This window comes from Leclercia sp. LSNIH3, assembly GCF_002935105.1.
Classification (GTDB): Bacteria; Pseudomonadota; Gammaproteobacteria; order Enterobacterales; family Enterobacteriaceae; genus Enterobacter; species Enterobacter adecarboxylatus.
The window spans coordinates 171,556-286,898 of sequence record NZ_CP026387.1 but is presented as its reverse complement, the minus strand read 5'-3'; the positions used below and the strand labels follow the sequence as shown (position 1 = coordinate 286,898).

Here is a 115,343-nt window from a genome sequence, read left to right as displayed (position 1 = left end):
GTTTTGATGCGGAAAGGTTCGGTGGCGTTATCCAGCAGTTTTTTGCGCAGGCGGGAGATTGCGACATCCACGCTGCGGTCCATCCCATCGTAGCTGACGCCGCGCAGGTTTTTCAGCAACGCATCCCGGTCCATAATCTGTCCGGCATGGGTCGCCAGCTCCCACAGCAGATCAAAATCTGCCGTGGAAAGCGCCACCTGCTCACCGGACAGCAGCACCTGACGATTCACCGGATCGATGGATAACGTGCCAAAACGCAGGGCTTTATGGGGCGTTAACTGCGGGGAGGAGGCATCGCTGAAGGCCGTGACGTGCTGGCGCAGATGCAGGCGCAGGCGCGCGAGCAGCACCGCCGGTGGAGTGGTTTTCAGGATATAGTCGTTGGCGCCCATTTCTAACGACAAAATGTGGTTCATATCGCTGTCGAGGGAGGTCAGTAATACAATGGGGCCTTGCCAGCGGGCGCGCAGATCCCGGCACAGGGTCATCCCATCTTTGCCGGGTAACATGATATCCAGCAGCACCAGATCGGGTTTTTCCCGCGCCACTACCTCTTCAGCATGGTCGCCGCGCGGTTCGACGATGACGTCCATATCATGTTTACCCAGATAAGCGGCAATCAGCTGGCCGACTTCAGGTTCATCCTCAACGTATACGATCTTATTCATAACCAGTCTGAGTCTGCGAAAAAAACCAACATACACCGCAAAACCTTAACCTTGCATTAATCATTCGCAAAAAGTTGTCGTTCCGTTATGCTGCCCGACATTGTTATTTAGTTGTTAAGGGAAAAGGGATGGGGTTGTTTATTAAAGCGGCGATAGGCGCACTGGTGGTTTTAATCATTGGGATACTGGCAAAAACGAAGAATTATTACATCGCCGGGTTGCTGCCGTTGTTCCCGACCTTTGCCCTGATCGCCCATTATATCGTTGCCTCTGAGCGCGGCATTGAGGCGCTGCGCACCACCATCATTTTTGGCATGTGGGCGATTATTCCCTACTTCCTCTATCTGCTTTCGCTGTGGTACTTCATCGGCATGATGCGTCTGCCCCTGGCGCTGGGCGGGGCGGTGGTTTGCTGGTGCTTCAGCGCCTGGGTGTTAATCTTCTGCTGGAGCCGTTTTCACTAACGTAACGGCCGCCCGCCGTCAACGCCAAACGACCGGCCAGTGACGTAACAGCTGGTCAGGATGTAGTCGATTAAATCGATCACCTCTTTTTCACCAGGCGCGATCTTCATGAGCGATTTATTCAGCGCCTGCTGACGATAGTCGGCATCATCATGCTCATTAAACATGATCAGCGACGGGGCGATGGCGTTGACTTTCACTTCCGGCGCCAGCTTGCGGGCAAACGAGCGGGTCATGTTATCCAGCGCGGCTTTGCTGGCGGCATAGGCAATGTGCTTATCGCTGCCACGCTCCACCACGTAATCGGTGAAATGGATAATGTCGCTGGAAGCATGGCCGTGCCCGCGCAGCAGGTCCTGCAGAGCATGGTTCAGCAGGTAGGGGGCGTGAACGTGTATTTGCAGCATGCAGGAGAGGGTTTCGCTGAGCGAGGTATCCGGCGACTCTGGCATCCACGCGCTGGCGTTGTGAATGATAGCGCGTAAGCCAGGGGTTTCGGCTTTCACGCGCTCGGCAAAGGCCAGAATCCCGTCGTCGGTGGCAAAATCGGCCTGAATGCAGGTCGCGCCCGCCTCGCACAGGGTGGCGATAGCGGGATATTTCGTCCGGTAGCTTACAATCACCGGCTGGTGAAGATTCAGAAAGTGGTGCGCAAGCGAGAGGCCGATGCGACGGCCTCCGCCAGTAATCAGGATCGGGAGCGGCTTTGCGTGTCCCATCGTATTCTCCTTATCCAGTCGACGATGGGAAAAGTCGCTTATCCCATCAGCATCCACGTTGCCGGTAATGCGGCAACCAGTATCATTCCAATCAACACCATTTCACGGCGTTTAAGCGCGTGTTGCAGCTGGTGGGTGCGACGGGCGTAAATAAACACCAGCAGCCCAGGCGCATAAAGTACCACGGAAAGCAGCAGATGCATCGGACCAGACGCATACAACAGCCATAAGCCATAAATGCAGGCTCCCATCCCCACAACGGTGTGCATCGGGCGGGTAGCTATTTTTAACAAATATGCACCCACCAGGAAATAGGGTACCAGAATCATTTCAGAGGCGATGGTTAACAGCGTGTTATAGTCCGAACCTGTGAGCCAGATCAGCACCAGACAAATCTGCACGCTGATGTTGGTCAACCACAGCGAGGCGGAAGGCGCACTGTTTTTGTTCTGACGGGCAAACAGACGGGGAAACGCTTGATGCGTTGCGGCCAGGAACGGCACCTCTGCCGCCATGATGGTCCAGCTCAGATAAGCTCCACACACCGACACGATCAGCCCGGCGGCAATCACCACTTCGCCCCAGGAACCCATCATTTTGACCATCAGGCCCGCCATCGACGGGTTACGCATCTCCGCCAGCTCAGGACGGGCGACCACACCCAGTGAGAGCAACGTGACCAGCAGATAAACCCCCAGCGCGGCCAGCACCGCCAGCAGGGTGGCGCGACCAACATCCTGCTTATTACGTGCCCGGGCCGAGACCACAACCGCGCCTTCCACCCCGATGAACACCCACAGGGTGATAAGCATGGTGTTTTTCACCTGCTCCCAGACCGGGACGCCCAGCGCCACGCCGGAGAAATCCATGCTAAACACATCGAGACGAAACGCGATAATCGCCAGCACGACAAACAGCCCAAGCGGCACCAGCTTCGCCAGGGTGGCGACCAGGTTGATGCTCGCCGCAGTCTGCACGCCGCGCAGCACCAGGAAATGGACGAACCACAGCAGCACCGAGGAGCCAACGATCGATTGCCAGGTATTACCATCGCCAAACAGGCGCAGTTCAGGCGTGTCGGTAAAGAAACTCAGCGCAGAAAAGACGATCACCAGATAAGAGACGTTGGCGATCACCGCGCACAACCAGTATCCCCATGCGGAACAGAAACCCACCAGCTCACCAAAGCCTTCACGGGCATAGGTGAAAATGCCGCCGTCGAGGTCGGGACGGATGCGCGTCAGCAGCAGCATGGCGAAGGCCAGTAGCAGGATCCCGGCACCGGTGATCCCCCAGCCGATAAGCAATGCTGACGGGCTGGCTACGGCAGCCATATTCTGCGGCAGACTGAATACACCTGCGCCGAGCATGGAGCTTAAAACAAGCGCAGTTAAAGCGCTCAGGCCAAGTTTCTTTTCCATTGGCTTCCTTTTTAAAAAGGGTCAGATCCAGAATAATTATTTCGTCGAAGCGCATAAAAATGGTGGATCACACTAAGGCGCGGAATTCTACGGAGTGTCAGGGAGGCATGCAATCAGGAAGGGTGGAATTCTGCGTAAAAAGCAAAAAAAAAGGCGGCATTACGCCGCCTCTGGGGATAGGTTTACTTATTTGTACAGGTCGGCGCTGATAGTCATGTTATTACCGCGTTCCTGCCACTGGCGGGTGATGTGGTAATACTTCGCCCCTTTCTTCGCCGCACGCTTCGCCACCTGGTAGGAGACTTCGGTCATGCTGGCGTAGTTGCCAGTGAATTTGATGCTGTCGAAAGGTACCATCTGCGCGGCAGTGGCATTGTTCAGCTCTTCAATTTTGGTCCCGTCGTTCAGCGTTACGCTGTAACGGCCACCTTTGGTGGTCTGGGTTTCAAAGAAACGACCCACACCGGCAGCGGAAGCGCCAGGTGTAGCGCTGGTTGCCACGCCAGGGATTTCGACTTTCTTCGCTTCTTCGCCGCCTTTGGCAATGGCCGCGCGGCCAGCCTCAGAGTTTGCCGGGATGGCATCCGGGCTTTGCAGAACACGTTTTTTGGCGTCTTTTTTGTAGATATATGCAGTGATGCGCTGGTTGCCGCCCTGGTTAGCATCAATCTGGCGAACGATGTAGAAGGAGTCTGCGTCTTTCGCTTTTGCAGCTTTAGCGATAGCGTCGTTCACTTCTGGCTGGCTGCGGTAGAAGCCCTGAATGGTGACGGTATCATAGGGTTCAAGCAGAACGGCCTGTTCTTTCGGCAACTCCATCACGCCGTTGATCACGCGGTTTTTTGGCTCATCTGCTTTTGGGGCGTTGTCTTTATACAGCGCCACAATCACGCGCTGGTTACCGCTGTCGCCGACATCGGAGTTATCCACGACGTAAAATGCAGCGGCGCCCTCTTTATCGGCGCGTTTAGAGGCGGCAGCCACTGCATCGCCAATTGCGTTAAAACGACCTACGATCATAACGCGATCGTAAGGTTTCGTTGCAGCCGCTTGCTCCGGCGTTAACTCTGTCGCGGCATTGGCAGACAGGGCGGTCGCAGCAAGGAGTGCGGACGCCAGGAGAGTGTTCTTAAGCTTCATAAAAATAATCCTTCGCCTTACGCAAACCAGATACTGGTGTGGTTGTTAATTTGAAAACGTTGACGATTATTGCATTTAACACCCATCGCTGTCTGCGCGATTTTTTACGACCGGTGCGGAGTAAGTCATCAAAATAGATAACCTTTACTGATATGTTGAAAAAACACCCGTTTGACCAGTAAAACTAATAAAGCATATGACTTTCACAAGTTAATTTAATGTTAATAAGTTGTTTCTGGGTGGGGCTATATCGTGTTTTTGTCGCTTCGCCTGTGCTAAACATCGGCCCTGGCGGGGAAATAGCGGCAGATATGCCTGTCTGAGACGGCGATCGCTTATTTTTGACAGTTAAAGTCATAAATAGTGTTTTCTTGCTGTGGATCACAGGCGGTATTTTCAGTAGGTTATAGAAAGTTTGTTACTGTTTTATTTTCTGCGGGTAAGCGTAAGTGGCAGGTTGAGTCATGCCGCGGTTATCGTCTGCCCGTTATGAACGTTCGACAAACCATCATCAAAAACCGATGGAAGGGATTACTATGCGTATTGGGGTACCAAGAGAACGGTTTGCCAATGAAACCCGCGTAGCGGCGACACCAAAAACGGTGGAGCAGCTGCTCAAACTGGGTTTTACCGTCGCGGTTGAAAGCGGCGCAGGCAAACTGGCAAGTTTCGATGACGAGGCCTTCAATCAGGCTGGCGCGGAAATTGTAGACGGCGAGAACGTCTGGCATTCGGACATTATTCTGAAGGTAAATGCACCGGAAGAGGGTGAAATCGCGCTGCTCAATCCGGGCACGACGCTGGTGAGCTTTGTCTGGCCCGCACAAAACCCGGAGCTGATGGAGACACTGGCGGCGCGTGGCGTCACCGTAATGGCGATGGACTCCGTACCGCGTATCTCGCGTGCGCAGTCGCTGGATGCCCTGAGTTCGATGGCGAATATCGCGGGCTACCGTGCCATTGTCGAAGCCGCGCATGAGTTTGGTCGCTTCTTTACCGGGCAGATCACTGCAGCGGGTAAAGTCCCTCCGGCAAAGGTGATGGTGATTGGGGCAGGCGTCGCCGGTCTGGCTGCCATTGGCGCAGCAAACAGCCTGGGCGCTATCGTTCGTGCCTTTGATACCCGTCCTGAGGTTAAAGAACAGGTGCAGAGTATGGGCGCCGAGTTCCTTGAGCTGGACTTCAAAGAAGAGGCTGGCAGCGGCGACGGTTACGCCAAAGTGATGTCCGAAGCCTTTATCAAAGCGGAGATGGCGCTCTTCGCCGCTCAGGCGAAAGAAGTGGACATTATTGTCACCACCGCGTTGATCCCGGGTAAACCGGCGCCGAAGCTGATCACCCGTGAAATGGTCGATTCCATGAAGGCCGGGAGCGTGATTGTCGATCTGGCGTCGCAAAACGGCGGCAACTGCGAATACACCGTGCCGGGCGTGGTGACCACCACCGCTAACGGCGTTAAAGTGATCGGCTATACCGATCTGCCGGGGCGTCTGCCGACCCAGTCCTCTCAGCTGTACGGTACTAACCTGGTCAACCTGCTGAAGCTGCTGTGCAAAGAAAAAGACGGCAATATCACCGTTGATTTTGACGACGTTGTCGTGCGCGGTGTGACCGTGGTGCGCGAAGGGGAAATCACCTGGCCTGCGCCACCTATTCAGGTCTCTGCCCAGCCGCAGGCGGCAGCCAAAGCCGCACCAGCACCAAAAGAGCCTGAAAAACCGGCCTCGCCGTGGCGCAAGTTTGCCTTTATGGCGCTGGCGATCGTGCTGTTTGGCTGGCTGGCAGACGTCGCACCGAAAGAGTTCCTCGGACACTTCACCGTCTTCGCGCTCTCCTGCGTAGTGGGTTACTACGTGGTCTGGAATGTCTCCCATGCACTGCATACGCCGTTGATGTCGGTCACCAACGCCATCTCCGGGATCATCGTGGTCGGCGCGTTATTGCAGATTGGTCACGGCGGCTGGATCAGTTTCTTCAGCTTTATCGCGGTACTGATCGCCAGTATCAATATTTTCGGTGGCTTCACCGTGACTCAGCGCATGCTGAAAATGTTTCGTAAGGGATAAGGGGTAACCTATGTCTGGAGGATTAGTTACAGCTGCATACATTGTTGCCGCGATCCTGTTTATTTTCAGCCTGGCGGGACTTTCAAAACATGAAACATCGCAGCAGGGTAACAACTTTGGTATTGCCGGGATGGCGATCGCGCTGATTGCCACAATTTTCGGGCCGGATACCGGCAACGTAGCGTGGATCCTGGTGGCGATGATCATCGGTGGCGCGATTGGTATCCGTCTTGCCAAACGTGTAGAGATGACTGAAATGCCGGAACTGGTGGCGATCCTGCACAGTTTCGTGGGTCTGGCGGCAGTGCTGGTAGGCTTTAACAGCTACCTGTATCACGAGCCGGGGATGGCGCCGATTCTGGTGAACATCCACCTGACCGAAGTGTTCCTCGGGATCTTCATCGGTGCGGTGACCTTTACCGGTTCTATCGTGGCTTTCGGCAAGCTGCGCGGCAAGATCTCCTCAAAACCGCTAATGCTGCCAAACCGTCACAAGATGAACCTGGCGGCGCTGGTTGTATCATTCTTACTGCTGGTGGTCTTCGTGCGCACCGACAGCGTGGGCATGCAGGTGCTGGCGCTGCTGGTGATGACGATCATCGCCCTGGCCTTCGGCTGGCACCTGGTGGCCTCCATCGGTGGCGCAGATATGCCGGTGGTGGTCTCGATGCTGAACTCCTACTCCGGTTGGGCGGCGGCGGCGGCAGGCTTTATGCTGAGCAACGATCTGCTGATCGTGACCGGTGCGCTGGTGGGGTCGAGCGGTGCCATCCTCTCGTACATCATGTGTAAGGCGATGAACCGCTCGTTTATCAGCGTGATTGCCGGTGGCTTTGGCTCAGACGGGCAAACGTCCGACGGTGACGAAGAGGTGGGTGAACATCGCGAGATCACCGCTGAAGATACCGCTGAGATGCTGAAAAACTCCCATACGGTGATCATCACCCCGGGCTATGGCATGGCGGTCGCGCAGGCTCAGTATCCGGTTGCGGAAATCACCGAGCGCCTGCGTGCCCGTGGCATTAAGGTGCGCTTTGGTATTCACCCGGTTGCCGGGCGTCTGCCGGGCCACATGAACGTGCTGCTGGCGGAAGCGAAAGTCCCTTATGACATTGTGCTGGAGATGGATGAGATCAACGACGACTTCTCCGATACCGATACCGTGCTGGTAATTGGCGCTAACGATACCGTTAACCCGGCCGCGCAGGACGATCCGAAAAGCCCAATCGCCGGTATGCCAGTACTGGAAGTGTGGAAGGCGCAGAACGTTATCGTCTTCAAACGCTCCATGAACACCGGTTACGCTGGCGTGCAGAACCCGCTGTTCTTCAAAGAGAACACCCACATGCTGTTTGGCGATGCCAAAGCCAGCGTGGATGCGATCCTGAAAGCGCTGTAATACGGCGTTACGCACGATAAAAAAAACCGCCCACCTGGGCGGTTTTCTCATTTATGCAGGCTGCTCGCCCTCACTGTCTATACTTTCTTTTTTTGCGTAAAGGGAGGAGGGAGAATGCAGTACTTGTCACGTTTCGACTTTTTGACGTTAATGATGACCCCCAGATTCTGGATTGGCTTTGCTACTGTGACGGTGGTAACCCTACTAATCTACTGGCTACTGAAACGCCTCATCACCTTTGTCCATAAGGGCATCACCAACTGGGGTGACAAACATCCCGCCACCCACAAGATGCATTTTGTCCTCACGGAAATGCTGAACAGAACCAGCCGGATCCTGCTGTTTGTGGTCGCTTTTCTGTTCAGTCTGCGCTTTGTCGAACTGCCGGACCGGCTCTACGGTGCGCTGAGCCATGCCTGGTTCCTGGTGCTGGCGATTCAGGTGGCACTGTGGATGGATCAGGGGGTGGTCTCCTGGCTACGGCACGTCATGCTTACGCCGGGAAGCCATAAGAATCCCGTTACCCTGGTGATCACCGGGCTGATTCTGCGGGCGATTGTCTGGTCTGTGATGCTGCTGTCGATTCTCGCCAACGCTGGCGTCAACATCACCGCGCTGGTGGCAAGCCTGGGGGTTGGGGGGATTGCCATCGCGCTGGCTGTACAGACCATTCTAAGCGACGTTTTCGCCTCACTCTCGATTGGTTTCGACAAGCCCTTTGAAATCGGGGATTTTGTGGTGTTTAACGACGTGGCCGGGACGGTGGAGCATATCGGCCTTAAGACGACACGTATTCGCAGCCTGAGCGGGGAACAGATTGTCTGTGGTAATGCGATCCTGCTTCAGCAAACGCTGCATAACTACAAGCGAATGCAGACCCGTCGTATCGTCTTCACCTTTGGCGTGGCCAGCGATACGCCGCCTGAAAAGTTAAGGGTCATTGGCGATAACGTGAAAAAGATTATCACGGATATTGGTGAAACGCGCTTCGACCGCGCCCATTTGCTGGGTTTTGATAAGGACAGGCTCACCTTTGAAGTGGTGCATATCGTCAACACGGCGGATTACAACAAGTACATGGATATCCAGCAGGAGATCAACATCCGTATTCTGGAGAGCCTGAATGATGAGGGGGTAAAACTGGCCTTGCCAAGCATGGTTCTTCATGCGCCCTGGATGAAAGAGGGCGAGGGCGCGCAACAGTCACCTCAGCCCGTTACCGAGAGCTAAAAAAAAGCCCGCCGTTACGGCGGGCTTTTTTATTTTTAATCGTCTTCGTCGTCGTCCAGCTCAACCGGGGTTTGATACTGATCCGGCTTAATGACCAGCAGGTCACAGCGCAGGTGGTCGATGACCTGTTCCGCCGTGTTGCCGAGGAACGCAGCAGAGAGGCCGGTCCGGCCGATGGTGCCCAGCACCACAATCCCCGCCTGCAAATGCTCTGATAAATCGGGGATCACCTCTTCAGGCAGCCCTTTCTCGACATGGGTTAACTTCTCATCAATACCGAATTTTTGCCGCAGCGCTTTCATCGCCAGCAGATGCTGACCGCGAATGGCGTCGTTATACACGCTCGGATCAAACTCCGGCAGTTCGATAGCAATGTTGATGGGAGTAATCGGGTAGGCACCGACAAGGTGGACTTCGGTATGGTTGACCTGCTCGGCAAGATGGAGCGTCTCTTTCACCAGCTTTTCGTTCAGGGCGTTGTGGTAGTTCTCTTCGCTGGCGAGATTCACCGCCACTACCGCTTTACCGCCTTCCGGCCACGGCTGGTCTTTTACCATCCAGACCGGACACGGACATTTACGCAGCAGGTGCCAGTCAGTCGGGGTGAAGATCACCGCTTCCAGCTTGTCGTGCTGGTGGGCCATCTTCAGCAACAGGTCGTGTTGGCCACTCACCACTTCCTGGATGATGGCTTCGAACGGACGGTTATGCCACACCACTTTGATCTCAATGGGGACACCGGCTTCAAGATAGAATTTTGCCTGTTCGCGGATCCAGGCGGTACGCTGGCTGATCACTCCCTGACGCATAGCAGTGCGTTCGTCAGGCGACAGAAGGGTGGTCATTTCGTAAGAGAAGTCATATATCGGCAGAAACGCTTTAATTCTGCCACCAATCCGTTGATGTAAATAGACAGCTCGTCTTAACGCCGGTTGATCGTCCTGATTAGGATCGATGGCCACCAGCATGTTTTGATACTTTGCCATACAGGTCTCCTTACTACTGTCACCACAGACTGTAATTAAAAGAGTAACCTATATATTTGAAATGAAACAGGGGGGAAGTTTTGCCAGATCAATAAATGCGTAAAATTATCGATCTGGCAGAGAAAGCAGAGGAGGTTATGCCACGTTACGGGAGTGGCCTGCCAGTACCGCCAGCGCTTCACCGTTTTCGATGGTGATATATTTGCCTTTTACCGCCAGCATACCGCTTTTCTGGAAACGACCCAGCAAACGGCTGATTGTTTCCACGGTCAGACCCAGATAGTTACCGATGTCGCCACGGGTCATGGTCAGACGGAACTCACGCGGTGAAAAACCACGCTCGGCGAAACGGCGGGACAGATTATAGATAAAGGCCGCCAGACGCTCTTCAGCATTCTTTTTGGACAGCAGCAGGATCATATCCTGGTCGCCTTTGATCTCGCCGCTCATCAGACGCATCATCTGCTGACGCAGGTTAGGCATTTTGCCTGACAGATCGTCCAGGGTTTCGAACGGGATTTCGCAAACCATTGAGGTTTCCAGCGCCTGAGCAAAGCTCGGGTGGTTACCAGTGCCGATCGCATCAAAGCCCACCAGATCGCCCGCCAGGTGGAAGCCGGTAATCTGCTCGTCCCCCTGTTCGGTGATGGTATAGCTCTTGATAGTGCCAGAGCGGATAGCGTACAACGATTTCAGTTCGTCTCCCGCTTTAAACAGCGTCTGCCCTTTCTGAATCGGCTTTTTACGCTCGATAATATTATCAAGCTGATCAAGCTCGTGCTCATTCAGGGTAAACGGAATACAGAGCTGGCTGATGCTGCAGTCCTGACAATGGATAGCACAACCGCCAGACTGAATGCGTCGAATAATTCGCTTTTCCGGGATCATAGGTTTGCTCAAGCCTTAATTGATATTGGTCAATTTTAACATCTTTTTGGACCCTGCGTAAGCCTGGTAAACCATCAATCAGGACAAGAAACGTGAAAGCGCCAGCATCTTCTTGAAATTCCACAAATTAGCTGCGGTTTTTATCACTAACTAAAGGAAAATTAAGCACTAAAAGCCTGGAACTACAGCAATAAATACCCTTCGTGACGCAGTAACCACTCCTTGCGCTGAACCCCGCCCGCGTACCCCGTCAGGGTGCCATTACGGCCAATTACGCGGTGGCAGGGCACCACAATACTGACCGGATTTGAGCCATTTGCCGCACCCACGGCGCGCGCAGCGCCTGGGCGACCCAGTTGAGCCGCCAGCTGGCCGTAATGCATCACCTGGCCGCAGGGAATGGAACGCAACGCTGCCCACACTTCACGCTGAAAAGGCGTGCCGGCCGTGGCGGTGGGCAGAGTATCAATAATGCTGAGATCGCCCTCGAACCAGGCGGTCAGCTTATCGCTAAGCCCACCCGGATTACTGGCGCTGATTCGCTCGTAGCCCTGCGCCCGGTAATGGATATTGAGCAGCTCCACCATCCGGTTGCTGTGCTCCTCCCACTCAACGGCGCGCAGGTTAAATTGCTCATCGGCAATCACCCACAGCGGCCCCAGCGGGGTGGCAATTTTATCTTCGAGTAATCTCAGCATAGGCTCTTCCTTAGTTCAGTCGCGGGTAGACTCCCGGCCCAATAGGCAGGCCGACAAGATACCATGCCACCAGCATGAGCAACCATACTCCTAAAAAGATAAGCGGATACGGCAGCACCAGCGAATAGTAGGTACCCAGTTTCGCCTCGGGCTTATAGCGCTGGAGGAAGCCTAAGAACAGCGGTACGAACGGCGACACCGGAGCCAAGGGGATCACCGACGAATCCGCGACGCGGAACAGGATCTGCGCAAACGCCGGGTGGAAACCCAGCAGCATGAACATGGGCACAAAGATAGGCGCCAGAATCGACCAGATGGCTGACCCGCTGGCGATAAACATGCACAGCAGCGAGGAGAGCAGCGCCAGACCGACGAAAGCGGGCACGCCGCTTAGCCCGGCGGTTTCCAGCAGATCCGTCAGGCCCACCGCCATAAATTTACCCATGTTGCTCCAGTTGAACATGGCGACAAACTGCGCCAGCGGGAACACCATCACGATAAACCCGGCCATCTCTTTCATCGGTTCGATCATCAGCTGGGGTAGATCCCCCTGACGGCGCACTTTCCCGGTGGCAATGCCGTAGGCCAGCGATACAACGAAGAAGAAGAGAATGATCAGCGGCACGATGCCTTTGATAAACGGCGAGGGCAGTACGGTGTGCTTCACCGGATCGCGCAGGATGCCGTTATCCGGCACCACCATCAGGGCAATGACGGCGATAAACAGCAACGACACGATCCCGGCCACGCGCAACCCACGGCGCTGCTCCGGCGATAAGGCATCCAGCTTCTCGTCGCTGCTGCCCTGCCACTTGCCCAGACGCGGCTCAACGATCCTGTCGGTGATCAGCCCCCCGACAATCGTCAGCACAATCACTGAGCTGGCCATAAAGTACCAGTTGTCGATCACGCTGACGTGCATCGCAGCATCGAGGGTTTTGGCCGCTTCGGTGCTAATCCCGGAGAGCAGCACGTCGGTGGTAACAATCAGCAGGTTGGCGGTAAAACCACAGCCGACCCCGGCGATAGCCGCCAGCAAACCCGCAACAGGATGACGTCCAACGGCGAGGAAGATCAGCGCCCCCATCGGCGGCATGATCACCAGGGCGGCATCAGAAGAGATATGGCTGAAAAAGGCGATAAACAGCACCATATAGCTGGCGTAACGCGCGCTGACGTGGGACGCCATTTTCACCATCAGGGCAGGCAGCAGGCCGGAACGTTCGGCCAGACCGGCACCCAGGACCAGGGCCAGGATCGCCCCCAGCGGGGCAAAGCCGCTGAAGTTTTTGATCACATTCGGTAAAAACCAATGCAGACCTTCGATGCTAAGCAGGTTTTTGACCACGACCATGCTGCCATCGGCCGGATTACGTGCGCTGACGTTAAATGCCGACAATATAGCGGTGGCCGCGGCCAGGATCACAATCAAATAGACGAACAGCAGGAAAGGGTGCGGCACTTTATTGCCGATCCTTTCAACCCAACCATAGAGCTTGCCGGATGGGGAATGCGAAGGTATGGATGACATACTCATGGGCGTTCCTCGGGAGTGTTGTTGTGTTATGTTTTATTATTTTAAAGGTGACGGTGTCACGTTTTCTGGGATCGGGCAGACGTACGGTTTTTCATTTATCTGTTGAGTAAACTCCTCGCGGCAGGCGGCCAGCAGGGCCGGGTCCTGCAGCAGCGCCAGCGCAGTTGCACCCATCACCTTGCCAGCCAGCAGCATCCCTTTATGGGCGATGGAGGTGCGTCCTTGCGCCACCAGTTGCCAGGTATGCAGTGGCGTACCCACGGTAAAGCAGGGGCTGAAACACTGGGCGACCGGCATTTTCCAGCTAACGTCACCCACGTCGGTAGAGCCTGCCAGTACGTTGTCGGTGATGGCATACGGCGCCACCTCATCCACCAGCAGAGTATGCTGATGCCGACGGGCAAACTGCTTGCCGGCGTCACCCCCGGAGGCAGCGATATTTTTCAGGCTATTTTGCAGATCGTTGTCGGTCAGCGTGGCGCGGATCTCCGCCGCAAACGCACGCTCCTCATCGCTCCACGCCGGGGTCCCGTAATGCTGAAGGGCGCTATACATGGCGGCCTCCAGGGTGCGGTTCGGCAGGTAGCTGGAACAGGCTTTTTCAAAGCGATGTTCGACGGTGGTTTCCGTCATCAGCGCTGCGCCCTGGGCAATCTTTTCGATGCGCTCGTAGATCTGCCGGGCATCGGCCATTTCCGGGGCGCGGATCAGATACAGCACTTCTGCCTGAGCCTGCACGACGTTCGGAGAGATGCCGCCGGTATCGGTGATGGCGTAGTGAACGCGGGCTTTTTCAATAATATGTTCATTCAGGAAGTTAGTGCCGGTGGTCATCAGGGTAACCGCGTCCAGCGCGCTGCGTCCCAGATGCGGGGAGTTGGCGGCATGGGCTGCGGTGCCGTGAAAACGCCACGCCGCCTGGATATTGGCTAAGGTGCTGACGTTAAACATCCCGGCGAAGGCTTCAGGGTGCCAGGTGACGGCGGCGTCCACGTCGTCGAACAGCCCTTCGCGGACCATAAAGGTTTTACCCGAGCCGCCCTCTTCACCGGGGCAGCCATAAAAGCGCACCGTGCCGCCGCCGCCGTGCTGCTCCAGCCAGCTCTTCACCGCCACGGCACCCGCCAGGGCGGCGGTGCCGAGCAGGTTATGACCGCAGCCGTGGCCGTTGGCACCCGGAGTATCGGTTTGCGGGGTGGCGCAATGTGCCTGCTGGCTTAAGCCTGCCAGAGCATCGTACTCCCCCAAAAGCGCAATCACCGGTTTCCCTTCGCCGTAGCTGGCAATAAAGGCGTTCGGCACACCACCGGCCTCGCGGGTCAGGGTAAATCCGGCCTCTTCCAGCGCGCCGGCCAGCCGCTCCGCGGACCAGAACTCTTCAAAGCGGGTCTCCGGGTGATCCCAGATCTCGTCGGCAATGGCGGTGAAGTGCTCACATCGGGTCTCGATGGCATCTTCAACAAAACGGTAAATGCGCTGCATTACACACCTCGCGTCCAGGGGAAGTTAAGCGCGGTACGCGCCAGGGTTTCGATAGCGATCAGCATCACCGTCTCGTCGAAATCGAATTTTTCGTTGTGGTGTCCGGCGCTGAGGGTGGTGCCAAACACCATATAGGAGGCGAGGCCGCCGTTCTGCTGGACCCGGGCCATCATCAGGGTGGCATCCTCCGAACCGGCAGGGGCTTTAACCTTGTCGATGGCTTTCTCTACGCCCGCTACCTGCGCGGCTTGCTCCCGCAGATAGTTCACCCACGCCGGTGACGGGACGCTGGAGGTCGCCGCGCCCATCAGACGCAGCTCGGTGCTCACGCCGTGCATCGCCGCCGCGCCGTCGATCACCGCTTTCGCCCGTTCAAATACGTACTGGTTAATGGCTTCGCTCTCACCGCGGGTCTCTACCTTCAGCAATGCGCTGGCGGGAACAACGTTACGGCCGCTGCCTGCCTGCATCACGCCGACGTTCACCCGCGACGCCCCATCGCTGTGCGGGGCGATGCTGTGCAGGCCAATGGCGGCCTGAGCGGCGGCCAGCAGAGCGTTACGCCCCTCTTCGGGTTTGCCGCCCGCGTGTGCCGCGACGCCGGTGAAGCGCACGTCAAATTTGGTGGTGGCCATAAAGTTATCGCTGCCGCAGATCACGGTACCCGCAGGCACACCGGTGCCGATGTGGATAGCAGTGAAGTAGTCCACACCGTCGAGCGCGCCCGCGGCAACCATCGCCCTGGCACCGCGAGTGCCTTCTTCAGCAGGCTGGAAGATAAGTTTAATCGTGCCGTTTAGCTCTGCGCGGTGCTGCATCAGCAGGTGCGCCAGCCCGAGGCCGATGGTGGTGTGGCCGTCGTGAGCGCAGGCATGCATCATGCCGCTGTTGCAGGAGGCAAAGCCTTCCCGGGCAGGGAGATGGTCATCCTGAGAGGATTCATCCAGATCGAGCGCGTCCATATCGACCCGAAACGCAAGGGTCGGCCCCGGACGGCCGGTATTCAGCGTAGCGACAATCCCGGTAAACCCGCCCTCAAAGGCGCTGAGCCATTTTTCCGGCGCGCCTTGCTGTCGGGCGCGGGCAAAGGCCTTAGCCAGGGTCGCCTCGTCGGGCAGACCCATCCGGCTGTCAGCATCGACCACATCGCGGCCCATCGCCAGGTCGTAGCCCAACTGTTCCAGTATCTCTGCAACTTTTGCCGCGGTGCGGAACTCCACCCAACCTGATTCCGCATAGTGATGGAAATCGCGTCGCCAGGCGGTGAGTTGCGGGAAGAGGGTTTGCAGGTCCTGCGCCAGTGTATGCATATCGTTTCCTGTCATCATTAGAATATGTGAACTCCTTCACACTGTGATAGTTTTTACTTATCACTAACCGATTTTTCACAGATTTAACCGTTCGTGGCTTACCCTGGCACAATCAATTCCATTACAGTAGATGACAGTTTCTTTACTCTGATAAACAACGGTTATCGGTGCAGACATGACATTCCAGGTAAAAATTCATCAACTGCGGGCCTTTGTGGAGGTCGCCCAACAGGGGAGCATTCGTGGGGCGGGTCGGGTGTTAAACCTGTCGCAACCGGCGTTAACCAAATCCATTAAAGAGCTGGAAGAGGGCATCGCGGCGCAGCTGTTTATCCGCCGCAGCAAAGGGGTGACCTTAACCGAGTGCGGGGAGAGTTTTTATCAGCATGCCCGGCTGATCCTTGAAGAGTTACGCAGCGCGCAGGACGATATTCGCCAGCGTCAGGGGCAGCTTGCCGGGCAGATTAATATCGGCATGGGGGCCAGTATTGCCCGCCTGTTAATGCCGGCGGTCATTTCCCGTTTCCATCAACAGCACCCGCAGGTCAAGGTGCGTATTATGGAAGGGCAATTAGTTTCGATGATTAATGAATTACGCCAGGGGGAACTTGATTTTACGATCAATACCTATTATCAGGGGCCATATGATCATGAATTCACGTTCGAAAAATTGTTTGAGAAGCCTTTTGCGATATTTTGTCGGGCAGGCCATCCGGCAATAGAGGCTGATTCTATTAATGAATTGTTGAAATACAGTTGGACAATGCCTACGCCGCGCGGCAGTTATTATAAGCAGCTGGAAGAGATGTTTTCCCACCGGGATCAGATTCCCCGTATCGGCGTGGTCTGTGAAACATTTTCGTCCTGTATTAGCCTGGTTGCGCAGAGCGATTTTCTCAGCATTCTGCCGCAGGAGCTGGGCTGCGACCCGTTGCTGGCTAACAGGCTGGTAATGTTGGCGGTGAAAGAGCCGTTACCGAAAGCGACCTATTACCTTATACAAAGAAGGGATTCTCGTCAGACGCCGCTGACCACTTCATTAATCACACAATTCAGACGTCACGCCCGGCAGGTTATTTATTAGACAGTATAAGGATAAAAAAATGGAGCCGGTCGACATCCAACAGACTCCACAGTACACACAGCATTGCTCCACATGCATCTCTGCTTATTATTTCCGTTCTGCAGATAACTTCATATATAACATCTTTTCGGCATAAATAAAGGAACTAACGTAACAGGATCAAAAAAATTTAATGTAAGTCATAATGTTAACGTAAAATAAAATTTAATTTTAGAGCGAATGAATTATCAATTAAATTAACTGAATTGATTATACTTTTTTAAATAATCAACGGGAGTTGCAGCGCCGCATTGAGCCACATGACAGGGGCAGGTATAGTACTCTGTCAGTCAAGCAGGAGGATGTCATGAACCCAGAAGATAAATCGCTTTTTCTCGACGCGATGGAGGATGTTCAGCCGCTCAGACGCTGTGCCGACGTCCACTGGCAGCCCGCCTCAACCCCGCGCACCCGCCAGCCTGTGGACACCAGCCAGCTGGATAACTTTCTCACCACCGGCTTTCTGGATGTGATACCCCTGGCAGAGCCGCTGGCATTCAAGCGGGAAGGGGTGCAACTCGGGGTGATTGATAAGCTGCGCTTAGGTAAATATCCCCGCCAGGCGAGCCTGACCTTATTGCGTCAGCCCGTTGAGCAGTGCCGCCAGCAGCTGTATACCTTTATCCGCCAGGCGGAGCGCGACGGCTTACGTAATCTGATCATCATTCACGGCAAGGGACGCGACGATAAGTCCCATGCCAATATTGTGCGCAGCTATCTGGCGCGCTGGCTGACGGAGTTCGAGGCGGTGCAGGCCTTTTGTGTGGCCCAGCCGCACCACGGCGGCAGCGGTGCCTGTTATGTCGCGCTGCGCAAATCCAGCGAAGCGAAGCTCGAAACCCGTGAGCGACTGGCTAAACGCAGCCGCTAAATCATGGATAACACCGCCTTATGCTACCGCCAGTTTGGTGAGCCTGAATCTGTATTGCAGCAGGAGACTGCGGCTAAAGCACCGCTGCAGCCGGGAATGCTCCGGGTGCAGATGCTGCTGTCGCCGGTCAACGCCTCGGATCTGATTCCCATCACCGGGGCCTACCGGCATCGCATTACCTTGCCCGCCATCGCCGGATATGAAGGCGTGGGACGGGTGATTGCCGCCCCGGACGATGCCGCCTCTTTGCTGGGTCAGCGGGTATTGCCCTTGCGCGGCGAAGGTACCTGGCAGCAAATAGTCGATTGCCCTGCGGGGCTGGCGATCCCGGTCCCCGATACCATTGAGACTCCCCTGGCGGCGCGGGCGTTTATCAACCCGCTGGCGGCCTGGCTGATGCTCAACCTGTATCCTGTGCAGGGTAAACGGGTGCTCCTGACGGCGGCCGGATCGGACTGTGCCGTTCTGCTGGGGCAGTGGGCGCAGCGGCGAGGGGCCACGGAGGTGTATGGCATCCACCGTTCAGCGGTCCATGCAGACCGGCTGCGGGCGATGGGGATCGTCCCGATTGCGCAACAGGAGAGCGATACCGTGCGCGCCGTCGCTGCGGCCAGCGATATCGTCTTTGATGCCACGGGTGGAGAACTGGCGCTGACTCTCCTCAGCGCGATGCGTAGCAGCGGGCAGTTTATCTGCTACGGTCTGCTTTCAGGCCAGCCCTTCGCGTTACAACGTCACTTTCCGCCGATGCACTGGTTCCATATCCGCAACACTTTCGATAGCTTTAGCCCGCAGGCATGGCAGGCGGCGTTTACCGAAATCTGGCCCCTGTTGGCAGAGAGCCAGTACAGCGACGCCCGGCTACTGCCGTTTAACAACTGGCCGTCGGCACTGACCGACTACCGACAGGCGGGGCGAACCCATAAGCCGCTGCTGGATTTTACCGGGCTTAACCCTTAGCTTGCCTTGCTCATATCACTGAGCAGCAGCGCAATGGTTTTGCCGCCGTGAGTCTGCTCCAGCGCAATTTTCACGATAATGGTCAGGGGCACCGACAGCAGCATCCCCACCGGCCCCAGCAGCCAGCCCCAGAAGATCAGCGACAAAAACACCACCAGCGTAGAGAGGCCCAGCCCACGTCCCATCAACCTAGGCTCCAGAATGTTGCCAAAGATCAGGTTGATGATCAGATACCCCGCCAGCAGTACCAGGGCCGGGTAAAAGCCGCTGAATACCAGCACCTGCGCGATCGGAGGGATAGCAGCGAGCACCGATCCGATGTTAGGGATATAGTTCAGGGCAAAGGCCAGCAGCGCCCAGACAAAGGCGAACCGAACCTCCAGTGCCGCCAGCATCCCCCAGACCACCAGCCCGGTCACCAGACTGATGGCGGTCTTCAGCACCAGATAGTGCGAAACGCTGTCGAGGGCGCGCTGGATCGCCGCCATCCCCTCCACCGGGCGGGACATCAGTGGCTGGAGCTTTGCTGGCAGTTGCGGCACCTCCAGCAGCATAAATACCACGGTAAGCAGCAGTAAAAAGATGGCGGTCATGGCGCTGGAGAGCTGCGCCAGCAGGGCTGTCACCAGCGTCATGGCCGCATTGGGGTCGATATACTTCAGCAGCTCCTCCATCGACACTTCTATCCCGGCCCGCTGTAGCCAGGGTTCTAGATGCAGCAAAGGCACGGCCAGCGAAGAACGGTAATGTGGCAGGGTGCGCGCCAGCTCATTCAGTGAAGTGCCCAGATAGGCCACCAGCAATGCCATAGCGACCACGATAAGCAGGATCGGCAGGGTGATCGCCAGCACCCGAGGGAGACGCAGGCGCACCAGTCGCCGCACCAGCGGATGCAGCACCACGGCAATAAACAGCGCCAGAATAAAGGGCACAATAATATCCGCCGCAACGCGGATCCCCGTCAGCACAATCACCAGCATGCCGAGCATGATGACTATTTTTAATCCGTTGAGGGTAATAATGGGTTTGGCCATACTGGCTCCTGATCCTGTCCTTTTTATTTATTCTACCGATGCGGCGCGATGAAAAAATTAACCAAACACAAACAATGAGGGTAAAGAAATGAAAAGGCTTTGAGTAAATTCCTGGCTTATGGTAAAAATCAGCTGTGTTTAACTACCGGAGACAATTTTCATCTGCACTGACGAGAAGCAACACCGCAGATAATTGTAATTTTATGGACAATCTGTTCAGGACGCATTTTTCAAACCTCTCTGCATTACTCTCCTCTTTTTGCCTGCCGTCTGGCGACCAGCACTGGCGCAACGCGCTGTAGACCCTCTCTCTGCCTGAGCTGGCGCTTTGCGTCCGGCCAAAAATTCATTCGTTTTTACCCGGCTGCCCTCCATGGCGAGCCGCGAAGGATTATATTCTCAAGCAGGAGAAAAACATGTTTTACTGGATCCTCTTAGCCCTGGCTATCGTTGCTGAAATAACCGGCACGCTGTCGATGAAATGGGCCAGCCTCAGCGGTGGTCACACCGGCTATATTTTAATGCTGTCGATGATTACGCTGTCCTATATTTTCTTGTCTTTTGCGGTTAAAAAAATCGCATTGGGCGTGGCGTATGCATTATGGGAAGGGGTAGGTATTTTCTTAATTACCCTTTTTAGCGTTTTATTGTTTGATGAGTCGCTGTCGCTGATGAAACTGGCCGGTCTGACGACGCTGGTGGCGGGCATAATATTTATTAAATCTGGCACCCGAAAACCGGTAAAACAGCGTAAGGAGGCGAACCATGCAACAGTTTGAATGGGTTCATGGTGCCTGGCTGGCGCTGGCGATCGTACTGGAAATTGCCGCTAACGTTTTGCTGAAGTTCTCCGACGGTTTTCGCCGCAAAGTGTACGGCCTGCTGTCGATTGCAGCGGTTCTCGGCGCGTTCAGCGCCCTGTCGCAGGCGGTTAAAGGTATAGATCTGTCGGTGGCCTATGCGCTGTGGGGCGGGTTTGGCATCGCGGCAACCCTGGCGGCGGGATGGATCCTGTTTGGTCAACGGCTGAATAGAAAAGGATGGATTGGCCTGCTTCTGCTTCTCGCCGGGATGATTATGATAAAACTGGCCTGATAATCTTGCTGCCTGTCATTACAGGCAGCGAAATTCAACTCGTGTATTACGCTTAGACTGAGGGCTTTGAAAAGGACGAAGAATGAATGCATACCCCTTTAAGCTGGCGTAAGATCCCTTCTGCAAAAAACCTTTTTGTCATGATTTTTATGGCAGGGCTGGGCTTAATCTTCTCGATAATGACCCTGCTTTACCTCTCCCTGAACCTCATCAGCAGTAAAGCCAATGAAATCGACGAACAGCGCACGGCTCTCTCCGTACAGGGCGCCGTGCAGACCTCGATTAACCGGGTCTGGTCGCTGGTGATTGATAATGCCGTCTGGGATGACGCGGTGCGCGAAGCGTATCGCCCGGCGCTGGATGTGGACTGGCTCTACAACACCTGGGGAGCAGGCTATAAGGTGAATAACCTTTACGACGGCACCTTTGTACTCGACGAACGTTTCCGGGTGCTGTGGGGATCGTTCAGAAGCCAGCCCTTTACGGAAAAGAACCTCGATTTTTTTGGCGAAGGCCTGACGTCGCTGATCCAGATGCACGCCAACGCCCTGAAAACGGATAAAAACATCTTCACCGGCGTCACCCGCACCCGCGCGGGGATTGCCTTTGTGGGCATCGGCCTGATCCGGCCGACGGTTGGAAGCCTTCAGGTGGCGGATAATACCCGCCGCTTTTTGGTTATCACTCGCCACCTCAATCCACAAATTTTGCGTGAACTGGGGGACACTTTTCAGATCGACGATCTGAGTCTCACTTCAGAGCAGGTCAACGACATGAGCGTCCCGCTAAAAAGCGCTTCAGGCGAGGTGCTGGGGTATCTTTCCTGGAAGCCACGGCTACCGGGGGCGGCTGCGGCGAAAGCCGCCTCGCTGGACATCACCCGCATTGTACTGTTCATCCTGGCGCTGATATTGCTGTTCATTCTTTTCAGCTGCGTAGGGCTGTATAAACTGGCGCGCGGGGAAAATCTGGCGCGAACGGTGGCCCGCACCGACTGGCTGAGTCATTTACCTAACCGCCGGGCGCTGATTGAAGAGCTGGAGCGGGTAAGCCTGCGCGGCGATACCGATCGTAAAAGCGTGGTCTTTATCGACCTCGACGGCTTTAAAGACGTGAATGATATCTACGGGCATGAGGTGGGCGATGAGCTGATCGTCATCATTGCTGGCGCGTTACGCGACAACGTACCGAAGGACGGCATGCTGGCCCGCATGGGCGGCGATGAGTTTGCGATGACCATTGGCGGTGACAACGCCGAAGCGCTGGCCTCGGCGTTTGCGGGCTTTGTTCTCGATTACCTGCATAATGCGATCCGCATCGGGGAGCGCACCATCCATATTGGTGCCAGCATCGGCATTGCCAGCGGCAGCCTTGTTGAGTGCACCAGCTCATAGCTGTTCCGTCGCGCCGATATCGCCATGTACCACTCCAAAACCACCGGCAAAGGGCGGGTGACGCACTACGATACGGAGCTGAACAGCGCCCGTGAGCGGCAGGTGGCGATTGAGAGCCAGATCCGCAGCGGCCTTGAGCGCGAGGAGTTTGACGTCTGGTATCAACCGATCATCGATGCGCGTAGCCAGAAAATGGTCAGCGTGGAGGCGCTGGTTCGCTGGCCGCGTCGCCCGGAGGGGCCGCTGCCGCCAGATGCATTTATCAACATCGCAGAAACCAGCGGCCTGATTTACGGCCTGGGGCAGTTCGTATTGCGCCGGGCCTGTCAGGATCTGGAGCCTTTCGCGGATTTAAAATTGTCGGTCAATATCTCACCTGCGCAGTTTCGCGACCCGGAATTCGAGGCCAAAGTCGAAGGGGCGCTGGCAATCAGCCGTTTCCCGGCCACTCGCCTGCAGCTGGAGGTCACAGAAACCTACGTTCTGGAAAATCCCGAGCGCGCCCGTTCAGCCATCAGCAACCTTAAAGCCCAGGGGATCGCCGTGGCGCTGGATGATTTTGGCACCGGCTACTCAAGCATCGGCTATCTACGCCGCTTTAACTTCGACACCCTCAAAATCGACAAATCCCTGGCCGGGCTGGTGGATCATGACGAACAGGCTTCGGCCCTGGTCAGCGGCACCGTGCGCATTGCCAGCGCCCTCGGGATGACCGTGGTGGCCGAAGGGGTGGAGAACGAGAAGCAGATGAAAATGCTGCGGCTGGCGGGCTGCGATCAGTTGCAGGGCTTCTGGTACAGCCAGCCGATGCCGATAAAAGAGATTATGGCGTTACGCCAGAAGCGGCAGTGTTAGATCACTGCCGGGCCAGCTCTTCCAGCTTGTCACGAAAGCCGGTAATGGACAGGGCGCGGTTATCGGCCCGCCAGCGATCTTTCGCAGCCGGAGCCGAGCTTTGTACCCCGATAACCTGCCAGCCATCGGCGGTTTTTAACATCAGCGGCGAGCCGCTGTCGCCGGGCAGGGTATCGCACTGATGCGACAGCACGCCAGTTTGCGCCCAGCCGGTAACAATGCAGTCCTGATGGGTATAGAGCACGTCGAGATGATCTTCCGGGTAGCCCGCCTGGTTCACCTTACGGTCAGCCGCTTTCAGCGCGGCGGTAAGGGCATCTTTGTCACCGGTAAACAGCGGCAGCGGCGTGATCCCCGATGGCGGATTGCGCAGCACCACCAGACCAAAATCCCACGAGGCAGCAGATGGCGGTACGATCCAGCCGTCGCCATCGGCTTTCAGCCGACGTCCCAGAGATGCGGGGACGCGTCCTTCAATGCCGTGGATCTCATAGCGCCAGCTGCCTTTTAACGAGACAAAGCGCAGGGCAACGGCGGTATCGGGTTTACCCTTCGGGGGCACCAACAGGCAGTGGCCGGCGGTCAGCGCCAGCTGGGGGGTAATGAGGGTCGCGGTACACAGATTCCCGCTGGCGGTTTCCAGCTGGCCAATGGCATCCCACGGAGAGTGGGTAGGATCGGTGACACGCGTACGGTCGTCATGACCAAAAAACAGCGTTTGTACCTCTTTTTTGAGGTTCGCAGCGTCGTTGCTGCCTTCGTCCGCATGACTCAGCCCAGAAAAGAGAAAAAACGTTCCCAGTACAACCACAACAGATTTACGCATATCACACTCTGAAGGGGGATAATTATGATTATTAAATATGAACCCTGCTTATTAACTATAGACGGGACCGCGCGAAAGTGGGAGTAAAATCAGCGTGCTACACTCAGGAAATATAAAACATACTCGCAATAAGAGCGCATAAAATAAGCGTGGTAAGAATCAACTCAAACCGATAGCGCTGAAACATAACGCCCTCCGCACAGAAAAACGGCGCTGGAACCATGCCGGTTCAGCGCCGGGACCAACGTGCCCGTCAGGGCACGTTAAGGTAAGCAGGCTTACGCAGCGGGTTGCGCTGCAGGGGTCGCAGCCTGGTGTTTAACGGCTTTTTTGTGGTGTTTTTTGGCTGCCTGAGCTTTCTGGGCAACCGGTGCCGCTTCCGCTTTTTTCACTTCTTTTTTATGAACCTTTTTGGCTGCCTGCGCTTTCTGGGCAACCGGCGCTGCTTCTTCTTTTTTCACTGCTTTTTTATGGTGCTTTTTCGCAGCCTGCGCTTTCTGCACGGCCGCTTTTTTGTGTTTTTTGTGGTGCACAGTCTTCGCAGCCGGTGCTGCGGTAGTGGTAGTCGCGGTGGCTGCCGGTGCAGCGGTGTTGGCGACGGTGTCAGCAGCGAATGCAGCAGAAGAGAGACCCATTGCAGCGGCAACAACCAGAGCTAATACTTTATTCATCATCCTACCCTCGAATTGGTTTTTTCATTTAACCCCACTGCGGGGCCGTTGAAAGAACTATATCCCTGAAATTACGGGGCTTCCGTGAGTGATTGGTGACGACGTGTAACGGATTGTACAGCGCCGGGTACGATACCCGGCGCGGAGGGTTACAGATAACGCGAAGTAAGATGATCGCGGAAGTAACGGCTGTTGAGATCTTCTCCGGTGGCCTGCTCAATCAACTGGGCGGTGGTGAAACGGCTGCCGTGTTGCCAGATGTTCTGGCGCAGCCAGTCGAACAGGGCGCTGAAATCCCCGACGGCGATGGCGGCATCCAGCCCAGGCAGGGCTTTTTTAGCAGCCGCGAACAGCTGGGCGGCATACATCGCCCCAAGGGTGTAGGACGGGAAGTAACCGAAGCCGCCGTCTGTCCAGTGGATGTCCTGCATACAGCCGTTGCGGTAGTTATCTTTGGTGGATAAGCCCAGCCACGCCTGCATCTTTTCGTCCCACAGCGCGGGAATGTCGTCGACTTCAATGTCACCGTTGATCAGCGCCCGCTCAATCTCGTAGCGCAGCACCACGTGCGCCGGATAGCTGACTTCGTCCGCATCCACACGGATATAGCCGGGCTTGACGCGCTGGTTCCAGGCGACAAAGTTCTCCGGCGAGAAGGCCGCCTGGCTGCCGAAGCGCTCATGCACCGCGGGGAGCAGATGGTTGAGAAACGCCGTGCTACGCCCAAGTTGCATCTCAAAGAACAGGCTTTGTGACTCATGGATAGCGGTAGAGCGGGCCAGGGCGATGGGCTGTCCGAGCCAGTTGCGCGGCAGGTTCTGCTCATAGCGGGCGTGGCCGGTTTCATGGATCACCCCAAACAGGGCGCTGAGCAGCTCGTCTTCGTCGTAACGGGTCGTAATGCGTACGTCTTCCGGCACGCCGCCACAGAACGGGTGAGCGCTGACGTCCAGCCGACCGGCGTTAAAGTCAAACCCGAGGGTCTTCATCGCCTCCAGTCCCAGCTCGCGCTGGATTGCCGTCGGGAATGGCCCCTGCGGCGGCACAAATGACTGCTGCGCCTGCTTCTCGACAACCTGATTCAGCAGGCCCGGCAGCCAGGATTTGAGATCGCCAAACAGATCGTCCAGCCGGGCGCTGGTCATGTCCGGCTCGAAAATATCCAGCAGCGCATCGTAAGGGGTGCAGCCTTTGGCGTCGGCACGCAGGCGGGCCTCTTCCCGGCTCAGCTTCACCACCTCTTTCAGGTTGGCAGCAAAGCCCTGCCAGTCATTCGCTGGACGTTGGGTGCGCCAGGCATGCTCGCATTTACTCCCCGCGAGGGATTTGGCCTCCACCAGCGACTCCGGCAGCAGCGCGGCCTGCTGGTAGTGGCGGGTCATCTCCCGCAGGTTGGCCTGTTCGACGTCATTCAGATCTTCGCTTTCGGCATTACGCAGCCAGTCGGCCACCTTTGTATCGGTCAGGATTTGGTGTTGCAGGACGCTCAACTCTGCCAGCGCTTCGCCTCGCGCGGCACTGCCGCCTGCGGGCATCATGGTAAACATGTCCCAACTGGCAATGGCGGAGAGGTGAGAGAAGCGGGAGAGACGCTGGAAGGTACGGGTGAGTTGCTGATAATTATTCTTTTCCATTAAGACCTCGTGTCTGCATCAACTGATGGTTAAAAGTACCATCCAGTGAAGCGAAACACGAGGCCACGCAACATTAATGTAACCGTTTATGCAGGTTAACACCCACCAGCAGCGCCCCGCACAGCATCAACGCGATAAATCCTCCCACGCCGTTCCAGCCGTACTGATGCCAGAAGACGCCACCCAGCGTCCCGGCGATGCTGGAACCCAGGTAGTAGCTGAACAGATATAACGATGATGCCTGGCCTTTGGCGCGGCGGGCGCGGGGGCCGATCCAGCTGCTGGCGACCGAATGGGCGGCAAAAAAGCCCGCGGAGAAGAGCAGCATCCCGGCGAAAATCACCCCCAGGTTAGCGAACAGGGTCATCAGCACGCCTGCCAGCATGATACCTGTCGAGGCCAGCATCACCGGGCCACGGCCAAAGCGGGTGGTCATCGCCCCGGCTTTTGGCGAACTCCATGTACCGGTGAGATAAGCCACTGACAGCAGGCCAACCAGCGCCTGGCTTAAATGCCAGGGCGAAAGCATTAGCCGGTAGCCGATGTAGTTAAACAGGGTAACAAACGACCCCATCAACAGAAAACCGGTCAGGAACAGCAGGGGCAGGCCCCGATCGCGCCAGTGCAGGCGGAAGTTAATCAGCAGCGTTTTTGGCCGTAAAGCGGTAGGGCGAAAGTGGCGCGATTCCGGCAGAATTTTCCAGAACATCAGTGCTGAGGCCAGCGCAAAACAGCCGATCGCGGCCAGCGCAATCCGCCAGTTGAAAAAGTCGGTGAAGACCCCGCTCAGGAGTCGTCCGCTCATCCCGCCAATGGAGTTACCGCTGATATAAAGCCCCATGGAGAAGGCGACAAAGCTGGGGTGGATCTCCTCGCTGAGGTAGGTCATACCCACCGCCGCCACGCCGCTGAGAGAAAGGCCGATCAGCGCGCGCATGATCAAAATTCCGTGCCAGCTGGTCATCATCGTGGACAGCAACGTACAGACCGAGGCCAGCAGCAGGGCGGTGACCATCACCGGTTTACGCCCGATGGCGTCTGACAGCGGGCCGGTAAAAAGTAGACCAATCGCCAGCATCCCGGTGGAAATCGAGAGCGAAATACTGCTGCTGGCAGGCGTCACCCCAAACTCCTGGGACAACACCGGCAGGATCGGCTGCACGCAGTAGAGCAGGGCGAAAGTCGCCAGTCCGGCGGAGAAGAGCGCCAGGGTGACGCGCATAAACTGCGGGGTACCGCGTTTGATGAACTGGACCGGCCGCGGTTGGGTGGGTAAGAGATCGATATCATCTGTCGGGGCGATATCAGCCGTTGTTGTACGACTCACGTAAGTTCCTTGCTTCAACATCCCCGTGATTTCTGGTGACGGGTATGACCACAAGGATCAGGGTAGGAAAATGTAAATATTCTGTCTAATATATTAATAATCTCAAATGATACGTTAAAAATATGAATATTGAACTGCGTCATCTGCGCTACTTTGTGGCCGTTGCTGAGGAGCTGCATTTTGGTCGCGCGGCGGCGCGGCTGAATATCTCCCAACCGCCGCTGAGTCAGCAAATTCAGGCGCTGGAGCAGCAGGTGGGGGCGCGTCTGCTGGCGCGGACCAACCGCAGCGTGGGGCTGACGGCGGCAGGGCGTCAGTTTCTGGCCGATAGCCGTCAGATCCTGGGCCTGGTGGACGAGGCGGCAGCCCGGGCGGAACGGCTGCATCATGGCGAAACCGGAGAGCTACGTCTTGGCTTCACCTCCTCTGCGCCTTTTATCCGCGCCATCTCGCATACGCTCTCGACGTTTCGCCGCCTCTCACCGGATGTCCATATCCAGACCCGGGAGATCAACACCCGGGAGCAGATCGTTCCGCTGAGCGAAGGCTCTCTCGATCTTGGTCTGATGCGTAATACTCAACTGCCGGATACCCTGGCGTGGCAGCAGGTGCTGCGGGAGCCGCTGCTGGCGATGATTCATCGGGATCACCCCCTGGCGGCAAAGGCTGTGGTTTCTCTCACGGAGCTGGCCCAGGAGCCTTTTGTCTTTTTTGATCCGCGGGTAGGTACCGGTCTGTATGACGACATTCTGGGATTGCTGCGTCGCTACGGGGTCACGCCGGTCATCACTCAGGAGGTGGGCGAGGCGATGACTATTATCGGGCTGGTGGCGGCGGGGCTGGGCGTGTCGATTCTGCCGGCCTCGTTTAAGCGACTCCAGCTGAACGAGATGCGTTGGGTGGCGATAGCCGAACCGGACGCGGTGTCAGAGATGTGGCTGGTGTGGTCGAAGCATCATGAGCTTAGCGCCGCGGCACAACGTTTCAAAAAACTGCTGATCGACGCCTCATCAGGCGGCTGAGCCGCAAAAAAAGCGGGTAAAAATGTGCTGTAAATCACAAGGCTAAGTAAAAATTTGACGATTACTGTAGAAGTGCTTCACCATAGCCCACAGTTTATTTCGAAGCTCGAAAATAAGGGAGTACGTGGTGGTTGCTGATAGTCAGCCTGGGCATATCGATCAGATTAAGCAGACCAATGCGGGTGCGGTATATCGCCTGATTGATCAGCTTGGGCCGGTCTCGCGCATCGATCTTTCCCGCCTTGCGCAACTGGCACCTGCCAGTATCACCAAGATCGTACGAGAAATGCTCGAAGCGCATCTGGTGCAGGAGACGGAAATTCAGGAGCCGGGCAGCCGCGGCCGTCCGGCGGTGGGGCTGGTGGTGGAAACCGAAGCCTGGCACTACCTCTCGTTGCGCATCAGCCGGGGTGAAATCTACCTTGCATTGCGCGATCTCAGCAGCAAGCTGGTGGTGGAAGAGCAACTGCCGCTGGAGCTGAAAGCCGAGCAGCCGCTTGAGGTGCGGATCACTGCGCTTATCGATCGGTTCTTTATTCATCACCAGCAGAAGCTGGAGCGTCTCACCGCCATCGCGATCACCATGCCGGGTATCATTGATACCGAAAATGGTATCGTGCACCGGATGCCGTTCTACGATGACGTGAAAGAGATGCCGCTGGGCGAGGTGCTGAAGAACCATACCGGCGTGCCGGTCTATATTCAGCATGACATTAGCGCCTGGACGATGGCCGAGGCGCTGTTCGGCGCGTCACGCGGGGCGCGGGATGTGATTCAGGTGGTCATCGACCACAACGTCGGCGCCGGAGTGATAACCGATGGTCGTCTGTTGCATGCCGGGAGCAGCAGCCTGGTGGAGATTGGCCACACCCAGGTCGATCCCTACGGCAAACGCTGTTACTGCGGTAACCACGGCTGTCTGGAGACCATTGCCAGCGTGGACAGCGTGCTGGAGCTGGCCCAGCTGCGGCTCGGCCAGTCGATGAGTTCAACTCTGCACGGTCAACCCCTGACGGTGGAGTCGCTTTGCGCCGCCGCCCAGCAGGGCGATCTGCTGGCGAAAGACATCATTACCGGCGTTGGCACGAACGTCGGGCGCATCATTGCCATCATGGTTAACCTCTTCAATCCGCAAAAAATCCTGATCGGTTCGCCACTGAGCCAGGCGGCAGGGGTCCTCTTTCCGGCGATCGCCGACTCAATTCGCCAGCAGTCCCTGCCAGCCTACAGTAAACATATCGTGGTGGAGAGCACCCAGTTTACCAATCAGGGGACGATGGCCGGTGCGGCGCTGGTGAAAGATGCGATGTATAACGGCTCCCTGCTGATCCGCCTGCTACAGGGTTAACAATCCTTAAAGTCTTACTAAAAATTGCGCTATCTCAAACTGAGCGGATAGCGCATGCCTTAGACTTCCTCCACTGAATTATTTCCTTGATTTATATTTCCAAAGCATAACGGTGGAGTTAGTGATGCTTAAGCGTTTCTTTGTAACGGGTACTGATACTTCTGTCGGCAAGACGGTGGTGTCCCGCGCCTTGCTGCAAGCCTTGATGGCAAGCGGAAAGCGCGTCGCAGGGTACAAACCGGTAGCAAAAGGGAGTAAAGAGACGCCAGAGGGATTGCGCAATAAAGATGCGCTGGTTTTACAAAGCGTCTCCTCTCTCGAACTGCCTTACCATGCGGTAAACCCCATTGCCCTCAGTGAAGATGAGAGCAGCGTGGCCCACAGCGGGCTGGTGAATTACACCCTGTTGTCGAACGGGCTGGCCAGCCTGAGCGATCAGGTCGACCACGTGGTGGTTGAAGGGACTGGCGGCTGGCGAAGCCTGATGAATGATTTGCGTCCGTTATCAGAGTGGGTAGTGCAGGAGCAACTGCCGGTACTGATGGTGGTGGGCATTCAGGAAGGCTGTATCAACCACGCCCTGCTGACGGCACAGGCCATCGCCAATGACGGCCTGCCGCTGGTGGGCTGGGTGGCAAACCGTATCAATCCGGGCCTGGCCCACTATGCTGAAATTATTGAGGTGCTGAGTAAAAAGCTGCCGGGTCCGCTGGTCGGCGAGTTGCCCTATCTGCCGCGCGCAGAGCAGCGCGATCTAGCGCACTACATCGACCTCTCGACTCTCGGCAGTGTGTTGTCCGTAGATCGAGTCGTGGCGTAACGTTCGCGACAGCACCGACGCCACCACGCAGGCAATCAGCAAGCCGGGCAGCAGCAGATACTGCCCGGTCATTTCACAGACCATCAGCGCCGACATGATCGGCGCGTGCGTCGTGGCGGCAAGCAGCGTTGCCATCCCCGCCAGCCCCAGCAAAATCGCGGTTTCAGAACCGGGCAACCACAGCATAAAGATCTGAGCAAACAGCATCCCGGTCGCCATGCCGACAAACAGCGTTGGCGTAAATACCCCGCCTGGCGCTCCCGAACCACTGCTGGCCAGTACCGCCAGCAGCTTACAGATAAATACCCCCGCAATTACCGACAGCAGCGGCGGCGCGAGCAGAAACGCCTGCACCACGCTGTAGCCATTGCCCCACACTTTAGGCGTTAGCAGTGACAACAGCCCGACGATCAGCCCGCCCAATGCCAGCTGCCACGGCGGGGAAAGCCGGAGGCGCAGGAACAGGGCGTGAGTGAAGGTCATCAGCCACATCAGCGCCGGGCCGCAGACCCCCGCCAGCAGACCCATGCCGACCATCAGGGAATAATCCACCCCGGTCAGCGTTTCGCTGAGATGCACCTCATACAGCGTGCTGGCACCGGGGCTGAGCAGGCGGGTAGTGAGGAGCGCAACCACCGCGGCAATCACCACCGGCCCAAGCGACGCCAGCATCAGGGTGCCGAACAAGATCTCGGCTATAAACAGGCTGCCGGCTAAGGGCGCATGGTACGCGCTCGCCATCCCGGCGGCGGCACCACAGGCGATCCACAGCTTCCACTCGGATTTCGGCGTAAAGCGTTGGGCAAAAAACGAGGCGGCGAGAGCGGCCATCAGGATCATCGCCCCTTCACGGCCAATGGCGCTGCCGCTGGCGACCACCAGTAACGATGCCAGGGATTTCACCAGACTGGCACCATAGTCAAACTGTCCGTCGCCCGTTTCCAGGGCTTCCATATAGTCGGTGGGAGCATGAGGGCGCTGCGCGTTGATCCGCTGCCAGCCCCAGAGCAACAGTCCGGCCGCCAGCCCGCCAAGGGCGGGAGTCAGGGCACGTCGCCAGGGGGAGAGGCTGCTGGCGGCATTCACCAGGCTGCCGCTTTCATTACTCAGGAGCAGCCACTCCAGCCAATACATGGCGTGACGAAACAGCGCCACGGCCAGCGCTGCCAGCACGCCGGTAACGGTGGCAATCAGCAGTCGGCGAAACATCGCGCGGATGTTCGGGTAAGCATGGAGTCGATGCATGGGGTACACGTAAACAGGAAAGATACAATATTGTGGGGGGAAATCGTGGGGTTAGCAACGTAAAGAGCCGGGCAGTGCCCGGCTTACAACATTAACTCTCGCTATGAATATTCAGCGCCCGGCGGGTGCGGCCGGAACTGAGATATTCCGCAATATAGTCCTGCGAAATCTCGCCGTTATAGCGTCCGTCTTCATCGACAATTGGCATCCAGCTGGTGTTGCTCTCGTACAGACGGGAGAGCACCACGCGCAGGTTGTCTTCAGCCTTGCCGGTCATACGGAACGGGTGGATCAGATCGGCGCAGGTGCCGCTGGCATGGCGCGCCTCGCGACGTTTCACAAAGCCCAGCGGCTTACCGTTTTCGTCCACCACGGTGACCGCGCGAATGTCGTTATCATCCATCGTGGCGAAGGCCTCCGGCAGCGGGGTGGCCGGGCGAACGGTGATCGTCGGCTGTTGGTCAGTCACATCGCCCGCCGAGACCAGCAGCAGACGCTTAAGGGTGCGGTCCTGGCCGACGAACGAACCGACAAACTCATTCGCCGGTTTCGCCAGCAGTTCGTCCGGGCTGGCGCACTGGACGATTTTCCCCTGGCGGAAGACGGCGATGCGGTCGCCGAGCTTCAGCGCCTCGTCGATATCATGGCTCACCAGCATCACGGTCTTTTTCAGCTTGCGCTGCATCTCGAGGAACTGGTTCTGGATCACCTCGCGGTTAATCGGGTCGACTGCACCGAAAGGCTCATCCATCAGCAGTACCGGAGGATCCGCCGCCAGGGCGCGAATCACGCCGATACGCTGCTGCTGACCGCCGGACATTTCACGTGGGTAGCGGTTAAGGAACTTATGCGGGTCCATCGCCACCATATCCATCAGCTCTTCAGCGCGGGTTTTACAGCGCGCTTTGTCCCAGCCCAGCATCCGCGGCACCACGGTGATGTTCTCTTCGATGGTCATGTTCGGGAACAGACCAATCTGCTGGATCACGTAGCCGATGTTACGACGCAGGGTGACGGTATCCATGTCGCTGGTGTCCTGACCGTTAATCAGGATCTTCCCGCTGCTCGGGGTAATCAGACGGTTAATCATTTTCAGGGTTGTCGTCTTGCCGCAGCCGGACGGTCCAAGCAGAACGCACATTTCCCCTTCGGGTACGTTCAGGTTAACGTTGTCTACGGCCTTAAATGTCTGGCCCTGCTTCTGTGAAAATTGTTTGGTGAGGTTTTCCAGTTTTATCATTATCGAATCCCCTTTGGAGTCAGTACGATCTGCAGACGGTGCAGTAACCAGTCGAGCACAATCGCTAAAAGACAAATCATCAGCGCACCGGCAATCAACATACGAATATCACTTCCGCCGATGCCGTTAAGCAGCAACAGACCCAGACCGCCCGCGCCGATAACGGCGGCAATCGCCATCACGCCGATGTTCATCACCACGGCGGTACGGATCCCGCCGAAAATCACTGGCAGCGCCATGGGAATCTCTACCCAGCGCAGACGTTGCCAGAAGGTCATGCCGATGCCACGTCCCGCCTCACGCAGGCCAGGCGGCAGGCTGTCGAGTGCGGTGTGGGTGTTACGCACAATCGGCAGCAGCGAGTAGAGAAATACCGCGGTAATCGCGGGCAGGGCACCAATACCCTGACCGATCAGCGAAAAGAGCGGGATCATCAGACCAAACAGCGCAATGGATGGGATGGTCAGTACGATGGTGGCAATACCCAGCACCGGGGTCGCCAGCCATTTGTGGCGTACAATCAGAATGCCCAGCGGCACGCCGATAATGATGGCCAGGCCAACAGCCAGCGCCACCAGCCACAGATGTTGCAGCGTCAGGGTGCAGAGATAACCCCAGTTATCAATCATGTAGTGAATCGTATCCATAGCGCCTCCTTACAGCAGCTGCTTGCTACGCAGGAAATCACGGGCGACCTGCTGCGGTGACTGATGATCGATATCCACCTTTTTATTCAGCTCGGTGATAACGTCGTTATTGAGCTGGGCAGAGAGGGTGTTCAGCGCCTCCTCCAGACCCGGATTGGCCTCCAGGGTGTCCTTACGCACCACCGGGGTCACCGCATAGCTCGGGAAGAAGCCTTTATCATCTTCCAGTACCTTCAGGTCAAAACCCTTCACGCGCCCGTCGGTGGTATAAATCAGCCCGGCGTCGACAAAGCCATCGCGCACCGCGTTATAGACCAGACCGGGGTCCATCTGGCGGATCTGCGGGCGATCAAGCTCCAGGTTGTAGGCGGCCTGCAGCGGCTTCATGCCGTCGCTGCGCCCGGAAAACTCCAGGTCCAGACCGAGCAGCCAGTTATTATCAGGGTCGGTTTTACGCACCTGTTCAACCTTTGCCACCAGTTCCGACATGGTGTTGATATGTTCTGCTTCGGCGCGCTTACGCTGCATAGCGAAGGCGTAGGTATTGTTCATGTCAGCAGGCTGGAGCCACACCAGGCCGTGTTTCGCATCCAGGCGTTTCACCGTCTCGTAAGACTCCTGGGGTGACAAGCGTTTGTTGATGTGGTTAAAGATGATCAGCGAAGTACCGGTGTACTCCCAGGTCATATCGATTTGCTTGTTGATCATGGCATTGCGGGAGATGACCGTCGCAATGTTGGTCTGGGGCTGTACCTGAAACCCTTTCTTTTGCAGGTACTGCACGGTCATGGCCGAAAGAATATGCTGTTCGGTAAAGCTCTTGGTCGCCAGAATCAGCGGCGCGGCGAGCGCCTGGCTGGAGAAGAGCGCGGCGGCGCACAGCGCCGTCAGGCCAGTAAACAGTCTCATAAAAGCTCCTTATTATAATTATCGTGCGAGATGCGGGCTCATCAGACGACCCAGCGCCGCCAGCAACGTATCCAGAATCAGGGCGAACAGGGCGGTGGCCGCGGCACCCAAAATCAGCGTCGGGAAGTCATTCAGGTAAATACCCGGGAAGATCAGCTCACCGTAGCTGCTGGCACCAATCAGGAAGGCCAGGGGCGCAGTCCCGACGTTAATGGCGGTAGCGATGCGGATCCCGGAGAGCATCACCGGCCAGGCGTTAGGAATTTCCACCTGCCACAGCCGTTGCCATTTGGTCATGCCGATACCGTTTGCCGCTTCCAGTAACGAGCCAGGCACCGAGCACAGCCCAGCGTAGGTGTTACGCACAATCGGCAGCAGCGAGGCAAGGAACAGGGCAATAATGGCAGGGGTATCGCCAATACCAATCACCACCATCGCCAGCGCCAGAACGGCCAGTGGCGGCAGGGTATTCCCTACGTTAAAGATCTGCATGACGTATTCGGCGATACCGCGCGCGGCCGGACGGCTCAGCAAGATACCGCTGGGAATACCGACCAGCAGTGCGAAGAACATCGATGAGAAGACTAAAATCAGATGCTGTTGCCCGAGATAGACCAGGTCAACCTGACGCGCTTTGATGGTCTCCAGCCCAATTCCCCAGACGAGGAGGGCGACGACCACGATAATCGCGCCGACAAAAAGCAGCGAACGTTTGAATAGTGGATGCATTGCGGTGTGTCTCCCTGTGCGCATGCGTTATAGCAACCATCGGTTGCCTGTTGTTATGCCATGAATCGGCAGGGGTCATTGAGCTATAGCAAGCGAACGGGAAGGGTTCCAGCGAAGCGGCGAAATTTGTAACCCTATGAAAGTGAGGGAAACATGGGGTTATGCCTTATGGGATAAGGGCTGACAGGTGGCGGGCAGAATTGTCTTAAAGATAATTTCATTAAGTGACACCGTCACTTAATGAAAGGATGTGGTTTATGATTTGCTAAGCGCAGCGCGAACCTTGCGCACACGCAGTGAGGTACTGACAATGGAAAAGGCGGCCACGAGCACCAGTATGACTCCCAGCGCCAGCATCGCATTAAAGCCAAACCACCTGAACAGTATCAGCCCCGCAATACCCCCGGTGATAAACGAGAAAAGGGTGGTGAGATGGGTTATCAGCTGATTTTTTTGTCCTGCGGTATCTTTGGAGTAGTCCCGGCGGAGCATCGCCACTACCACGGAGGCCAGCGAAATGCCTGCGTCGGTTAACGTGCCGGTAATATGAGTCGATCTTACCCGGCCACCGGAAAGTTGAGTGGAGGTTGAATTATGGATCCCCATCAGGCCGCAGAGAAAAACAATAATTTCACGGTTGGTGGTGAAGGTATGAAAAAACATTTCATACAGGGACACACCCGCCAGTAATAACCCTTCAATAAACAAAACCTGACAAAAAATGAGCCGGACATTATGAACAATGCCCCATAAAACAATAATCCGTGCAACGATTGCCCCCGTGACAAAGGCTAAAATAATCGTGGCAAAGAAAATAATATCATTCAGATCCGTTGAGGAGACTTCACTGGAAAATTGTGAGGTGTTGCCGGTCATATGGGAAGGGAAAAAGCCGAATGCCCCCAGCGCAATGGCATTCAGCAATCCTGCGGAAGTGGCGAGCCACAGGGCAAGCCGACGATCCTCCTGATGCGTTCGTTCTTTCTTGAGTTTAATCAGCAAAGAATACCTCCGGTTTGAGCTTTGCCTGAATAATCAGGCTAGCAAAGCGTTTTAACGGGTTGTCCAGGATAGTGCTTAATTATTACGGCACCGGAGGTGGAGGGAGATTTAGTAATTAATTAAAATAACCTTGTTAAAAAAGGGATTATTTAAACCCGGACGCGAAACGTCTCCCGACTGCTGTGTCGCAATCGCGAGACGACGCGCGATGCTCACAGCATTCCATTATTCCCGTGGCGTAAAAATGCCGGACGCTGGTTTAAGCGTGCAAACCAGGCCTCATTAGCAGGGAACGACGGGCGGTCAAAGGGCGTCATTTTCCAGCGGTTCACCGACAGCCCCAGCACCACGTCGGCCAGGGTAAAGGTCTCGCCCGCCACCCATGCCCCGGTGCGTTGCAGCTGCTGATCAAGGATCGCGATATGGTGGTTCCACTCCTTAATCCCCGCCGCAATGCGTTCAGGATCGTTAAAGTCCGGGTTTTTACGCCCCAGTGCCGGGAAGACATAGCGCCAGGCGTTGTTAAATTCGCTTGCCTGCCAGTCCATCCAGCGCTCGACGTTAGCACACCCCTGCGGATCGCCGGGGAGCAGATCGTCACGCCCGGCTTTGCGCACCAGATAGCGGCAGATCGCGTTGGATTCCCACAGAACAAAATCGCCATCGATTAGCACCGGCACCATGGCGTTCGGGTTCAGTGTGCGAAAGGCATCGGTTTCCGTCGAGGCAAAGCCGCTGCCGTAATCTTCCTGGAGATAGTCCAGACCGATTTCTTCGCAGGTCCAGAGCACTTTACGCACGTTGATGGAGGTGATTTTGCCGAGGATTTTGAGCATGATGCAGGGTCCTTTGTAGTTTGAGTTAATCACAATACATCAGGTATGCAGGGAGTTTAGGGCAAATATTGGTGGGGGAAGGGGGCGACCAGCAAGATATCCCTATCACCGGTTTCTTTGAGATGTCGAGGGTTGCGGACAATGTGATAAAAGCGCGGGGTATCTTTGAACATCAGCGTACAACGCTCAGGTCGGCAGGCTAATAACTGTTCCACAACGTTTTCTGTGGGACGGGCAAGCGAAACGCCCCCGTCGTGGCTGGAAAGCACGCTCCCTAAACGAAGAGTTCATCTTCTTAGTCGAGAGGAATAAGCCCTTCTGTACAGTCGCACTCCTCACCAAATACGTATGCCGGAATGCCTAAACCGCCAGACAAGGCCCAGACCTGTTTAATCCAGCCAATGGCTGCCTCAACAATAATATCGTTGACCGAAAATGAAACCTCTTCAGGGTCGAAGATGGGCACGTCTGGCTGGAGTTTACCGTCGATAAATTTTACGTCGAAAAGCTCGCGGTAAGGCGCTATAGCGCTGTTTAACACGTATAAATCTGGCCCCCGGAGATGGATCATGACTGAAAACATCCCGTCCTCATCCTGGACGGGATGGATACCCACCTCAACGGCCTGCGTTTTTATGGGAAGAATGCCCTTAATGCCGCGGATCTTTTCGACCGCCTCCTGCGTGTGGATGTGAAGAATATCGTGCAGCGCACTCCTGTATTGTGTTTCTGTCATATCCCGATTCTCTTTAATTCTGGGGCTTACACTATAGCGCCTGTTCTCTGCTTCTGGTACGCAGCGGATTTTAAGCCTCGTCCAGTAAGCCGTTATGGACTTCCACATAAAAAAACGCCGCAAGCAGTTTTCTGCTTACGGCGTTCAGGATCGGTGATGATGTGTTCTGGCTATCAGGCCGCTTTTACCGCTCTGATTTTTTTACTGCCAGCCGCATCTGACTCGGTGTTATCTGTTGCAGGGGTGGCATTGCGATCGGGCACCTTACTGGTACGCAGAATATGCTGCACAGCCTCTTTCTGCTCGGCGAGATACAGCCCAAGATCTTCAGCCTGCGTTTCATCCATCTGCTTACCGCTTTGCAACAGCCAGTCGGTGAACGCTTCTGCCAGGTCGAGCAGTTTGTCGTGAGCGTCAGCCTCTTTCTTACTGGCAAATGTCATTTTCTCTTCACCTTTTCTTACGACAACAAATTTTGTTTCAACAGCCATTATGCGCCCTCCGTACTGTAATTATATACAGTATACCAGTTCCTGATGGGTGTTGCAGCCAAAATGTGCTGCCGCGCGTTGCGGCACATCCGCTAGATGTCGAGAGCAGCAAGAATAGAGGCTTCCAGTTTTTCCGGGGTGGTGAGCGGTGCAAAACGCTTGATGGGTTTGCCGTCGCGTCCGATCAGGAACTTAGTGAAATTCCACTTGATCCGCTTACCCAGCACGCCGGGTAATTCGTCTTGCAGGTAACGAAACACCGGGTGCGCCGTGGGGCCGTTGACGTCCACTTTCTCGAATATCGGAAAGCTCACCCCGTAGTTGATCTGACAGGTCTGCGTGATGTCGTCGGCATTGCCGGGTTCTTGCTTACCGAACTGGTTGCAGGGAAAACCCAACACCACCAGCCCCTGGTCGGCGTACTTTTTATAAAGCTTTTCCAGGCCGGCGTATTGCGGTGTAAAACCACAGTGGCTGGCGGTATTCACCACCAGAACCAGCTTACCTGCATAGTCGGCCATCGGGATAAGCTGGCCGCGCAGGCTGGTGGCAGAAAGTTGATGAAAGGTCGTCATAGCGGAAACCTCAAAGATGAACCCTTTTTTCAGGCGTTGTGGAGTATAGACGCTGGGGGCAAGATGCGGTTTCCGTCTCAGGGCGTGAGAGGCTTACTCAGCTACCAGCCACATATCAGCCTCGTCAAACATCTCCTCCAGCATGCGATTGAGTTTTTCCCGATCACTTTTACTGGCATCGCTGTTCAGACCGTTCGCCTGCATCGGCTTAACCTTCACCTCGGCGTCCGGAAAGATGCGGTGCACGCGTCTGGTCAATTCATCCAGGATGATTTCCCTGGCGCCCGCAAGCCCCGCAACATTTCGTTTGTCGTAAACCAGTTCCACGAACATGACAGATCTCCAAAAACACTGTTTTAATGTACAGCATTCTTACCGGAGCAGTGATATCTGTCAACTACCGCCCGTCTTGCAGGCGGTAGTTGTTACTATCAGAACAGGACCGAGTAGTTCAGGCCAAAGGTACGACCGCGGCCTTTATAGGTATACAGGTTCTCCGCCCCATAGGTTGGGCTGTACAGACCCGGTGCGCGCTGTCCCCATGCCGTGGTGTAGTCTTCATCCAGGACGTTTTCAACGCTAAAGCTCAGCTTGCCCACCGGCAGAAGGTAGCTGCCTAACAGATCCACGGTGTTATAGCCTTCAATGCGTTTACCCGCTTCATCAGACAAATCAAAGGTCTGCGTACTTTGCACACGCAGCGTCCAGTCGCCTGGCGCCCAGGTCACCCATGCGCTCATTTTGGACGGGCTGGCGCTGTCTACCGTTAGCTTTTCCCATTTCCCATCGACGCGGGTTTCCGATTTGATCACGTTAAAGTTTGTGCCGGTGCTCCACTCACTGTCAGTGAAGAAGTAATCCACCTGGCCTTCAACACCGTAGATGCGACGCTCATCATCTTCCACGTTGATGGTCATGTCACTTTTGTTGATGTTGATGGTTTTGTCGGAGAGCGAATAGTATCCCGCAATCTGGGTGCGCAGGTTATCCCCGGTAAAGCGCCAGCCCAGCTCGTAGGCATCTACCTTAATACCGTCGAGTTTCGAGTCGTTAACGTTAACGCTGTTGACCAGGCGGTAATGGCCATTCACCAGCTGATAAGTACCGGAGCCGTAGTATTTCGCCAAATCCGGGATCTCAAAGCCCTGCGAGAAGTTAAACCAGAGCTGCTGACGTTCGGTCAGATGACCCAGAATACCGGCGTTAAAGAGCAGGTTGTTGTAGTCGGTTTTCCCGCCCGGTACAGCGTCTGCCGAGGTGGCTCGGCCCGTGGCAATCCCCTGTTGTTGGGCGTAGCCAATAAAATCGTCGACCTTGTTTTCGGTGTACTGATAACGCACGCCGCCGCTCAGGGTGATGGCGGAGAAGTCATAGCTCGATTGCAGGAACGGGGCGAGGTTAGTGATGCTGTAGCCCGGATAGCGACCGACGTTATAGGCGTTATCCAGCTTCATGCCGCCGCTGGCCGCCGCTTTGTTAAGGTCGAAGAACTGCTGATTGGCATCGAAGGTTTCGTGCTCGGCATCCACACCCCATGTCAGCGTTAACGCATCCAGAGGTTTACTGTTGAGGGTGAGTTTGCCGCCATAAAAATCGGTTTTTTGCTGGGATGCGCCAATGCTGGTGACCCGGCCACCTGAAAGCGTAGGGAAGGGGTAGTACGTCAGGTTCTCATCGCGGTAGTAAATTTGTGCGAGCAGATCCTGACCCCAGAAATCGGTGTTGGAATATTGCAGGTTAATAAGATGGCGTTCGGTGCCAGGGATACGGTCGGAGTCGAGATTATTTTTATTGTACGCATTGCCGGAACCGGTCACGGCCGAGAAGTTTTCGCCAAGATACAGGCCGTGCTTACCGTCGGATTCACTCTTGTAATACTGCGTGGTGAGCTGCAACTGCTGATGATCGTCGATATTCAGGGTGCCGGTGCCCATCACGTCCAGACGGTCTGAATACTGCAAACCGGTCTGGGTGTTATCAATGTTGACCTCGTTACCCTTGCCGTCATACCAGCCGCCAAAGCGCTGATACGCCACTGACAGCCGCCCCGAGGCGTTGTCGTTGCCGCCGCTGACTGCCGCCGCAATGTTTTCGTCATTATCGTTATGGCTGTTGAAGCCCGACTTTACGCCGGTCTGGAACTCGACTTCCGTTTCCGGCTGGCCCTTTTTCGTGACGATATTGATTAAGCCGCCGGTACTGCCGCCGCCGTAGAGGGAGGTCGCGCCGGAGATCACTTCAATGCGGGAGATATTAAACGGATCGATAGAGTCCAGCTGACGGCTGTCGCTGCGCGAGGAGTTTAACCGCACGCCATCAACCATCACCATCATGGAACGACCGCGCATATTCATACCGTAATTGGTACGCCCCTGGCTGCTGACATCCATACCGGGGATCAACTGCGCCAGTACCTCTTTAAGTTCTTTCCCGCCCTGAACTTGCTGCTCAATGTCAGCCTGTTCAATGACCCAGGTGGTCTGTGCCATGTCGGTCATACTGTGATTTGTACGACTGGCGGAGACCACCAGCGACTCTTCTTTTTGTCCTTCAGCCGAGGCATTAGCGGCTAACATCATTAATAAACAAGGGTTTAAAGCCCAATAGCGACGCGCTTTCATTGTTGTGATCATCCTGATTATTCAAGGTGTCAGAGGCGTTGATGCCCCGTACCGCACGTGAATCACCCTTTAAAGGTGATAGTGATTATCGGAATAATATGAATTCTCATTTCAATGTAAACAGTTAGTGTTAAAAAATGTTTCTATAAACACCTGATTTTAATGGGGTTTTTGTAGGCGAGGGGCGAGGCTGAGAAGATGCAGGCCGCTATTTCGCAGGCCGTGACGCTTGCAGTTCGGCTTTAGAGCCAGCCATAAGCGCAAAGCGGACATACGGGAATGATAAAGCGTTCATTTAACCGAATAGCCATCACTACCCGGCCGTCAGGAATGAATTAAAGCCCAAAAATAGCTTCAATTTCGATTGAGAGGTCTGGAGAGAAAAGGCGGCTGACTTCCACGAGCGAACTGGCAGGTAAGTGATGACCATAATTTCGGTACAGCACTTCACGAAGCGCAGCGATCTCTTCAAAAGAGGTAATGAAAATGGTCACTTTGATCAGGGTTGAGAAATCCGCGCCTTCTACCCTGACAATTTTCCTGAGTTGACTGAATATTTCTTCAGCCTGCTCAACAATGCCTTTATGTTGAGCAGGTGTGCCAAATGCGGTCAATCCTGAAACATAGAGCGTGCTGCCATGTTTTACAGAATGAACATAAGGTGCCTTTACTTCACCTAACTCAGGATAATTCTTCCGTATTATATTGTTCATAACGAAGGCCTTTCTGGAAGTGAGCAAACAACAACCTTACCATTCCCCTGTTAATGCTCAACGATTTTTAATGGTGACGCTCAGCATGTCCGCTTACTCCACAGTCCGTTGCCTGTTTCGCTATAAGCGAGGAGCGACCGATCGGCATGCGTTCTTCCTGAAGAACAATAATCCACTTAGTGGCGTCAGCACGTCGCCGTTCGTAGAAGCCATACTGCCGGAGGATTATCGCTGAGGTTTGGCCCGGCAAATAATTGCGGCCGCATTCTTCAACCCGCTATTCCCGTCAATCCTGCTGTCTCAGGCCGTTCATCTATACTGACTGTTGCAGTGACATACCGTGCTCATATGAAAAAGCGTAAATAACGTGACCGTGTAAGTGCGTTAATCAGAAAGAGTGTTCCTGGCTTCTACCGCAATAAAGCTTAAAGAATAAAAACTTTTATCTATCCGGGAGATAATGAATGAAATTAACCCAATTTGTTTATTCCGCCTTAATTGGCGTTGTTGCCAGCTGCCGTTCCATGACGCCGATGGCGGCCATCGCCGCAGCACGCATTGCCGGGCGCAACACAACGGGCCATCTTTTTCTGCTCGACCGTCCGTTATTTAAATTCGGCGCGTTAGCGATGGGGGTAGGTGAACTCTTTGGCGACAAGATGAAGTCAGCGCCAGACCGCACCGTGTTTTTGGGCCTGACAGCCCGTGTGGCAAGTGCAGGGATTGCGGGCGCCGCGTTGGCACCCAGCGGAAAAGAAAAAGCCGGAGCAGCGATCGCTGTCTCTGCCGCCGTGCCACTGGCCTATGCCACGCTGGCGGCACGCAAAAAAGCCATCGAAGGGATAGGGCAGACCAAAAGTGGCCTGGTTGAAGATACGCTCATCGTTGCTCTCGGAGCTGCGGTGGTCTACTTCGCAACGCGCTCAAATCGCCATTAAAGGCACGCCTGCCTCTCAGGATGATTCCGACAGGGCATCATGTAAGAGCCAGTGGCCGCGTCTGGCACAAAGCGGACATTCAATCTCACAGCCTGTGGGCCTCCTCCGGCTTCCCGATATAGCCAGGTCGTCAGCCCCACCCGCTAACCAGCATGGCCGGCAAGCGTTACGGCTGACTCCGCCCAGACATCGGGAATGATCTTTATCGCCTCGCTGACGGCGAAATCTATCGTCATGCCGGGCTTCCACAGCATTACGATCATCTGGCTCAGCGCCAGATTGCCCACCTCCACGTCAATCGCTTTAACGTCACGCCAGCTGGCGGCGGCAAAATGCTTCGGCAGAAAGGCCCACCCCTGGCCGCTCTCCAGCATATGGCGCAGCAGCGCCCGGTCATTGGTGTAGAAGGTACGATCGGCGATGCGTCCTTGCTTCGCCGCCACGCCGTCGGGCGCCGGATGCATCACCAGTTGCGGCTGCGAGGCGAGTTCGAATAGCGATACCGGCTGCTCGTCCGCGAAGAGCGATGCGGCGGCGTAAAAATCGAGTTCGACCACCCCCACCGAGCGCCACGCCATCTCGCTGCCCAGACTGCGGTTGCGCGCCTGGCAGAGCGCCAGCTGCACCGCGCCGCAGGCGAGCGCCGCTTCCGCCTCTTCGCGGGCCGCGCTCCAGGCGCTGACCCGGATGTTGCTTTCCGCCAGCGTCTCAATCAGACGGCAGAGAAAAGGGCGTGGCACAAAGGGATCGTAAACCAGGCTGATTTCGTCGGAGATATCATGACGGACGTGGCGCGCCGCCGCGTCGAACGCCTGCGCCTGGCGCATCAGCAGCGCCGCCTGTCGCTTCAGCCGCTGACCCTCTGGCGTCAGCGCCAGCGTGCGGCCCTGTCGCGAAAAGAGCGCATAGCCCAGTGCCGCCTCAAGAAACTCAATTAGCTCGCTGACCGTGGCGCGATCCTTGCCAAGCTGTTTCGCCGCTTGCGAAACGGTGCCGAGCGCGGCGACGGTAGAAAACGCCTCTATTTGCGCAAAGGAAAAACTGAGACAGGCCATATCTGCTCCCTGATGCAACTGGTTGGGGGGATTTCCCCACATATGCTGATTTTTGCACAGCGCAGGCCAAATCTATACTACGGCTCGTCGATTTTAAGGCTTGCTAAGAAGGAAACAGAGTGATGAAAAGTAAAAAAAACCTGCTACTGGCAGCATCGCTGACGACGGCTGCGCTGCTGTCGTATGCAGCAACAGCCGCTGAGCCTGAGTCTTGCGGCGGCGTACCGCTGAGCGTCTGTCCGACGCCGTTCGATCGCGACCTGCCCGATCCCAAAACCATGCTCAACTGGGATCAACAGGATCGCGTGGTGGGCTTTCGCAACGACTACCGCAACTATCCCGCCGATGTTTTTCATCACGGTACCGCCCAGCCGCTGCCGCTGGCGAAGCATCAGCTCGGTGAGGTTAGCTACCGCGTCAACGGCCACCGCTACAGCATGGCGGACTACCTGCAGCGTCAGAACGTGGCGGGGATGTTGGTCCTGAAAAACGGCCAGATCGCCTACAAATATCTGGCGCACGGCAACAACGACAGCACGCTCTAGACCTCGCGCTCGGTGGGTAAATCAGTGGTGTCGACGCTGGTCGGCGTGGCGCTGAAACAGGGGAAAATCCACTCGCTGGATGACAAGGTCACCGATTACGAGCCGGAGCTAAAAGGCACCGCCTGGCAGGACGTGACGCTGCGACAGCTGCTTACCCACACCTCCGGCGTGGCGTGGAATGAAGATTACACAAGACCCGACTCTGATTTTGCCCAGCTGACCCAGTGCGAGGCGCGTGCTGGCACCTATGATTGCGTGCGCGGGCTGATTACCGGCCTGAAGAAGGCGCATCCGGCAGGCCAGCACTGGTCCTACTCGTCGGGCGGCGCCTGGTTGCTGGGTGACGTGCTGGAGCGCGCCACCGGCATGTCGCTCGCCGCGTATCTGCAGCAGAGCATCTGGCAGCCTTACGGCATGGCGAGCGACGGTGTCTGGCACGCCTATCAGCCCGGCAAACATGACGTTGGCGCGCACGGCTTCAACGCCACGCTGGAGGACTGGGGGCGCTTCGGCGAGTTTGTACGGCATGAGGGGCGACTGCCGGACGGCGATAAAGCGCTGCCGGACGGCTGGCTGAAGCTCGCCTCTGGCTGGACGCAGGCACAGGGCTCGGTTTCCGCCGCGCATCCGCAGGGCATTTACGGCTTCCAGTGGTGGAACAACGAGGTACCGGCGAACGCGAAAAACGTCGAGCCTACGCCGCAGCAGTCGCTGAAGGGGTCGCTCTGGGCGCTGGGCATCTATGGCCAGATTATTATGGTTAACCCCGCCGAGCAGCTGGTGATTGTGCAATGGTCGACCTGGCCGCAGGCGGAACCCTCGTTTAGCGCCCAGCCGCTGGAGGCGTCACTGATGTATAGCGCAATCGCGCAGCAGCTGCGCGACTAAGAAAATCGGGATGAGGGCTGTCAGCTGGCGGAGCCGTAAGGCTAGTGCAGCGTTTATTCAGCAGCGATTCAACGGAGGCGCGATTGCCCTTGTCCCAGCCGCGCCGCGTGGTCAGCAGGATATGTCCCTTCTCGGCCGAGAAAGTAGCACTTTACCAGCGCCACGTCAGTTGATGTGAGTCGCAACCTTTCACCATTGCTTATGTTCCTGAACGAAGCTGGCGACAGACTGTAGTCTTGCTCACTGAATTGTTTGTCCGTACTCGCTGCGATGGCTCCCAACTTCATACTCGTCCGCTTTGAGCGAAAAGCGGACGTTTTACAGAATGGCTTATGACCGCTGTCATCAAAAAGCGTCGAGGCGTAAAGAGTCCGTTTCCGGGCGCACTATGACGCACAAGAACACCTGCGAGCCTGAAACGTAAAAGCCGCCTTTCGGCGGCTTTTATTATTTATTTTCAGTCATTTCGTTAAGGCGACGGACCTGATCTGCCGAGAGCGACAAACTGGCTGCTGCAAGGTTCTCGCGCAGGTGCGCCACCGAGGAAGTGCCCGCTATAACCAGAATATTGGGCGATCGCTGAAGCAGCCAGGCAAGTGCTATCTGCTTTGGTGTCGCACTGGCTTCTTCTGCAATCTCGTTAAGCAGCGAGGACTGTAACGGCGTAAACCCCCCAAGCGGGAAAAAGGGTACGTAGGCCACCCCTTCATCTGCAAGCGCGTCGATAAACGCGTCATCGGTGCGACTGACGAGGTTGTACTGATTCTGTACACAAACAATGTCAGCGATAGCTTTAGCCTCCGTAAACTGCTTGTGAGTCACATTGCTCAGCCCGATATGGCGGATTAATCCTCTCTGCTGTAAGCGGACAAGCGCCTCAAGTGAGTCAGCGAAAGGCGCATCCTGAGGGCCGTTGGCATTCCCCAGTCTCAGGTTGACGATATCAAGCGTACTGAGTCCCAGCGTATTAAGATTCTCATACACTGCGCGTTCAAGCTCTTCTGGACGCCGGGCAATTTGCCAGGAGGCATCGGCTCCCCGGACAAAACCTACTTTGGTGACCAGGGTCAGGCTGTCTGGATAGGGGGCCAGTGCCTCGCGTATCAGCTGATTCGCAACGTCCGGGCCATAAAACTGGGCTGTATCGATATGATTTACCCCTCTCTCTACCGCCTCTCTGAGCACGGCAATTGCCGCCTCTTTATCGCGCGGCGGCCCCCATACGTGCGGCCCGGGTAGTTGCATGGTGCCATAACCCATCCTCCTGAGGCTAAGACGGGTTCCGGTGGGTGTGAAAATATCGTCAGCGAGGTGAGTTTTCATAGGATTATCCTGATCATGGAGGGGGTGAGTGGCGAATAAATTTTATGGCTTGTTAAGGCCAGCCTGACCGGGATAAAATTGCACCCGGTGCAATTCAATATATTGCACTGAGTGCATTATTTCAATAAGGACGGGAAGGTATCGTGTCAGAATCGTCATCACCGCATGAAGGCCTGCGTGAGAGGAAGCGCCGGGAAATGTACCAGCACCTGACTGAAACAGGGCTGAAATTGTTTTCCGAAAAAGGGTTTGAGGCGACCACCCTTGATGATATCGCCAGTCACGCGGGTATCGCACGGCGCACATTCTTTAACTATTTCAGCTCTAAAGAAGAGATCATTCTTGCCTGGCAGAATGGTCTGCCTGACGCCCTGTATGCCGAAATTCTCAGACGAGGTAAAACGGTAACGCCGTTCGGGCTTGTCAGCGAAGCCCTGATGACGATGACAATCAATATGTCTCCTGACGTGGCGATACTGATTGCGAGGATCACTCAGTCGACAGAACAGTTGCGTCTGGGAAACCAGATGAAGTTTCTCAAAATGGAGGAGGCCGCTCATGCTGCTCTCTGCGTACTCTGGCCAGAAACGGAGAGAGTGCAGGCGCTTAAGATCGCTGCTATGACAGGCGTGGGTGCTATGCGGATCGCAGTGGATACCTGGTTAAGCGAAGCGTGTAGTAAACCGCTCAGCCAGTATCTCGAAAGTAACATTCGCTCTTTGCAGTCTACAGTGACGACCTCCTGACTTTGTTTCAGGTATCACACGGGGTGCTGTATCGAAACGACCAGCATCCCCATTACCCACCAAATTTTGCCTGAAGCGTCCCTGCGTTTAAATCAGTTTGGGTATCTCTTCTCCTGTTAATTCTCGCCCTGACACATAAACGCTGGAAATAAGGGTTCGCTAACATTGTTTTGAGGATGTAAGTCAAAATCAAAAGCCGCAATTAACGTTGCTTTGCGCTCTTTGAGTCAATTGATCGGTTCTGCGTTATTCACTTGATGAGATATTTCAACCCTGTAGTCAACCCTAAATAGGGTGGTAGTGCACGCTGTCTTGATAGCGTAGTCTGCCTGCATTTGAAGACTTATTAACAAGAAGCGTTGCATGGAAATTATTTTAATGCGTCATGGAAGGCCTGCTTTTACTGGCTCTTCGAAAGTAACGAGCCATGAAATGGCCGATTGGATCGCAGGATATGATCTCTCTGATACGGGCAACGATATTCCGTCAGAGTCCAGTTTAGCCATAGCGTCCAGCGCGCATCGGATTTTAAGCAGCAATCTTCCCAGAGCACTTTCTTCTTTGAACGCATTGGGCCGTGAGCCTGAATGCGTAGATGAGGTATTCAGGGAAGCGGGATTGCCGATATTTCACATGCCCATTTTAAGATTATATCCAACCCTCTGGGCTGCTTTTTTCCGTGTCATGTGGCTATTGGGCATATCCCGTAACGCGGAGCCTCTGGAAGTAGCGAAACACCGTGCCTTTCAGGCGGCGAGAATCCTTGTGGCGTATGCAAAAGAATCAAACGGCCCGGTGTTACTGATGGGGCATGGAGTGATGAACAGACTGATTGCAAAAGAACTCATATCGTTGGGCTGGAAAAAGTGCCAGCGACAGGGTAAGGGCTACTGGAACGCGGGTATCTACAGCTTACGGTAAAGCTGCTCCCGGAGCGGCGATGGTCTACTCCGCAACGCGCTCAAATCGCCATTAAGGCATGTCTGTTGACCAGCAGCGCGAACCTGATGGTAATACATTAGCGTTTTTGTATGGACAACACGTTGGGCTTGAAGCAATCCGAAGATGAGAGATCTTATAAATCACTGAATAACTTAATGCCGGAAGAGTACCAGCTGATGGCTAAAAATCCGGGAGTTTCACAAAATACATGGAACTAAAAGGGAGGTACTTAAAGTCCACCTACCGATGTATGCGATTTGATTTTGGCCCCCATGTTGATGCCTTGGCCTACCTGGAATCTGCAAGATATATCCCTCTTCATAATTTAAACCATGAAGTGAATAACCTTTTTAGGGGGCGCACTGATCATGTAAACAGGAATATTCCTAATGCACAAAATATATCCTTGATGGGTTTGTTGGTAATTAAAATTTTAAAAACACAATAACCGCGGTCTGCTGGTGCGTTTATTAATAACTGATGAGAAATTATTGTATTCAGTTGCAAAGCAAATTTTGTGAATGTAAATTATAGCCATAATTCATCGCAATAATCAGAGGGAAAATGAAAACTCGCCTGCAATACCCCTTATATTTAGTAGCTTTATCTTCTGCGCTTATTTCTGTATCAGCAAATGCAATTCCTCCTGTTCGTGCCGTAGATGTCAAATCATTTGACGTTGGTGGTGTTAAAATGGGAATGAGCATTGAAGAAGCGCAAGCTGCAATGCAGAAAAACTTTGGTATAAAGCCTGCTCAAATAAGAGCATCAAAGTCGATGGAAAGTCAGACGCCAAGTATCGTTACAGGAAGTCAGCAGATCATTCATCTGGTATACGAAGAGAATGGAACCCGCATGCAGGTGAGTTTCGAACCTCGAGTTCCTTATAACAAATCTAATCCGATGGCTGTTTCGCATGTCACCTATGAAATACCATGGACGAAAGAGAATGAAGTCAACATGGTCGAAGCAGCCTTGAAAAAGTACGGGCCGGTATCAACGGGCGGTGTATTTCCTGTCTGGTGTGAAAAACCAATGCCCACTTCAGGAATGGGCTGTGAGAGCGGTACGGCAAGCCTTACTATGGGGAATACGAAAATAAATCTGATTGATCCTGCGTGGCAGAATGCCGTCATCAGTTACATGAATCAACAAAAAAAGACCAAGCCTATGCTGTAAAAATGAATCCGGATTCATTCTGACTTCATTAAATTAGTCATTGAATCCGGATTAATTACACCACGCATTAAATACGCTTGAACGCTTTGTTTCCGGCGATCTCCTGCACGGAAGCCTTAACGGGTAAGCTAACCCCGCGTTTGCCGCTGCGAGGCTCGGGCAAAATAACCAACAACGGCGGAAGGGGCGTTTTGGTTGAACGCAGTCTGACATTATTCCTCTGATAAAGGGGTGTAAAATAAGTTCAGTGGTGCTCCGTTAAACAGTTAAATGTTGATAAAAATGCAAAGACCTGGCTGACATTATTTGTCAGAAGCAGGAGATAGGATGAATAAGGGCACAGAATAGACGGCACGTGAAAAAGGCGCTAATTAATCGCCTTAAGTCAAATTAACGCCGGTTAATAGAACCACAGGCGCAACGTTGTATAAGTGGTTGTTAAGATTAATCTTAGAATTAACGGAAATATGGACGAATCATTAGTGATGCTAAATATTTTGGCGTAAATTCATTCAAAAAAATTTTGTTACAAATCCTACGAATTTATTCACAACCAAGGACGTTTAGCGTATGGGGATCTTAAAACCTGGTTTATTACTGACTGCTTTTGTACTGACTGCATGTGGCGGTGGCGGTGGTGGTGGTGGCGGCGGTGGTGGTGACAGTACGCCCCCGGTAACCACTGCGCCTGTGCAAACGGATAACGGCAACACGGACACCACACCGGAAACCCCTGTCACGGCACCGGAAACCCCTGCTACGGCACCGGTCAGCCTGACCACCGGCGGTACCATTTCGGGTTGGACCTACACCACACCTGAGGGTCGTGAATACGTTATGCGCGGCACCGGGATCACTGCGGGTCTGGTGCAAACCCAGCGACTCACCCGTGACGATCATTCCCCGGTCTCCTCAACGTCATGGTGCTGTGGCCGCATGAGTTACACCACCTTCGGTACCTGGACACAGTATGAAAAAGGTCAGCATGACGTCTTCTATACCGGGGATGCCACGCTCGCGGCTAACGTGCCAACCCAGGGAACGGCGGCCTATGTGGGTCACGGTATGCGTGAAAATAACCTGAGTGATGCTCGTTTTGACATTGATTTCGCGGCGAAAACCATCAACGGCACCCTTGCCGGAAATGAAACCTTTGGTAGCGAAGTTGCGATGCAGGGCAACATTGCCAACGGTGGTTTCACCGGTAATGCGCAATCTGGCGGACAGGAAGGGACGTTCACCGGACATTTCAACGGTCCCACAGCTGAAGAGTTAGGCGGTCTGGCGCAGTTTGCAGACACGACTAAAAACGCTTCCTTTGGCGCGACACGTCAATAAATCGTTTTCCGGTCAGCCTGGCTGACCGGACCTTCAGATGGTAAGCCTTTCTATGAATATTTTGCGTACTGGCGCACTGAGTTTGCTGTGCCCGCTCAGCGTTGCGTTTGCTGCGCCGCCGGAAACCGACTCGATTCCTGCTGCTCCCCACCTTGAACGACTGACTACGCCGGACAAGCGCACCGAGCCTGGCGATAAAACGCTGCATGTGACCAATGCGCAACTGGCGGAACAGCCAGAGCTGGCGATGGCGCTACTCGATCAGGCCATTCGTGAAGAAAAGTGGCCGATGGTTCGTGCCATTTTACCTGTCTATGCGGCGTCACCGAATCCCGATGCTACCCTGATTCATTTTGCCAACGCTGGCCTGGCGCGCAGTCAGGGGAATTATGCAGAGGCGATTGAACACTATCGCGCCATTCTGAGTCGTCATCCTGACTTTGCTGCAGTGCGTCTGGATTTAGCGCGTGCCATGTTTGAAAATCGTCAATTTGACGCGGCTGATTATCAGTTTCGTCGTGTATTACAAAGCAATCCGCCTGAGAATATTCAGCAGGTTATTGCACAGTATCTTGAGCGCATTCAGAAAGGCAGCGCATTAACGGGTTCATTCAGCGTGAGTTATTTGAATGACAGTAATGTGAATAATGCGTCATCGGGTAAAACCATTCGGGTTGGCGATCGTCTGTTTATTCGTAATAAGGATAGTTTCCCACAGCGCGGAGAAGGTTTCTGGTTCAATGGCGCATTACAAAAAGATGTTCAGCTCTTTGATCAGCATGGCTTGCGATTTCTTGGTACGGTAAACGGTAAAAGTTACTGGAATAATCATGATTTTGATGATGTGACTACCCGGGCTTATGCCGGATATCAATGGCGTAATTTCCGGCAGCAATTTGCCCTGTTGCCGTTTTATGAAAAAAGATGGTATGGCACCGAGGCCTATTCTTCTGGCCCTGGCGTCCGCGCGGAATACAGTTATTTACTGACGCCCACCTGGCAGGTGAGTCAGGCGCTGGAATATCAGAAACTGGATTATGATGATGAAGATTATCGCTTCTTGCGCGGGCAAAATCGTTACTCTTCTACAACCCTGTCCCATGCCTTCAGTAACCGGGTGTCAGGCTTTGTCGGCGTCGATCTGCTTGAGCAGCAGACCTCCACTCGCAGTGAATCTAACCATCGGGTAGGTTTGCGCAGCGGGGTGCAGGTTGATATGCCCTGGCAACTCTCTTTTGCCGCCACCACGGCCATTGCCAGACGCAATTACCAGGCCGACAGTGATATCTTCTCCACGCGACGTAAAGATAACGAACAGATCTATAACCTCTCGCTCTGGCATCGCGACCTCTATTTCTTTGGGGTGATGCCGAAACTGAATTTCAGCTATAAGCGGGTCGATAGCAATATCAATTTCTATGATTATCAACAGAGGTATATCATGCTTTCTCTGGATAAGAATTTTTAACAGACGTATGCCAGGTCATTTTACTGAGTCTGCAGAAAAAGTCTGATACGAAAGAATGAAATTAACCTGAAAAACACGCTTCGGCGTGTTTTTTTATTTCATGCGTTGGTAAAAGGTAAGCGTGACTGCTAACGTTTTGAGCAGCGTCCAGGTGTTTATTTGAAAATAAGTAGTGCTTTATTGGGTAAGGGTAAATACGAAAAAAGTATGACATTCAACATTTTCCTGTGCTTTTTTGTTTCTTGTTTGGCAAATAAATTCTCGTCATCATTCAGTCATGAATAAATGAAAAGCTCACGTTAAAACAGAGATAAAGGGTTAACTATGTTCAGCGTTTCCTGCTCCTCTTGCGTTATTAAACCCTTGCGTTCAGGACGATACTTATTAATGGTGAGCATGTTATTCCCGACATGGGCATACGCCCAAACATCTGCTTACGACGAACTTATTATTCAGGCACGGGAGGGCGACCGCCAACCTTTATTGCAATACCTTGCCGTTCGGGAAAAGCAGACACAATTAACGGCAGGGGAGATTGCTGACTGGCTTCAGGTTTCCTCATGGGCCAATAATGACGTCGAGACGCTGGCGGTATGGGATCGTTATCGCCACAGCATGGCCATCCCTGCCAGAGGGCAGGTCGCTGCCGCCCGCGCGCTGCGTAACCAAAAGCAATGGAATGCCTCGCTGGCCGTCTGGGAAACCGTTCTGCAAGATGAACCCGGCAATAGCGACGCCCGCACCGGCTGGATAATGACGCTCGCAGATGCCCATCGCAACGAGCAGGCCATCACCGAAGCGCAGCGCTGGGCTGACGAGGAGCCGGGGCCAGAGAGAGAGGCACTGCTGGCTTATGTTTATCATGCTCAGGGGAAAAACTGGGATTCCGTACTGGCGGCCAGCCACCTCGATACCGATTCAGACCGCAACAAAAACGCGGTGCCCACCCTGTTGGCTGCCATGTCGGCCAACCGCATTGCCGGCCCCGCGCTGACCCTTTCAGAACGCTACCCACAGCCGGATGCCATTGTACGTCAACTTGAACTGGACGCGGCGGCGCAAACCGTCCGCGCGGCGTTCACACCTACCCGCAATGAAGATGAACGCTTTCTGGTGGCAGACAAAGCACTGGCTCGCTATAACGCGCTGATCGCCGAGTGGAAAAACCATCCCGAAGCGCAAGCTGATGTGCGACGCGCCAGAATTGACCGGCTGGGGGCGCTGGTTGTCCGTAAACACACGGCTGAAGCGGTCGCTGAATTTGAATCTCTCGAGGCGGACGGAACGCCTGTTCCTGACTACGCCAGAAGATGGATCGCGTCTGCCTATCTTGCGCAGAAGCAGCCGGACAAAGCCGAGTCCCTGCTTGAAAGCATCTATTTTCCACGTGGCTCGACCCTGGCCTCAAAGCCGCTCACCATGGACGATCAACAGGAGCTGCTGTATGCCCGTCTTGATAACAACCACTTCGACGAAGCGAAGCAGCAACTGGATGCATACAGTAACGAAACCCCTTACCTGCAAAAGGTTTATGGTTCTCCCACGCCGCAGCCCAATGACAACTGGCTGCTGGCCAAAACCTTACAAACCGACTATCTGGTGGCTATCAATGATTTGCCCGCAGCCGAGACGCATGCGGAGCGCCTGGCGCGTACCGGGTCGGGTAACCAGGCCCTGCGTATTGCCTATGCGTCAGTGCTGCTGGCGAGAGGATTACCTCGTGCCGCAGAGCGCGAACTGAAGCTTGCCGAAGTCATTGAACCCAGCAACCTGGCGCTGGAAAGGCAACAGGCATGGACGGCCATGGAGTTACAGGAGTGGCGGCAGGCTGACGAGCTGACGAAGGATGTTGTCGCCCGCAGCCCGGATGATGTCGCCTCGTTGCAGCTTGAACGACTGATGGCGTTGCACAATAAAGCTGAACTGCGGATAGCCGGATCTCAGGGCATCTCATCCGACAGTCCGGTCAGTGGCAAACACGATTTTACTCTCAACACTGCGCTTTATAGCCCGCCGATTAACCAAAACTGGCGCCTGTTTACCGGCTACAACTTTGCCCGTGGCGATTTTGAGGAGGGGAAGGGAATCAGCCGGGACCTGCTGGCGGGGGCGGAATGGACGTCACGGGGCAGTTGGGCCGAAATGGAGATTTCCGGGCGCAACGATGGTAGCGATCAGAAAATCGGCGGACGCCTCTCGGGCTGGTACGATTTCAACGACAACTGGCGGGCCGGTGGCTCGGCAGAGCGGTTATCCCGTAACACGCCGCTGCGTGCCCTGCGCAATGGGGTAAACGCCAACGGTGGCGATCTGTGGTTACGCTGGTATCAGAACGAACGACGCGAATATCAACTTTCAATTTTCGGCGCTCATTTCACCGACGGTAACGATCGGCTGGAATATGGCATCAGCGGCAAAGAACGCCTCTGGACGCTGCCACTTTTTACTCTTGATTTTATCCCTGGCATCAGCGGCAGCCATAACACCAAAGAAGATGTGCCTTATTACAACCCTAAACGTGATGTTTCGGCGGTTGCAGGGCTGCGCGCCGAACATGTGCTGTACCGCCATTACGACACGGTCTGGAGGCAGCAGTTTGAGGCGGGGGCGGGCGGTTACTGGCAAAAAGGGCACAGCGCCGGGGCCATCAATCAGTTAGGTTACGGGCAACGTATTCAATGGAATAACGTAGTGGATGCCGGGGTGAAACTGACCTGGGATAAACGTCCTTACGATGGGAAGCGGGAGCGCAATATTGCCCTCGCATTTGATCTGAATGTCAGGTTCTAAGGGCGCTTCATGATGAAACGATGGCTTCTCGTCGCGAGGGTAATCGTCGGGTGGATGATGATGAGCATGTGTGCATTGGCCGCGGCACCACGTTATCTTCCTCCTGCCGAGCGGCCGCCGCTGTATGCGGACCAGCGCTGGCCCACAAACAGTTTTCTTGTGCTGGGTTGGCATGACGTGGAGGACGGTGCCGCCGATCAGCGCTATCTGTCCGTGCGTACCAGTGCCCTGAACGACCAGTTCGCCTGGTTGCATGATAACGGCTACCACCCGATTAGCGTGCAGCAGGTGCTGGATGCCCATGCCGGGAAAATCACCTTGCCTGAAAAAGCGGTGCTGCTGACCTTTGATGATGGATACAGCAGCTTCTCAACCCGCGTTCTGCCGCTGCTTCGGTTGTTCAAATGGCCGGCTCTGTGGGCGCCTGTCGGCAGTTGGGTGGATGCACCGCAACATTCGCTGGTGGATTTTGGCGGGCTAAAGACGCCGCGGGGAAAATTTGCCACCTGGAAGATGGTACACGAGGCCAGCGAGTCGGGGTTAGTGGAAGTGGGTGCGCACACCTGGGCATCCCATTACGGTATTCAGGCCAATCCGCAAGGCAGTCTGGAGCCTGCGGTCGCTAACCGTTTATACGATAAAACCCGCGGGCAGTACGAAACGGACGCGCAGTTTGAACAGCGTATACGTGCCGACCTGCAGCGCATTTCAAACAAAATCAAAGAGGTCACCGGGAAAGCACCGCGTGCCTGGGTCTGGCCCTACGGTGCGGCGAGCGGTACAACACTGAAGCTTGCGCATCAGGAGGGCTACCAGATGGCGTTTACCCTGAATCAGGGGCTGGCGAATGCCGCAAATCTGGAAGATATCCCCCGGGTGCTGATCTCCAACAACCCTTCGCTGCGAAGCTTCGCCAGCCAGATAGCCCAGGTCAGGGAACCTGAAACCATGCGGGTTATGCATATCGATCTCGACTATGTGTACGACAAAAACCAGGCTCAACAGCGTAAGAATATCGATCTGCTCATCCAGCGTGTTTTCGATATGAAGATTACCCATGTCTTTTTACAGGCCTATGCCGATCCGAAAGGGGACGGCAACGTCAATGCGCTCTATTTCCGCAGTCGCTGGCTGCCTATGCGGGCGGATCTGTTTAACTTCGTTTCCTGGCAGTTGCAGACCCGTGCCGGGGTGAAGGTTTACGCCTGGATGCCGGTACTGGCGTTTGGGTTAGACCCTTCAGTGCCTCGTGTGGCGGCGTGGTCGCCAGACAACGGACGCATTGCGCCAGATACCCGCCAATATTTGCGCTTATCGCCCTGGAGTGCGGTTGCCCGGCAGAGAATCAACGACATCTACGAAGACCTGGCGCGCCATGCCAACTTCAGCGGCATCCTGTTCCATGATGACGCGTTTTTGACCGACTTTGAGGATGCCTCCCCGGATGCGCTCAAAGCCTATCGGGCAGCGGGCTTCCCGGACAACCTCGCGCAGATCCGCGCCAACCCGCAACTGCTGGCGCGCTGGACGCGCTTTAAAAGTCTCGCCCTGATTGATTTTACCCGACAGCTCACGCAAACCGTGCGTGCCGTGCGCGGCCCCCAGGTCAAAACCGCCCGCAACATTTACGCCATGCCGATACTGGATCCGCAGAGCGAAACCTGGTTTGCGCAGAATCTGAATGATTTTCTTAGCACCTACGACTGGACAGCCCCGATGGCGATGCCGCTGATGGAAAATGTCCCGGTCAACGATGCCAATGCCTGGCTGGACAGACTCGTCGGGCAGGTAGCCCGTTACCCTGGTGCGCTGGATAAAACGGTTTTTGAACTTCAGGCACGCGACTGGCGTAAGGGGGCAGGGCAGGACGATATAAGCGGTGAAATGCTCAACGGGTGGATGCGGCAGCTCAAGCTAAGCGGTGCCAGAAACTATGGCTACTACCCGGACGATTTCATTAACGATCAACCCCGGATGGCAGAGATCCGTTCTGCTTTTTCCTCCTACTGGTATCCGCAAAAATGACCGATCGCCTCATCGCCTTTCTGATCCTTTGCCTGATGTTCAGTTTTCCGCTCGGCGTGGCGGTGGTTTTTACCGGTGAAGTGATCCTTGATTTCGTCTTTTTCTGGCCGCTGTTTATGTCGGCCCTCTGGATAAGCGGTGGGCTTTATTTCTGGTTCTACCGCGAGCGCCACTGGCCATGGGGGCCGGGCACACCGCCACCTGTACTCGAAGGCAATCCGCTGATTTCCATTCTTGTGCCGTGCTTCAACGAAGGGCTGAATGCACGTGAGACTATCGAAGCGGCGCTGGCGCAACGTTATGAAAATATTGAAGTCATTGCTATCAATGACGGTTCTATCGATAACACCGCGGCGGTGCTGGATCAGTTAGCGCGTGAATATGCGCGGCTGCGGGTGATTCATCTGGCGGAAAATCAGGGCAAAGCGGTAGCCCTGCAGGCGGGTGCCGCGGCGGCGCGCAGTGACTTTCTGGTGTGTATTGATGGGGATGCGCTGCTGGATAAAGATGCGGCGGTGTATTTGGTCGCACCGCTGCTCAATCACCCTCGCGTGGGGGCGGTGACCGGTAATCCGCGTATCCGTACGCGTTCAACGCTGATTGGGCGAGTCCAGGTGGGGGAATTTTCATCGATCATCGGCCTCATCAAGCGTACCCAGCGCATCTATGGTCAGGTCTTTACCGTTTCCGGTGTCATTGCCGCTTTTCGCCGTCGCGCCCTGGCAGAGGTGGGGTACTGGAGCCCGGATATGATCACGGAAGATATTGATATCAGCTGGAAGTTACAACTGCGCCACTGGTCAATTTTCTTCGAACCTCGTGCGCTGTGTTGGATATTGATGCCCGAGACGCTGAAAGGGCTTTGGAAGCAGCGTCTGCGCTGGGCGCAGGGGGGCGCGGAAGTGTTCATTGTCAATATGCGTCGCTTGTGGAACTGGGAGTACCGGCGCATGTGGCCGCTATTTATTGAGTTTTGTATGTCAACCGCATGGGCGTTTGCTTATGCCGTCAGCATTCTGTTGTTTCTCATCGGGCTGCTTATTCCGATGCCCGATTCTTTATATGTTCAGCACCTTTTCCCGCCGGCTTTTACTGGCCTGATGCTGGGCGTGGTCTGTCTGTTGCAGTTCGCGGTCAGTTTGTTTATTGAAAGACGCTACGAGAAAGGCATTGCGGCGTCACTGTTCTGGGTTATCTGGTTTCCGGTGGTCTACTGGATGCTGAGCCTGTTCACTACGCTTGTGGCTTTCCCGAAAGTCATGCTGCGCCGCAAACGCAGCAGAGCTCGTTGGGTGAGTCCCGATCGCGGTATTGGGAGATTAAAACCATGATTCAACCTTTAATTTTTACTGAACAACGTCTGTTTCCACGCGCGCTGGATCTGCTGTTAACGATCGTTGCCTGGCTGGGGTTTTGCTGGCTGATTTACAGTGGTCTGATAAACGCGATTGAACATGATCCTTTTATGGGAACCAGGCCGTTCTACACCACGCTCAGTACGTTGAGTATCTACCTGCTGGTGGCCTGTCTTATCGATATGGCGCTGATCGGCTGGGCAAAATACAACCAGCTGCGCTTTCGTATTGAACGTCGTAAGCGTCGGCCTGAACTTGAGCACCATGAAGTTGCGGCAAGTTTCAGTATCACCCCCGAACTGGCGCTCATGATGAGTCAGGCCCAGGTCTTTACCCTTTCCCATTATAATACGGGGGGAATCGACCGCGTGTGGATGGCGAAAAACCTCGTTGACGTGCAGAGCAAATAACGTAAAACCTGCCGGTCATTCTGGATGTTTGCCGGCACGTTTTTATGGACTGCCTGCGGCTCGCTTAATACAGCAGGGCATGAATAAGCATGCGTCGTGCGATGCCTGTAATGGCGGGGATCACGTAGCGAAACAGTCTGACAATCCGGCTGGCAATGCCCGGAAAATACCGACACCGGGCACATCGACTGTCGCACATTTTCATGAGCATAAAAAAACCACCTTTACAGATGGCTTAGTGATTGGATTTACCTGGCACAGAGTTAGTCAGCAAAACATTTGCGTACATGTTCTTCCACAAAAGCCGTAACGGTTTCTGGTGCCTCCAGTGGCGGGAAGTGGTTGACCCCCTTCAATACTTTCAACTCTGCTCCACCGCCCAGAACCTGCTGCAGCGCAGTGGCAAACGGAAGCGGGTTGGGTGCATCGTTTTCGCCCTGTAGGATCAGTGCCGGTGCGGTAATGGCTGAATACTGATCCGCCATTTCATGGTTCAGAAACGCCGCCGCATTCGCCTGCAATGCATGCGTCGCCCATTTGGCAGCCTCTGCACCCACGCTTTCGGTTACGCCAAAGGGTTTATAAAATGCCACCGCACCTGAGGGTGTGGATACCGCTTCGCTGACACCTTCCACAGACATACCCGCGTCGCGCATCTGTTTGCCGTCAACATAGCAGGCGGTATAGACCAGCCCGGCCACCTGCTGCGGATATTTCACTGCAAAGGTGGAAATGATGTTACAACCGATAGAATGGGAAACAAGAACAGCGGGGCCATTGAGGCCCGCGGCGTCAATAACCGCTTTCAGGTCGTCTGCGTGACGGGGAATGCTGTATGCCTCTGCTGGCAGGGGTTTGGCTGAACGCCCGTATCCACGGCTGTCATAAGACACCGTGCGGAATTTTTCAGATAACGCGTCGGTTTGCGCCTGCCAGATATCGCTGATCCCAAAATAGCCGGAGACAAAAATGACCGGCAGGCCCTGGCCCTTTGCTTCGTAGTAGATTTCGATGCCGTCGTCAGTGATTGCGTATGCCATAGTTTTACCTCGGTGTTTACAGTCCGGTAAGGATAAAAGAGCAATCCGCAACCGCGTGAGAGGCAGAAAAGTCAAAATGCGATGATATCGGGTCAGAGGGCATTCCCCGAAAAACAGAACCCTGTCCGACCAGAAGGGTACACCGCCTGAGATAGTTGCTCAGGCGCCAGAGCGCGCGTTCGCTGTGGTGCATCAGCCTCCTCTGTAGCGGCGGCGATCTGGCCTGGCGCTTTGACCCTTTTTCATCGAATAATGACCTTCGCGCACCTCACAACCTCGTCTGCAACTTTTTTATACTGCACTTTCAATGCACAGACCGCGTCGCAGCGGTTTATCTCACGGAGTAAAAAATGCAGCTGACTCATATACGTAACGCCACACTGAAGCTTGACTATGCCGGGGTTCGCTTCCTGATCGACCCGATGCTCGCTGATAAAGAGGCCTGGCCCGGTTTTGCCGGAACCGCGCGCGCTCACCTGCGTAATCCTCTGGTAGCATTGCCGGTTGCAGTTGATGAGTTGCTGGACGTGGACGTGATTATTGTGACGCACACGCATCAGGACCACTGGGACGAAGCGGCACAGCAGCTGATCCCTAAAGACAAGGTGATCTACACCCAGAATGAAAGCGACGCGTCCCTCATCCGTTCTCAGGGCTTTACCGCCGTCAAGGTGCTGGCTGACAGCAACGTCATCTCTGGTATTAAGATCGTGAAAACCGATGGACAGCATGGCAGTGATGAGGCCTATGCCATTCCAGAGGTGGCTGAGCGTCTGGGCGATGCGTGCGGGCTGGTCTTTTCTGCAGAGGGTGAAAAAACGCTCTATATTGCAGGCGATACCATCTGGGTTCCCCCTTACGTGGACAGCCTGACAAAATACGCGCCGGACGTTGTGGTCCTGAATATCGGATGTGCCACGGTTGACGGGATTGGCGCCATTATAATGGGTAAAGAGGATGCCCTGCGCACGCTGGACATTCTGCCTGCTGCGACCATCGTGGCATCCCATATGGAAGCGGTGAACCATTGCCTGCTGAGCCGCGCGGAACTGCGCGACTACACCGCAGAGCAAGGTATCCAGCAAAATGTGCTGGTGCCTGAAGACGGCGAGACGCTGAGCCTCTGACGCCGACATGCCTGCAGGCGACTAAGATCCGACTGTCGCCTGTACGGCATAACATCAGCCACACCCGGTTTAATCAGTAAAAGGTCACCATCATGTCCGCTCTGCACGTTGTTGTTATCGCCACGCCGGGCTTCAGCCCGTTTCACTTTTCCGTTCCGTCCATGGTCTTTGACAAGGCGATGCCGGAGCGGGGACTTTTCGAGGTGACGGTCTGCGCTGAACAGCCCGGTACTGTGGTGTCCGATATCGGGATTTCAATCAATGTGGAGCACGGGCCTGAGCAACTGGAAACGGCGGACATCATTATCGTGCCGTTCTGGGAGCATCCTGAGACGCGCCCGGCACCCGCATTGCTTGACGCGCTGCGCAGAGCCTGGCAACGGGGAGCCGAAGTCGCAGGGCTGTGTCTTGGCGCTTATGTCCTCGCCTACGCCGGACTGCTGGATAATCGCAGAGCCTCCACGCACTGGGAATTTGAGCAGGATTTTGCCAGACGCTTTCCGCAGGTCAGGCTGGACAGCAATGCGCTTTATACCAGCGATGAACGCCTCATCACATCCGCCGGTACGGCGGCAGGCATCGACTGCTGCCTCAATATCGTGAGGGAACACTACGGTACCGCGCTGGCGAACCGCGTAGCCCGAAGGATGGTCATTCCGCCTTACCGGGAGGGCGGGCAGGCGCAGTTTATCGAGCATGCGGTACCTGAAACGACGCGTGACGAGCAGATAAATGACCTTATCGATTACCTGCGCCGCAATCTGGACAAGCGACACGATATTGACTCTTTAGCCGGTTACGCTGGCATGAGCCGTCGCACGCTGACCCGCCATTTTATTAAGGCTACCGGTATGACTGTAGGAGACTGGCTCAGCGCCCAGCGTCTGCAGCGCAGCCAGGAGCTGCTTGAAACCACGGATCACAGCATTGAAGTCGTCTCATCCCTTGCCGGATACCAGTCTCCGGTCTCTTTCCGCCAGAGTTTCAAGGCGCGCTACAACGTCAGCCCAAGCGAATGGCGGCGCACCTTCAGGGGGCCGGGCCTGATGTAAACGGCACAGACGGCTCCCGCTCGCACCCGACCTTGACTACTTTTTGCGGAACAAAATCGGTATATTAAGCTATGTATTTCAAAAAGATGGGCTGACGCGTGCATGGCTGTATGTCATCCAGCCATTCTAAAAAGCGCGTCTCTCTACGACCTTATGCGTCACAAACTCGCTTTATAAAATGTCCTGGCGACTCGCGATCTGGCGCGGCTCCCGCTACTTTCTGACCGCTTAGCTTAAACAGGGAAATCCAATGTATACCGCAACTATCCGTACAATGATCGGCGGGACGTTTTTTTTGATGTTAGCCTTAGTCTCGACGTCCACAGCTCAGTCTCTGCCTACACCTGCCGAACATCCGAACTCGCAGCGTATCTCTGTACAGACGCAAGGCTCAGGTACGGATGTCATACTGATTCCAGGGCTGGCGTCGTCCCGAGACGTCTGGACCGGTTTAGCCGCAGATTTACGTAAGAGCCACCGCATTCATCTTGTCGAACTGGCGGGATTTGCGAGTACCCCTGCCATTTCCAATCCTGACGGGAAGGTTATCGCTCCGGCAGTTGACGCGATCGCGGAGTACATTCGCACCCGGCACCTGAAAGCCCCTGTGCTTATTGGTCACTCCCTTGGGGGGGAGATCGCATTGATGCTGGGTGCCCGCCATCCCGACCTGGTCAGTCGCTTGATGGTTGTCGATGCGTTGCCATTCTATACGTTGATGATTGATCCCACTGCGACCCGCGAAACGGCTGCCCAACCTGCCACCAGAATGCGGGATTGGCTGCTGTCGCAGTCGCCTGAGCAGCGTGCAGAGTTTCAGACGACTTCCATCGCCCGTTTAGTTAAGACCGATGCGGTGAGACCCGCCCTGGTGGCGGCAGGGATCCATTCCGATCCCAAAACCGTGGCGGATGCCGTGTACGAACTGATGATGACCGATTTGCGCCCCGAACTTGGCCACATTAAAGCGCCGATTGAGGTTGTGTACGCCTATGACCCTTTATTCGGTATTCCGGCAGCCAGCGTGGATTCGATGTACCGTCAAGCCTATGCCTCTGCAAAAGAGATTCATTTCACCCGTATCGATGACAGTTTTCACTTTGTCATGCTTGATCAGCCCGAGCGTTTCTCCGGCGCGGTGGCGACATTCTTAAAGGAATAAGATCCAGAGCGTCCATCAAGTCGATGCTGCTGGAGCATGTTAAGTCAGCCCGGCAGCTATCGGAGCAAGGGAATAGCTAAAAGCGTGTTTGATGAGGGCAGGGGACAGATCAGTTTGCCATTGTAAATGATATTCATTATCATAAACAGATGTGCAAAAGGAGTGACAGTGAAAATATACTGGACGAAAAAGAGTATTCCTGAGCTTAGGGATCTGCCTAAACCAATCAGAGATCGCAATTATAAAGAAGCGCGCAGCAAAGCCAGTGCACATTATGAACATTGGTTGGGAGCGCTTTTATTTTTTGCGCTGATTTTTATCTTTTTTTCCCTTTTTAATACATTATTTCCAGGCGAAAACGCATTATGGCGAGACATTGCACAGTGTGTGCTTTGTATTCCTCCAGCAGTCATGGCCTGGGACCAGTGTACGATTTATGTCATAAGGAAGTATTACCGGCATATTTTGATTAATAAAGATCCCGGTTGAATTTGTAGTCTGCGCAAATATTGAAAATACTTACTTTCCGGTATGCAGCCTGCTACTGAACGCTATTCATAGCTATCTCTGGGCGAAATAGCAGGCAAGTCGGTCGAATCAGTCATGAGCAGATAATGAACACCTTCTGTTATCTGCGAGAAGCGGACATCGCGGTTAACGTCATCTCCAGACTCCCTCAAAAGTGTGCTTAAATCAAAAGGAACCCTCTAAAAAACAGTCTTTTGGCCTGAGAGCCTGGGAGATAAAATTGCGACTTCAAACAAATCGGTTATACCTTCGCCCTGTAATCTCATCAGATGCAGACGATCTCTTCAAAATCTATGGTGATCCCGCGACGAATACGTTCAATCCGGCGGGTCCCTATCCGAGCATTGACCATGCAAAAACGGTTCTGAACAGTTGGCTCGACCACTGGCAAACTCAGGGGTTTGGAAACTGGGCAATTTCGCTTCTTGCTGACCCTGAAAAAATTATCGGTTTTGGCGGGTTGAGGATTCGGAGTTATGGGGATCTCGTTGTCAATAATCTTGGATACCGATTTTCCACAGAGGCCTGGGGCAAAGGCCTGGCCACAGACCTTGCTTCCCGCGCGATAAAATTTGGCTTTGAGGAGAGCAAACTCACGGATATATCAGCGGTTGTCCGGGAGAACCATCTGGCGTCACAGAAAGTGCTTGAGAAAACGGGGTTAAGATTTATCAAAAAGATCCATGACGTTGAAGATGCACCGCCAAGTCTTCTCTATTCGATAAAAATGCATGAGTGGTTAAGCGACTCGCGCTGAACGCGTCCGTTCACTATCACTAAGGTCAATGCGAGGATTACGCATACTTATCTGGGCCAGGTTCGCTCCTGCACGAAACGGACCGTCCATGAGACATCAAGGTCCGCTTTGAGCGAAAAGCGGACATTCGCATTATCCGTATAGCCAGATGGAGATATCGCTCACTTCATCGTATATTCATCAAATGGAAGCATGTCAATGCTACTCTTAAAGCAGCAGAAGGATCAAAACGGAGAGCGCTTAATTGATTGATTTAGAGTTATTATTCAAAAATGAGAAGGTTGAGGACATCATAACGTTCTTTGCTGGTTTTTCGAAAAGTATTGGATATCCAAGTTTGGATAAATATTTTGTACGATATCGATTCAGCGCAATTCAATCAGGTGAGTTCATGCACGCTTTCCACGAATTAGGCGAAAAAGGTGTTGTTTCCCTTAATGACAAAATGGGAGTAATAAAAGGTCCTAACTGGAAACAACCGGTTTTTGTGACTCAAAGAAAATACGGTATAGAGTAACATCTGACTGAAAAAGCTGCCTGACGAGGTCTACTATAGGGTGGGATTGAGCATCATATGATCATTGATGACTGGGCACCACCTTCCTGGTTACGGTTTCTATGTCCGCTTCGGGCACGAAGCGGATGCTGCGCAGGAGAATATCTGTTATGAGCGAGGAGCAGATATTTGCGAGTCGTGAGCTATCGTAACCTGTTCAGCATTATTTCAATAATTTTGACATTAGCTCAAAAAACATGGGTAGATCACGACTGAAAGAGAAAGACGCGTTTATGGCTTTGCGTGCAATTAAACCGTCGATAAAGGCAAATAGTATAATTGTGGTTTCCTCCAGGCTAATGTCCTGGCGAAACTCTCCTGCTGCCATACCTTCTGTGATAATTCCTGCAATACTTTGACGCATGATGGTATCACTGGATATATACGTTTTCTGCAATTCAGGGTTCCGCGCAGACTCCGCCATTATTTCAACCCACAATTGATGCGTGACCGGGTAGCCTACATCGCTTATGCACGAAGTAACCCGCGCACAAAGGCGGTCGAAATGAGTACCCCTGGATGGAGCATTATGAGCTGTCAGCGCTGAGTTCTGCTCTTCAAGAACGATAGCCTTAATGAGGTCATCCTTGCTTTTGAAATACGTGTACATTGCTCCCTGACTGATCCCAGCGCGGGTAGAAATTTCACGCACGCTTGTCGCACTGAAGCCTTTTTCTGCAAAACAGGCAGCAGCAGCGGTAATCAGCTTATGGTAGGTTTCAGTTTTCTTTAACATGTCGAGTTTAATGTTTTATACGGTGCCAGGACTTTAACGCTATATCCCTCCAGGAGCCAGACTTAACTCTGTAGTTCTGGCTCCTGGAATCATATATCACTTCATCAGCGGTAATACACTGAGCATTTTCTTGAGGTTCATCATATCCCACGGCAGATGTTCAGCAATCGTAAGGCCGACCGGTGCCGTTTTTGAGGTAGCCTGAGCTATCAGATTGAGTACATCTTCAATAGTCAGCTTGCCTTCTGCTACATCGCCAAAATCGTGCTCGCCTCTGCCTGGCATGGCGAAAAGTACAGAACGGAAAAGTGAAGGATCGAGAACGTCAAGATCCAGGTGTATCGCCAGATACTCAATGCTTTCCCTGTGAATCCACTCCAAAACTTCTTTCCCATCATTTTTGACTTGTTCAGGACTGATAGTCGCAATGTCATGACGAGCAAGGTATTCAGCTTCATAAGCCAGTGGATCGTGGAAACCTGCAATCATTACTTTTGAGGGATTAAGCCTGGTGGTTACGTGAGCAACTAAATCTTTATCACCTGTTCCCATTAGTGCTCCAAGAACATGGGCATGAGCATTTGGATACTGTTTAGCAGTCTGTACGTCAGGGTGAGAGTCAATCCATAGCACACCAAGTTTATCACCGTATTTATTGAGCAGATGTGAAAAAGGAGCCAGTGATACCAGGCAATCGCCACCAAAAACAACAATTGAATCGGGATTATGTTTCTCAATCAGAGTGGCTGCATCGTTGAGCTGCCTGATAATTTGAAGTTTAGCGGTAATGCCATCTACTTCCGCCAGTGGCTCCGCTGTGGGCTCATCGACCGGAACAGACTCAAGAGGGCCATCCGATTCTGGGGAAAGATACGAGAGAAGAAGCGACCCAAGGTGATAGGGTGGGTTATTGCCGCCTTGCCATTGGGGAAATAAAAGTCTGAGCGTTTTATTGGTCATAATTTGCCTTTGCTTGTTTTGACCACAGAATGATTAGAAAGAATCACAAATCAGTCATGAATGAACGTTCATTCATTTTTGAGTTATTGTCGCTTCTTTGCAAGTAGTACGGCACGTTAAGTTAAACCAAAAGGAAAAAATCTGTTTTACAACCGGGTTAATTCTACGTCCGCTCCTGGCACATAGCTGACAGGAGTAGTGCGCGTACGGGGGATCGTTGAGCGGGCGTTGACTCTATTAAGTATAAATCTGAGTAACTTTATGAATAAACAGACTGAAATTATTAGAAAAAATCAACTAAGTAGTTTGTAAGAGACATGACTTGTTAATATACGCCCCCCAAGTCCTTGCGTGATGATGAATTATGAAACTGTTTTCGACAGAACGAACTGATGTACATCTGCTGGTTGGTGAATACGCAAAAAATCTTCAGCTTTACTTAGTGAATAATAGAGCTCATCTGGCGCCATACGAACCTCAACGCGATGATGAATATTTTGCATTAGAGAATATACAAAATCGAATAATTAACTCTCTGTATGATTATCAGGATAAAAGAAGTCTGCTTCTTGTTGTTACTTTGAAGAATGACCAGAAAATTATAGGCAGTATCAACTTTACTAACTTTGTTTATGGCGTTTTTCAGGCATGTTACCTTGGGTTTTCATTAGATCATGCTAGCCAAGGTAAAGGTTTAATGTATGAGTCTTTAGAAAGTTCGATAGAGTATGTTTGAAGTGGTTTACTGAATTTGGCCACCTGAACAGAGGTGATATGCTCACCTCAGAACAACACAGGTGCCATAATGAAAAAAAGAAATTTCAGCGCAGAGTTTAAACGCGAATCCGCTCAACTGGTCGTTGACCAGAATTACACCGTGGCAGATGCAGCCAGCGCTATGGATGTCGGCCTTTCCACAATGACGCGATGGGTGAAACAATTACGTGATGAGCGGCAGGGAAAAACACCAAAAGCCTCCCCCATTACCCCGGAACAAATTGAAATCCGTGAGCTCAGGAAAAAGCTACAACGTACTGAAATGGAAAATGAAATATTAAAAAAGGCTACCGCGCTCTTGATGTCAGACTCCCTGAACAGTTCTCGATAATCGGGAAACTCAGGGCGCGTTATCCTGTGGCCACTCTCTGCCATGTGTTCGGGGTCCATCGCAGCAGCTACAAATACTGGAAAAACCGTCCTGAAAAGCCAGACGGCAGACGGGCTGTATTACGCAGCCAGGTACTTGAACTGCATGGCATCAGCCACGGCTCTGCCGGAGCAAGAAGCATCGCCACAATGGCAACCCAGAGAGGCTACCAGATGGGGCGCTGGCTTGCTGGCAGACTCATGAAAGAGCTGGGGCTGGTCAGTTGCCAGCAGCCGACTCACCGGTATAAGCGTGGCGGTCATGAGCACGTTGCTATCCCGAATCATCTTGAGCGACAGTTCGCCGTAACGGAACCAAATCAGGTGTGGTGCGGTGATGTGACCTATAGTGTGCCCGGAGTTCAGGGCGGGCATGGATGCTTAAATGAACCGCGAGTCTGTCTGGAATATTGAACCGGTAACTCACGATGAGAAACCCAACAATCCCACCGGGTGTGACGGTGGAGAACCTGAGCGGCAGTGACCTGCGGCATGCCCGCAGGGTGATGTAACCCGCTGACAACGGGGATTGAGGCGAGATCACTAAGCCGAGATGATCCTCAAGGTTAAGTACTGAAAGGCTGAAGAACATGAACCCGTTAATCCGCCTCTGTGGGTTGAAAACGTCACCACGGCCTACGTGATCTGACAGGCCGTGCAGGAGGAACTGGCAGTGATACGTAAGCACTGCCGGTCGAAGGTGTTTTGACATGTATGCGAAACACCGGGGCAGCAGCGTCTATCACGCTTGCGTTGCTGACTTCTGCCAACTTGCGGCAAGCAAGGATAAAGAGTGCGACGGGCAGCCTCCTCAGTATGCCTGAGTCCAGGCAGGTAAACCGGGGAAGGTCAGCGACGGATGTTAAGGGGGCATGGCTCCGATGACGCGCTGGCTGGCGGAGCTTCCGTAGTAGTCCGCGATGGGGAAAGCCCATTACATGGCGAAGGGAAGCAGTTTGAATGTGTTTGCGACGTGAATTAACTGACCTAACGAGGTGAAGACCTTTGATAATCAGCGAAATGCAACGCAAGCTTGCCACATGGGCAGCCACCGATCCGTCCCTACGGATTCAACGGCTGCTGCGTCTGATAACACAACCAGAATGGCTGGCTGAAGCGGCGCGGATCACGCTTTCATCAAAGGGGGCCCATACCCCCGGCGTTGATGGCGTGAACAAAACAATGCTACAGGCCAGACTGGCTGTTGAGCTGCAAATCCTCAGGGATGAATTACTCTCAGGCCACTACCAGCCCTTGCCCGCCAGACGGGTTTACATCCCTAAAAGCAACGGCAAACTGCGACCACTGGGTATCCCCGCGTTGCGGGATCGTATTGTTCAGCGGGCCATGCTGATGGCGATGGAGCCGATATGGGAGAGTGATTTTCATACGCTCTCATATGGCTTCCGGCCTGAGCGCAGTGTCCACCACGCGATCCGCACGGTGAAATTACAGCTCACAGACTGTGGTGAAACCCGGGGACGCTGGGTGATTGAAGGCGACCTGTCCAGTTACTTCGACACCGTACATCATCGACTGCTGATGAAGGCTGTACGCCGCAGGATCAGTGACGCACGTTTCATGACTCTGCTGTGGAAAACCATCAAGGCGGGACATATCGATGTCGGTCTCTTTCGGGCGGCCAGTGAAGGTGTACCACAGGGCGGTGTTATATCGCCGCTATTATCGAACATCATGCTGAATGAGTTCGATCAATACCTGCATGAGCGCTACCTGAGCGGGAAAGCCAGAAAAGATCGGTGGTACTGGAATAACAGTATCCAACGGGGCCGAAGTACGGCGGTCAGAGAAAACTGGCAGTGGAAACCCGCGGTGGCGTACTGCCGCTATGCCGATGATTTTGTCCTCATCGTCAAAGGCACCAAAGCACAGGCGGAAGCCATCAGGGAGGAGTGTCGGGGTGTGCTCGAAGGCAGTCTGAAACTCAGGCTGAACATGGATAAGACTAAAATCACCCATGTTAATGACGGCTTTATCTTTCTGGGGCACAGGATCATTCGCAAACGCAGTCGTTATGGCGAGATGCGAGTGGTCTCAACGATCCCGCAGGAGAAAGCCAGAAACTTCGCCGCATCGCTGACAGCACTGTTATCAGGCAACTACAGTGAAAGCAAAGTCGATATGGCTGAACAACTCAACCGAAAACTGAAAGGCTGGGCCATGTTCTATCAGTTCGTTGATTTTAAGGCCAAAGTCTTCAGTTATATCGACCGTGTCGTGTTCTGGAAGCTGGCTCACTGGCTGGCCCGCAAATACCGTACAGGTATCGCTTCCCTGATGAGGTGGTGGTGTAAATCACCGAAACCGGGTCAGAGCAAAACGTGGGTTTTATTTGGTAAAACCAATCACGGCAAGCTCAGCGGCGAAATACTGTACCGGTTGGTGGGGCAAGGCAAGAAGCTGTTCCGCTGGCGGCTACCCGAAGGTAATCCCTATCTGAGGACGGAGACCAGAAACACGTATACATCGCGCTTTACAGAAGTGGCAATGGCGTTCGCCAGCATTTAAATGGAGAGCCGGATGCGCTGAAAGGTGCACGTCCGGTTCGGGGAGGAGAGGCAGGGAAATAGTCCGACTACGCCCTGCCTCTTACTCTACTCTGGACGGGTAAGCGCTGGGCGTACCTCGCCGTTGTTCTCGACCTGTTCGCAAGAAAACCAGTGGGCTGGGCCATGTCGTTCTCGCCGGACAGCAGGCTTACCATGAAAGCACTGGAAATGGCATGGGAAACCCGTGGTAAGCCCGTCGGGGTGATGTTCCACAGCGATCAAGGCAGTCATTATACGAGCAGGCAGTTCCGGCAGTTACTGTGGCGATACCGGATCAGGCAGAGTATGAGTCGGCGTGGAAACTGCTGGGATAACAGCCCAATGGAGCGCTTCTTCAGGAGTCTGAAGAACGAATGGGTGCCAGCGACGGGCTATGTAAGCTTCAGCGATGCAGCTCACGCAATAACGGACTATATCGTTGGATATTACAGCGCACTAAGACCGCACGAATATAATGGTGGGTTACCACCAAACGAATCAGAAAACCGATACTGGAAAAACTCTAACGCGGTGGCCAGTTTTAGTTGACCACAACAGTTGAGGACTGCATGCGCCTGAACAAAGGGAATCACCATGTTTGTCAGGCTATCCTCGGAAACATCAATGGGAACCAAAATAGAGTTATACATTTGACCCTCCTGTGTGTTTTTTGCACACCCCAAGGTTAGCCCCTTGATTGCCAGAAAACAGAGAGCCAGATGCCAGAACGATTAAAAAGCTGCGGTCAGATTAGTGAAAATAATTTAATAACTATCTTTTATGGATAGTGTCACGTAGAGTGCCTGGGTGGTGAATCCCCCTATGCGGTGGGGCGGCTAGACAGGCAGGTGAGTAACGCGGTTCTGTGGTCTGGCGCAGGGTCACCGGGAGGCACCCGGCATCACATCTTCAATATCATTTATTTCTAAGGCTGCCTTTTAGCGGCCTTTAACAGAGCGCCGACTTTATTAGCAATGCTATAGTTGAAGTGGCATTCGATAATGCTCTCGATACGATTACAACACTGGAGTGGGGAAGCGCCCACTTTGCAGAGACAACTGCATGACCCTGACCAGCTTCATTGCTGGTCTTTTTTATCCGCCATTAGCTCAACTGGAAAGAGCACGGAGCTTCTACCTCTGTGGTTCGGGGGTCGAGTCCTCGATGGCGGACCATTGCATCGCTTCATTCTTAATTAAGTATTTCTCACACCAGCCCGTAACCACAATGGCTACACTCTCCTCTCAGTGAGGGAGGGAAAGGCATGATAGAGGGTTTTTACTGGATACAGCACAATGGCAGAGTTCAGGTTGCCTACTATACCCATGGAGAAACGGAAGACCTTGAAACGGGTAAGACCGTAACCGGTATCTGGCACCTGACGCAGGGGGATCCCATTTGTGATAATGGTGAAGCAGAAGTTCTGGAAGGTCCTCTTACACCATCATGAGATCGTTAGTCGTTTCGGAATTTGATGAAGGTAGTCGTTATTCGAATGCGTTCCCTGTAATTACAATTTAGGCGAATTTGGAATAACGCTCCTATTAACTGGCATCATCGCACTCCTGTAACCAGACTTAGTTTTCTGCTTACGACTGAAAGGAGCGAAATATGCCAATTAACCATGCTGAATGCATCGAGGCCTGCTACAAATGCGCGGCTGCCTGTGATTATTGTGCTGCTTCATGTCTGAAAGAAGAACAAGTGGATATGATGCGTGAGTGCATAAGACTCGATATGCAGTGCGCGAATATTTGTCGGCTCGCAGCGCAATTTATGACCTTTGATAGTGAATTTTCCAAATCGCTATGCCGTGTCTGCGCAGAAGTCTGTCAGAAATGCGGTGAAGAATGTGGGAAGCACGAAGCAGAACATTGTCAGAAATGCTCTGAAGCTTGCCTTCGTTGCGCAGAAGCGTGCCGCTCGATGGCTTAATGGAACTTGCTTCCAGTTTTCTGTTTGAGCATCGACACTTTAGAATTCTGACAAACTTTTGCTATTGTTAAGAGTCAGGTGAATCCCCCTGTGCGGCGGGGCAATCCAGTTAACTGCTAAGTGCAGATATGCTTGCGGCTCGTATAACTGGTAACGAGTCACCGGGAGGCACCCGGCACCTGTCTTAGTATCAATACCTGGGTTTAGTATTGCCTGCTTGCAAAAGCAGGCTTTTTTTATATGCGCTTCGTTAGTAGTGCTATTATTTAATCGTAACCAAGTCATAACCATTAACCGGAGCTCCTGACCGGTCAGTAATGCTGCTCGACACAGTTGCAATACGGATGGTGGCTGGGGAACATACCTACCTACTTAGATTTAAACTCAGTTAGGCCCGCTGAAAATGCGGGCCTTTTTTTATCTCAGGCTCCCGGAACTCCCATCACTCGTCTTGTCGTTAATTCGTCCGGAGAGCCTGATCCCAACTACACACAGCACCCCGGAATTATCGGAGGTGAGAGCATGTTACGCATGGAAAAATTAACCACTGGCATCGCCTATGGAGCTTCTGCGACCAACGCTGGTTACTGGAGTCTCCAGTTGCTCGACCAGGTATCACCATCGCAGTGGGCAGCCATTGGTGTGCTCGGCAGCCTGGTATTCGGTCTGCTGACGTATCTGACGAACCTGTACTTCAAAATCAAAGAGGACCGGCGCAAAGCCGTCAGGGGGGAATAGTGGCAGACAGATCAAAGCTTAGCGCTGCGGTACTGGGGCTTGTTCTCGCCGGTGCGTCAGCTCCCGTGATTCTCGACCAGTTCCTGAATGAGAAAGAGGGTAACAGCCTGACCGCCTACAGCGATGGTTCCGGCATCTGGACAATCTGCCGTGGTGCTACGCTGGTGGACGGTAAGCCGGTTCGTCAGGGGATGAAACTGACGCAGGCTAAATGTGATCAGGTGAATGCCGTAGAGCGCAACAAAGCGCTGGCCTGGGTTGAGCGTAATATTCGGGTGCCGCTAAGCGAGCCACAGAAGGCCGGGATCGCTTCGTTCTGCCCGTACAACATTGGGCCGGGTAAGTGCTTCCCCTCAACGTTCTACCAGCGCATGAATGCCGATGACCGTAAAGGCGCGTGCGAGGCAATTCGCTGGTGGGTCCGCGATGGTGGCAAAGACTGCCGGTTAACGAAGGGTCAGAAGAACGGCTGTTACGGTCAGGTGGAACGACGGGATCAGGAAAGTGCTCTGGCATGCTGGGGGCTAGATAAATGAAAACCAGACACCTTATTACGATCGTCGTGTTCATTGTCTGCCTGTTCGGTAGCGCATGCTGGTCAGCCTGGTATTACAGCGACAAAGCCAGTCGGGAAAAGGAGCGAGCAGATAACGCAGAGCAGCAGGCTCAATCAGCAAACGCCATCACCGCCAACGTCATACAGGCCGTGAATATTATCAACGCCATTTCAGAGGCCAACCAGGATGCAAAGAACCAGATCGCACTGGCGTCACAGAGAGCCAAGGCAGATATCAAAGTGGCTATTGCGAATGATGATTGCGCTCATCAGCCTGTGCCAGCTGCAGCTGCTGACCGGCTGCGGAAGTACGCGGACAGTGTACGTACCGGTTCAGGTGGTACCGCTGCCGGCAAACCTGATAGCTGAGACGCCGCAACCTGCGATTCCCGATCCGCTGACCTATGGGGCCAGCCTGAATTTGAATGTAAGCCTGTTATCAGCGCTAGGGCAGTGCAACATTGATAAGGCCAGCATCAGGAAGATAGAGGCGTCGCGCAGCTCGCAGAAGCAACTCCAAATTTAGCTTGCTAACTCATGAACGACTGAAGCAGCGAGTCACGGGTGGTTATCCCAACGACTCTCCGGGAGGCACCCGGCATCATATACCCAAAGCCCTTGCGGTGATGCAGGGGCTTTTTTTGTCACAGACCAATGCATCAGGGTTTCCCTACAGCCAGGAAAGCAAGGGTTTGGTAGATGTATGCAGCGACAACATCATTAGTCTATAATTTATAGACATTTATAGTGGAAGATAGTGATTCAACAACTATCACCTTGCTGGAGAATGGGAATATGAGTAAACCAGAAGAGGCCCAAATGAAAGTTGATGCTCTGACACAAAAGACCGAAGAAGAAATTTCCGCTTTGATCGCAAAAAAAATTTCAGAATTAAGAAAAAAAACAGGAAAAGAAGTATCTGAAATTCAGTTTGTTGCTCGCGAAGCGATGACAGGTCTGGAAGGTTATGACGTGAAAATTAAACTTTTATAATCATATCTTTCAAAGAAGAGGTCGCTTAGGCGGCCCTTTTATTGCCATTACAAAGCGTCTCACCCGGGGCGCTTGATAATGGTTAAAAAAAGAGCCCTCACAAGGAGGGCTACAGGAGTCTCAGTTTATGTGCTCTTTTTATTGATGTTTCCCCGGAGTTGGCATTCTCCGCATCAGAGTCTTGTACATCCTGGCACCGTACCAGGGAACAACAAGCGTAAGCGTGGGACATTAAGAATTTCCGTACGAAGCCATCACCATGGGTAGATTCATCGTAATTGTATTACCTTCTAGCGTCAGCAAGCAGCTTCCACTGAACATTAATTTTATGAAGGCTCTCGCTTCGCCTTGACCATGGCTGGTAGAGTGAAAGAGTACGTTAAAAAAACTTCTGTGAATTTCAACAGTTGATCTACTTCATCGGCCGTGAACTCTTCATCTGAATGAATGGCACTATTTGTATCAATACGGACTATATGCGCCCAGTCAGCCATCTCTTGAGTAATTAAGCCAGTCTCTCTAAGAGCAGAAATGCGACGAACGAGCTTTTCTTCCTCCTTGAGGTGCAGCTCCTTAGTTGCAATATCGATCACTTTTCTGCAATTCATTGCACTGGTTTCATACCTGCATCGAGCAAAATCCTCTTTGGCTTCAATTAAAAATTTTGCTGCGCGGGGAGGTGTACTCATTGGAGCGTCTATTCTCTTTGCTTGAGGGTAAGTTAAGTTGACACGTATATTGCGGTGATTATTAACAATTACAGGATAAGCAGAGTTTTGAGCGCTTTGGCTAGGTCCGCCATGAAGATCAGTCTCAACTTCTGCAATTAACAATTTAAAGCAGGATTGGCATTGAAAAACTAATGAATAATGTCTTTGAGCTAAATGTGCTTGATGGATGAATTTCATTACAGCGTTGTCTTTTAGACAATGTGGACAAGCAATATCGATTGAAAGCATAGCCATTACAAATTTCCCTAATTAAGAAAGGTCATATTTATGGCACTCACCGACAAACAAGAAATTTTTTGTCGCGAGTACCTGATCGATTTAAACGCCACAAAGGCGGCTATTCGGGCCGGGTACAGCGTCAAAACTGCAAACCGTACCGCATCCGAGAACCTGTCAAAACCTGTCATTCAAAACAGGATCGCCGAACTCAAGAGTAAGCGCAACGAGGATGTGGGCATTGATGCCGATTATGTGCTCCGGCGCTTGGTTGAGATCGACCAGATGGATGTTTTGGACATCTTGAATGACGACGGAAGCCTAAGGCCGATCACCTCATGGCCTAAAGCCTGGCGAATTTCGCTAACCGGTTTGGACATCAGCACGACCATTCAAAACTTCGACGAAGAGACCGCCGAGACCATCCTTAAAAAGGTTAAGTGGCCTGATAAGGTTAAAAACCTCGAATTGCTCGGCAAGCATGTGCGCGTGCAGGCATTCAAAGAGCAGGTGGAGCAGAAGGTCACCGCAACCCACAGCATCATGCCGGTCCCGTCCTGCGATAACGTAGACGACTGGGAAGCAGCAGCGCAGAAGCAACAGAACGAGGTTCTTGGTGGATGAATTACAAAGCCGTCTGGAAACCTTTGCCGGGATCGCAGTCGCTCTCCCTGAGTTGCCCATGCAACGAAATACTCTACGAGGGGACGCGCGGACCGGGTAAAACTGCCGCGCAGCTGGCGCGCTTTCGTCGCCTGGTTGGTCTGGGCTACGGCTCGTTCTGGCGTGGCGTGATATTCGATACCGAGTATAAAAACCTCACCGACATCATCACCCAGTCAAAGCGTATGTATCGCCTGTTCAACGACGGTGCCCGATATCTGGCCTCAGCATCTGAGCTGCGCTGGGTGTGGCCGACTGGTGAGGAGCTGCTGTTCCGCTTCGGGAAAGAAGAGGGCGACTACTGGGATTACCACGGCCAGGAGTTCCCGTTTATCGGGTTTAACGAGCTGACCAAGCAGCAGTCGGGTGAGTTCTACGAGATGATGTTCTCCTGCCGGCGATCATCTTTTCGGCCCGAGAACTACCCGAGGGATGATGGCTCACTGCTGAAGCCGATTCCACTGGAGACATTCAGCACCACAAACCCGTTTGGCATCGGCCACACATGGGTTAAGAAGCGCTTCATTGAGCCTGCGCCGCGCGGCACCATCATTCGCGAAACGCAGAAGGTGTTTAACCCGCAGACCGAACGCGAAGAGGACGTGACGCTGACGCGTGTCGCTATCCACGGTTCGTTCAAAGAGAACCCGTATCTGGATCCGCAGTACATCGCGACGCTGATGGCAATCAAAGACCCTAACCGGCGCAAAGCCTGGGTAGAGGGTTCGTGGGATGTCACCAGCGGTGGTCGCTTTGACCATCTGTGGAATGCCTCGCATCACGTGATTAAGCCGTTCCGCATTCCCGATAGCTGGACGGTTGACCGCTCTCATGACTGGGGAGAATCGAAGCCGTTCTCCAACCTCTGGTGGGCGCGGGCTGACGGCACCACCGCCGAGCTGCCTGATGGTCGCCAGTTCTGCCCGCCTGCCGGGTCGCTGATCCTCATTGGCGAGTGGTACGGCTGCCCGCCTGATGAGCTGAACAAAGGGCTGAATATGTCATCCACCAACGTTGCTAAGGGCGTGGCGTGGATTGATAAGCGTCTGGTGGGAGAGGAGCTTGCTGAGCCTGAGGAGATAAAACTCAACGGGGTGACGCAGGGGCAGCTGAACATCATGCCCGGTATCTGCAAGAAGGTTGTTCCCGGACCTGCTGACGGGGCTATCTACAACACCGGTGATGACGAATTATCTATTGCCCAGAAAATGGAATCCCAGGGCGTTAAATGGGTGCCATCCAACAAGAAGCCGGGATCGCGTGTGAACGGCGCGGCACTGTTTGCTGACATGCTGGAGGCCGTCATTGAGGGCAAGAAGCTGGAATCAGGTATGCCAGAGAAACCAGCATTCTACGTGTTTGACTACTGCCGGGGCTGGATAAGCCGTGTGCCGGTGCTCGTTCGCGACAGTAAGAACCCTGACGATGTAGACACCCAGCAGGAAGATCATGACTGGGATGGTACCCGCTACGCCGTCCTGCATTCACCGCCGAAGAAAGTCGGCAAAGTCACCAACCTACGGATTTAACTCCATGCCTGATATTTCAACACCCAATCTGGACTATGGGAACATGGTGCAGGCGTGGGACATTAACGACGCCCTGATGGGCGGCACGCTGTATATGCGCGAGCTGTGTGAGGCATATCTGCCGCGCTGGCCGAAGGAAGACAAAGAGGATTACAAAAAGCGCCTGGCAGTGGCCACGCTACTTCCTGCCTACGAAGAGACGATCAACCAGAACGTCGGGCGCGTATTCGCTGAACCAATCCAGTTGGGCGAAAACGTGCCGGACCAGCTGCGTGAGTTCGCGAAAGACGTGGACCTTGAAGGCACCCGCCTGGATGTATGGGCGCAGTCGTTCTTCAGCCTGGCGATGCAGTATGGCCTCTCCCATGCGCTGGTGGACTATCCCCGCGTTGACCCCGAACAGGTTAAGACCAAAGCCGATGAGAAGGCCACCGGCGCGCGCCCGTACGTTACCATGCTGAATCCCCGCCAGGTGATCGGCTGGAAGTCGAAGATGACTGGCGGCAAGGTCGTGCTTACGTCGCTGCGCATCAAAGAGGTGGTGGTCGAAGACGGTGACGACTTCGGGCAGACGAAAGTCGAACAGATCCGCCTCCTGACGCCGGGCAAGGTCGAAATCTATCGAAAGACCGCTGGTGGTCAGGGTGAAGCAACCTGGCAAAAGCACGAAGAGTGGGCAACCTCCCGTCGAGATATCACCCTAGTCACGCTCTACACCAAGCGCACCGGCTTCATGTGCGGTTCACCGCCGCTGCTGAATATGGCGCTGCTGAACGTTAAACACTGGCAGAGCCAGAGCGAGCAGGACAACATCCTCCACGTCGCCCGGGTGCCGATCCTCACCGTGTTCGGGCTGGAGGAGGGGGAAGAGTTGACCATCGGCTCTTCATCGGCAACCTCGTTCAACGATCGGCAGACGCAGGGCCTCGAGTACGTCGAGCATACTGGCTCATCCATTGGCGCTGGCAAAGAATCGCTGGCTGAGCTGGTGGAGCAGATGCGCCAGGCGGGCGCGAAGATGCTACGTACCGATAACACCTCGACGAAGTCCTTAGACCAGACCTCAGAAGAGAAGATGCAGGAGCAGTCCCCGCTCTACACCATGGCGACCAGTCTGGAAGATGCGATCGACAACATCCTGCAAATCATGGCCGAGTACATCGGTGAGAAAGAGGGTGGCAACGTCGATGTCCGCACTGAACTGGATGTCGAGTCGAAAGAGTTTAACCCTCCGGCAGCGCTGGCTATTCAGTCCCTGCGCCAGGGTGGTGACCTCCGTCGTATTGATGCCATTAAAGCCCTGCAGAAGCTCAACCTGATTGATGCTGATGCCGACCCTGAGAAAGTCCTTGATGAGTTGCTGGCTGAATCGGCCTCGCTGATCGGACCGCCAGCAGAAGAGGTGTGATATGGCCCGTTCCGTCAACGACCGCCTGCAGGATGAGACGATAGCGCATGGCCTCTATGTGACGTGCTACGGCACTGGCGTCGCCCGGCGCATGGTGGCGCTGCTGAATAAACTGGATGCCGAGCTGGCCGCGAAACTGCTGGTGCTTCTGGACGGCAAACGGGCGGATACCTACAGCGCCCGTCGCCTGGCATCGCTGCTGGCTGGTGTGCGTGAACTGAATCAGCAGGCCTACGAACCGGTTAACGCGGCGCTGGCACGCGAACTGACGCGCTACGTTGAATATGAGGCCGGGTATCAACTGGACCTGTTCAGCAGCAGCATCCCACAGCAGATCCTGAAACACGTTCCGCTGCAGAGCATTGCTCCCGAGCAGGTCTACGCCGCAGCAGCAGCGCAGCCATTCCAGGGGAGATTGCTGAAGGAGTGGGGCCAGAAGCTTGAAGCCGACCGGCTGGACAAAATCACCAATGCTGTGCGCTCCGGCTTCCTCCAGGGCGAGACGGTAGAACAGATTGTCCGGCGCGTTGCCGGCACGCCAAAACTTAACCGGGAAGATGGGGTGATCAATGGATCCCGGCGTGACCTGGCGGTGGTGACCCGCACCGCGGTGAATCACATGGCCGCCACGGCGCGGCAGGAATTCGCTCAGGTCAACAGCGATATAGTCAAGGCCAAGCAGTGGTCGTCCACGCTGGATACGCATACCAGCCAGTGGTGCATCATCCGCGACCGCAAGCTCTACTCGCTCGAGGGTAAGCCATTGGGGCATGAAATCCCGTATTTACGCGGACCTGGAAAAATTCACTTCTGCGCGGTACCCAAAGGGACCATTATCACAACTGACAATGGCCCTAAAGCGGTAGAGCATATCGAACTTGGGGATATGGCTTTAACCCATAAAGGGCGCTTTGAGCCGGTCATGCAGAAGGTCAGAAAGGCTGCTAATGGTCTCCCTGTCATTAAGATCCAGGATGATACCGGCAGGGTTCTTTTGATAACGCACGATCACCCGGTATTGACGCTTAAAGGATGGAAATTTGCAGGAGCTCTCAAAGTTGGGGACAAACTTTTCCATCATGGAAAAGAGGTGGTGCCAGTAATCAACGGAAGTTGCCTTGTCACATCTCATGCGCAAGATTACCCAGCCAGACTCCGCCAGACTCTCATCGCGCTTCTGAGAACGACCGAGCTTGTGCCCGCCGACGTCGATTTCGATAGCCACGCCGAGGGATGGGATCGCAAAGTCGAGCAGATAGTGTTCGAAAAGGTGCTGGTGAACCCATCTATCATCATGGGAGAGAGCGAGAAGCATCATTTGCTCGCGATCGCTAATCTTCTCTCTGAATTGGGGTTGCAGCGTTTTGGCTATTTTCTCCCGGTATTCATGGCTAACGTGGCGACTCTTCATTCGCTCACTGACTCTCTCGAAATGACCATTGGCAAGATTGGTTGCCTTGATTCTTTCCACGACATCTCTGCTTTGAGTGGGGTTGTTCGCGGTCATGCGAGCGGAGTGGGCGGCCATGACATCGCTGCTTTCCTTTCTGAGCCCAAAGAAGTGGTGATCGGCTCCGCTGTGGTAGGTGGTAATTCCGCGGTCGATGCTGACACGCTGCTGCTCAGCTCTGGTACGCCTTCTGATGCCGTGCTTAATGGCTGCTCGGGAGACAACACCATTACCGAGCCCGTACAGCCTTTCGATTTCACGCAAAGAAAGGCCCTTGCCCCAATGCTCGAACTGGATGAGGAATGCGTAATCAATAACTTTTCTCATGGCACCATTGAATCCATTTCTGTTGTCGATAATAGGAATGAATTATACGACCTTTCTGTTGGTGAGGCTAATTCATACTTCGCTAACGGTTTGCTCGTCTCAAACTGCCGCTCCGGCGAAATCCTGATTACCAAATCGTGGGCCGAGCTGCAGATAGCCTCTGGCGAGCTGAGCAGCGCTACGCGCGCCTCGATGGACGGACAGGTACCAGCGCATACCAGCTATGCCGAGTGGCTTACCCGGCAGCCGTACGCACGGCAGGAGCAAGTGCTCGGTGTCACCCGCGCCATGATGCTGCGTGATGGCAAAATCACGGTGCCGGAAATGTTCAATGATGCCGGGGAGTTTCTCACCCTGGACGAACTGCGCCGCGTGGATGCGTCGGCATTCGAGTAATACAAACCTCATCAATATCAGGCTGCCTTCGGGCGGCCTTTTTTATGCCTGCCGCTGAGCGGATGCGACGCGGTGAACGGGTCGGATGACCTATTACCAATGGCCGGAAGGCTGGAGCAAAACAATGAAACTCAAACTTGATGCTAACGGCAATGTGGTCGTTGAAAACGGTATGCCTGTGTACATCCATGATGATGGCAAAGAGATCCCGTTCGATGCAGCCGCAGCGATGACCAAAATCACCTCTCTAAACGGTGAGGCTAAAACCCACCGTGAGGCGAAGGAGGTGGCGGAAGCCAACCTCGCGAAATTCGCTGGCATCTCCGACCCGACCAAGGCGCTCGAGGCCCTGGATATGATGACCAAAATCGACCAGAAAAAGCTGATCGACGCTGGCGCCGTTGACCAGGTGAAGGCCGAGATCACCAAGGTATACCAGCAGCAGCTGGACGAAGCGAACGGCAAGACCAAACAGCTCGAAACCCAGCTCTACGACGAGATGATCGGCGGCCGCTTCGGTGGCTCGAAATTCATCTCCGAAAAGATGGCGATCCCGGCTGAGTTCGTGCGTTCTCACTTCGGCCAGAACTTCAAAATTGAAGACGGCAAGGTCGTGGCCTACGACGGCCAGGGCAACAAGGTGTTCTCCCGCACCAAACCCGGCGAACTGGCTGGCTTCGATGAAGCGCTGGAATCTCTGGTCGAGTTGCATCCGCAGAAAGACTACATCCTCAAAGCGTCCGGTAACAGCGGCGGTGGCTCCCACCAGTCGCAGCATCAGGCCGGGCAAAAAACCATGAAACGCGGTGCGTTTGACGCTCTTGATGGCGCAGGCAAGCAGGCTGCGCTTAGCGACGGCGTCAGCATCGTCGATTAATCGAAAGGATATTTAGAATATGAGCAATACGCTTACTGGGTTGATTCCTACTCTGTACACCGCACTGAACCGCGTATCCCGCGAGCAAGTGGGCTTCATCCCTGCCGTGGCGCGCAACGCGAAAGCTGATGCTGCGGCTAAAGACCAGACCGTCACCGCGCCGGTGGCACCAAAAACCACCACCGTCGATATCACCCCTGCAGCGACCGCCCCGAACGATGGCGATCAGAACATCGGTACCGTGGATGTCAAAATCACCAAATCCAAAATGGCCCCGGTCAAATGGAACGGTGAAGAACAGCTGGCTATCGGGCCGTCAGGGAATTACGACGTCATCCTGGCTGACCAGTTTTCCCAGGCCTTCCGTGCACTGAGCAATGAGATGGACGCTGACCTGGCGGCACTGTACTACAAATCCTCTCGCGCTGTCGGTGCGCCGAAAGATACGCCGTTCAGCATTAAAGACGATTTGTCTGATGCAGCGCTGGCTCGCCAGATTCTGGTTGATAACGGTGCGCCAACTACCGACCTGCGTATGGTGCTGGGCGGTGAGGCGATGGCCTCCATTCGTGGTAAGCAGTCCGTGCTGTTCAAAGCGAATGAAGCCGGAACCGACCAGTTGCTGCGCGAAGGTGTAATCGGTCGCGTAATGGGCTTCAACCTGCATGAATCCGCCAACATCAAGCGCACCGCGAAAAGCACCGCGGGTGGCTATAAGGTCAACGGCGCGAAGAAAGAAGGCGACATCATCGTCGCTATCTCTGCAGGTACTGGTGGGATTGCAGTCGGCACCGCAGTGAAATTCGACGGTGACGACAATCAGTATCTGGTGGTGGCTGCTACCTCTTCCAGTATCACCATTGGTGCGCCAGGCCTGCGTCAGGATCTGGCAGACCAGGCGGCCGTTACTGTCCTGGCTGAATTCGCACCAAACATGGCTTTCGATCGCAACGCATTCCTGCTGGCGTGTCGCACCCCGGCAATGCCAAAAGGCGGCGACACCGCCGATGATGTGATGAACGTGACCGACCCGGTATCCGGCATCACCTTCCAGATCGCGCTGTATCGCCAGTACCGCCAGGTGCGTTATGAAGTTGGTGTGGCGTGGGGCGTTGCAGCCGTGCAGCCTGAGCATTCCACCATCATCATGGGTTAACCACTGGGGCTTCGGCCCCTTTGTTTTCAGGAGGCCCAATGGCCGGATTAACCAAAGAGCAGCGCGCGCTGCGTGAGGCTGAAAAGCTTGCCACACAGAATGGTGCTGAAAAAACTCCTGCTCAGCAGGACCAGCCTGGTGTAGAGCTGGTGGTCATGGTGCGTGACATCCCAGAGTTTCCCGGCAGTCCGCTGAGCGCTGAGGTTCACCCTGACGAAGTTGATAACTGGCTGGCGCTAGACTGGCGTCTGGAGGAGTAACCATGCTGGTTGCCGATCCCCATTCACCTGGCTTCAACAGTTACGCCAGCGTTGCTGACCTGCGTGCGTTCGCGGCGGGGCGCGGGTATACCGTTCCTGCCGATGACGGCGAGTGCGGCCAGATGCTGATGCAGGCTATGGACTTTCTCGAAGGGAAGAACTGGCGCGGCCAGCGCTCCAGCACATCGCAGCCGCTGTCGTGGCCGCGCATGGGCGTGCGCTTTGATGGCGTTGACCTGCCGGATGACACCATTCCGCAACGACTGGTTGATGCGCAGTGCCGCCTGGCTATGGAATCGCAGGAGATAGACCTCACGCCTTCGGTCGCAGGTGGTGGAGCAGTGACGATGGAGCGCGTCGAGGGAGCGGTTACCGTTCAGTACGAGCCGGGAACGAATAAGGCCTCACCGTCATTCCCCTGGCTCTACTCCTCGTTGCGTGGGCTGGTGGTGGGCGGCAATCAGATCCGCATCGAAAGGGGGTGATATGCCAATCGACTACCGCCGCATGCGAAACACCGCAAAGCGACTGCTGACCGAGAACGGGAAGTCTTATCCGCTTACCCGCGGTGGCGGCACTACCCGCGATCAGTTCGGCAAAGAGGTAACCACCCCGACTATCACTGCGACCGTCACTGGCGTTGTCACTGAATACTCCTCTCGTGAAATAGATGGCTCTCTGATTACTACTGGCGATAAAAAGCTGGCGGCCACGTTCGAAACGGAAGTGCGCATTGACGACCGCATCGAGATCGACGGCAAAGCATGGCGGGTGGTGCAGCCTAATCCGGTTAAGCCTGCCGATGTACTCATCTCCTACAACATCCAGCTGAGGGCGTGACTATGGCCAGCTCTGTTAATCAGCCGTTCCTGGCTGCCATTCAGTTATTTGTGGATAGTTCGAAGCAGGAGATGGATCAGGTAGTGCGCCTGACGGGCATTAAAATCCTCGCTCAACTGGTTGAGATGTCCCCGGTGGGCCAGCCGGATATCTGGCAGGTTAACCAGACCGCGACGGCGTACAACACTGCGGTGCGGGAGCATAACGCGGCCCTTCGCGATGACTCTGCCAACCTGACCAAATCGGGACGGCTTAAGCGAGGTCTGCGCGTAAATGACTCGATAGACATCAAAAAGCCTGAGGGCTATGTCGGCGGGCGCTTCAAAAACAACTGGTATGTGGGTTTCGACAGCCAGCCTACTCAGTCCAACGATACACCGGACGCTTCCGGCCAGGGTTCAAACTCCCGTGGCATGGCGGTGCTCGAGGTGTTCAGGGTGGGCCAGGTCAGCTCGATTTACTTCACCAATAATCTGCCTTATGCGGCGGCGCTTGAGAACGGGCACTCTGGTCAGGCGCCCGGCGGCATGGTGGGTATCACTGCGCTGGACGCCGCGCAGCTGTTCCGTGAAGCAATGAGCGAGGTGCGTAATGGCCGGTGACCAGTCAATGCGGATCGCTGACCTGCTTGAGAGCCGGGTTGCGGTAATCTGCTCCTCCCTCGGACTGCCAGTGGCCTGGCCGAACATCGCGTTTACTCCCCCGGATAATGCGCCTTACGGGCGTGTTTATGTTCTGCCGGCGCAAACCGTGGGGCAGGACCTGGAAGGCCAGTTGCGTACGTACCAGGGCATTCTCCAGATCAACATCATCGCTCCTGCCGGCAGCGGAGTGACCCTGGCCCGAGGGCTGGCAAAGTCTGTTGCCGATGCCTTCCCCGAAGGGCTGCCGCTGATGGATGGTGACCTGACGGTTTATATCAACGGACCGCCGCAGGTGCGCACGCCGATACAGGATCGCCCAACATCTGCACCCAACGGCAGTAGTGGCTCCATCACCTACACCACCCCCGTCAGCATGCAGTACCGCGCTGATTACTGACCCGCCGCCTGGCGGGTTTTTTATTACCTCAATTCAGGAGAATGCAATGGCATTCGCAATCCCTAACGGGTCACGTGTGAACGTGGCCAAGGCCTATCTTGCGCCGATTGTCTTCACTGCAGCCTCCAACGCGACGGAATGCGAACTGACCGTTGCCTCTGCTGCCGGGATTCTCGCGGGCGATGTTGTCCAGGTCAGTTCTGGCTGGCTCAAACTCGATAACATGGTGCTGCGCGTTAAATCGGTAACCAGTACCAAAATTGTGCTGGAAGCGTTCGATACCACCGATACCAAGAAATTCCCGGCGGGCACCGGCGCAGGCACACTGCGCAAAATCGACTCGTGGATCACCATGCCTCAGGTCATGACGCTCTCTACCGAAGGCGGCGACCAGCAGACCATCAGTGTCCAGTTCCTGGAAGATGATAAGGCCCGTACCATCCCTACGTTCAAAAACGCCGTGGTTCAGGTCTACACCTTCGCGCATGACCCGATGCTGGCGATCTACAAGCGTCTCATCGACCTGGACGACTCCAGCGACACCACGGCGGTATGGTTCCACAACCCGCGTGGCAAAGCGGATCGTTACTACTCCGCCAAAGTATCTTTCCAGCGCGTGCCGCGTACCGAAATCAACGCGGTGGAAAGCAACGACGCGCGCATGAACTTCGAATCGGATATGCAGATTTACCCGATCGCCGATGCCTCCGCTGTGCCGCTGGCGTTCCTGACCAACCTGCCAGCCACCAAAACCCTCGCAGTTGGCGCTGCATTGGATCTGGCTGTGGTTATGCAGGGCGGCTCCGCACCTTACACCTACGTGTGGAAGAAGGGCAGCACCGCCATCCCTGGCAAAACAGCTTCGACGTTCAACATCCCATCTATCGCATCCGGCGATGCGGGCTCTTACATCTGCGAAGTCACCGACGCTGCAGGCAAGACGCTCACTTCAGCTGCTTGCGCCGTCACCGTCAGCTAACCATTTATGCCCGGTTCGCCGGGCTATTCTGAGATGAATCAATGACTCAATTCTCCCTGATCCCGAACCCAACGTTTTCAGCTACTGCCAGCATCCCACAAGCCGGGAAAGAAGACGGCAAACTGACCTTCAGCTTCCGCCATAAAACGCTTGAAGAGCTGCGCGCTCTGGACGAGCAACTGCAAAAAAAAGCCGATGGCAAAAAAGCGCCTATCGCGCCACAGGCCGACTATCTGATGGAAATCGTCGACGGCTGGGCGCTGCCGGATGAGTTCACCCGCGATAACGTGATCGTCCTCCTGCAGAACTATCCGCGCGCGTTCGACAGCATCGGCCTGGCCTACACCAAAGAGCTGATGGGTATCCGCGAAAAAAACTGAGGCAGGTCGCCGCAGCGATGTATACACCGGGACCGACACTCGCGGAGTTAGCCGCTTTTGGTTTAACGCCTGAGGACGTGGAGGAAGAGGTGGGGATCCTGCCATCCATATGGGAGGCCTTTACCGTCTTCTCCACTCTGGCGACCCAATGGCGCGTCGGTGCGAGCGGTGCGACCGGTCTTGATTACAACGTTCTCCCTTGGGTGTTTGAATTGCACGGGGTTGAGGATGCGGCGGCCTGCATGGCTGATATTCGAATCATGGAAAGCGAGGCTCTCAAAGTGATGCATAAGGAGACGGCCTGATGAGTGACCAAATCGCCTCGATCACATTGCGTGCTGACGTATCCGATCTGAAAACAGCCAGCAATGAACTAGATAAACTCGGTGAAGCCGCGGCGGGAGCCGTAGGTAAAGCCGATGACCTTAACAGTGTATTCCGCGCTGGCGCTGAGTCTGCGAAACAGGGCAGCGAAGGTCTCAAAGAGCAGCAGACTGCGCTCAAAGGCCTGCTGGAGAATATCGATCCGGTAAACAAGGCGCTGAACCGCCTGGATGAACAGCAGGCTGCGCTGCGTAACTTCCAGACCAAAGGCTTCCTGGATACCGACGATTTTCAGCACTACAACAAAATCCTGGACGATACCCGACTTAAGCTGACGGATACCGGCGAAGCAGCTGCGCGTGCCCAGGCAGAACTCGCGGCCACTCAGGCGGCAGAGAAGCAATCAGCCGCGCTGAAGAACCTGCTGGGTTCAATCGACCCGACGATCCGCGCATTCAACTCGCTGGACGAGCAGCATGCGCAGCTGGTGGCACACTTCGAAGCAGGGCGCATTAACGGCACCCAGTTCGAGCATTTCAACACCATCCTCAACCAGACGCGTGAACGGCTCTCTGGCGTGGCTGACGTGCTGCCTGAGGCGCTATCCCGACAGGAGGCCGCTGCACGCCGCGCTGGAATTTCTGTGGGGCAGTACAGTGCTGCGCTGCGCACGCTCCCGGCGCAGTTTACCGATATTGCTACTCAACTGGCAGGTGGACAATCCCCATTCCTGATCCTGCTACAACAGGGTGGGCAGATTAAGGATTCCTTCGGGGGCCTCGGTCCAATGCTCCAGGCTCTGAGGGATGCATTATTTGGCTTTAACGAAGAAAGCAGAGGGACCGCTGAATCGGCAACAAACATCAGTGATGCTGCTGAAGGTCTTAATAACACGAGTGAGGCAGCGGAAAAACTGGGGCGGGCGGGTGGTCTGCTAAATACCTTTAACCTTGCTATTGCGGGTTCTGTAGCTGTTCTGGCTGTTCTGGCGGGAGCTGCATATAGCTCATCCCAGCAGTTCGACAATGTTGCCAGATCGCTCATTTTGATGGGAGGGGCTGGCTTCTCATCAATGCAGCAATTGAATGACGCGGCAAAAGATGTTGCAGAAAATGCTGGCGCGTCCCTGGCTGATTCTGTTGATACCCTGATACAACTTAATGACACCGGGAAGTATACCGCCGACCAGATGACTAAAATCGCCAAATCCATTATGGCTATGGGCGATGCTGGCCTCGATACGAAGGCTGCACTGGCGGACTTTTCACGGCTGGCAAGCGATCCTATTAAGGCGCTGGCAAGCCTTAATCAGCAATATGGCTTTGTTGATGAAGCTATGATGAAGCACATCATCACCCTTGAAAAAACTAAGGGCAAAACAGCAGCTGCAAACGAAGCGATAACGTTGTTTGCCAGCACCATGGAGGACCGTAGCAATAAAATTGTTGAGGCCACCGATAATATCGGGCAAGCCTGGAACGGACTAAAAGCCTCCTCTTCCGACATTTTCGGCCAAATCGGGATTACAGTTCGGGCCTGGGGCAATCAAATCATTGATATCTTCAAATTGCTGAAAGCATCCATCAATGATTTGTTTCTGAATCTCACCTCGCTTGACGCTAAATTCACCGGAACAGTTGCCGGATGGGCTGAAAAAATTCCTGGTGGTGGTGCGCTGGCAAATTTCCTCGGCATGGATGTCGAGGCAATGAAAAAGGCTGGGGCTGAAGCTGACAAAGAAATCGCAGCCAATAAAAAACGCTACGATGAACTCTGGAAACGGATCTCCGCACCAAACGCGCAAGCTAATTACGAGGCTGAAGCGCGAGGAACCTCGGTCAAGGGTGAAGGGGGTACAAGTCGCGAATCGAGAGATGCAGTTTCGAAGCTTACCCAGGACTCTGCCAAAAAGACCAAAGAGGCAAGAGCTACGCTGGATGCTGGCGATCGCACCCTGGAGAACTACCGCGGCCAGGCCAGAACCCTAACGGAAACGCTCGAAACCCTGCGACAGACCGGCGATCTTCACGCCAAAAACACTGAGTTCAGCAAACAGCAATCGCATTTTGCCGAATTGGACGAGGCCGCTAAAACCCGTGCGCTGACTGCCCAGGAGAAATCTCTTCTCTCAAGTCGGGAGGCCATCCTCAACGCTGCTAAGGTTGTGGATCAGAAAAACAAGGAGATTGAGGCCCAGCAGAAGATTAATGGCCTGGCGCAGCAGGCTAATAAGTACGTCACTCAGATGTCGGAAAAGACTGATGCCGTACGTGATAGCGCAGGCCTCAGCAGTCGCCAGACACAGCGTATGATGGAGGAGGCCCAACTTCGTCAGGGCTGGCTGAACGGAGGCGGTAAGCTTGAAGACGCTGGATATGAGAAGGAGTTAGCGGCACTTCGTAAATATTATGCTGAAGAAGATAAGTTGCGTGGCGACTGGAAATCAGGTGCTATCAGCGGCTGGAATGAGTATTTGGACGTCGCCACCAATACTTATGACGCCGTTAAAAATGTAGCCAGTTCAACCCTAACAGGCCTGAGCGACATGCTGACCGAACTTATGACTACCGGCAAAGCGTCGGTTAAAGAGTTCGGCAAATCCATGCTCAAGATGATCCTGGATGTGACAAACCGTCTTATGGTTGCCTACGCAGTGCAGGCGGCAATGGGGTGGGTTAACGGCGGGTCTGGTGGTGGCTCAACTCCGGGTGAAGCTTACGCCAATGCTGCTGCAGGTGTAACGTTCAACGCTAAAGGCGGCGTATACGATTCTCCAGGTCTCAGTAAATATGTGAATGGCGTCTACAATTCACCTCAGTATTTCACGTTTCAGGGAGCCTCTAAGTTTGCCAAGGGTGGTGTATTTGCCGAGGCGGGCGAAGAGGCGATCATGCCGCTTACGCGTGATTCCGCAGGACGACTGGGAGTCAGGGCGCAAGGTGGGGGCGGTTCGCAGCCGCAGGTCAATATTGATATCTACGTCGATAACAAGGGCAATACATCATCAAATACGTCTGGAGATGGTAATGCCGCTGCCAGAGCTTTAGGCAAGGAAATCGAAGCCAAGGTGACTGAGATCCTGGCAAGAGCCGCCCGAAGCGATGGATTACTTGGGAGACAGTTCCAGGCAAAGTAATTTCTTGGCTTAATTCCTGAGATGGGAATATCACATGTACCTGGTTACAGCCATACATCCCCTAGTTATCATGAGCTATACGATGCTAATCAAGGGGATGATAATGAAGGCGCTCAAAATTGGCCTTGTAGGGATTGTTGTTATTTATTTGTTCATCAATGCCAGTAAATCACAAGAGATAAAAAGCGAAGACATACCTGCGTTTGCTAAAAGTGAGTCAAACGCTTGGATTGCAAAAACGCTAGATAAACTAGGTGCCGACGTTATCAAAAGCTCAACCTTCTATCTGAAGCAAGAGCTGACGGAGGAGGACATTGTTAACGGCTATGTTTGCGGAACAATAACAACCGGGGAACGCTTCTTTACTGAGGTCTCGATCAATAAGCGCAAGCACACTTCTGGCATTTTCAAAAATATGATTTTTGATAAGCGCAATGCAAAAACATTTAATCAGATCTGGAACGCTGAGTGTAAGTAACCACCACACCCGACGACCACCCACCGGGGCTTTTTTGTCGTTAGTCGATTGAGATCAATGAATCAGCATTTGCCGTTGCGCCTGTGATTTCTCCTGATAGGATTAATCTTATCTTTTACTGATGGGGATAGGGATGTGAAGAAAATTCTTGTTGTTCTATTGGTGTCACTTTTCTCGCTAACAGCAACGGCTGCAAACAAACCATGCTCAGGTAAGAAAGGTGGAATATCGCATTGCTCAGGTGAAAAGTTTGTTTGTAATGATGGAACTATCAGCAAGTCTAAGAAGGTTTGCCAGAAATAGTTGTTTATAACTGGCTCCCACTATCAAATTCAAACCCGCTTCGGCGGGTTTTTTTATGGAGTAAATATGGTAGTTGAAACCTACGGCTGGCGCTCGCAGCTCGGTGCCGGGCCCATTGAATATGACCAGACGGTGCGTGCAGCGCAGTTCGGCGATGGTTATGAGCAGGTGGCCGAGAACGGCATCAACTCCACGGCCATTCAGGTGCCGATGAAGCACACTGGTACCGATGCCGAGGTAAAAGCTATCCGCGACTTCCTGCTGGCTCATACCGTAAAGGCTTTCATCATCACGCCGCCAGGCGAAGAGAAGGGGCTTTACCGGACTGTCGCTAACTCGGTGCGCAAGAACCAGATCAACAGCAAATTCGCTGAGCTGACGTTCACTATTAAACGGGCCTACGGGGTATACGCATAATGGAACTTGTTGATCAGGCCGCGAAGCTGGCACCAGGCGGCAGGGTCCGCCTGGTCGAAGTGGATGCCTCAGAGTTCAGCGGCGGGATCCACCGCTTTCACTACAGCCCGTTTCCCCATACGCCTGCCGAGATTGACGCGGCGAACGGCGACGAGGCCAGGCTGGGGCCGAAGCCCATCATCTGGGATGGCAACGCCTACGAGTTCTGGCCCTTCCAGATTGCCGACCTGGCGCTTTCAACGGATCAGGCCGCCGAGCCAAAGCTCAGCGTGTCTAACCTCGACGGCCACATCACCGCGCTTTGTCTCCAGTTTAAGGACATGGTGAATGCGAAGGTAAGCATCATTGACACCTACGCGGTTTACCTGGATGCGGTGAACTTCCCGGGCGGTGTTAATCCGACAGCAGACCCGACGATGTTCTCCCTACAGACCTTCTGGCTGGATACCAAAACCTCTGAAGATGACGAGATGGTGTCCTGGTCGCTCAGTAGCCCGGCAGACCTGCAGAACCTGGTCATACCAACCCGGCAGATCACCTCGCTCTGCGAATGGGCTCTACGCGGACAATATCGCAGCGGTGACGGCTGCACCTACAACGGCACGGCATATTTCGATGCGAAGGGTAATGCGGTAGCGGACCCGGCGTTTGATGTATGCGGGGGTTGCCTCAGTGACTGCCGCAAGCGTTTCGGCGCAGGGCTGGCAGAACCGAACACTGCCGTTCTTGATTTCGGCGGCTACCCGGCGACAGTTCTCTTCACCCGATAACCGGATATATCCATGAACAAAACCATTATGACGGCGATCCGGGCGCATGCGCTGGAGGAATCCCCACGCGAGTGCTGCGGCTTTGTCATTCAGTCAGGACGGCGCCAGCGCTATATCCCTGTGCCGAACAGCCACGAAAACCCGACCGAGCATTTCAGAATTGACGGTCAGCACTGGGCGAATGCTGAGGATGCCGGAACCATTATCCGGGTCATTCACTCCCACCCGGGCGACGGCGCACGGCCTATCCCGTCTGACCTCGATCGCCAGCAGTGTAATAACTCCGGCGTGGTCTGGGGCATCTACGCTCCGGACTGCGATGAATACGCAGAAGTAACGCCGGACGCCATACCGCTGATTGGCCGCCCGTTCATTCTGGGTTCGCACGACTGCTGGGGGCTGGTCATGGACTGGCACGCCACTCAGGGCGTGATGCTTAACGATTTCCGCGTTGATTACCCATGGTGGGAAAGCCAGTACCCGGACAACCTCTATTTTGACAACTGGGAGCGGGAAGGGTTTGTCGAATGCGACCCGGCGCCCGGCTGCATGGTCATCATGCAGGTTGAATCCGCTAAGTGGAACCACGCGGGGATCATCACAGAGGAAGGTGAGCTACTTCACCATCTATATGGCCAGCCCTCCTGCATCACGCCGTATGCCCGGGGTTACTTCAAGGACCGGACCATGATCTGCGTTCGCCACAAAGACCTGCCGCAGGAGATACAGCCATGGCGCGTTTAACCACTATCCGCCTGTATGGAGCGCTGGGAGCCCGGTTCGGGCGTGTCCATAAACTGGCCGTGCAGACATCGGCAGAAGCCGTGAAGGCACTCTGCATCAACCTGGACGGGCTGGAAAGCTACCTGATGAACGCCAAAAAGAACGGCATGACGTTTGCGGTGTTCCGCGGTAAGCGGAATATAGGGGTTCAGGACTACAAGGAGTTGGGCGGCGATAGTGACATCCGTATTGCGCCGATTATGGAAGGGGCGAAAAAGGCCGGCATGTTCCAGACCATTCTCGGGGCGGTCATGGTGGTTGCCGGCATTGCAACGGGCATTCTCACTGGATGGACCGGTATCGGCGCGACGTTTGCTGCAGGACTGATAATGTCCGGTGGTTCAATGATGGCCGGCGGAATTTACCAGATGCTATCGCCGCAGCCCAAAGGCCTGCAGGGGCGCGATGACCCGGACAACAAACCGAGCTATGCCTTTGGCGGCGCAGTGAATACCCTGGCGATGGGCAATCCGGTTGCTCTGCTGTATGGCGAGCGTGAAATCGGGGGGGCGATTATCAGTGCAGGGATCGTGGCCGAGGACATCTGACGACTTCTTACTCTTCAATTAGCACCCGGTCGGGTGCTTTTTTATGGATGCAATATGGCAACGATTACTGGTGCAAAGGGCGGAAGCCAGAAGCAGCATACGCCTGTCGAACAGCCTGATTCAGCCCAATCTATGGCGCGTTGCCGTATGCTGCTGGCGCTCGGTGAAGGGGAGTTTGCTGGTGGGCTGGACGCGACCCGGATTTTCCTTGACGGCACTCCGCTGGGCAACGCCGATGGTTCGATGAACTTTGAGAATGTCTCCTGGGATTTTCGCCCTGGCACGCAGACGCAGACGCCGATCCCCGGCTTTCCTGCTGTGGAGAACGAGACCAGCATTGGCGTGTCGCTGACGAAGGTCACTCCCTGGACCCGTGCCATCAGTAATACCCAGATTGACGCAGTGCTGGTGCGTATCGGCATTACCGGTCTGCAGCAGCAGGAGAATGATGGCGATATCGTCGGCACTTCCGTCACCTATCACATCGATGTGGCGGTAGATGGCGGTGCATACAGCACTGTGCTCACCAAAACCGTAACGGAAAAGCTCAGTTCTCTGTACGAGCTGACCCACCGCATCAATCTGCCTAAGGCTAACACCGGCTGGCAGATCCGCGTGGTTCGCGATACCGCAGACAGCACCAGCCAGATGCTACAGAACAAGACACAGGTGCAGGCAATCACGGAGGTGATCGACGCGCGCCTGCGCTATCCGCATACCGCGCTGCTGTATGTGTCGTTCAACGCAAAATCCTTCAACAACATCCCGAAGATATCCTGCAAGCCGAAAGGGCGGATTATACGCATCCCGCAGAACTATGATCCGGTTAGCCGGGTTTATAACGGCACCTGGGATGGGACATTCAAATGGGGCTGGTCGAATAACCCGGCGTGGATCTGGTTCGATGTACTCACTGAGCCGCGCTTTGGCCTGGGTCGTCGGGTAACGGCAGCCATGCTGGATAAGTGGGAGCTGTATCGCATAGCCCAGCGCTGTGACCAGAAGGTGCCCGATGGTAAGGGCGGCACCGGTACCGAGCCGCGCTTCCTGTTTGACGTCTATATCCAGTCGCAGGCCGATGCCTGGCAGGTTATTAAGGATATCGCCGCTGGCTTCAACGGTATGACGTTCTGGGGCAACAACATGTTCAATGTTGTCTCGGACATGCCGGCAGACACGACGAAACTGCAGATCCTCACCCGCGCCTCGGTCGTCGGTAAGCCGAACTATTCCAGCGGCAGCGAGAAGAACCGCTACAGTTCGGCGCTGATTAACTTCAGCGACCCGGACAACCACTACCAGGATCGCACCACTGCGGTGATGTTTCCTGACCTGGTTAAGCAGTTCAAATTCAAGCAGACGCAGCTGACTGCCATTGGCTGTACGCGTGAGAGTGAGGCGCAGCGTCGCGGCGGCTGGGCGGTGTACTCCAACTATCTCGATCGCCTGATCACGCTGCAAACCGGGCTGGATGGCTTTGCCTATGTTCCCGGCACCGTGTTCGCTTTTGCGGATGAACGCTTTTCCGGGCGAGTGTATGGTGGGCGCGTTGTGAGTTACAACGCCGGGCTTAAAGCCGTTACAACCGATCGCGGGACCAGCGCCGTACCGGGCGACACGCTGATGATCCGCACACAGGGCGGCATTGTGGAAAACCGGGTCATTCAGGCGGTCAACGGCACGCAGTTAATCCTGGCCACGGCGTTTTCCTCTACACCAGCGCCAGATGCCGTTTTCGTTATCGATGCCGGACAGCTGCGCCTGCAGTATTTTCGTGTGATGAACCTGACATTCAACGACGAGGAGAACACCTACACCATTACAGGTGCGGAATACAACGCCTCGAAATATGACGCTGTCGATAACAATGCGCGCCTGGACATCCCGCCTGTCAGCCTGATCCCTACGGGTGTAGTCTCTCAGCCTGGCAACATCGTGGTGTCGAGTTATGAATCGGTGCGTCAGGGGCAGCGCATTGCGACGCTGACGGCGTCCTGGGATGTCCCGCTGGATAAAGCCGGGAAGCCGCAGGCGGATGTGATCGCCTATCAGGTTCAGTGGCGCCGCGGGAGCAGCGAGTGGGTGAACGTTCCGCAAACCGGCCTACGGAATATGGAAGTTCCGGGCATTTTCGAAGGTGATTACCTGGTCCGCGTTCGGGCGATAAACGCTGGTGGTGCGTCAAGTCTGTGGGCAACGTCAGCGCTGACCCATCTCAAGGGCCGGGTTGGTGAAGTGCCAAAGCCAGCCAACTTCAGGACAACGCCTTTGCTTTGGGGGGTACAGCTGGACTGGGATTTCCCCGCAGGCACTGGCGATACGCTGCAAACCGAGATCCAGTATTCGACGGTCTCGACCGGCGCGAATGCACAACTGTTGACGGGAGTGCCTTACCCGCAGCACATGTATCAGCAGCTGGGCCTGAAAGCCGGGGTAGGCTTCTGGTACCGCGCGCGGCTTGTTGACCGCACCGGCAACCAGTCAGCCTGGACTGACTTCATTCAGGGCAGCAGCAGCTCGGTTGCCGCAGATTACCTGGTGGATATCGATAACCAGATCAAACAGACCGACGCCTATAAGAACCTCGTTTCGGACATAGATGATCTGGGTGATGACCTTCAGTCAGCACGCGATGACATCACCGCAGTCACTACAGAGTCTGCGACGACCAAAGCGGGACTGGCGCAGGAGGTCACGGATCGTAAGAAAGCCATCACCGACGAGGCAACGGCGCGCGGGCAGGCGCTGCTGACCGAGAAGAACGAGCGCGTCGCGGATATCAGCAACGTCAACCAGACGATTCAGACCACCACTGATTCGCTGGCGCAGCAGATCGCGCAGATATCAGCCGGCACCGGCTCCCAGTTCGACCCGGCCAAAATCTGGTACTTCGATTCGACGGTGGAGGGCTGGACCGGGAACGGGACTCCCACAATCGTTGACGGGTGGATTCGACCAGCGAACCATGCCACCGATCCGTGGGTGGCATCACCGGGTTCACTGGCTATCAACTCCTCGTCCTATCGCTTCGTTAAACTCCGCATCAGGAAATTCGGTGCGCCGGGCTGGACGGGGCAGCTGCGGTGGCGTGGCACTGGTGGTTTCAACGACACCAACATGATCACCGTCGCCGAGCCTGCCTATGACGCCAACGGTATCGCAACGGTGGAGTTCGACAACATCCCGTGGCTGACCGAAACCACGATGAATCAGTTCAGACTGGACCTGTCCACTAAGCAGGATGCGACGAACTACTACCTGATTGACTGGGTGGCGCTCGGGCGGCCTACGCCCGGTGCAGGTATGGCGGCGCTGCAGCAGGAAACGACAGCACGTGTCGCTGGCGACCAGGCGGAGTCCACAGCGCGCGAGACGCTGGCGGCGCAGATCCGGGGCGGCTATACCGGTGACGATCCGTCAAAACTGGCATCGGGTCTGCTGTACACCGAACGCCAGGCGCGCATCACGGCGCAGGAAGCGGAGGTGACGGCCCGGACGGCGCTGGAAGCGACCGTTAACGCCAACAAAGCCAGCGTGACGCAGGAGCTGGCAACGCTGACGACTGAGCAGGAGGCGCAGGCCACTACGTTGTCAGGCCTGCAGACCACCGTCGGGAAAAATACCGGCGATATCACGCGCATCGATAAAACTGTCGCTGATAACAACAAAGCGCAGACCACCGCGCTGGCTGCGGTTAAGGCCACGACTGACCAGAATAAGACGGATATCAGCACGGAAACCACGGCCCGCACGGATGCAGACAGCGCGCTGGGGCGTCGTATCGACAGCCTGAAAGTGGATGTGGACGGTAACACGGCCAGCCGCGACGCCGGTATTGTCGGCAACGTCACCAATGCTCTCGCCAACTTCATGGCGTTCTCTGATCAGCGCGTCACGTTCGCCGTTGGCGAAACAAAAACGATGGCCGAGATCACCGAAACCCGGAAGACCGCCGCAGATGCCACAAGCGCTGTAGCTGAGCAGGTTACGACGCTTAAGGCCACGGTTGAGCAAAACGGCCAGACCAACGCCGCCGCCATCACGCGCATTGATAAAGCCGTTACGGATCTGGGGAGCGCTACCGCGACCAGCATTGAGCAGGTCACAGCGTCTATTGGGAAAACTAATGCCAATGTGCAGACGACCAGCGAGGCTGTTGCTGATATCAACGGCAAGCTCTCGGCCCAGTGGGGCGTTAAAGTCCAGGTGGAAGCGAACGGTGTTAAACGCATCGCGGGTATCCAGCTGGGCATTGACGGTACAGGGGCCTCAAACTTCCTGATTTCTGCCGATACCTTCGCGGTTTATAACCCGACGACGAACGGGCAGGAACTGGTGTTTGCGGCGACCGGCGGGCAGATGTTTTTGCGCTCGGTGTTCATCCAGGACGGTTCCATCGACAACGGCAAAATCGGGAATTATATCCAGTCCAGCAACTGGGACGGGACCGGTAATGTCGGCTGGCATATCAATAAATCCGGGTATGCCACGTTTAATGGCGTGACGGTTCGTGGGACGATTTATGCCACCAACGGAGAGTTCCGGGGTACGGTTTACGCTACAGATGGAGACTTCAAGGGCACCGTTTATGCGAATAAAATCGTAGGCGATGTCGTTAATATGTTCTCGTTCCCGGGTGGCAGGTATCGGGGGGATCCTGGCAAACAACAGGATTTCTATCGACAGGTTACCTGGGCGGGTGGTGTTCCATATGATGTCACTATCGCTGTACCGACATTTGTCGTATGGAATGAAAGTGATAGTTATAACGCTGCCATGGAAGCCTACGTCAATATAAACGGACGTAATATTACAGTCGCGCCTCTTGGGTTAAGGCTGTCGTATGCCGGGCCGAACAACACTCAACGCCAGGTAAACTGTTATGTACCTGTTACGGCTAGTCTGGATATTCCTGCAAATTCAGGGCCTGTAGCTATACGTGTTGGCCTGAGAGGAATAGCTAATGGCGAGGCTTATATGGACATGCAGCCATCAATGGTATTAATCACCAAAAGAAATACCCCAAACTTTTCTGGTTACTCCGGTAATTGATACGAATCCCACCCTTATAACCCAGCTCCGGCTGGGTTTTTCATTTTAAGGACATCACGAATGGCCACACTTGATGACGATTTGGCGAAAGCCGTCACGGAAGGGTTTCGCCTGGCGCAAAGCAGTATCATCAACCAGGACCTTATTTTATCGGGAACCGGCGATGTCACCGTAACCCTGGCAGACGGCTCGAAAAAGACGGGTCCCAGCTGGACGAAACTGATCGCCCAGGCGGGTGCGGCAGGAGCCAGCGCTGCTGCTGCCAAAACCTCAGAAACGAATGCAAAAACCTCTGAGACGAATGCGAATTCATCTAAGACCGTAGCGGCAAGCAGCGCTACAGCAGCCAAGACCAGCGAAACGAATGCCAAAACCTCCGAGACGAACGCAAAAACGTCTGAGACGAATGCCAAAACGTCGGAGACCAACGCAGCCGCCAGCGCCAGTAGTGCCGCAGCATCACTTGCGGCCGCACAGCTTCTGACGTCTGTACCCTATGAGGAAGCCCCATTCCCTGACGTCTGGTTGCCGCTGAATGATGACCTCCGCCTGCTGGCTGGGTTTGCGCCTTACGACCGGCTGACCATTTCCGGGCAGGTGCTGGAATTAGCAACAAAATCAGCGACCTTTACCCGGTCAACCAAAGCAACGTATATCGACAAATCCGGCGTATTACAGACCGCAGATATTAACGAACCGCGCTTTGAAAAGGCTGGGTTATTACTGGAATCTCAGGCCACAAACTTATATATAAATTCCGAGCAATGGGGAGCAGGATCGAGAGTTAACACCACGAACAACAGTGGTGACTCACCTCGTGGCGATAAAACGATGGCGCTGATAATTGAGGATACAGCGGGGGCAGAACACTACACGCAGGATCGCAATATTGCTTTGGTAGCAGGAACAACTTATTGCTTTTCCGTTTTTGTTAAGGCTCACTCCAGTCCACGCAACTTATATTTGCGTGTTGCTTCTGGTAGCACATCTCAAACTTTCTTTGATCCGGTTACAGGGGCATGGTCTGGTAATGCGGGCGGAGCTGATTATATTGATCGCGGGTTCGAGGATTTGGGAAGCGGCATTTATCGCGTATGGATGGCATTCACAGCCGCCGCAAGCCAAAGCACAGTTATTCGCCTTCAATTAGCAAACGGCGTTTCATCAAACTACACCGGTGATGGCAAGTCAGGTTTATATGTATGGGGCGCGCAGTTAGAGGACAGTCCTTTCCCTACTTCATATATCAAAACCGAGGCGTCTACCGTTGCACGCACCGCAGACAGTTGGAGCATTCCTGTTGAAAATGCCGGATATAAAACCCTTGCAACTCTGTTTAATAGGACCGTTGCAGCGGAGTTAACAGCAAAGTTTATGCCTGTGGGTGGCTATACTGAGGCTATATCTGTCCAGGGACCCAGATATGACATCGTTTGTCGACTCGATACGAATAAAATGATGCGTTCCTACCGCAGTAACCCGCTGGAGATTGCTCTAGAAAATGGGGCGTCAGGTATATTCGCATATACCATCACGGGCAATGCTGTGTCTATGTCATTTATTGGAAAGACCACTTCAGGTACCCGAACCAATGCCGATGTTAATGCGATCACGAAATTCGGTAACGTAGCCCAATCTACTGCAAGGTTCGTTTATTACCTTCGCAACTTCCGTATCTGGCACCGCCTGCTAACTCCCAACCAAATTAATGGACTCCGCTAATGAGAGACTTATATCTGCGTTTTAATGACGCCGACGAAATGCGCATGCAGCTAATCGCGGCGGGGTTTATGGAAGATGAGGGACAGGGTGGTTTATTTCACCCGGATATCAGCCTGGATATCGTCGGGGTTATCACTGTTCCTGCTGAAGTTATCAATGCCGGTGAAGAAAACGAAGTTATCAAGTACACCACCGAACCCGGCTATCACGTCAATTTGCGGGTCATGAATGACTCGCTCGATTTATCCGGGCTGAACGATTTTGTGGTTAAACCGAAAACACCGGCTCGCGTCTGGGCGTAAGGAATTAAGTTATGGCAAACAGAATAGATACGGCTGAATTAAGCAGGGCCATTGCTGCCTGGACATCCACCATCAATGACGCGTCTCTGCCGGGGGCCGGGAGTACGGTTTATGGCGGATACATAAAGTCACAGTACACCGTAAATGGTGTTGAGAAGATATCCGCCCAACTCCAGATCGTGAAACGCATCGAATGGAACTACTCCATTGCCAGACTGGTGGTGTTGCAAAATGCGGGGGGTACTGACTCCGCGCAGAACAACTACTTCGACTTCATGTCCAACGGCAATGTGCAAATTCCCGGACGTTTGTATATGGGCGGTCCAGCCGTGAGTTCGTGGTGGAACTCAGCACAGGCCCACTATGCCTCTTATTACGCGGAGACCGCCACGGATTCTCCGGGTAACGGGGCTATAGCTGGCCTTTCCTGGGGGTATCAACATGGCGGTGGGTATAACCTTCGATCGATGTGGGGTAATGTTGGTAACGGGCTGAGTTCCTGGGCTAACACTGCACTAACACAGTTCGGAGATAGTGGGTCCAAGATACGGTACTGGTACTTCACCCCAGCCAACGGGGACTTTGTTACCTCAGTCAGCGGTGATGGAGGATTTTCTGGCAACTATACGTATCAGAAGGCTGCAACCTCAGATGCCACACTGAAGCACGATATCGCCTATGACGATGGCAAAGCCTCTTACGAAAACATCAGGAAGCTGAAACCCTGCACGTTCGTGTATAACGGCGATTACCTGGAACGTGTGCGCCGGGGGATCATCGCCCAGGACGCTTTACGGGATATTGACCGTGAGTATGTGAAGCTGGTTCCCGCTGCGCCTGAGTTTGACAAAGAGGGGAATCGTTGTGATAAAGACGACACCTTAGCTCTTGATAATAACGTTATCCAGATGGATACGGCGCTGGCGCTGCATCACGCGATTGCCAAAATCGAGGCGCTGACCACCCAAGTCGTGCAGCTGCAGGTTGAGGTTCAGGCACTGAAGTCGTAACGGCATCAGAATGTTCAGCAGTAATTATCATCAACCGCAATTCGAACTCTCTGAAGAGAGAAAAAAGCCCGCACGGGAGCGGGCACAACTCCCTTAGCTTTGTTATTAATCCTGCGTTCATGACGCAGGTAGTTAACATATCGGCGGCATTAGCCATTACTTTAGGTAGGAAGCATTAGCGCTTCGTTTAAAATCATCTAAATTTAAATGAAGGTGAATCCCCCTATGCGGCGGGGCAATCCAGTTCTGTAGGTGTAAATATGCTTGCGGCTCGTATGACTGGTAACGAGTCACCGGGAGGCACCCGGCACCTGTATCAGAGTAAGCTGTTTGTTTGTGCTGGTTTCTTTTGCCTGCTTAATAGGCAGGCTTTTTTTTGCGATGTTGATAAGGAGTCTCGGATGGCGAGTGTTGCTTTGTTAGCCGTTTTGTTTGTGCTTATCGTGTCGGGGCTTATCGGCCTCTTAGGGACGTTATTAAATATTTGGTGCGATAAGGAGCAAGTTTAAATACCGCTTAAAATGATGCCTGGTCCGACCATGACTACCAGAACATTAAGGATTATTAAACTATCCTTTAGCTAACATGATGAGGTGTAGTGGATCAGCTAACAGCTTGGAGGCATCATACCTGCTATGAAATTCATTTGTCCTGTTTGCAGAAGTAATCGGTTCTTTTTCACCTCCTTCAATCCCGAGCAAAATCTGCCACACGGCGCGGTATGTTCCGTATGCGGAACCCGGCTTACTAAGCGCTCCATCCTTCCAACTCCGCGCAGAAGGCGATGGCCTAAACAGGTGGTTTAATCATTTGTGACACGAAGCGGCTTGCGATGATCGATGCAGTCCTTAGGGGTTTACATGACTCATTCCGAAACCAGCCACATATTGGCTTCTTCGAAAACTTCTCCCAGTATGCCCAGCATCGGCTTAACCTCTGTCTCTGAAAAATTTCTATGCACTCGCTTGGTTAATTCGGCAGTACAACCAGATGTTCAGCAGTAATTATCAATAGGCACAGCCTCCTTGCCCTGGCCCTTCCTTAAAACTACTGTATGAATACACAGTAGTAATAAATGAGAGGTCACCATGCCCCGTCAATCAGAAATTAACTCGGCTTTCCACGCTGCTATTCAGCTTAACCCCAAGGGCTATCGGTGCTTGCGCACTGAAGACTTTATCCGCGAGTTGGCAAAGGTCCATTGGCATTTCAGCCGAGCCGACGCCAACGAGTGGATACAGCGCTACCAGCCAGATTTCACGGATAAGACAACTGACGGAACCGATAATCACTACTGGATCCTGCGCAACATGGGAATGGTTCACTGATGGGCTTCGTATCTCCGGCAACCGATTATGTCGAGCAGCGCCTGTCCCCGGCCAGCATTTGCACCACGAACGAAAGTCGCATCCTGGAAACGTCAACCGGGTTTGCGGTGATCGAGCCGGTCACCCGGTTGGTGCAGGGGCAGGTGCTGCTGATCCTCAGCGGCGGGCGTACGCAGTTCGCTCGGGTCATGGAAAAAGCGTTAATCACGGAGGACGGCGAAGCGATTGAGGGCGCGGCGGCCGAAGAAGTCGAGGTTATGGGTAGGGTGACGTTTTTCATCAACAGCGCGATGGAGGATGATGGCGTGGTGTGATGGGGTATTGGGGCATGGGTGGGACATAAAAGTGCCGCAGATGATATGCAAAAGAACAAATGGATGCATTTCACTAGCGGCAAGTTACTGTTAAATACTCAGGAATTAAGGACAATCCCACAAAGACCCGTTACAGCGCTTTAAATCATGGACTTCCAGCTTTACTCGCTGGGCGCAGCCTTAGTCTTTCACGAGATCTTCTTCCCGGAACAGTCGGCGGCGATGGCACTGATTCTGGCGATGGGGACCTACGGTGCGGGCTATATTGCCCGTATCGTCGGGGCCTTTATCTTCGGCAAAATGGGCGATCGCGTGGGGCGCAAAAAGGTGCTGTTTATCACCATCACCATGATGGGGATCTGTACCACCCTGATCGGTGTACTGCCGACCTATGCGCAAATTGGAATCTTCGCGCCGGTGCTGCTGGTGACGCTGCGTATTATCCAGGGGCTGGGCGCGGGTGCCGAAATCTCCGGCGCGGGCACTATGCTGGCGGAATATGCCCCGAAAGGGAAACGCGGCATTATCTCTTCGCTTGTCGCCATGGGCACCAACTGCGGGACCCTCAGCGCCACGGCGATCTGGGCGGTGATGTTCTTTGCTCTCGACCGTGAAGAGCTGCTGGCCTGGGGGTGGCGTGTGCCGTTCCTGGCCAGTGTGGTGGTGATGATCTTTGCCATCTGGCTGCGTATGAATCTTAAAGAGAGTCCGGTGTTTGAGCAGGTCAATGCTGAAGAAGCCCCGGCGCAGGCCGCCGCGCAGGAAAATACCCTGGGAGCGATGGTGAAGAGCAAATCGTTCTGGCTGGCGACAGGCTTGCGTTTCGGCCAGGCGGGTAACTCCGGTCTGATCCAGACGTTCCTTGCGGGCTATCTCGTACAGACGCTGCTGTTCAACAAAGCCATCCCGACGGATGCCCTGATGATCAGCTCCATCCTTGGCTTTATTACCATTCCGTTGCTGGGCTGGTTGTCTGATAAATATGGCCGTCGTCTGCCTTATATTTTGCTGAACATTTCCGCCATTATTCTGGCCTATCCGATGCTGTCGCTCATTGTCGATAAATCGAATACGCCGGGAGTGATCATGACGTCCATCATCGTGATCCATAACTTTGCCGTACTGGGCTTGTTTGCGCTGGAAAATATCACCATGGCCGAAATATTCGGCTCCCGTAACCGCTTCACCCGAATGGCGATATCGAAAGAGGCGGGCGGTCTGGTGGCGGTTGGTTTTGGTCCGGTGCTGGCGGGGATCTTCTGCAACATGACCGGTTCCTGGTGGCCAATTGCGGTGATGGTGGTGGTCTACTCCGTTATCGGCCTGATCTCAGCCTTGCTGATGCCGGAAGTGCGTGACCGTGACCTGAGCATCCTTGGCGATGCCGCAGAAGACAAAGCTGCTGCGCTGGGTATGAACAATAAACATCGCGTTATCTCCTGATATCTGATGACTCTCCTGCCGATGCAGGGGAGTCTTTTTTTATCCCTCTCTACGCGGTTTACCGCATTGTGATTTACATCGAAAGCTGTCACACAACTTTCAATGTATGTCACACCAGATGGTGAAAAGTTAACGTAAATCAATATCCCGCTGACAACAATCAGTATGGTTAACCACAGAGAATTTTTTATTCCATCTACCATTCTAGTTGGGTTAGTGCGTCGGGTCAGGGGTTAACACCCGCCCGCAACGCCTGCTTAATCACATTGACGAGTGCTAACATGAAAAATCCGTTATTACATGCGCAAGCCACGCTGCCTCACTACAATCGCGATAACCTCAAGTCGCGCATCGTGCATCTGGGTTTTGGCGCCTTTCATCGCGCCCATCAGGCGGTATATACCGATATGCTGGCAGCAGAGCACGACAGCGACTGGGGATACTGCGAGGTCAACCTGATTGGCGGTGAGCAGCAGATCGCGGATCTCAAGGCGCAGGATAATCTTTACACCGTGGCAGAAATGTCAGCCGATGCCTGGACGGCGCGAGTGGTGGGTGTGGTCAAAAAAGCGCTGCACGCCCAGGTGGATGGGCTGGAAGCGGTACTGGCTGCTATGTGTGAACCGCAGGTGGCGATCGTCTCGTTAACCATCACCGAGAAAGGCTACTGTCACTCGCCCGCCACCGGGGAGTTAATGCTGGATCACCCGTTAATCGCTGCCGATCTGCAACAACCGCATACCCCGGTTTCCGCCGTCGGCGTGGTCGTAGAAGCGCTGGCGCGACGCAAAGCGGCGGGTCTGCCTGCCTTTACGGTAATGTCCTGCGATAACATGCCAGAGAACGGCCATGTGATGCGCAATGTCACCTGTGCTTATGCCCGCGCGGTGGACAGCGAACTGGCTGACTGGATCGACGCGAACGTGACCTTCCCGTCCACCATGGTGGATCGCATTGTGCCTGCCGTCACGGCCGATACTCTGACGAAAATTGAACAAATTACCGGCGTACGCGACCCGGCAGGGGTGGCCTGTGAGCCGTTCCGTCAGTGGGTAATCGAAGATAATTTCGTGGCCGGGCGACCGCAGTGGGAAAAAGCCGGCGCGGAGCTGGTGGCCGATGTGGTGCCTTTCGAAGAGATGAAGCTGCGCATGCTTAATGGCAGCCACTCGTTCCTGGCCTATCTTGGATATCTGGCGGGTTATCAGCACATCAATGACTGCATGGAAGACAGCCATTACCGCGCTGCTGCACATGCCCTGATGCTGAACGAGCAGGCACCGACGTTAAAAGTAAAAGGTGTCGATTTAGCACGTTATGCAGACCTGCTGATTGCGCGTTACAGCAACCCGGCATTGCGCCACCGTACCTGGCAGATTGCTATGGACGGCAGTCAGAAGTTACCGCAGCGTATGCTGGACTCTGTGCGCTGGCATCGTGCGCATCAGCGCAGCTTCCCGTTACTGGCGCTGGGTATTGCGGGTTGGATGCGCTATGTAGGGGGCGTCGATGAACAGGGAACAGCCATTGACGTCTGCGATCCGCTGCTGTCAGCGATTCAGGAAGCGGTAAAGAGCAGTGCCGAAGGTGAGAGCCGGGTCAACGCGCTGCTGGGCATTGAAGCGATCTTTGGTAATGAGTTACCGCTGGACGGGGTCTTTATCGACGCGGTGATAAGCGCGTATCTCACTCTGCTGGAGAAAGGGGCGAAAGCCACGGTCGCACAATACGCTGCGGCAATCTGACGCCATTCCATGCCGCCGTTCGCGGCGGCATGACGCTGCACGAATTAGTGCATCCCCAGACGGATCAGTTCAACTGGTTCGAAGCGGCCTTCATAGCCTTCTACTTCTACCGTTTTACTGCGACGTAATTGTGCGGCACTCAGCCCTTCGCCGTGAATGGCGCTGATTTTGCCTGTGTTGCCAGTGCTGCTAATCATTACGCGGCTGCCGGTGGTAATAGCATTACGGTTACGGTCGTAAGTCATCATAATAATTTCTCCTTTCTAACAAACCGAAGCGACATGTAATTTCCTGCCGCTCACGGGGGGCTATTAATACGCCTGTTGGCTGCTGCTGTTTTTGTTTTCGATCAATATCACACTTTTTTATCGGGACTGTGAATAAGCGCAGCCGGACAGTTCTTTACGTATATTGATAGTTACATACTGAAATCGTTTAAGGTTGGTTTGATATTGCCCTGTCATCCTTAAGTCCTCAGGAAAAGAATTTATCGTTATTAAGGAGAAGGGCGTATGTATAAGAAAATATTAATGCCAGTTGATGTCTTTGAAATGGAGTTAAGCGATAAAGCGGTACGGCATGCCAGTTTCCTTGCCCGTGCGGATAACGCCAGCATCACGCTGCTCAACGTTCTGCCCGTCAACAGTAGGGCCATGCTGCGCGGTTTTTCTGCTGATATTAAAAAGTTTGAAACCTATATGGCCGCAGAGTCAGAGAAAAAGCTCAGGGATTTAAAACGTTTATTTGATATTGACCCGGCACATATTCATACAGAAGTGCGCTTCGGTAGCGTTCGCGATGAAATAATAGCGATGAGTGCCGAAGGGGAATATGACGTCATCGTCATCGGCTCAAAAAAACCGGGGATTACGACCCATCTGCTGGGTTCAAATGCAGAATCAGTATTACGCTACGCCAAATTACCGGTTCTTGTCGTACGATAATAACGCGCTGCATCCCGACCCGGGTCGGGATGCGCAATCATTACTCTTCGCTGAACCAGTCGCTGTTTTCCTGACGAATTAACTGCACCGACTCGCCAATTTCCTGCAGATGCAGGGTCATCGCTTTTTCCACCCCATCAGCGTCGCGTTTTCCCAGCGCGCTGAAAATATCATGATGCTGACGCAGCAACATTTCAGGTGGCGAGACATGGTTAAGGCTCATATAGCGCACCCGGTCTATGGTGGCCTTGATATTTTCGATGGTATCCCAGGCCAACTGGCAGTCGGCAATTTGCGCCAGCTTCTGGTGAAACTCGTCATCCAGCTGGAAAAAATCATTCAGCTGTTTACGTTCAATGGCGATGCGCTGCTGATGCAGGTTTTGCTCAATCAGGTAGCACTGATGATCGTCGATAAGACTCGCCGCCCGCCGCACCACTGCGCACTCAATAGCCTGACGCACAAAACAGCCATTACGCACCTGAGTAAGGGAGATTTTATTGACGTAACTGCCGCGCTGAGGGCGGATCTGAATCAGGCCGTTTTCAGCCAGCTTAATAAAGGCTTCGCGAACCGGCTGGCGGGAGACATCAAAGCGGACCGACACCTCTTTTTCAGAGAGCGGCGTTCCCGGCGGGATCAAACAATGCACAATGTCGCTGCGCAAAATTCGGTAAATCTGCTGATTAACAGGTTGGGTAGGATTAAGTTGCGATTCAGCGGCCATTGGTTGTGATTTCTCAGAAAATTAACCGATAAATACTACCATTCTTTTGTCGGGCATCCCAGACCTGGCCCGCAGACCAGGTCTGGAAAAATCATCCGCGATGGACGCTCAGACCGGCAAAGCTCTGGCTGACCGGCATCATTTCAACGGTGTTAATGTTGACGTGCTTCGGCAGGGTCGCCACCCACCAGACGGCTTCGGTGACATCATCCGGCGTCAGGGCAGTAGTGTTTTCGTAGGTTTTACCGGCTTTGTCATCATCGCCTTTGAAGCGCACGTTGGAGAACTCGGTCCCGCCAACCAGACCCGGCTCGATATCCGTCACGCGGATAGCGGTGCCGTGCAGATCGGTGCGCAGGTTCAGGCTGAACTGACGCACAAACGCTTTGGTCGCGCCATAGACATTGCCGCCCGCGTAAGGCCAGCTACCCGCAGTGGAGCCGATGTTGATCACATGGCCGCGGTTGCGCTCGACCATACCTGGCAGCACAGCGCGGGTCATATAGACCAGGCCTTTGTTGTTGGTGTCGATCATCGTTTCCCAGTCTTCAACGCTGGCTTTGTGCGCAGGCTCCAGCCCCAGCGCCAGCCCGGCATTGTTGACCAGCACGTCGATGTCGCGCCATTCCGCCGGCAGGTTAGCGATCATCTCTTCAATGGAGGCGCGGTTACGCACGTCCAGCTGCGCGGTCAGAATGCTGTCGCCAAGCTCCTCTTTCAGCTCCTGCAGACGCTCCTGACGACGGCCGGTGGCAATCACCTTATGGCCGTTGGCGACGAAGCGACGCGTGATGCTTTCACCAAAACCTGCTGTCGCCCCGGTAACTAAAATTATCATGTCACTGTTCCTCAACGCTTTTTGTGTAGTACTACCATAGCATGTGATCTGGCGCAGAGTAAGGCCACTTTTTGCTCCGTCGGGTGACAACGATTGCAGCGACTGCCGGGCTGGCCTACTCTGGTGAGATTCATCATATTCAGGAGTCTGATATGTCTGGCACTAACCCCTTTTTCGCAAACAGCCTGCTACCGTACCAGGCGCCGCATTTTGATCTGATTGACGACAGTCACTATCGCCCGGCCTTTGACGAAGCCATTCGCCAGAAACGCGACGAGATCGCAGCCATCGCCGGGTCTGCGGCAGCACCTGACTTTAACAATACCGTGCTGGCGCTGGAGCACAGCGGCGGCCTGCTGAGCCGGGTGAGCAATGTTTTCTTTGCCATGACCTCGGCGCACACCAATGATTATTTGCAGCAGCTGGAAGAGGCGATCGCCACCGAGCTGGCGGCGCTGTCCAATGATATCTGGCTGAATGACGCCCTCTTTGCCCGGGTGGATGCAGTTTACCAGGCGCGGCAGACGATGGCGCCGGACGCAGAGTCTCTGCGCCTGATCGAGGAGCTGCACCAGCGCTTTATCCTCGCCGGTGCCCGGCTGGGAGAGGCGGAAAAACAGGCCCTGAAGGCGATCAATACCGAATCGGCGACGCTCACCAGCCAGTTTAACCAGCGTCTGCTGGCCGCCGATAAAGCGGGTGGGCTGGTGGTGGATTATCCTCATCAGCTTGATGGCCTGAGCAAGGCCGAACTGGATGCGGCTGCCAGGGCGGCGGCGGATAAGGGGTTGAGCGATCGCTGGTTGATCCCGCTGCTCAACACTACTCAGCAACCGGCCCTGCAACAGCTGCGAGACCGCCAGACCCGGGAAAATCTGTTCAAAGCAGGCTGGCTGCGTACGCAAAAAAACGATGCCAACGACACGCGCGAGCTGGTTCGTCGTCTGGTTGCGCTGCGGGCGCGTCAGGCTGAGCTGTTGGGCTTCGACAGCTACGCAAGCTGGAAAATTGCCGATCAGATGGCAAAAACCCCTGATGCTGCGCTGGCGTTTATGCGCGGTATCGTCCCGGCCGCACGGGGTCGTGCACTGCTGGAACAGGCCGATATCCAGAAGGTGATTGATGACGAGCAGGGCCGCTTTGACGTGCAGGCCTGGGACTGGCTATTTTACGCTGAACGTGTGCGGCTGGCGAAGTACGCCCTGGATGAATCACAGGTTAAACCCTATTTTGCCCTTAACCGGGTGCTGAACGACGGCGTATTCTGGGCGGCGACCCAACTGTTCGGCATTACCTTTGCAGAGCGCAATGACATCCCGGTTTATCATCCTGACGTGCGGGTCTGGGAGATTTTTGACCAGAACGGCGAAGGAATGGCGCTGTTTTACGGTGACTTCTTCGCCCGCGACTCAAAAGGCGGCGGGGCGTGGATGGGTAACTTTGTCGAACAGTCCCATGAATTCGGGACGCGTCCGGTGATTTATAACGTCTGTAACTATCAAAAACCGGCGGAAGGCCAACCCGCGCTGATCTCCTGGGATGATGTGATCACTCTGTTCCACGAGTTTGGTCACACCCTGCACGGGCTGTTTGCCAGCCAGCGTTACGCTACGCTCTCTGGCACCAACACACCGCGCGATTTTGTGGAGTTCCCGTCGCAAATCAACGAGCACTGGGCCAGCCATCCGCAGGTCTTCGCTCACTATGCGCGCCACTATGAAACCGGGGAGCCGATGCCCGACGCGTTGCGCGAGAAAATGCTCAGTGCCACCCAGTTCAATAAAGGCTATGACATGACCGAACTGCTCAGCGCCGCGCTGCTGGATATGAACTGGCATGGGTTAAGTGCCAGCGAAGCGCCAGACGATGTGGAGGCATTTGAAGTCGCCGCGCTGGAGCGTGAGCAATTGCATCTCCCCGCCGTACCGCCGCGCTATCGCAGCTCCTACTTTGCTCATATCTTCGGCGGCGGCTATGCGGCAGGTTATTACGCCTATCTCTGGACGCAAATGCTGGCCGACGACGGCTATCAGTGGTTTGTGGAGCAGGGCGGACTGAATCGCGAAAACGGGCAGAAATTCCGTGAGGCGATTTTGTCCCGCGGGAATAGCTCTGATTTAGCTGAACTTTATCGGGCATGGCGTGGACACGATCCGCAGATTGAGCCGATGCTGGTGAATCGCGGGTTAACTGCGTAGGGCTTTTTCAGGCTGGAAGCAAAACCGGGCGCAATGCCCGGTTTTTTGTGCTTAAATTCTTTATTGCGGTGAAATTGGTCATCACTGCGAAGCCGACCCCCTGGCTGGAACGCCCTTATCTCTCTTTTTAAGACTCCATCTCCGCAAAGAGGGTACCGACCATAAAGTCTATGAACACACGTATTTTAGGCGAAAGGTATTTACTGGATGGCCAGAGCAGCCTGAACGTGCCCTGATGATCAATATATTTATCCAGTACGCGTAACAGTTTGCCTGTAGCCACGGCCTGACGCACCATGAAGTCAGGCAGGCACGCAATACCCAGACCTGCCGTCGCGACATCCAACAAGGCTGCCGAGGTGTTACATACCATCGTTGTGGGGAGTTTCAGCTCCTCAGCGTCAGGTCCACACGTCAGAGGCCAGGGCTCCAGCCTGCCGGTGCTCGGAAATCGGTGATGCAGGCAGGCATGATGGGATAGCTCTGCAGGAAGCTCTGGCACTCCATGGCGTTTAAGATAGTCCGGGGAGGCGACCAGCTGCAGCCGGTAGCTGCCCAGCGGACGGGACATGAGGCGTGAATCCGTAGGTTCGCCGGTGCGCATCACCACATCAAAACCTTCTTCTATCACATCCACCATGCGATCTGAAAAATCAACATCCAGCTCAACCGCAGGATAACGAAGCATAAAGGCGGTTAGCGCTGGCATCACCAGCGGGCCAACGAGAGGCAGGCTGATGCGCAGACGCCCGCTGGGCATCTGTTGAGTTTCAGACAGCTCCAGCTCGGCGGCTTCAACTTCACTCAGGATCCTGCGGCAACGCTCAAGAAATAGCGTCCCTTCAGCGGTCAAGGTGATGCTGCGCGTGCTGCGATGAAAAAGGCGAACGCCCAGACGTTCTTCCAGCCGGGATATGCTTTTGCCTACTGCTGATGAAGATACACCAAGGCTGCGCCCGGCCCCGGAAAAACTGCGGGCTTCCGCTGCCTGCACGAAAAAGGCGATGCCGTTAAGGGATTCCATTGCTTACCCATTTAAGAATATTTGTCCGATATGTCATGAACATTAGCATTATTGTCTTGCTCAGGTAACGCCTTCACTATGACCGGGACCACTAAATGCGTGTCTGTTTCAGGCACCAGACATCCGACTCTCATATCTGATAAGGCATATTTATGACAAATATTACCGCCGCATCCGGGCAAAATACGCAAAGCGCCCCTCTACCGCTCGCTTCACTTCTGGCCCTGGCACTGGCGGGTTTTATTACCATTTTGACGGAGACTCTGCCGGCAGGATTGCTGCCGCAGATTAGCGCTGGCATGAATATTTCAGGCGCAATGGCGGGGCAGTTCGTCACGCTTTACGCTGTCGGATCGCTGGTTGCTGCCATTCCCCTGATCACAGCGACACAGGGCGTACGCCGACGCCCGTTATTACTGTTGGCCCTGGCCGGGTTTGTTGTGACTAACACCGTCACTGCGTTCTCCCTTAACTATGTCATGACGATGATTGCGCGGTTTATGGCGGGGGTTTCAGCGGGGCTTGTGTGGGCGCTACTGGCGGGCTATGCAGCGCGCATGGTGCCGGTTGAGCAGAAAGGACGGGCTATTGCCATTGCGATGGTCGGTACGCCGCTAGCTCTGTCGCTTGGTGTACCCGCCGGAACGTTCCTGGGTGGCCTGGTCGGATGGCGCATGTGTTTCGGTATCATCAGTGTGATGGCTATAACGCTGATGGTATGGGTGCGCTTCCTGGTGCCTGACTTCCCGGGGCTGGCAGCGGGTAAGCGCCTGCCGCTGGGACAGGTGTTCACGCTTGCAGGTGTCCGCCCGGTGTTGTTTGTCGTGCTGACTTTTGTGATGGCGCATAACATCTTATACACCTATATCGCGCCATTTCTGGCATCCGCAGGGATGGCCGAACGAACAGACCTGATACTTCTGGTGTTTGGCGTTGCTTCGTTGCTGGGCATTTGGGTTATCGGCGTATTCGTTGACAGATGTTTGCGTACGTTGGCGCTCATCAGCACGGCACTGTTCGCTCTGTCTGCGCTGGTACTGTGGGTCATGGGTGATATCCCCGCTGCTGTCTACACGGCAGTCGCTGTCTGGGGGCTTTCCTTTGGTGGCGCAGCAACGTTATTCCAGACCGCCATTGCCAGGACCGCTGGCGACGCTGCTGACGTGGCACAGTCAATGCTGGTCACGGCCTGGAATCTGGCGATTGCCGGTGGCGGATTTTTCGGTGGCTTACTGCTGGGATCGTTAAGTGTCAGCGCATTTTCACCTGCAGTTGTCATGTTGCTCCTCCTGGCGCTGGCCGTTATCTGGGCGGCCAGGCAGAAAGGATTTCCGACGGAATCGGCTTAACAGGCAATAAAACGCCTTCTATGCATTAAACCTGAAGGCGTTATCTCGCAGCACTCACGTCCGTTTGTGGCATTTATCAGAGGATATTGCTTCATCTGTAAAAAACGTGTAACCCGCTTTTTGTGACAAATACGACATTTCTGCCATGCTTAAACATCTGAGATATCAATCTCATGAATAGCATCGAATGGAGGATTTTAATGATTCGCGGTATAGAACACATTGGCATTACGGTTACCGATCTTGGTCAAGCTGAAGCATTTTTCTGTCAGGCGCTGGGTGCCTCAGTCCTTTATCGTTTGGTGGCATCTGACAATCCGGATCAGACCATCACAGGCGATAAAATGTCCCCTCTGAATGGTTTTCCCGCGGAAATGAACCTCACAGGATTAGCCATGTTACGTCTGGCTAACGGCTGCAACGTTGAACTCTTTCAGACCTCTCCCGCTGTTCAGGACCAACCCGCCAGTCCTGGCCAGCGGGGAATTAATCATTTCTCGCTTTATACAGATGATATCCATAAGACCGCTGCCGACATGCGTTTACACGGAGCAAAGATGTTTGATGGGCCGTCAGACTGTTTCGCCCAGGAAGAGGGTGAAGGTAACCAGACGTGGTTTGGCATGACGCCGTTTGGCGTATTAATTGAATTAATATCCCTTCCAGCCGGTGTTCACTACGATGAAGGGGCTACAGAACGTCGTTGGATACCGAAGGGCTGATTTAACGGAGCCACACCTATTTATGTGTCGCGGTTTGAAAGCTG

At 54.4% G+C, this 115,343-nt stretch carries 109 protein-coding genes, 1 tRNA gene and 7 pseudogenes (1 of these 117 running past the window's edge); 75 read left to right on the top strand and 42 right to left on the bottom strand.

Features of this window, described 5'->3' with window-relative positions:
• Positions 1–668, bottom strand: partial view of a two-component system response regulator RstA gene (gene rstA / locus C3F35_RS01395; protein WP_032617870.1) — the 5' portion only. It extends 49 nt beyond the left edge of the window; 668 of the gene's 717 nt are visible here — the first part of the coding sequence; its start codon is at positions 666–668; its stop codon lies off the left edge, out of view.
• Between the two features lie 128 nt (positions 669–796).
• On the opposite strand from rstA, the gene C3F35_RS01390 reads away from it, so the two are divergent.
• Positions 797–1,132, top strand: coding sequence for a GlpM family protein (locus C3F35_RS01390; protein WP_032617871.1), 336 nt, complete (start codon positions 797–799; stop codon positions 1,130–1,132).
• Here C3F35_RS01390 and folM read toward each other — a convergent pair.
• From folM to ydgH, 3 genes are all read right to left on the bottom strand, one after another.
• Positions 1,129–1,851: a dihydromonapterin reductase gene (gene folM / locus C3F35_RS01385; RefSeq protein WP_032617872.1), complete on the bottom strand. Its 723-nt coding sequence runs from the start codon at positions 1,849–1,851 to the stop codon at positions 1,129–1,131. The genes C3F35_RS01390 and folM overlap by 4 nt on opposite strands.
• Positions 1,852–1,889: 38 nt before the next feature.
• A complete protein-coding gene (locus C3F35_RS01380; RefSeq protein WP_103793207.1) occupies positions 1,890–3,272 on the bottom strand; it encodes an amino acid permease in 1,383 nt (460 codons plus the stop codon).
• A gap of 186 nt (positions 3,273–3,458) precedes the next feature.
• Complete coding sequence (gene ydgH / locus C3F35_RS01375) at positions 3,459–4,412, bottom strand: DUF1471 family protein YdgH (RefSeq protein WP_032617874.1); 954 nt, start codon at positions 4,410–4,412, stop codon at positions 3,459–3,461.
• Between the two features lie 536 nt (positions 4,413–4,948).
• Between ydgH and pntA the strand changes: the two genes are divergently transcribed.
• The 3 genes from pntA (at position 4,949) to C3F35_RS01360 (ending at position 9,107) form a co-directional block, all read left to right on the top strand.
• Positions 4,949–6,478 carry a Re/Si-specific NAD(P)(+) transhydrogenase subunit alpha gene (gene pntA / locus C3F35_RS01370; RefSeq protein WP_032617875.1) on the top strand — a complete coding sequence of 510 codons (1,530 nt, stop codon included), beginning with the start codon at positions 4,949–4,951 and terminating at the stop codon, positions 6,476–6,478.
• 10 nt (positions 6,479–6,488) lie between these two features.
• A complete protein-coding gene (gene pntB / locus C3F35_RS01365) occupies positions 6,489–7,877 on the top strand; it encodes a Re/Si-specific NAD(P)(+) transhydrogenase subunit beta (RefSeq protein ID WP_032617876.1) in 1,389 nt (462 codons plus the stop codon).
• A gap of 114 nt (positions 7,878–7,991) precedes the next feature.
• Positions 7,992–9,107 carry a mechanosensitive ion channel family protein gene (locus C3F35_RS01360; RefSeq protein WP_032617877.1) on the top strand — a complete coding sequence of 372 codons (1,116 nt, stop codon included), beginning with the start codon at positions 7,992–7,994 and terminating at the stop codon, positions 9,105–9,107.
• A gap of 35 nt (positions 9,108–9,142) precedes the next feature.
• Here C3F35_RS01360 and uspE read toward each other — a convergent pair whose 3' ends face one another.
• From uspE to C3F35_RS01330, 6 genes are all read right to left on the bottom strand, one after another.
• Entirely contained in the window at positions 9,143–10,093 is a 951-nt protein-coding gene (gene uspE, locus C3F35_RS01355; RefSeq protein WP_032617878.1) for a universal stress protein UspE, read from the bottom strand.
• Positions 10,094–10,228: 135 nt separating this feature from the next.
• The gene (gene fnr, locus C3F35_RS01350) at positions 10,229–10,981 is read right to left on the bottom strand and encodes a fumarate/nitrate reduction transcriptional regulator Fnr (RefSeq protein ID WP_032617879.1); all 753 of its coding nucleotides are present in this window, start codon (positions 10,979–10,981) and stop codon (positions 10,229–10,231) included.
• 182 nt (positions 10,982–11,163) lie between these two features.
• The gene (gene ogt / locus C3F35_RS01345; RefSeq protein ID WP_032617880.1) at positions 11,164–11,679 is read right to left on the bottom strand and encodes a methylated-DNA--[protein]-cysteine S-methyltransferase; all 516 of its coding nucleotides are present in this window, start codon (positions 11,677–11,679) and stop codon (positions 11,164–11,166) included.
• Between the two features lie 10 nt (positions 11,680–11,689).
• A complete protein-coding gene (gene abgT, locus C3F35_RS01340) occupies positions 11,690–13,216 on the bottom strand; it encodes a p-aminobenzoyl-glutamate transporter (protein ID WP_103793208.1) in 1,527 nt (508 codons plus the stop codon).
• Between the two features lie 36 nt (positions 13,217–13,252).
• Complete coding sequence (locus C3F35_RS01335) at positions 13,253–14,698, bottom strand: M20 family metallopeptidase (RefSeq protein ID WP_103793209.1); 1,446 nt, start codon at positions 14,696–14,698, stop codon at positions 13,253–13,255.
• Positions 14,698–16,008 carry a M20 family metallo-hydrolase gene (locus C3F35_RS01330; protein ID WP_103793210.1) on the bottom strand — a complete coding sequence of 437 codons (1,311 nt, stop codon included), beginning with the start codon at positions 16,006–16,008 and terminating at the stop codon, positions 14,698–14,700. Before C3F35_RS01330 ends, C3F35_RS01335 begins: the two co-directional genes overlap by 1 nt.
• Before the next feature lie 175 nt (positions 16,009–16,183).
• Between C3F35_RS01330 and C3F35_RS01325 the strand changes: the two genes are divergently transcribed.
• The 3 genes from C3F35_RS01325 (at position 16,184) to C3F35_RS01315 (ending at position 18,962) form a co-directional block, all read left to right on the top strand.
• Entirely contained in the window at positions 16,184–17,092 is a 909-nt protein-coding gene (locus C3F35_RS01325; protein WP_059308039.1) for a LysR family transcriptional regulator, read from the top strand.
• Between the two features lie 346 nt (positions 17,093–17,438).
• Complete coding sequence (gene smrA, locus C3F35_RS01320) at positions 17,439–18,002, top strand: DNA endonuclease SmrA (protein ID WP_103793211.1); 564 nt, start codon at positions 17,439–17,441, stop codon at positions 18,000–18,002.
• A 3-nt stretch (positions 18,003–18,005) separates the two neighbouring features.
• Positions 18,006–18,962, top strand: coding sequence for a zinc-dependent alcohol dehydrogenase family protein (locus C3F35_RS01315; RefSeq protein WP_103793212.1), 957 nt, complete (start codon positions 18,006–18,008; stop codon positions 18,960–18,962).
• On the opposite strand, the gene C3F35_RS01310 is transcribed toward C3F35_RS01315, so the two are convergent.
• The gene (locus C3F35_RS01310) at positions 18,959–19,996 is read right to left on the bottom strand and encodes an AI-2E family transporter (RefSeq protein WP_032617887.1); all 1,038 of its coding nucleotides are present in this window, start codon (positions 19,994–19,996) and stop codon (positions 18,959–18,961) included. The two genes, C3F35_RS01315 and C3F35_RS01310, sit on opposite strands and share 4 nt — an antisense overlap.
• 134 nt (positions 19,997–20,130) lie before the next feature.
• Between C3F35_RS01310 and C3F35_RS27325 the strand changes: the two genes are divergently transcribed.
• From C3F35_RS27325 to C3F35_RS01295, 4 genes and pseudogenes are all read left to right on the top strand, one after another.
• Positions 20,131–20,298, top strand: a complete 168-nt coding sequence (locus tag C3F35_RS27325) for a protein YdgV (protein WP_442573910.1) — start codon at positions 20,131–20,133, stop codon at positions 20,296–20,298.
• Between the two features lie 114 nt (positions 20,299–20,412).
• Positions 20,413–20,775: a multidrug/spermidine efflux SMR transporter subunit MdtJ gene (gene mdtJ / locus C3F35_RS01305; RefSeq protein ID WP_059308037.1), complete on the top strand. Its 363-nt coding sequence runs from the start codon at positions 20,413–20,415 to the stop codon at positions 20,773–20,775.
• Complete coding sequence (mdtI, locus tag C3F35_RS01300) at positions 20,762–21,091, top strand: multidrug/spermidine efflux SMR transporter subunit MdtI (protein WP_032617889.1); 330 nt, start codon at positions 20,762–20,764, stop codon at positions 21,089–21,091. Before mdtJ ends, mdtI begins: the two co-directional genes overlap by 14 nt.
• 86 nt (positions 21,092–21,177) lie before the next feature.
• Positions 21,178–23,340, top strand: a pseudogene (locus C3F35_RS01295) (EAL domain-containing protein).
• A gap of 1 nt (position 23,341) precedes the next feature.
• Here the strand turns inward: C3F35_RS01295 and C3F35_RS01290 are convergent.
• From C3F35_RS01290 to C3F35_RS01275, 4 genes are all read right to left on the bottom strand, one after another.
• The gene (locus C3F35_RS01290) at positions 23,342–24,166 is read right to left on the bottom strand and encodes a trypsin-like serine peptidase (RefSeq protein ID WP_103793213.1); all 825 of its coding nucleotides are present in this window, start codon (positions 24,164–24,166) and stop codon (positions 23,342–23,344) included.
• Positions 24,167–24,444: 278 nt separating this feature from the next.
• The gene (asr, locus tag C3F35_RS01285; protein ID WP_032617891.1) at positions 24,445–24,837 is read right to left on the bottom strand and encodes an acid resistance repetitive basic protein Asr; all 393 of its coding nucleotides are present in this window, start codon (positions 24,835–24,837) and stop codon (positions 24,445–24,447) included.
• Positions 24,838–24,986: 149 nt separating this feature from the next.
• Positions 24,987–26,471 carry a carboxypeptidase M32 gene (locus C3F35_RS01280; RefSeq protein ID WP_103793214.1) on the bottom strand — a complete coding sequence of 495 codons (1,485 nt, stop codon included), beginning with the start codon at positions 26,469–26,471 and terminating at the stop codon, positions 24,987–24,989.
• 73 nt (positions 26,472–26,544) lie between these two features.
• A complete protein-coding gene (locus tag C3F35_RS01275; protein WP_032617893.1) occupies positions 26,545–27,798 on the bottom strand; it encodes an MFS transporter in 1,254 nt (417 codons plus the stop codon).
• A gap of 122 nt (positions 27,799–27,920) precedes the next feature.
• Between C3F35_RS01275 and C3F35_RS01270 the strand changes: the two genes are divergently transcribed.
• The 3 genes from C3F35_RS01270 to bioD all read left to right on the top strand — a co-directional run bounded on the left by C3F35_RS01270 (position 27,921) and on the right by bioD (position 30,988).
• Positions 27,921–28,820: a LysR family transcriptional regulator gene (locus C3F35_RS01270; RefSeq protein ID WP_032617894.1), complete on the top strand. Its 900-nt coding sequence runs from the start codon at positions 27,921–27,923 to the stop codon at positions 28,818–28,820.
• 127 nt (positions 28,821–28,947) lie between these two features.
• Complete coding sequence (gene mlc, locus C3F35_RS01265) at positions 28,948–30,168, top strand: sugar metabolism global transcriptional regulator Mlc (RefSeq protein WP_103793215.1); 1,221 nt, start codon at positions 28,948–28,950, stop codon at positions 30,166–30,168.
• A 124-nt stretch (positions 30,169–30,292) separates the two neighbouring features.
• On the top strand, positions 30,293–30,988 hold the full coding sequence (gene bioD / locus C3F35_RS01260; RefSeq protein WP_032617896.1) for a dethiobiotin synthase: 696 nt from the start codon (positions 30,293–30,295) through the stop codon (positions 30,986–30,988).
• Here bioD and clcB read toward each other — a convergent pair.
• The 13 genes from clcB to C3F35_RS01195 all read right to left on the bottom strand — a co-directional run bounded on the left by clcB (position 30,923) and on the right by C3F35_RS01195 (position 42,732).
• The gene (gene clcB / locus C3F35_RS01255; protein WP_103793216.1) at positions 30,923–32,233 is read right to left on the bottom strand and encodes a voltage-gated ClC-type chloride channel ClcB; all 1,311 of its coding nucleotides are present in this window, start codon (positions 32,231–32,233) and stop codon (positions 30,923–30,925) included. The genes bioD and clcB overlap by 66 nt on opposite strands.
• 91 nt (positions 32,234–32,324) lie before the next feature.
• Positions 32,325–33,473 (bottom strand): osmoprotectant ABC transporter ATP-binding protein OsmV, encoded by a 1,149-nt coding sequence (gene osmV, locus C3F35_RS01250; RefSeq protein ID WP_059308032.1) that lies wholly within the window; start codon positions 33,471–33,473, stop codon positions 32,325–32,327.
• Positions 33,473–34,120, bottom strand: a complete 648-nt coding sequence (gene osmW, locus C3F35_RS01245) for an osmoprotectant ABC transporter permease OsmW (protein WP_032617899.1) — start codon at positions 34,118–34,120, stop codon at positions 33,473–33,475. The genes osmV and osmW overlap by 1 nt, the downstream gene beginning before the upstream one ends.
• 9 nt (positions 34,121–34,129) lie before the next feature.
• Complete coding sequence (gene osmX / locus C3F35_RS01240; RefSeq protein WP_103793217.1) at positions 34,130–35,029, bottom strand: osmoprotectant ABC transporter substrate-binding protein OsmX; 900 nt, start codon at positions 35,027–35,029, stop codon at positions 34,130–34,132.
• Positions 35,030–35,047: 18 nt separating this feature from the next.
• Complete coding sequence (gene osmY, locus C3F35_RS01235) at positions 35,048–35,758, bottom strand: osmoprotectant ABC transporter permease OsmY (protein WP_032617901.1); 711 nt, start codon at positions 35,756–35,758, stop codon at positions 35,048–35,050.
• A 255-nt stretch (positions 35,759–36,013) separates the two neighbouring features.
• Entirely contained in the window at positions 36,014–36,760 is a 747-nt protein-coding gene (locus C3F35_RS01230; RefSeq protein ID WP_032617902.1) for a YoaK family protein, read from the bottom strand.
• A 212-nt stretch (positions 36,761–36,972) separates the two neighbouring features.
• Positions 36,973–37,596 carry a glutathione S-transferase family protein gene (locus tag C3F35_RS01225; protein ID WP_103793218.1) on the bottom strand — a complete coding sequence of 208 codons (624 nt, stop codon included), beginning with the start codon at positions 37,594–37,596 and terminating at the stop codon, positions 36,973–36,975.
• Between the two features lie 295 nt (positions 37,597–37,891).
• Entirely contained in the window at positions 37,892–38,332 is a 441-nt protein-coding gene (locus C3F35_RS01220) for a DUF6389 family protein (RefSeq protein WP_146054054.1), read from the bottom strand.
• A gap of 173 nt (positions 38,333–38,505) precedes the next feature.
• Positions 38,506–38,823: a YebG family protein gene (locus tag C3F35_RS01215; protein ID WP_032617905.1), complete on the bottom strand. Its 318-nt coding sequence runs from the start codon at positions 38,821–38,823 to the stop codon at positions 38,506–38,508.
• 92 nt (positions 38,824–38,915) lie between these two features.
• Positions 38,916–39,398: a glutathione peroxidase gene (locus C3F35_RS01210; RefSeq protein ID WP_032617906.1), complete on the bottom strand. Its 483-nt coding sequence runs from the start codon at positions 39,396–39,398 to the stop codon at positions 38,916–38,918.
• Positions 39,399–39,491: 93 nt separating this feature from the next.
• On the bottom strand, positions 39,492–39,731 hold the full coding sequence (locus C3F35_RS01205; protein ID WP_032617907.1) for a DinI family protein: 240 nt from the start codon (positions 39,729–39,731) through the stop codon (positions 39,492–39,494).
• A gap of 98 nt (positions 39,732–39,829) precedes the next feature.
• Positions 39,830–42,019, bottom strand: coding sequence for a TonB-dependent siderophore receptor (locus tag C3F35_RS01200; protein WP_103793220.1), 2,190 nt, complete (start codon positions 42,017–42,019; stop codon positions 39,830–39,832).
• Between the two features lie 335 nt (positions 42,020–42,354).
• Positions 42,355–42,732 (bottom strand): RidA family protein, encoded by a 378-nt coding sequence (locus C3F35_RS01195; protein WP_103793221.1) that lies wholly within the window; start codon positions 42,730–42,732, stop codon positions 42,355–42,357.
• Positions 42,733–43,196: 464 nt separating this feature from the next.
• Here C3F35_RS01195 and C3F35_RS01190 point away from each other — a divergent pair, with 464 nt between their 5' ends.
• Entirely contained in the window at positions 43,197–43,670 is a 474-nt protein-coding gene (locus C3F35_RS01190; RefSeq protein WP_059308026.1) for a hypothetical protein, read from the top strand.
• Positions 43,671–43,813: 143 nt separating this feature from the next.
• Here the strand turns inward: C3F35_RS01190 and C3F35_RS01185 are convergent, their stop codons facing one another.
• Complete coding sequence (locus tag C3F35_RS01185; RefSeq protein WP_032617911.1) at positions 43,814–44,725, bottom strand: LysR family transcriptional regulator; 912 nt, start codon at positions 44,723–44,725, stop codon at positions 43,814–43,816.
• A gap of 122 nt (positions 44,726–44,847) precedes the next feature.
• Between C3F35_RS01185 and C3F35_RS01180 the strand changes: the two are divergent.
• A pseudogene (locus tag C3F35_RS01180) lies at positions 44,848–46,158 on the top strand (serine hydrolase domain-containing protein).
• On the opposite strand, the pseudogene C3F35_RS26985 reads toward C3F35_RS01180, so the two are convergent.
• Positions 46,094–46,303, bottom strand: a pseudogene (locus tag C3F35_RS26985) (hypothetical protein); the annotation flags it as partial. The pseudogenes C3F35_RS01180 and C3F35_RS26985 sit on opposite strands and share 65 nt — an antisense overlap.
• A 302-nt stretch (positions 46,304–46,605) precedes the next feature.
• Positions 46,606–47,481 (bottom strand): oxidoreductase, encoded by an 876-nt coding sequence (locus C3F35_RS01170; RefSeq protein ID WP_077226693.1) that lies wholly within the window; start codon positions 47,479–47,481, stop codon positions 46,606–46,608.
• A gap of 143 nt (positions 47,482–47,624) precedes the next feature.
• Between C3F35_RS01170 and C3F35_RS01165 the strand changes: the two genes are divergently transcribed.
• The 9 genes from C3F35_RS01165 to pgaD all read left to right on the top strand — a co-directional run bounded on the left by C3F35_RS01165 (position 47,625) and on the right by pgaD (position 59,734).
• The gene (locus C3F35_RS01165) at positions 47,625–48,227 is read left to right on the top strand and encodes a TetR/AcrR family transcriptional regulator (protein WP_032617913.1); all 603 of its coding nucleotides are present in this window, start codon (positions 47,625–47,627) and stop codon (positions 48,225–48,227) included.
• 363 nt (positions 48,228–48,590) lie between these two features.
• Positions 48,591–49,148 carry a histidine phosphatase family protein gene (locus tag C3F35_RS01160; RefSeq protein WP_233211672.1) on the top strand — a complete coding sequence of 186 codons (558 nt, stop codon included), beginning with the start codon at positions 48,591–48,593 and terminating at the stop codon, positions 49,146–49,148.
• Positions 49,149–49,733: 585 nt separating this feature from the next.
• Positions 49,734–50,348, top strand: coding sequence for a hypothetical protein (locus C3F35_RS01155; protein ID WP_233211673.1), 615 nt, complete (start codon positions 49,734–49,736; stop codon positions 50,346–50,348).
• 570 nt (positions 50,349–50,918) lie between these two features.
• Positions 50,919–51,686, top strand: coding sequence for a Slam-dependent surface lipoprotein (locus C3F35_RS01150; protein ID WP_103793222.1), 768 nt, complete (start codon positions 50,919–50,921; stop codon positions 51,684–51,686).
• 37 nt (positions 51,687–51,723) lie between these two features.
• A complete protein-coding gene (locus C3F35_RS01145) occupies positions 51,724–53,154 on the top strand; it encodes a surface lipoprotein assembly modifier (RefSeq protein WP_103793223.1) in 1,431 nt (476 codons plus the stop codon).
• A 324-nt stretch (positions 53,155–53,478) separates the two neighbouring features.
• The gene (gene pgaA, locus C3F35_RS01140; RefSeq protein WP_103793224.1) at positions 53,479–55,944 is read left to right on the top strand and encodes a poly-beta-1,6 N-acetyl-D-glucosamine export porin PgaA; all 2,466 of its coding nucleotides are present in this window, start codon (positions 53,479–53,481) and stop codon (positions 55,942–55,944) included.
• Positions 55,945–55,953: 9 nt separating this feature from the next.
• Positions 55,954–57,969: a poly-beta-1,6-N-acetyl-D-glucosamine N-deacetylase PgaB gene (gene pgaB, locus C3F35_RS01135; protein ID WP_103793225.1), complete on the top strand. Its 2,016-nt coding sequence runs from the start codon at positions 55,954–55,956 to the stop codon at positions 57,967–57,969.
• Complete coding sequence (gene pgaC / locus C3F35_RS01130) at positions 57,966–59,300, top strand: poly-beta-1,6-N-acetyl-D-glucosamine synthase (protein ID WP_032617921.1); 1,335 nt, start codon at positions 57,966–57,968, stop codon at positions 59,298–59,300. Before pgaB ends, pgaC begins: the two co-directional genes overlap by 4 nt.
• Positions 59,297–59,734 carry a poly-beta-1,6-N-acetyl-D-glucosamine biosynthesis protein PgaD gene (gene pgaD / locus C3F35_RS01125; RefSeq protein ID WP_103793226.1) on the top strand — a complete coding sequence of 146 codons (438 nt, stop codon included), beginning with the start codon at positions 59,297–59,299 and terminating at the stop codon, positions 59,732–59,734. Before pgaC ends, pgaD begins: the two co-directional genes overlap by 4 nt.
• 263 nt (positions 59,735–59,997) lie before the next feature.
• On the opposite strand, the gene C3F35_RS01120 is transcribed toward pgaD, so the two are convergent.
• On the bottom strand, positions 59,998–60,774 hold the full coding sequence (locus tag C3F35_RS01120; protein WP_103793227.1) for an alpha/beta fold hydrolase: 777 nt from the start codon (positions 60,772–60,774) through the stop codon (positions 59,998–60,000).
• 350 nt (positions 60,775–61,124) lie between these two features.
• Between C3F35_RS01120 and C3F35_RS01115 the strand changes: the two genes are divergently transcribed.
• From C3F35_RS01115 to C3F35_RS01090, 6 genes are all read left to right on the top strand, one after another.
• Positions 61,125–61,901 carry an MBL fold metallo-hydrolase gene (locus C3F35_RS01115; protein WP_103793228.1) on the top strand — a complete coding sequence of 259 codons (777 nt, stop codon included), beginning with the start codon at positions 61,125–61,127 and terminating at the stop codon, positions 61,899–61,901.
• A 92-nt stretch (positions 61,902–61,993) separates the two neighbouring features.
• On the top strand, positions 61,994–62,953 hold the full coding sequence (locus C3F35_RS01110; RefSeq protein ID WP_032617925.1) for a GlxA family transcriptional regulator: 960 nt from the start codon (positions 61,994–61,996) through the stop codon (positions 62,951–62,953).
• A 250-nt stretch (positions 62,954–63,203) separates the two neighbouring features.
• A complete protein-coding gene (locus C3F35_RS01105) occupies positions 63,204–64,115 on the top strand; it encodes an alpha/beta fold hydrolase (protein ID WP_103793229.1) in 912 nt (303 codons plus the stop codon).
• Positions 64,116–64,283: 168 nt separating this feature from the next.
• Complete coding sequence (locus tag C3F35_RS01100) at positions 64,284–64,604, top strand: hypothetical protein (protein WP_144837806.1); 321 nt, start codon at positions 64,284–64,286, stop codon at positions 64,602–64,604.
• A gap of 259 nt (positions 64,605–64,863) precedes the next feature.
• A complete protein-coding gene (locus tag C3F35_RS01095; RefSeq protein ID WP_103793231.1) occupies positions 64,864–65,400 on the top strand; it encodes a GNAT family N-acetyltransferase in 537 nt (178 codons plus the stop codon).
• Between the two features lie 244 nt (positions 65,401–65,644).
• Positions 65,645–65,917 (top strand): hypothetical protein, encoded by a 273-nt coding sequence (locus C3F35_RS01090; RefSeq protein ID WP_103793232.1) that lies wholly within the window; start codon positions 65,645–65,647, stop codon positions 65,915–65,917.
• Positions 65,918–66,119: 202 nt separating this feature from the next.
• Here the strand turns inward: C3F35_RS01090 and C3F35_RS01085 are convergent, their stop codons facing one another.
• Positions 66,120–66,692: a TetR/AcrR family transcriptional regulator gene (locus C3F35_RS01085; RefSeq protein ID WP_103793233.1), complete on the bottom strand. Its 573-nt coding sequence runs from the start codon at positions 66,690–66,692 to the stop codon at positions 66,120–66,122.
• Positions 66,693–66,788: 96 nt separating this feature from the next.
• Positions 66,789–67,652, bottom strand: coding sequence for an arginase family protein (locus C3F35_RS01080; RefSeq protein ID WP_103793234.1), 864 nt, complete (start codon positions 67,650–67,652; stop codon positions 66,789–66,791).
• A 364-nt stretch (positions 67,653–68,016) separates the two neighbouring features.
• Here C3F35_RS01080 and C3F35_RS01075 point away from each other — a divergent pair, with 364 nt between their 5' ends.
• The 4 genes and pseudogenes from C3F35_RS01075 to C3F35_RS01055 all read left to right on the top strand — a co-directional run.
• Positions 68,017–68,388, top strand: a complete 372-nt coding sequence (locus C3F35_RS01075) for a GNAT family N-acetyltransferase (protein WP_103793235.1) — start codon at positions 68,017–68,019, stop codon at positions 68,386–68,388.
• A 69-nt stretch (positions 68,389–68,457) separates the two neighbouring features.
• Positions 68,458–69,146 (top strand): annotated as a pseudogene (locus C3F35_RS01070) (IS3-like element ISEc52 family transposase); the annotation flags it as partial.
• A gap of 672 nt (positions 69,147–69,818) precedes the next feature.
• Positions 69,819–71,327 (top strand): group II intron reverse transcriptase/maturase, encoded by a 1,509-nt coding sequence (gene ltrA, locus C3F35_RS01060; RefSeq protein WP_001189111.1) that lies wholly within the window; start codon positions 69,819–69,821, stop codon positions 71,325–71,327.
• An 80-nt stretch (positions 71,328–71,407) separates the two neighbouring features.
• A pseudogene (locus C3F35_RS01055) lies at positions 71,408–71,896 on the top strand (IS3 family transposase); the annotation flags it as partial.
• Positions 71,897–71,913: 17 nt separating this feature from the next.
• Here the strand turns inward: C3F35_RS01055 and C3F35_RS27235 are convergent.
• Positions 71,914–71,997: pseudogene (locus C3F35_RS27235) on the bottom strand (universal stress protein UspA); the annotation flags it as partial.
• Positions 71,998–72,445: 448 nt separating this feature from the next.
• Between C3F35_RS27235 and C3F35_RS01045 the strand changes: the two are divergent.
• The 7 genes from C3F35_RS01045 to C3F35_RS01015 all read left to right on the top strand — a co-directional run bounded on the left by C3F35_RS01045 (position 72,446) and on the right by C3F35_RS01015 (position 75,569).
• Positions 72,446–72,522: transfer RNA gene (locus C3F35_RS01045), tRNA-Arg, on the top strand.
• An 89-nt stretch (positions 72,523–72,611) separates the two neighbouring features.
• A complete protein-coding gene (locus tag C3F35_RS26980) occupies positions 72,612–72,797 on the top strand; it encodes a hypothetical protein (RefSeq protein ID WP_103792454.1) in 186 nt (61 codons plus the stop codon).
• Between the two features lie 161 nt (positions 72,798–72,958).
• The gene (locus tag C3F35_RS01035) at positions 72,959–73,282 is read left to right on the top strand and encodes a four-helix bundle copper-binding protein (protein ID WP_103792453.1); all 324 of its coding nucleotides are present in this window, start codon (positions 72,959–72,961) and stop codon (positions 73,280–73,282) included.
• Positions 73,283–73,804: 522 nt separating this feature from the next.
• On the top strand, positions 73,805–74,020 hold the full coding sequence (locus C3F35_RS01030) for a class II holin family protein (RefSeq protein ID WP_103792469.1): 216 nt from the start codon (positions 73,805–73,807) through the stop codon (positions 74,018–74,020).
• The gene (locus tag C3F35_RS01025; protein ID WP_442786110.1) at positions 74,020–74,556 is read left to right on the top strand and encodes a lysozyme; all 537 of its coding nucleotides are present in this window, start codon (positions 74,020–74,022) and stop codon (positions 74,554–74,556) included. Before C3F35_RS01030 ends, C3F35_RS01025 begins: the two co-directional genes overlap by 1 nt.
• Before the next feature lie 207 nt (positions 74,557–74,763).
• Positions 74,764–75,102, top strand: coding sequence for an Rz1-like lysis system protein LysC (lysC, locus tag C3F35_RS27320; RefSeq protein WP_442786109.1), 339 nt, complete (start codon positions 74,764–74,766; stop codon positions 75,100–75,102).
• A gap of 293 nt (positions 75,103–75,395) precedes the next feature.
• Positions 75,396–75,569, top strand: coding sequence for a GnsA/GnsB family addiction module toxin (locus C3F35_RS01015; protein ID WP_103792468.1), 174 nt, complete (start codon positions 75,396–75,398; stop codon positions 75,567–75,569).
• A gap of 326 nt (positions 75,570–75,895) precedes the next feature.
• Here the strand turns inward: C3F35_RS01015 and C3F35_RS01010 are convergent, their stop codons facing one another.
• Positions 75,896–76,534, bottom strand: coding sequence for a DUF4145 domain-containing protein (locus C3F35_RS01010; RefSeq protein ID WP_233211644.1), 639 nt, complete (start codon positions 76,532–76,534; stop codon positions 75,896–75,898).
• Positions 76,535–76,567: 33 nt separating this feature from the next.
• Here C3F35_RS01010 and C3F35_RS01005 point away from each other — a divergent pair, with 33 nt between their 5' ends.
• The 3 genes from C3F35_RS01005 to C3F35_RS00995 are packed head-to-tail and all read left to right on the top strand — an operon-like array spanning position 76,568 to position 80,116.
• Complete coding sequence (locus C3F35_RS01005; protein WP_103792451.1) at positions 76,568–77,140, top strand: terminase small subunit; 573 nt, start codon at positions 76,568–76,570, stop codon at positions 77,138–77,140.
• Positions 77,137–78,708 carry a terminase gene (locus tag C3F35_RS01000; RefSeq protein WP_103792450.1) on the top strand — a complete coding sequence of 524 codons (1,572 nt, stop codon included), beginning with the start codon at positions 77,137–77,139 and terminating at the stop codon, positions 78,706–78,708. The genes C3F35_RS01005 and C3F35_RS01000 overlap by 4 nt, the downstream gene beginning before the upstream one ends.
• A gap of 4 nt (positions 78,709–78,712) precedes the next feature.
• Positions 78,713–80,116: a DUF4055 domain-containing protein gene (locus C3F35_RS00995; protein WP_103792449.1), complete on the top strand. Its 1,404-nt coding sequence runs from the start codon at positions 78,713–78,715 to the stop codon at positions 80,114–80,116.
• On the opposite strand, the gene C3F35_RS27315 is transcribed toward C3F35_RS00995, so the two are convergent.
• Entirely contained in the window at positions 80,019–80,888 is an 870-nt protein-coding gene (locus C3F35_RS27315; protein WP_442786108.1) for a hypothetical protein, read from the bottom strand. The two genes, C3F35_RS00995 and C3F35_RS27315, sit on opposite strands and share 98 nt — an antisense overlap.
• A gap of 120 nt (positions 80,889–81,008) precedes the next feature.
• Positions 81,009–81,431 (bottom strand): DUF559 domain-containing protein, encoded by a 423-nt coding sequence (locus tag C3F35_RS27310; RefSeq protein WP_375341688.1) that lies wholly within the window; start codon positions 81,429–81,431, stop codon positions 81,009–81,011.
• On the opposite strand from C3F35_RS27310, the gene C3F35_RS27305 reads away from it, so the two are divergent.
• The 26 genes and pseudogenes from C3F35_RS27305 (at position 81,411) to C3F35_RS00860 (ending at position 107,497) form a co-directional block, all read left to right on the top strand.
• Entirely contained in the window at positions 81,411–82,289 is an 879-nt protein-coding gene (locus C3F35_RS27305) for a hypothetical protein (protein ID WP_375341687.1), read from the top strand. The genes C3F35_RS27310 and C3F35_RS27305 overlap by 21 nt on opposite strands.
• A 124-nt stretch (positions 82,290–82,413) precedes the next feature.
• A complete protein-coding gene (locus C3F35_RS00975) occupies positions 82,414–83,166 on the top strand; it encodes a DUF6651 domain-containing protein (protein ID WP_103792448.1) in 753 nt (250 codons plus the stop codon).
• A gap of 19 nt (positions 83,167–83,185) precedes the next feature.
• Positions 83,186–84,322, top strand: coding sequence for a P22 phage major capsid protein family protein (locus C3F35_RS00970; RefSeq protein ID WP_103792447.1), 1,137 nt, complete (start codon positions 83,186–83,188; stop codon positions 84,320–84,322).
• Between the two features lie 38 nt (positions 84,323–84,360).
• A complete protein-coding gene (locus tag C3F35_RS00965; protein WP_103792446.1) occupies positions 84,361–84,582 on the top strand; it encodes a hypothetical protein in 222 nt (73 codons plus the stop codon).
• A gap of 2 nt (positions 84,583–84,584) precedes the next feature.
• The gene (locus C3F35_RS00960) at positions 84,585–85,067 is read left to right on the top strand and encodes a DnaT-like ssDNA-binding protein (protein WP_103792445.1); all 483 of its coding nucleotides are present in this window, start codon (positions 84,585–84,587) and stop codon (positions 85,065–85,067) included.
• A 1-nt stretch (position 85,068) separates the two neighbouring features.
• Positions 85,069–85,422: a hypothetical protein gene (locus C3F35_RS00955; protein ID WP_032617997.1), complete on the top strand. Its 354-nt coding sequence runs from the start codon at positions 85,069–85,071 to the stop codon at positions 85,420–85,422.
• A gap of 2 nt (positions 85,423–85,424) precedes the next feature.
• Positions 85,425–86,024: a hypothetical protein gene (locus C3F35_RS00950; RefSeq protein ID WP_103792444.1), complete on the top strand. Its 600-nt coding sequence runs from the start codon at positions 85,425–85,427 to the stop codon at positions 86,022–86,024.
• Between the two features lie 7 nt (positions 86,025–86,031).
• Positions 86,032–86,463, top strand: a complete 432-nt coding sequence (locus C3F35_RS00945) for a DUF4128 domain-containing protein (protein ID WP_233211643.1) — start codon at positions 86,032–86,034, stop codon at positions 86,461–86,463.
• 46 nt (positions 86,464–86,509) lie between these two features.
• Positions 86,510–87,442 carry a phage tail tube protein gene (locus tag C3F35_RS00940; protein WP_103792442.1) on the top strand — a complete coding sequence of 311 codons (933 nt, stop codon included), beginning with the start codon at positions 86,510–86,512 and terminating at the stop codon, positions 87,440–87,442.
• 41 nt (positions 87,443–87,483) lie between these two features.
• Complete coding sequence (locus tag C3F35_RS00935) at positions 87,484–87,822, top strand: phage tail assembly chaperone (protein ID WP_103792441.1); 339 nt, start codon at positions 87,484–87,486, stop codon at positions 87,820–87,822.
• A gap of 17 nt (positions 87,823–87,839) precedes the next feature.
• Complete coding sequence (locus C3F35_RS00930; protein ID WP_103792440.1) at positions 87,840–88,127, top strand: DUF1799 domain-containing protein; 288 nt, start codon at positions 87,840–87,842, stop codon at positions 88,125–88,127.
• Positions 88,127–91,282 (top strand): phage tail tape measure protein, encoded by a 3,156-nt coding sequence (locus C3F35_RS00925; protein WP_103792439.1) that lies wholly within the window; start codon positions 88,127–88,129, stop codon positions 91,280–91,282. The genes C3F35_RS00930 and C3F35_RS00925 overlap by 1 nt, the downstream gene beginning before the upstream one ends.
• A gap of 103 nt (positions 91,283–91,385) precedes the next feature.
• A complete protein-coding gene (locus C3F35_RS00920) occupies positions 91,386–91,760 on the top strand; it encodes a hypothetical protein (RefSeq protein WP_146054036.1) in 375 nt (124 codons plus the stop codon).
• A 144-nt stretch (positions 91,761–91,904) separates the two neighbouring features.
• A complete protein-coding gene (locus C3F35_RS26975) occupies positions 91,905–92,063 on the top strand; it encodes a hypothetical protein (protein WP_373407777.1) in 159 nt (52 codons plus the stop codon).
• Between the two features lie 66 nt (positions 92,064–92,129).
• The gene (locus tag C3F35_RS00915) at positions 92,130–92,480 is read left to right on the top strand and encodes a phage tail protein (RefSeq protein ID WP_103792437.1); all 351 of its coding nucleotides are present in this window, start codon (positions 92,130–92,132) and stop codon (positions 92,478–92,480) included.
• A complete protein-coding gene (locus C3F35_RS00910; protein WP_199186139.1) occupies positions 92,480–93,250 on the top strand; it encodes a phage minor tail protein L in 771 nt (256 codons plus the stop codon). Before C3F35_RS00915 ends, C3F35_RS00910 begins: the two co-directional genes overlap by 1 nt.
• A 12-nt stretch (positions 93,251–93,262) precedes the next feature.
• Entirely contained in the window at positions 93,263–93,994 is a 732-nt protein-coding gene (locus tag C3F35_RS00905; protein WP_103792435.1) for a C40 family peptidase, read from the top strand.
• The gene (locus C3F35_RS00900; protein ID WP_103792434.1) at positions 93,982–94,581 is read left to right on the top strand and encodes a tail assembly protein; all 600 of its coding nucleotides are present in this window, start codon (positions 93,982–93,984) and stop codon (positions 94,579–94,581) included. The genes C3F35_RS00905 and C3F35_RS00900 overlap by 13 nt, the downstream gene beginning before the upstream one ends.
• A gap of 54 nt (positions 94,582–94,635) precedes the next feature.
• Entirely contained in the window at positions 94,636–99,633 is a 4,998-nt protein-coding gene (gene gpJ / locus C3F35_RS26970) for a TipJ family phage tail tip protein (protein WP_103792433.1), read from the top strand.
• Positions 99,634–99,693: 60 nt separating this feature from the next.
• A complete protein-coding gene (locus tag C3F35_RS00890) occupies positions 99,694–101,355 on the top strand; it encodes a phage head spike fiber domain-containing protein (RefSeq protein WP_103792432.1) in 1,662 nt (553 codons plus the stop codon).
• On the top strand, positions 101,355–101,657 hold the full coding sequence (locus C3F35_RS00885; protein WP_103792431.1) for a hypothetical protein: 303 nt from the start codon (positions 101,355–101,357) through the stop codon (positions 101,655–101,657). The genes C3F35_RS00890 and C3F35_RS00885 overlap by 1 nt, the downstream gene beginning before the upstream one ends.
• A gap of 11 nt (positions 101,658–101,668) precedes the next feature.
• Positions 101,669–102,667: a tail fiber domain-containing protein gene (locus tag C3F35_RS00880; RefSeq protein ID WP_103792430.1), complete on the top strand. Its 999-nt coding sequence runs from the start codon at positions 101,669–101,671 to the stop codon at positions 102,665–102,667.
• Between the two features lie 1,088 nt (positions 102,668–103,755).
• On the top strand, positions 103,756–103,995 hold the full coding sequence (locus tag C3F35_RS00875) for a hypothetical protein (protein WP_103792429.1): 240 nt from the start codon (positions 103,756–103,758) through the stop codon (positions 103,993–103,995).
• Positions 103,995–104,309 carry a hypothetical protein gene (locus C3F35_RS00870; RefSeq protein WP_103792428.1) on the top strand — a complete coding sequence of 105 codons (315 nt, stop codon included), beginning with the start codon at positions 103,995–103,997 and terminating at the stop codon, positions 104,307–104,309. The genes C3F35_RS00875 and C3F35_RS00870 overlap by 1 nt, the downstream gene beginning before the upstream one ends.
• A 147-nt stretch (positions 104,310–104,456) precedes the next feature.
• Positions 104,457–105,752: pseudogene (locus C3F35_RS00865) on the top strand (MFS transporter); the annotation flags it as partial.
• Between the two features lie 281 nt (positions 105,753–106,033).
• Complete coding sequence (locus C3F35_RS00860) at positions 106,034–107,497, top strand: mannitol dehydrogenase family protein (protein ID WP_103792426.1); 1,464 nt, start codon at positions 106,034–106,036, stop codon at positions 107,495–107,497.
• Between the two features lie 44 nt (positions 107,498–107,541).
• On the opposite strand, the gene ydfZ is transcribed toward C3F35_RS00860, so the two are convergent.
• Complete coding sequence (ydfZ, locus tag C3F35_RS00855; protein WP_032618022.1) at positions 107,542–107,745, bottom strand: putative selenium delivery protein YdfZ; 204 nt, start codon at positions 107,743–107,745, stop codon at positions 107,542–107,544.
• A gap of 264 nt (positions 107,746–108,009) precedes the next feature.
• On the opposite strand from ydfZ, the gene C3F35_RS00850 reads away from it, so the two are divergent.
• Positions 108,010–108,441: a universal stress protein gene (locus C3F35_RS00850; RefSeq protein WP_032618023.1), complete on the top strand. Its 432-nt coding sequence runs from the start codon at positions 108,010–108,012 to the stop codon at positions 108,439–108,441.
• Positions 108,442–108,481: 40 nt separating this feature from the next.
• Here C3F35_RS00850 and C3F35_RS00845 read toward each other — a convergent pair whose 3' ends face one another.
• Together C3F35_RS00845 and ydfG are read right to left on the bottom strand one after the other, a co-directional pair.
• Positions 108,482–109,168, bottom strand: coding sequence for a GntR family transcriptional regulator (locus C3F35_RS00845; RefSeq protein ID WP_103792425.1), 687 nt, complete (start codon positions 109,166–109,168; stop codon positions 108,482–108,484).
• 91 nt (positions 109,169–109,259) lie between these two features.
• Complete coding sequence (gene ydfG / locus C3F35_RS00840; RefSeq protein ID WP_032618025.1) at positions 109,260–110,006, bottom strand: bifunctional NADP-dependent 3-hydroxy acid dehydrogenase/3-hydroxypropionate dehydrogenase YdfG; 747 nt, start codon at positions 110,004–110,006, stop codon at positions 109,260–109,262.
• 152 nt (positions 110,007–110,158) lie between these two features.
• Here ydfG and dcp point away from each other — a divergent pair, with 152 nt between their 5' ends.
• Positions 110,159–112,204 (top strand): peptidyl-dipeptidase Dcp, encoded by a 2,046-nt coding sequence (gene dcp, locus C3F35_RS00835; protein WP_103792424.1) that lies wholly within the window; start codon positions 110,159–110,161, stop codon positions 112,202–112,204.
• Positions 112,205–112,331: 127 nt separating this feature from the next.
• Here the strand turns inward: dcp and C3F35_RS00830 are convergent, their stop codons facing one another.
• Entirely contained in the window at positions 112,332–113,228 is an 897-nt protein-coding gene (locus C3F35_RS00830) for a LysR family transcriptional regulator (protein ID WP_103792423.1), read from the bottom strand.
• 152 nt (positions 113,229–113,380) lie between these two features.
• On the opposite strand from C3F35_RS00830, the gene C3F35_RS00825 reads away from it, so the two are divergent.
• A complete protein-coding gene (locus C3F35_RS00825; protein ID WP_103792422.1) occupies positions 113,381–114,577 on the top strand; it encodes an MFS transporter in 1,197 nt (398 codons plus the stop codon).
• A gap of 173 nt (positions 114,578–114,750) precedes the next feature.
• Positions 114,751–115,299: a VOC family protein gene (locus C3F35_RS00820; protein ID WP_233211642.1), complete on the top strand. Its 549-nt coding sequence runs from the start codon at positions 114,751–114,753 to the stop codon at positions 115,297–115,299.
• Positions 115,300–115,343 lie beyond the last annotated feature (44 nt).

Excerpts from the sequence above, each read along its gene's own strand:
- C3F35_RS01390 (WP_032617871.1), top strand. The coding sequence starts at position 797 with ATGGGGTTGTTTATTAAAGCGGCGATAGGCGCACTGGTGGTTTTAATC.
- folM (WP_032617872.1), bottom strand. The coding sequence starts at position 1,851 with ATGGGACACGCAAAGCCGCTCCCGATCCTGATTACTGGCGGAGGCCGT.
- C3F35_RS01380 (WP_103793207.1), bottom strand. The coding sequence starts at position 3,272 with ATGGAAAAGAAACTTGGCCTGAGCGCTTTAACTGCGCTTGTTTTAAGC.
- ydgH (WP_032617874.1), bottom strand. The coding sequence starts at position 4,412 with ATGAAGCTTAAGAACACTCTCCTGGCGTCCGCACTCCTTGCTGCGACC.
- pntA (WP_032617875.1), top strand. The coding sequence starts at position 4,949 with ATGCGTATTGGGGTACCAAGAGAACGGTTTGCCAATGAAACCCGCGTA.
- pntB (WP_032617876.1), top strand. The coding sequence starts at position 6,489 with ATGTCTGGAGGATTAGTTACAGCTGCATACATTGTTGCCGCGATCCTG.
- C3F35_RS01360 (WP_032617877.1), top strand. The coding sequence starts at position 7,992 with ATGCAGTACTTGTCACGTTTCGACTTTTTGACGTTAATGATGACCCCC.
- uspE (WP_032617878.1), bottom strand. The coding sequence starts at position 10,093 with ATGGCAAAGTATCAAAACATGCTGGTGGCCATCGATCCTAATCAGGAC.
- fnr (WP_032617879.1), bottom strand. The coding sequence starts at position 10,981 with ATGATCCCGGAAAAGCGAATTATTCGACGCATTCAGTCTGGCGGTTGT.
- ogt (WP_032617880.1), bottom strand. The coding sequence starts at position 11,679 with ATGCTGAGATTACTCGAAGATAAAATTGCCACCCCGCTGGGGCCGCTG.
- abgT (WP_103793208.1), bottom strand. The coding sequence starts at position 13,216 with ATGAGTATGTCATCCATACCTTCGCATTCCCCATCCGGCAAGCTCTAT.
- C3F35_RS01335 (WP_103793209.1), bottom strand. The coding sequence starts at position 14,698 with ATGCAGCGCATTTACCGTTTTGTTGAAGATGCCATCGAGACCCGATGT.
- C3F35_RS01330 (WP_103793210.1), bottom strand. The coding sequence starts at position 16,008 with ATGCATACACTGGCGCAGGACCTGCAAACCCTCTTCCCGCAACTCACC.
- C3F35_RS01325 (WP_059308039.1), top strand. The coding sequence starts at position 16,184 with ATGACATTCCAGGTAAAAATTCATCAACTGCGGGCCTTTGTGGAGGTC.
- smrA (WP_103793211.1), top strand. The coding sequence starts at position 17,439 with ATGAACCCAGAAGATAAATCGCTTTTTCTCGACGCGATGGAGGATGTT.
- C3F35_RS01315 (WP_103793212.1), top strand. The coding sequence starts at position 18,006 with ATGGATAACACCGCCTTATGCTACCGCCAGTTTGGTGAGCCTGAATCT.
- C3F35_RS01310 (WP_032617887.1), bottom strand. The coding sequence starts at position 19,996 with ATGGCCAAACCCATTATTACCCTCAACGGATTAAAAATAGTCATCATG.
- mdtJ (WP_059308037.1), top strand. The coding sequence starts at position 20,413 with ATGTTTTACTGGATCCTCTTAGCCCTGGCTATCGTTGCTGAAATAACC.
- mdtI (WP_032617889.1), top strand. The coding sequence starts at position 20,762 with ATGCAACAGTTTGAATGGGTTCATGGTGCCTGGCTGGCGCTGGCGATC.
- C3F35_RS01290 (WP_103793213.1), bottom strand. The coding sequence starts at position 24,166 with ATGCGTAAATCTGTTGTGGTTGTACTGGGAACGTTTTTTCTCTTTTCT.
- asr (WP_032617891.1), bottom strand. The coding sequence starts at position 24,837 with ATGAATAAAGTATTAGCTCTGGTTGTTGCCGCTGCAATGGGTCTCTCT.
- C3F35_RS01280 (WP_103793214.1), bottom strand. The coding sequence starts at position 26,471 with ATGGAAAAGAATAATTATCAGCAACTCACCCGTACCTTCCAGCGTCTC.
- C3F35_RS01270 (WP_032617894.1), top strand. The coding sequence starts at position 27,921 with ATGAATATTGAACTGCGTCATCTGCGCTACTTTGTGGCCGTTGCTGAG.
- bioD (WP_032617896.1), top strand. The coding sequence starts at position 30,293 with ATGCTTAAGCGTTTCTTTGTAACGGGTACTGATACTTCTGTCGGCAAG.
- clcB (WP_103793216.1), bottom strand. The coding sequence starts at position 32,233 with ATGCATCGACTCCATGCTTACCCGAACATCCGCGCGATGTTTCGCCGA.
- osmV (WP_059308032.1), bottom strand. The coding sequence starts at position 33,473 with ATGATAAAACTGGAAAACCTCACCAAACAATTTTCACAGAAGCAGGGC.
- osmW (WP_032617899.1), bottom strand. The coding sequence starts at position 34,120 with ATGGATACGATTCACTACATGATTGATAACTGGGGTTATCTCTGCACC.
- osmX (WP_103793217.1), bottom strand. The coding sequence starts at position 35,029 with ATGAGACTGTTTACTGGCCTGACGGCGCTGTGCGCCGCCGCGCTCTTC.
- osmY (WP_032617901.1), bottom strand. The coding sequence starts at position 35,758 with ATGCATCCACTATTCAAACGTTCGCTGCTTTTTGTCGGCGCGATTATC.
- C3F35_RS01225 (WP_103793218.1), bottom strand. The coding sequence starts at position 37,596 with ATGCTCAAAATCCTCGGCAAAATCACCTCCATCAACGTGCGTAAAGTG.
- C3F35_RS01220 (WP_146054054.1), bottom strand. The coding sequence starts at position 38,332 with ATGACAGAAACACAATACAGGAGTGCGCTGCACGATATTCTTCACATC.
- C3F35_RS01215 (WP_032617905.1), bottom strand. The coding sequence starts at position 38,823 with ATGGCTGTTGAAACAAAATTTGTTGTCGTAAGAAAAGGTGAAGAGAAA.
- C3F35_RS01210 (WP_032617906.1), bottom strand. The coding sequence starts at position 39,398 with ATGACGACCTTTCATCAACTTTCTGCCACCAGCCTGCGCGGCCAGCTT.
- C3F35_RS01205 (WP_032617907.1), bottom strand. The coding sequence starts at position 39,731 with ATGTTCGTGGAACTGGTTTACGACAAACGAAATGTTGCGGGGCTTGCG.
- C3F35_RS01200 (WP_103793220.1), bottom strand. The coding sequence starts at position 42,019 with ATGAAAGCGCGTCGCTATTGGGCTTTAAACCCTTGTTTATTAATGATG.
- C3F35_RS01195 (WP_103793221.1), bottom strand. The coding sequence starts at position 42,732 with ATGAACAATATAATACGGAAGAATTATCCTGAGTTAGGTGAAGTAAAG.
- C3F35_RS01190 (WP_059308026.1), top strand. The coding sequence starts at position 43,197 with ATGAAATTAACCCAATTTGTTTATTCCGCCTTAATTGGCGTTGTTGCC.
- C3F35_RS01185 (WP_032617911.1), bottom strand. The coding sequence starts at position 44,725 with ATGGCCTGTCTCAGTTTTTCCTTTGCGCAAATAGAGGCGTTTTCTACC.
- C3F35_RS01170 (WP_077226693.1), bottom strand. The coding sequence starts at position 47,481 with ATGAAAACTCACCTCGCTGACGATATTTTCACACCCACCGGAACCCGT.
- C3F35_RS01160 (WP_233211672.1), top strand. The coding sequence starts at position 48,591 with ATGGAAATTATTTTAATGCGTCATGGAAGGCCTGCTTTTACTGGCTCT.
- C3F35_RS01155 (WP_233211673.1), top strand. The coding sequence starts at position 49,734 with ATGAAAACTCGCCTGCAATACCCCTTATATTTAGTAGCTTTATCTTCT.
- C3F35_RS01150 (WP_103793222.1), top strand. The coding sequence starts at position 50,919 with ATGGGGATCTTAAAACCTGGTTTATTACTGACTGCTTTTGTACTGACT.
- C3F35_RS01145 (WP_103793223.1), top strand. The coding sequence starts at position 51,724 with ATGGTAAGCCTTTCTATGAATATTTTGCGTACTGGCGCACTGAGTTTG.
- pgaA (WP_103793224.1), top strand. The coding sequence starts at position 53,479 with ATGTTCAGCGTTTCCTGCTCCTCTTGCGTTATTAAACCCTTGCGTTCA.
- pgaB (WP_103793225.1), top strand. The coding sequence starts at position 55,954 with ATGATGAAACGATGGCTTCTCGTCGCGAGGGTAATCGTCGGGTGGATG.
- pgaC (WP_032617921.1), top strand. The coding sequence starts at position 57,966 with ATGACCGATCGCCTCATCGCCTTTCTGATCCTTTGCCTGATGTTCAGT.
- pgaD (WP_103793226.1), top strand. The coding sequence starts at position 59,297 with ATGATTCAACCTTTAATTTTTACTGAACAACGTCTGTTTCCACGCGCG.
- C3F35_RS01120 (WP_103793227.1), bottom strand. The coding sequence starts at position 60,774 with ATGGCATACGCAATCACTGACGACGGCATCGAAATCTACTACGAAGCA.
- C3F35_RS01115 (WP_103793228.1), top strand. The coding sequence starts at position 61,125 with ATGCAGCTGACTCATATACGTAACGCCACACTGAAGCTTGACTATGCC.
- C3F35_RS01110 (WP_032617925.1), top strand. The coding sequence starts at position 61,994 with ATGTCCGCTCTGCACGTTGTTGTTATCGCCACGCCGGGCTTCAGCCCG.
- C3F35_RS01105 (WP_103793229.1), top strand. The coding sequence starts at position 63,204 with ATGTATACCGCAACTATCCGTACAATGATCGGCGGGACGTTTTTTTTG.
- C3F35_RS01085 (WP_103793233.1), bottom strand. The coding sequence starts at position 66,692 with ATGTTAAAGAAAACTGAAACCTACCATAAGCTGATTACCGCTGCTGCT.
- C3F35_RS01080 (WP_103793234.1), bottom strand. The coding sequence starts at position 67,652 with ATGACCAATAAAACGCTCAGACTTTTATTTCCCCAATGGCAAGGCGGC.
- C3F35_RS01075 (WP_103793235.1), top strand. The coding sequence starts at position 68,017 with ATGAAACTGTTTTCGACAGAACGAACTGATGTACATCTGCTGGTTGGT.
- ltrA (WP_001189111.1), top strand. The coding sequence starts at position 69,819 with ATGCAACGCAAGCTTGCCACATGGGCAGCCACCGATCCGTCCCTACGG.
- C3F35_RS26980 (WP_103792454.1), top strand. The coding sequence starts at position 72,612 with ATGATAGAGGGTTTTTACTGGATACAGCACAATGGCAGAGTTCAGGTT.
- C3F35_RS01035 (WP_103792453.1), top strand. The coding sequence starts at position 72,959 with ATGCCAATTAACCATGCTGAATGCATCGAGGCCTGCTACAAATGCGCG.
- C3F35_RS01030 (WP_103792469.1), top strand. The coding sequence starts at position 73,805 with ATGTTACGCATGGAAAAATTAACCACTGGCATCGCCTATGGAGCTTCT.
- lysC (WP_442786109.1), top strand. The coding sequence starts at position 74,764 with ATGCAAAGAACCAGATCGCACTGGCGTCACAGAGAGCCAAGGCAGATA.
- C3F35_RS01015 (WP_103792468.1), top strand. The coding sequence starts at position 75,396 with ATGAAAGTTGATGCTCTGACACAAAAGACCGAAGAAGAAATTTCCGCT.
- C3F35_RS01010 (WP_233211644.1), bottom strand. The coding sequence starts at position 76,534 with ATGGCTATGCTTTCAATCGATATTGCTTGTCCACATTGTCTAAAAGAC.
- C3F35_RS01005 (WP_103792451.1), top strand. The coding sequence starts at position 76,568 with ATGGCACTCACCGACAAACAAGAAATTTTTTGTCGCGAGTACCTGATC.
- C3F35_RS01000 (WP_103792450.1), top strand. The coding sequence starts at position 77,137 with ATGAATTACAAAGCCGTCTGGAAACCTTTGCCGGGATCGCAGTCGCTC.
- C3F35_RS00995 (WP_103792449.1), top strand. The coding sequence starts at position 78,713 with ATGCCTGATATTTCAACACCCAATCTGGACTATGGGAACATGGTGCAG.
- C3F35_RS27315 (WP_442786108.1), bottom strand. The coding sequence starts at position 80,888 with ATGCCCCAATGGCTTACCCTCGAGCGAGTAGAGCTTGCGGTCGCGGAT.
- C3F35_RS27305 (WP_375341687.1), top strand. The coding sequence starts at position 81,411 with ATGGGAGAGAGCGAGAAGCATCATTTGCTCGCGATCGCTAATCTTCTC.
- C3F35_RS27310 (WP_375341688.1), bottom strand. The coding sequence starts at position 81,431 with ATGCTTCTCGCTCTCTCCCATGATGATAGATGGGTTCACCAGCACCTT.
- C3F35_RS00975 (WP_103792448.1), top strand. The coding sequence starts at position 82,414 with ATGAAACTCAAACTTGATGCTAACGGCAATGTGGTCGTTGAAAACGGT.
- C3F35_RS00970 (WP_103792447.1), top strand. The coding sequence starts at position 83,186 with ATGAGCAATACGCTTACTGGGTTGATTCCTACTCTGTACACCGCACTG.
- C3F35_RS00965 (WP_103792446.1), top strand. The coding sequence starts at position 84,361 with ATGGCCGGATTAACCAAAGAGCAGCGCGCGCTGCGTGAGGCTGAAAAG.
- C3F35_RS00960 (WP_103792445.1), top strand. The coding sequence starts at position 84,585 with ATGCTGGTTGCCGATCCCCATTCACCTGGCTTCAACAGTTACGCCAGC.
- C3F35_RS00955 (WP_032617997.1), top strand. The coding sequence starts at position 85,069 with ATGCCAATCGACTACCGCCGCATGCGAAACACCGCAAAGCGACTGCTG.
- C3F35_RS00950 (WP_103792444.1), top strand. The coding sequence starts at position 85,425 with ATGGCCAGCTCTGTTAATCAGCCGTTCCTGGCTGCCATTCAGTTATTT.
- C3F35_RS00945 (WP_233211643.1), top strand. The coding sequence starts at position 86,032 with ATGCGGATCGCTGACCTGCTTGAGAGCCGGGTTGCGGTAATCTGCTCC.
- C3F35_RS00940 (WP_103792442.1), top strand. The coding sequence starts at position 86,510 with ATGGCATTCGCAATCCCTAACGGGTCACGTGTGAACGTGGCCAAGGCC.
- C3F35_RS00935 (WP_103792441.1), top strand. The coding sequence starts at position 87,484 with ATGACTCAATTCTCCCTGATCCCGAACCCAACGTTTTCAGCTACTGCC.
- C3F35_RS00930 (WP_103792440.1), top strand. The coding sequence starts at position 87,840 with ATGTATACACCGGGACCGACACTCGCGGAGTTAGCCGCTTTTGGTTTA.
- C3F35_RS00925 (WP_103792439.1), top strand. The coding sequence starts at position 88,127 with ATGAGTGACCAAATCGCCTCGATCACATTGCGTGCTGACGTATCCGAT.
- C3F35_RS00920 (WP_146054036.1), top strand. The coding sequence starts at position 91,386 with ATGAAGGCGCTCAAAATTGGCCTTGTAGGGATTGTTGTTATTTATTTG.
- C3F35_RS00915 (WP_103792437.1), top strand. The coding sequence starts at position 92,130 with ATGGTAGTTGAAACCTACGGCTGGCGCTCGCAGCTCGGTGCCGGGCCC.
- C3F35_RS00910 (WP_199186139.1), top strand. The coding sequence starts at position 92,480 with ATGGAACTTGTTGATCAGGCCGCGAAGCTGGCACCAGGCGGCAGGGTC.
- C3F35_RS00905 (WP_103792435.1), top strand. The coding sequence starts at position 93,263 with ATGAACAAAACCATTATGACGGCGATCCGGGCGCATGCGCTGGAGGAA.
- C3F35_RS00900 (WP_103792434.1), top strand. The coding sequence starts at position 93,982 with ATGGCGCGTTTAACCACTATCCGCCTGTATGGAGCGCTGGGAGCCCGG.
- gpJ (WP_103792433.1), top strand. The coding sequence starts at position 94,636 with ATGGCAACGATTACTGGTGCAAAGGGCGGAAGCCAGAAGCAGCATACG.
- C3F35_RS00890 (WP_103792432.1), top strand. The coding sequence starts at position 99,694 with ATGGCCACACTTGATGACGATTTGGCGAAAGCCGTCACGGAAGGGTTT.
- C3F35_RS00885 (WP_103792431.1), top strand. The coding sequence starts at position 101,355 with ATGAGAGACTTATATCTGCGTTTTAATGACGCCGACGAAATGCGCATG.
- C3F35_RS00880 (WP_103792430.1), top strand. The coding sequence starts at position 101,669 with ATGGCAAACAGAATAGATACGGCTGAATTAAGCAGGGCCATTGCTGCC.
- C3F35_RS00875 (WP_103792429.1), top strand. The coding sequence starts at position 103,756 with ATGCCCCGTCAATCAGAAATTAACTCGGCTTTCCACGCTGCTATTCAG.
- C3F35_RS00870 (WP_103792428.1), top strand. The coding sequence starts at position 103,995 with ATGGGCTTCGTATCTCCGGCAACCGATTATGTCGAGCAGCGCCTGTCC.
- C3F35_RS00860 (WP_103792426.1), top strand. The coding sequence starts at position 106,034 with ATGAAAAATCCGTTATTACATGCGCAAGCCACGCTGCCTCACTACAAT.
- ydfZ (WP_032618022.1), bottom strand. The coding sequence starts at position 107,745 with ATGATGACTTACGACCGTAACCGTAATGCTATTACCACCGGCAGCCGC.
- C3F35_RS00850 (WP_032618023.1), top strand. The coding sequence starts at position 108,010 with ATGTATAAGAAAATATTAATGCCAGTTGATGTCTTTGAAATGGAGTTA.
- C3F35_RS00845 (WP_103792425.1), bottom strand. The coding sequence starts at position 109,168 with ATGGCCGCTGAATCGCAACTTAATCCTACCCAACCTGTTAATCAGCAG.
- ydfG (WP_032618025.1), bottom strand. The coding sequence starts at position 110,006 with ATGATAATTTTAGTTACCGGGGCGACAGCAGGTTTTGGTGAAAGCATC.
- dcp (WP_103792424.1), top strand. The coding sequence starts at position 110,159 with ATGTCTGGCACTAACCCCTTTTTCGCAAACAGCCTGCTACCGTACCAG.
- C3F35_RS00830 (WP_103792423.1), bottom strand. The coding sequence starts at position 113,228 with ATGGAATCCCTTAACGGCATCGCCTTTTTCGTGCAGGCAGCGGAAGCC.
- C3F35_RS00825 (WP_103792422.1), top strand. The coding sequence starts at position 113,381 with ATGACAAATATTACCGCCGCATCCGGGCAAAATACGCAAAGCGCCCCT.
- C3F35_RS00820 (WP_233211642.1), top strand. The coding sequence starts at position 114,751 with ATGAATAGCATCGAATGGAGGATTTTAATGATTCGCGGTATAGAACAC.